116 protein-coding genes, 3 tRNA genes and 1 pseudogene (1 of these 120 cut by a window edge) are annotated in these 114,221 nt (G+C 40.0%); 94 read left to right on the forward strand and 26 right to left on the reverse strand.

Features of this window, described 5'->3' with window-relative positions:
• Nucleotides 1-169 precede the first annotated feature (169 nt).
• On the forward strand, nucleotides 170-712 hold the full coding sequence (locus tag ORH16_RS11230; protein WP_265458934.1) for a helix-turn-helix domain-containing protein: 543 nt from the start codon (nucleotides 170-172) through the stop codon (nucleotides 710-712).
• Between the two features lie 54 nt (nucleotides 713-766).
• Here ORH16_RS11230 and ORH16_RS11235 read toward each other — a convergent pair whose 3' ends face one another.
• From ORH16_RS11235 to ORH16_RS11245, 3 genes are all read right to left on the reverse strand, one after another.
• Entirely contained in the window at nucleotides 767-1,396 is a 630-nt protein-coding gene (locus ORH16_RS11235) for an NAD(P)-dependent oxidoreductase (protein WP_265458935.1), read from the reverse strand.
• Nucleotides 1,397-1,498: 102 nt separating this feature from the next.
• Entirely contained in the window at nucleotides 1,499-2,362 is an 864-nt protein-coding gene (locus tag ORH16_RS11240; protein ID WP_265458936.1) for an SDR family oxidoreductase, read from the reverse strand.
• A gap of 206 nt (nucleotides 2,363-2,568) precedes the next feature.
• Nucleotides 2,569-4,374 (reverse strand): heavy metal translocating P-type ATPase, encoded by a 1,806-nt coding sequence (locus ORH16_RS11245; protein WP_265458937.1) that lies wholly within the window; start codon nucleotides 4,372-4,374, stop codon nucleotides 2,569-2,571.
• 247 nt (nucleotides 4,375-4,621) lie between these two features.
• Between ORH16_RS11245 and ORH16_RS11250 the strand changes: the two genes are divergently transcribed.
• The 5 genes from ORH16_RS11250 to ORH16_RS11270 all read left to right on the forward strand — a co-directional run bounded on the left by ORH16_RS11250 (nucleotide 4,622) and on the right by ORH16_RS11270 (nucleotide 11,749).
• Nucleotides 4,622-4,846, forward strand: a complete 225-nt coding sequence (locus ORH16_RS11250) for a YneF family protein (protein ID WP_265458938.1) — start codon at nucleotides 4,622-4,624, stop codon at nucleotides 4,844-4,846.
• Between the two features lie 166 nt (nucleotides 4,847-5,012).
• A complete protein-coding gene (locus ORH16_RS11255) occupies nucleotides 5,013-6,761 on the forward strand; it encodes an ABC transporter ATP-binding protein (protein WP_265458939.1) in 1,749 nt (582 codons plus the stop codon).
• Between the two features lies 1 nt (nucleotide 6,762).
• Nucleotides 6,763-8,544: an ABC transporter ATP-binding protein gene (locus ORH16_RS11260; RefSeq protein WP_265458940.1), complete on the forward strand. Its 1,782-nt coding sequence runs from the start codon at nucleotides 6,763-6,765 to the stop codon at nucleotides 8,542-8,544.
• 301 nt (nucleotides 8,545-8,845) lie between these two features.
• Nucleotides 8,846-9,685 carry a BglG family transcription antiterminator LicT gene (gene licT / locus ORH16_RS11265; protein WP_265458941.1) on the forward strand — a complete coding sequence of 280 codons (840 nt, stop codon included), beginning with the start codon at nucleotides 8,846-8,848 and terminating at the stop codon, nucleotides 9,683-9,685.
• A 147-nt stretch (nucleotides 9,686-9,832) separates the two neighbouring features.
• Nucleotides 9,833-11,749: a beta-glucoside-specific PTS transporter subunit IIABC gene (locus tag ORH16_RS11270; RefSeq protein WP_265458942.1), complete on the forward strand. Its 1,917-nt coding sequence runs from the start codon at nucleotides 9,833-9,835 to the stop codon at nucleotides 11,747-11,749.
• 52 nt (nucleotides 11,750-11,801) lie between these two features.
• On the opposite strand, the gene ORH16_RS11275 is transcribed toward ORH16_RS11270, so the two are convergent.
• Nucleotides 11,802-12,713, reverse strand: coding sequence for a MurR/RpiR family transcriptional regulator (locus ORH16_RS11275; RefSeq protein WP_265458943.1), 912 nt, complete (start codon nucleotides 12,711-12,713; stop codon nucleotides 11,802-11,804).
• A 234-nt stretch (nucleotides 12,714-12,947) separates the two neighbouring features.
• Here ORH16_RS11275 and ORH16_RS11280 point away from each other — a divergent pair, with 234 nt between their 5' ends.
• From ORH16_RS11280 to ORH16_RS11330, 11 genes and pseudogenes are all read left to right on the forward strand, one after another.
• Complete coding sequence (locus ORH16_RS11280; RefSeq protein WP_265458944.1) at nucleotides 12,948-14,321, forward strand: 6-phospho-beta-glucosidase; 1,374 nt, start codon at nucleotides 12,948-12,950, stop codon at nucleotides 14,319-14,321.
• An 89-nt stretch (nucleotides 14,322-14,410) separates the two neighbouring features.
• Nucleotides 14,411-15,850: a 6-phospho-beta-glucosidase gene (locus tag ORH16_RS11285; protein ID WP_265458945.1), complete on the forward strand. Its 1,440-nt coding sequence runs from the start codon at nucleotides 14,411-14,413 to the stop codon at nucleotides 15,848-15,850.
• 104 nt (nucleotides 15,851-15,954) lie between these two features.
• Entirely contained in the window at nucleotides 15,955-17,412 is a 1,458-nt protein-coding gene (locus ORH16_RS11290) for a glycoside hydrolase family 1 protein (protein ID WP_265458946.1), read from the forward strand.
• 335 nt (nucleotides 17,413-17,747) lie between these two features.
• On the forward strand, nucleotides 17,748-18,710 hold the full coding sequence (locus ORH16_RS11295; RefSeq protein WP_265458947.1) for an AraC family transcriptional regulator: 963 nt from the start codon (nucleotides 17,748-17,750) through the stop codon (nucleotides 18,708-18,710).
• 300 nt (nucleotides 18,711-19,010) lie between these two features.
• Nucleotides 19,011-20,324: an MFS transporter gene (locus ORH16_RS11300; protein WP_265458948.1), complete on the forward strand. Its 1,314-nt coding sequence runs from the start codon at nucleotides 19,011-19,013 to the stop codon at nucleotides 20,322-20,324.
• A 14-nt stretch (nucleotides 20,325-20,338) separates the two neighbouring features.
• Nucleotides 20,339-21,919 (forward strand): alpha-rhamnosidase, encoded by a 1,581-nt coding sequence (locus ORH16_RS11305; protein ID WP_265458949.1) that lies wholly within the window; start codon nucleotides 20,339-20,341, stop codon nucleotides 21,917-21,919.
• 16 nt (nucleotides 21,920-21,935) lie between these two features.
• A pseudogene (locus ORH16_RS11310) lies at nucleotides 21,936-23,282 on the forward strand (MFS transporter).
• A 102-nt stretch (nucleotides 23,283-23,384) separates the two neighbouring features.
• Nucleotides 23,385-23,618: a DUF2969 domain-containing protein gene (locus ORH16_RS11315; protein WP_265459228.1), complete on the forward strand. Its 234-nt coding sequence runs from the start codon at nucleotides 23,385-23,387 to the stop codon at nucleotides 23,616-23,618.
• Nucleotides 23,619-23,736: 118 nt separating this feature from the next.
• A tRNA-Tyr gene (locus ORH16_RS11320) sits at nucleotides 23,737-23,820 on the forward strand.
• A 1-nt stretch (nucleotide 23,821) separates the two neighbouring features.
• Nucleotides 23,822-23,893 (forward strand) — tRNA-Gln (locus tag ORH16_RS11325).
• Nucleotides 23,894-24,036: 143 nt separating this feature from the next.
• Nucleotides 24,037-24,204, forward strand: a complete 168-nt coding sequence (locus tag ORH16_RS11330; RefSeq protein WP_265458950.1) for a hypothetical protein — start codon at nucleotides 24,037-24,039, stop codon at nucleotides 24,202-24,204.
• 79 nt (nucleotides 24,205-24,283) lie between these two features.
• On the opposite strand, the gene ORH16_RS11335 is transcribed toward ORH16_RS11330, so the two are convergent.
• On the reverse strand, nucleotides 24,284-24,892 hold the full coding sequence (locus ORH16_RS11335) for a TetR/AcrR family transcriptional regulator (RefSeq protein WP_265458951.1): 609 nt from the start codon (nucleotides 24,890-24,892) through the stop codon (nucleotides 24,284-24,286).
• A gap of 224 nt (nucleotides 24,893-25,116) precedes the next feature.
• Here ORH16_RS11335 and ORH16_RS11340 point away from each other — a divergent pair, with 224 nt between their 5' ends.
• Both ORH16_RS11340 and ORH16_RS11345 read left to right on the forward strand, forming a co-directional pair.
• Complete coding sequence (locus ORH16_RS11340) at nucleotides 25,117-29,361, forward strand: 2-hydroxyacyl-CoA dehydratase (protein ID WP_265458952.1); 4,245 nt, start codon at nucleotides 25,117-25,119, stop codon at nucleotides 29,359-29,361.
• A 305-nt stretch (nucleotides 29,362-29,666) separates the two neighbouring features.
• A complete protein-coding gene (locus tag ORH16_RS11345; RefSeq protein WP_265458953.1) occupies nucleotides 29,667-30,374 on the forward strand; it encodes a GntR family transcriptional regulator in 708 nt (235 codons plus the stop codon).
• A gap of 66 nt (nucleotides 30,375-30,440) precedes the next feature.
• Here ORH16_RS11345 and ORH16_RS11350 read toward each other — a convergent pair whose 3' ends face one another.
• Entirely contained in the window at nucleotides 30,441-31,076 is a 636-nt protein-coding gene (locus ORH16_RS11350; RefSeq protein ID WP_265458954.1) for a YigZ family protein, read from the reverse strand.
• A gap of 126 nt (nucleotides 31,077-31,202) precedes the next feature.
• On the opposite strand from ORH16_RS11350, the gene ORH16_RS11355 reads away from it, so the two are divergent.
• The 3 genes from ORH16_RS11355 (at nucleotide 31,203) to ORH16_RS11365 (ending at nucleotide 32,266) form a co-directional block, all read left to right on the forward strand.
• The gene (locus ORH16_RS11355) at nucleotides 31,203-31,490 is read left to right on the forward strand and encodes a hypothetical protein (RefSeq protein ID WP_265458955.1); all 288 of its coding nucleotides are present in this window, start codon (nucleotides 31,203-31,205) and stop codon (nucleotides 31,488-31,490) included.
• A gap of 77 nt (nucleotides 31,491-31,567) precedes the next feature.
• Entirely contained in the window at nucleotides 31,568-31,888 is a 321-nt protein-coding gene (locus ORH16_RS11360; protein ID WP_265458956.1) for a PTS sugar transporter subunit IIB, read from the forward strand.
• A gap of 60 nt (nucleotides 31,889-31,948) precedes the next feature.
• Complete coding sequence (locus tag ORH16_RS11365) at nucleotides 31,949-32,266, forward strand: hypothetical protein (protein WP_265458957.1); 318 nt, start codon at nucleotides 31,949-31,951, stop codon at nucleotides 32,264-32,266.
• Between the two features lie 117 nt (nucleotides 32,267-32,383).
• Here the strand turns inward: ORH16_RS11365 and ORH16_RS11370 are convergent, their stop codons facing one another.
• On the reverse strand, nucleotides 32,384-32,611 hold the full coding sequence (locus tag ORH16_RS11370) for a DUF378 domain-containing protein (RefSeq protein WP_265458958.1): 228 nt from the start codon (nucleotides 32,609-32,611) through the stop codon (nucleotides 32,384-32,386).
• Between the two features lie 588 nt (nucleotides 32,612-33,199).
• Between ORH16_RS11370 and ORH16_RS11375 the strand changes: the two genes are divergently transcribed.
• From ORH16_RS11375 to hpf, 3 genes are all read left to right on the forward strand, one after another.
• Nucleotides 33,200-34,294 carry a helicase-related protein gene (locus ORH16_RS11375; RefSeq protein WP_265458959.1) on the forward strand — a complete coding sequence of 365 codons (1,095 nt, stop codon included), beginning with the start codon at nucleotides 33,200-33,202 and terminating at the stop codon, nucleotides 34,292-34,294.
• Entirely contained in the window at nucleotides 34,284-34,973 is a 690-nt protein-coding gene (locus tag ORH16_RS11380) for a ComF family protein (RefSeq protein ID WP_265458960.1), read from the forward strand. The genes ORH16_RS11375 and ORH16_RS11380 overlap by 11 nt, the downstream gene beginning before the upstream one ends.
• Nucleotides 34,974-35,091: 118 nt before the next feature.
• Nucleotides 35,092-35,646, forward strand: a complete 555-nt coding sequence (gene hpf, locus ORH16_RS11385) for a ribosome hibernation-promoting factor, HPF/YfiA family (RefSeq protein WP_265458961.1) — start codon at nucleotides 35,092-35,094, stop codon at nucleotides 35,644-35,646.
• 219 nt (nucleotides 35,647-35,865) lie between these two features.
• Here the strand turns inward: hpf and ORH16_RS11390 are convergent, their stop codons facing one another.
• Nucleotides 35,866-37,806 (reverse strand): ABC-F family ATP-binding cassette domain-containing protein, encoded by a 1,941-nt coding sequence (locus ORH16_RS11390; RefSeq protein WP_265458962.1) that lies wholly within the window; start codon nucleotides 37,804-37,806, stop codon nucleotides 35,866-35,868.
• Between the two features lie 311 nt (nucleotides 37,807-38,117).
• Here ORH16_RS11390 and ORH16_RS11395 point away from each other — a divergent pair, with 311 nt between their 5' ends.
• Entirely contained in the window at nucleotides 38,118-38,771 is a 654-nt protein-coding gene (locus tag ORH16_RS11395) for a redox-sensing transcriptional repressor Rex (RefSeq protein WP_265458963.1), read from the forward strand.
• A gap of 73 nt (nucleotides 38,772-38,844) precedes the next feature.
• Here the strand turns inward: ORH16_RS11395 and ORH16_RS11400 are convergent, their stop codons facing one another.
• Entirely contained in the window at nucleotides 38,845-39,189 is a 345-nt protein-coding gene (locus ORH16_RS11400; RefSeq protein ID WP_265458964.1) for a thioredoxin family protein, read from the reverse strand.
• Nucleotides 39,190-39,368: 179 nt separating this feature from the next.
• Here ORH16_RS11400 and ORH16_RS11405 point away from each other — a divergent pair, with 179 nt between their 5' ends.
• Both ORH16_RS11405 and ORH16_RS11410 read left to right on the forward strand, forming a co-directional pair.
• Nucleotides 39,369-40,418, forward strand: coding sequence for a permease (locus ORH16_RS11405; protein WP_265458965.1), 1,050 nt, complete (start codon nucleotides 39,369-39,371; stop codon nucleotides 40,416-40,418).
• A 13-nt stretch (nucleotides 40,419-40,431) separates the two neighbouring features.
• The gene (locus ORH16_RS11410) at nucleotides 40,432-41,274 is read left to right on the forward strand and encodes a TIGR03943 family putative permease subunit (protein WP_265458966.1); all 843 of its coding nucleotides are present in this window, start codon (nucleotides 40,432-40,434) and stop codon (nucleotides 41,272-41,274) included.
• Nucleotides 41,275-41,422: 148 nt separating this feature from the next.
• On the opposite strand, the gene ORH16_RS11415 is transcribed toward ORH16_RS11410, so the two are convergent.
• Entirely contained in the window at nucleotides 41,423-41,728 is a 306-nt protein-coding gene (locus ORH16_RS11415; RefSeq protein WP_265458967.1) for a UTRA domain-containing protein, read from the reverse strand.
• A gap of 14 nt (nucleotides 41,729-41,742) precedes the next feature.
• Nucleotides 41,743-42,144, reverse strand: a complete 402-nt coding sequence (locus ORH16_RS11420; protein ID WP_265458968.1) for a GntR family transcriptional regulator — start codon at nucleotides 42,142-42,144, stop codon at nucleotides 41,743-41,745.
• A 378-nt stretch (nucleotides 42,145-42,522) separates the two neighbouring features.
• Here ORH16_RS11420 and ORH16_RS11425 point away from each other — a divergent pair, with 378 nt between their 5' ends.
• From ORH16_RS11425 to ORH16_RS11460, 8 genes are all read left to right on the forward strand, one after another.
• Nucleotides 42,523-43,665 (forward strand): acetylornithine transaminase, encoded by a 1,143-nt coding sequence (locus tag ORH16_RS11425; RefSeq protein WP_265458969.1) that lies wholly within the window; start codon nucleotides 42,523-42,525, stop codon nucleotides 43,663-43,665.
• A 250-nt stretch (nucleotides 43,666-43,915) separates the two neighbouring features.
• Entirely contained in the window at nucleotides 43,916-44,944 is a 1,029-nt protein-coding gene (gene argC, locus ORH16_RS11430; protein ID WP_265458970.1) for an N-acetyl-gamma-glutamyl-phosphate reductase, read from the forward strand.
• A gap of 27 nt (nucleotides 44,945-44,971) precedes the next feature.
• Complete coding sequence (gene argJ, locus ORH16_RS11435; RefSeq protein ID WP_265458971.1) at nucleotides 44,972-46,162, forward strand: bifunctional glutamate N-acetyltransferase/amino-acid acetyltransferase ArgJ; 1,191 nt, start codon at nucleotides 44,972-44,974, stop codon at nucleotides 46,160-46,162.
• Nucleotides 46,163-46,224: 62 nt separating this feature from the next.
• A complete protein-coding gene (gene argB / locus ORH16_RS11440) occupies nucleotides 46,225-46,977 on the forward strand; it encodes an acetylglutamate kinase (protein ID WP_265458972.1) in 753 nt (250 codons plus the stop codon).
• 266 nt (nucleotides 46,978-47,243) lie between these two features.
• Nucleotides 47,244-47,510 (forward strand): IreB family regulatory phosphoprotein, encoded by a 267-nt coding sequence (locus ORH16_RS11445; RefSeq protein ID WP_265458973.1) that lies wholly within the window; start codon nucleotides 47,244-47,246, stop codon nucleotides 47,508-47,510.
• The gene (gene ruvX / locus ORH16_RS11450) at nucleotides 47,510-47,938 is read left to right on the forward strand and encodes a Holliday junction resolvase RuvX (protein ID WP_265458974.1); all 429 of its coding nucleotides are present in this window, start codon (nucleotides 47,510-47,512) and stop codon (nucleotides 47,936-47,938) included. Before ORH16_RS11445 ends, ruvX begins: the two co-directional genes overlap by 1 nt.
• 22 nt (nucleotides 47,939-47,960) lie before the next feature.
• The gene (locus ORH16_RS11455; protein ID WP_265458975.1) at nucleotides 47,961-48,290 is read left to right on the forward strand and encodes a DUF1292 domain-containing protein; all 330 of its coding nucleotides are present in this window, start codon (nucleotides 47,961-47,963) and stop codon (nucleotides 48,288-48,290) included.
• Between the two features lie 414 nt (nucleotides 48,291-48,704).
• The gene (locus ORH16_RS11460; RefSeq protein WP_265458976.1) at nucleotides 48,705-50,288 is read left to right on the forward strand and encodes a WD40/YVTN/BNR-like repeat-containing protein; all 1,584 of its coding nucleotides are present in this window, start codon (nucleotides 48,705-48,707) and stop codon (nucleotides 50,286-50,288) included.
• 253 nt (nucleotides 50,289-50,541) lie between these two features.
• Here ORH16_RS11460 and ORH16_RS11465 read toward each other — a convergent pair whose 3' ends face one another.
• Complete coding sequence (locus ORH16_RS11465; RefSeq protein WP_265458977.1) at nucleotides 50,542-51,588, reverse strand: NADH:flavin oxidoreductase/NADH oxidase; 1,047 nt, start codon at nucleotides 51,586-51,588, stop codon at nucleotides 50,542-50,544.
• A 305-nt stretch (nucleotides 51,589-51,893) separates the two neighbouring features.
• On the opposite strand from ORH16_RS11465, the gene ORH16_RS11470 reads away from it, so the two are divergent.
• The 7 genes from ORH16_RS11470 to ORH16_RS11500 all read left to right on the forward strand — a co-directional run bounded on the left by ORH16_RS11470 (nucleotide 51,894) and on the right by ORH16_RS11500 (nucleotide 56,423).
• Nucleotides 51,894-52,766, forward strand: a complete 873-nt coding sequence (locus ORH16_RS11470; RefSeq protein ID WP_265458978.1) for an AraC family transcriptional regulator — start codon at nucleotides 51,894-51,896, stop codon at nucleotides 52,764-52,766.
• A 139-nt stretch (nucleotides 52,767-52,905) separates the two neighbouring features.
• The gene (locus ORH16_RS11475) at nucleotides 52,906-53,277 is read left to right on the forward strand and encodes a hypothetical protein (RefSeq protein ID WP_265458979.1); all 372 of its coding nucleotides are present in this window, start codon (nucleotides 52,906-52,908) and stop codon (nucleotides 53,275-53,277) included.
• 225 nt (nucleotides 53,278-53,502) lie between these two features.
• Nucleotides 53,503-53,823 (forward strand): hypothetical protein, encoded by a 321-nt coding sequence (locus ORH16_RS11480; RefSeq protein ID WP_265458980.1) that lies wholly within the window; start codon nucleotides 53,503-53,505, stop codon nucleotides 53,821-53,823.
• Entirely contained in the window at nucleotides 53,813-54,403 is a 591-nt protein-coding gene (locus ORH16_RS11485) for a uracil-DNA glycosylase family protein (protein ID WP_265458981.1), read from the forward strand. The genes ORH16_RS11480 and ORH16_RS11485 overlap by 11 nt, the downstream gene beginning before the upstream one ends.
• A 45-nt stretch (nucleotides 54,404-54,448) precedes the next feature.
• Nucleotides 54,449-55,228: a class I SAM-dependent methyltransferase gene (locus tag ORH16_RS11490; protein ID WP_265458982.1), complete on the forward strand. Its 780-nt coding sequence runs from the start codon at nucleotides 54,449-54,451 to the stop codon at nucleotides 55,226-55,228.
• Nucleotides 55,229-55,406: 178 nt separating this feature from the next.
• Nucleotides 55,407-55,793: a hypothetical protein gene (locus ORH16_RS11495; protein ID WP_265458983.1), complete on the forward strand. Its 387-nt coding sequence runs from the start codon at nucleotides 55,407-55,409 to the stop codon at nucleotides 55,791-55,793.
• Between the two features lie 15 nt (nucleotides 55,794-55,808).
• The gene (locus tag ORH16_RS11500; protein ID WP_265458984.1) at nucleotides 55,809-56,423 is read left to right on the forward strand and encodes a Type 1 glutamine amidotransferase-like domain-containing protein; all 615 of its coding nucleotides are present in this window, start codon (nucleotides 55,809-55,811) and stop codon (nucleotides 56,421-56,423) included.
• On the opposite strand, the gene ORH16_RS11505 is transcribed toward ORH16_RS11500, so the two are convergent.
• Nucleotides 56,368-56,640, reverse strand: a complete 273-nt coding sequence (locus tag ORH16_RS11505) for a hypothetical protein (RefSeq protein WP_265458985.1) — start codon at nucleotides 56,638-56,640, stop codon at nucleotides 56,368-56,370. The genes ORH16_RS11500 and ORH16_RS11505 overlap by 56 nt on opposite strands.
• 148 nt (nucleotides 56,641-56,788) lie before the next feature.
• Between ORH16_RS11505 and ORH16_RS11510 the strand changes: the two genes are divergently transcribed.
• Nucleotides 56,789-57,016, forward strand: a complete 228-nt coding sequence (locus ORH16_RS11510) for a hypothetical protein (protein WP_265458986.1) — start codon at nucleotides 56,789-56,791, stop codon at nucleotides 57,014-57,016.
• A 146-nt stretch (nucleotides 57,017-57,162) separates the two neighbouring features.
• Here the strand turns inward: ORH16_RS11510 and rnhC are convergent, their stop codons facing one another.
• Nucleotides 57,163-58,107 (reverse strand): ribonuclease HIII, encoded by a 945-nt coding sequence (rnhC, locus tag ORH16_RS11515; RefSeq protein ID WP_265458987.1) that lies wholly within the window; start codon nucleotides 58,105-58,107, stop codon nucleotides 57,163-57,165.
• A 142-nt stretch (nucleotides 58,108-58,249) separates the two neighbouring features.
• Between rnhC and ORH16_RS11520 the strand changes: the two genes are divergently transcribed.
• From ORH16_RS11520 to ORH16_RS11545, 6 genes are all read left to right on the forward strand, one after another.
• Entirely contained in the window at nucleotides 58,250-58,687 is a 438-nt protein-coding gene (locus ORH16_RS11520; protein ID WP_265459229.1) for a cell division protein ZapA, read from the forward strand.
• 14 nt (nucleotides 58,688-58,701) lie between these two features.
• Nucleotides 58,702-59,250, forward strand: a complete 549-nt coding sequence (locus ORH16_RS11525) for a CvpA family protein (RefSeq protein WP_265458988.1) — start codon at nucleotides 58,702-58,704, stop codon at nucleotides 59,248-59,250.
• A gap of 194 nt (nucleotides 59,251-59,444) precedes the next feature.
• A complete protein-coding gene (locus ORH16_RS11530) occupies nucleotides 59,445-61,808 on the forward strand; it encodes an endonuclease MutS2 (RefSeq protein WP_265458989.1) in 2,364 nt (787 codons plus the stop codon).
• An 87-nt stretch (nucleotides 61,809-61,895) separates the two neighbouring features.
• Nucleotides 61,896-62,210 (forward strand): thioredoxin, encoded by a 315-nt coding sequence (trxA, locus tag ORH16_RS11535; protein ID WP_265458990.1) that lies wholly within the window; start codon nucleotides 61,896-61,898, stop codon nucleotides 62,208-62,210.
• 193 nt (nucleotides 62,211-62,403) lie between these two features.
• Entirely contained in the window at nucleotides 62,404-64,203 is a 1,800-nt protein-coding gene (gene uvrC / locus ORH16_RS11540) for an excinuclease ABC subunit UvrC (RefSeq protein WP_265458991.1), read from the forward strand.
• A 207-nt stretch (nucleotides 64,204-64,410) separates the two neighbouring features.
• Complete coding sequence (locus ORH16_RS11545; RefSeq protein WP_265458992.1) at nucleotides 64,411-65,082, forward strand: hypothetical protein; 672 nt, start codon at nucleotides 64,411-64,413, stop codon at nucleotides 65,080-65,082.
• Nucleotides 65,083-65,151: 69 nt separating this feature from the next.
• Here ORH16_RS11545 and ORH16_RS11550 read toward each other — a convergent pair whose 3' ends face one another.
• The 3 genes from ORH16_RS11550 to ORH16_RS11560 all read right to left on the reverse strand — a co-directional run bounded on the left by ORH16_RS11550 (nucleotide 65,152) and on the right by ORH16_RS11560 (nucleotide 67,275).
• Nucleotides 65,152-65,451, reverse strand: coding sequence for a hypothetical protein (locus ORH16_RS11550; protein ID WP_265458993.1), 300 nt, complete (start codon nucleotides 65,449-65,451; stop codon nucleotides 65,152-65,154).
• On the reverse strand, nucleotides 65,384-65,713 hold the full coding sequence (locus ORH16_RS11555) for a GNAT family N-acetyltransferase (RefSeq protein ID WP_265458994.1): 330 nt from the start codon (nucleotides 65,711-65,713) through the stop codon (nucleotides 65,384-65,386). Before ORH16_RS11555 ends, ORH16_RS11550 begins: the two co-directional genes overlap by 68 nt.
• A gap of 110 nt (nucleotides 65,714-65,823) precedes the next feature.
• Entirely contained in the window at nucleotides 65,824-67,275 is a 1,452-nt protein-coding gene (locus ORH16_RS11560) for an amidase (RefSeq protein ID WP_265458995.1), read from the reverse strand.
• 146 nt (nucleotides 67,276-67,421) lie between these two features.
• Between ORH16_RS11560 and ORH16_RS11565 the strand changes: the two genes are divergently transcribed.
• From ORH16_RS11565 to ORH16_RS11590, 6 genes are all read left to right on the forward strand, one after another.
• The gene (locus ORH16_RS11565; protein WP_265458996.1) at nucleotides 67,422-68,330 is read left to right on the forward strand and encodes a DUF2268 domain-containing protein; all 909 of its coding nucleotides are present in this window, start codon (nucleotides 67,422-67,424) and stop codon (nucleotides 68,328-68,330) included.
• An 86-nt stretch (nucleotides 68,331-68,416) separates the two neighbouring features.
• Nucleotides 68,417-68,629 carry a helix-turn-helix transcriptional regulator gene (locus ORH16_RS11570; RefSeq protein ID WP_265458997.1) on the forward strand — a complete coding sequence of 71 codons (213 nt, stop codon included), beginning with the start codon at nucleotides 68,417-68,419 and terminating at the stop codon, nucleotides 68,627-68,629.
• Nucleotides 68,626-69,108 (forward strand): hypothetical protein, encoded by a 483-nt coding sequence (locus ORH16_RS11575; RefSeq protein ID WP_265458998.1) that lies wholly within the window; start codon nucleotides 68,626-68,628, stop codon nucleotides 69,106-69,108. The genes ORH16_RS11570 and ORH16_RS11575 overlap by 4 nt, the downstream gene beginning before the upstream one ends.
• 41 nt (nucleotides 69,109-69,149) lie before the next feature.
• Nucleotides 69,150-70,049, forward strand: a complete 900-nt coding sequence (locus tag ORH16_RS11580) for an ABC transporter ATP-binding protein (RefSeq protein WP_265458999.1) — start codon at nucleotides 69,150-69,152, stop codon at nucleotides 70,047-70,049.
• Nucleotides 70,042-71,310, forward strand: a complete 1,269-nt coding sequence (locus ORH16_RS11585; protein ID WP_265459000.1) for an ABC transporter permease — start codon at nucleotides 70,042-70,044, stop codon at nucleotides 71,308-71,310. Before ORH16_RS11580 ends, ORH16_RS11585 begins: the two co-directional genes overlap by 8 nt.
• A 130-nt stretch (nucleotides 71,311-71,440) precedes the next feature.
• Entirely contained in the window at nucleotides 71,441-72,253 is an 813-nt protein-coding gene (locus ORH16_RS11590; RefSeq protein ID WP_265459001.1) for an aldo/keto reductase, read from the forward strand.
• A 140-nt stretch (nucleotides 72,254-72,393) separates the two neighbouring features.
• Here the strand turns inward: ORH16_RS11590 and ORH16_RS11595 are convergent, their stop codons facing one another.
• Both ORH16_RS11595 and ORH16_RS11600 read right to left on the reverse strand, forming a co-directional pair.
• On the reverse strand, nucleotides 72,394-72,954 hold the full coding sequence (locus tag ORH16_RS11595; protein WP_265459002.1) for a YdeI/OmpD-associated family protein: 561 nt from the start codon (nucleotides 72,952-72,954) through the stop codon (nucleotides 72,394-72,396).
• A 51-nt stretch (nucleotides 72,955-73,005) separates the two neighbouring features.
• On the reverse strand, nucleotides 73,006-73,728 hold the full coding sequence (locus ORH16_RS11600; RefSeq protein WP_265459003.1) for a gamma-glutamyl-gamma-aminobutyrate hydrolase family protein: 723 nt from the start codon (nucleotides 73,726-73,728) through the stop codon (nucleotides 73,006-73,008).
• 330 nt (nucleotides 73,729-74,058) lie between these two features.
• Here ORH16_RS11600 and ORH16_RS11605 point away from each other — a divergent pair, with 330 nt between their 5' ends.
• From ORH16_RS11605 to ORH16_RS11650, 10 genes are all read left to right on the forward strand, one after another.
• Nucleotides 74,059-74,382 (forward strand): hypothetical protein, encoded by a 324-nt coding sequence (locus ORH16_RS11605; RefSeq protein WP_265459004.1) that lies wholly within the window; start codon nucleotides 74,059-74,061, stop codon nucleotides 74,380-74,382.
• Nucleotides 74,369-76,336, forward strand: coding sequence for a V-type ATP synthase subunit I (locus ORH16_RS11610; protein WP_265459005.1), 1,968 nt, complete (start codon nucleotides 74,369-74,371; stop codon nucleotides 76,334-76,336). Before ORH16_RS11605 ends, ORH16_RS11610 begins: the two co-directional genes overlap by 14 nt.
• Nucleotides 76,337-76,341: 5 nt before the next feature.
• On the forward strand, nucleotides 76,342-76,812 hold the full coding sequence (locus ORH16_RS11615) for a V-type ATP synthase subunit K (protein ID WP_265459006.1): 471 nt from the start codon (nucleotides 76,342-76,344) through the stop codon (nucleotides 76,810-76,812).
• Nucleotides 76,813-76,827: 15 nt separating this feature from the next.
• Nucleotides 76,828-77,409: an ATPase V gene (locus ORH16_RS11620; RefSeq protein WP_265459007.1), complete on the forward strand. Its 582-nt coding sequence runs from the start codon at nucleotides 76,828-76,830 to the stop codon at nucleotides 77,407-77,409.
• A gap of 32 nt (nucleotides 77,410-77,441) precedes the next feature.
• Nucleotides 77,442-78,428 (forward strand): V-type ATPase subunit, encoded by a 987-nt coding sequence (locus ORH16_RS11625; protein WP_416207857.1) that lies wholly within the window; start codon nucleotides 77,442-77,444, stop codon nucleotides 78,426-78,428.
• The gene (locus ORH16_RS11630) at nucleotides 78,421-78,732 is read left to right on the forward strand and encodes a V-type ATP synthase subunit F (RefSeq protein WP_265459008.1); all 312 of its coding nucleotides are present in this window, start codon (nucleotides 78,421-78,423) and stop codon (nucleotides 78,730-78,732) included. Before ORH16_RS11625 ends, ORH16_RS11630 begins: the two co-directional genes overlap by 8 nt.
• 30 nt (nucleotides 78,733-78,762) lie before the next feature.
• On the forward strand, nucleotides 78,763-80,544 hold the full coding sequence (locus ORH16_RS11635; RefSeq protein ID WP_265459009.1) for a V-type ATP synthase subunit A: 1,782 nt from the start codon (nucleotides 78,763-78,765) through the stop codon (nucleotides 80,542-80,544).
• Nucleotides 80,537-81,910 (forward strand): V-type ATP synthase subunit B, encoded by a 1,374-nt coding sequence (locus ORH16_RS11640; RefSeq protein WP_265459010.1) that lies wholly within the window; start codon nucleotides 80,537-80,539, stop codon nucleotides 81,908-81,910. The genes ORH16_RS11635 and ORH16_RS11640 overlap by 8 nt, the downstream gene beginning before the upstream one ends.
• A 194-nt stretch (nucleotides 81,911-82,104) precedes the next feature.
• Complete coding sequence (locus ORH16_RS11645; protein WP_265459011.1) at nucleotides 82,105-82,743, forward strand: V-type ATP synthase subunit D; 639 nt, start codon at nucleotides 82,105-82,107, stop codon at nucleotides 82,741-82,743.
• Nucleotides 82,744-82,802: 59 nt separating this feature from the next.
• Nucleotides 82,803-84,161, forward strand: a complete 1,359-nt coding sequence (locus ORH16_RS11650; RefSeq protein ID WP_265459012.1) for a TrkH family potassium uptake protein — start codon at nucleotides 82,803-82,805, stop codon at nucleotides 84,159-84,161.
• A 178-nt stretch (nucleotides 84,162-84,339) separates the two neighbouring features.
• Here the strand turns inward: ORH16_RS11650 and ORH16_RS11655 are convergent, their stop codons facing one another.
• Nucleotides 84,340-84,711, reverse strand: a complete 372-nt coding sequence (locus ORH16_RS11655) for a VOC family protein (protein ID WP_265459231.1) — start codon at nucleotides 84,709-84,711, stop codon at nucleotides 84,340-84,342.
• A 196-nt stretch (nucleotides 84,712-84,907) separates the two neighbouring features.
• Between ORH16_RS11655 and ORH16_RS11660 the strand changes: the two genes are divergently transcribed.
• Entirely contained in the window at nucleotides 84,908-85,348 is a 441-nt protein-coding gene (locus ORH16_RS11660) for an NUDIX hydrolase (RefSeq protein WP_265459013.1), read from the forward strand.
• Nucleotides 85,349-85,458: 110 nt separating this feature from the next.
• Here ORH16_RS11660 and yidA read toward each other — a convergent pair whose 3' ends face one another.
• From yidA to ORH16_RS11675, 3 genes are read right to left on the reverse strand one after another with little or no spacing between them, the layout of a single operon-like run.
• Nucleotides 85,459-86,271, reverse strand: coding sequence for a sugar-phosphatase (gene yidA / locus ORH16_RS11665; RefSeq protein WP_265459014.1), 813 nt, complete (start codon nucleotides 86,269-86,271; stop codon nucleotides 85,459-85,461).
• Between the two features lie 22 nt (nucleotides 86,272-86,293).
• Nucleotides 86,294-87,643, reverse strand: coding sequence for an HD domain-containing protein (locus ORH16_RS11670; protein ID WP_265459015.1), 1,350 nt, complete (start codon nucleotides 87,641-87,643; stop codon nucleotides 86,294-86,296).
• A 1-nt stretch (nucleotide 87,644) separates the two neighbouring features.
• Nucleotides 87,645-88,460 (reverse strand): lipoate--protein ligase family protein, encoded by an 816-nt coding sequence (locus tag ORH16_RS11675; RefSeq protein WP_265459016.1) that lies wholly within the window; start codon nucleotides 88,458-88,460, stop codon nucleotides 87,645-87,647.
• Between the two features lie 217 nt (nucleotides 88,461-88,677).
• On the opposite strand from ORH16_RS11675, the gene ORH16_RS11680 reads away from it, so the two are divergent.
• Nucleotides 88,678-89,112 carry a DUF1934 domain-containing protein gene (locus ORH16_RS11680; RefSeq protein WP_265459017.1) on the forward strand — a complete coding sequence of 145 codons (435 nt, stop codon included), beginning with the start codon at nucleotides 88,678-88,680 and terminating at the stop codon, nucleotides 89,110-89,112.
• Nucleotides 89,113-89,225: 113 nt separating this feature from the next.
• Complete coding sequence (gene rpoE / locus ORH16_RS11685; RefSeq protein WP_265459018.1) at nucleotides 89,226-89,843, forward strand: DNA-directed RNA polymerase subunit delta; 618 nt, start codon at nucleotides 89,226-89,228, stop codon at nucleotides 89,841-89,843.
• Nucleotides 89,844-89,949: 106 nt separating this feature from the next.
• Here the strand turns inward: rpoE and ORH16_RS11690 are convergent, their stop codons facing one another.
• The 3 genes from ORH16_RS11690 to rpoN form a co-directional block, all read right to left on the reverse strand.
• Entirely contained in the window at nucleotides 89,950-90,513 is a 564-nt protein-coding gene (locus tag ORH16_RS11690) for a TetR/AcrR family transcriptional regulator (protein ID WP_265459019.1), read from the reverse strand.
• Nucleotides 90,514-90,817: 304 nt separating this feature from the next.
• Nucleotides 90,818-91,156, reverse strand: coding sequence for a hypothetical protein (locus ORH16_RS11695; protein WP_265459020.1), 339 nt, complete (start codon nucleotides 91,154-91,156; stop codon nucleotides 90,818-90,820).
• A 60-nt stretch (nucleotides 91,157-91,216) separates the two neighbouring features.
• Nucleotides 91,217-92,533 carry an RNA polymerase factor sigma-54 gene (gene rpoN, locus ORH16_RS11700; protein WP_265459021.1) on the reverse strand — a complete coding sequence of 439 codons (1,317 nt, stop codon included), beginning with the start codon at nucleotides 92,531-92,533 and terminating at the stop codon, nucleotides 91,217-91,219.
• 58 nt (nucleotides 92,534-92,591) lie between these two features.
• Between rpoN and ORH16_RS11705 the strand changes: the two genes are divergently transcribed.
• The 25 genes from ORH16_RS11705 to atpF form a co-directional block, all read left to right on the forward strand.
• A tRNA-Arg gene (locus ORH16_RS11705) sits at nucleotides 92,592-92,663 on the forward strand.
• A gap of 347 nt (nucleotides 92,664-93,010) precedes the next feature.
• A complete protein-coding gene (locus ORH16_RS11710) occupies nucleotides 93,011-94,048 on the forward strand; it encodes a sugar-binding transcriptional regulator (protein ID WP_265459022.1) in 1,038 nt (345 codons plus the stop codon).
• Between the two features lie 41 nt (nucleotides 94,049-94,089).
• Nucleotides 94,090-95,091, forward strand: coding sequence for a type I glyceraldehyde-3-phosphate dehydrogenase (gap, locus tag ORH16_RS11715; protein WP_265459023.1), 1,002 nt, complete (start codon nucleotides 94,090-94,092; stop codon nucleotides 95,089-95,091).
• A gap of 116 nt (nucleotides 95,092-95,207) precedes the next feature.
• Entirely contained in the window at nucleotides 95,208-96,398 is a 1,191-nt protein-coding gene (locus ORH16_RS11720; RefSeq protein WP_265459024.1) for a phosphoglycerate kinase, read from the forward strand.
• Nucleotides 96,399-96,451: 53 nt separating this feature from the next.
• A complete protein-coding gene (gene tpiA, locus ORH16_RS11725) occupies nucleotides 96,452-97,207 on the forward strand; it encodes a triose-phosphate isomerase (RefSeq protein WP_265459025.1) in 756 nt (251 codons plus the stop codon).
• Between the two features lie 134 nt (nucleotides 97,208-97,341).
• Nucleotides 97,342-98,640 carry a phosphopyruvate hydratase gene (gene eno, locus ORH16_RS11730; RefSeq protein WP_265459026.1) on the forward strand — a complete coding sequence of 433 codons (1,299 nt, stop codon included), beginning with the start codon at nucleotides 97,342-97,344 and terminating at the stop codon, nucleotides 98,638-98,640.
• Nucleotides 98,641-99,175: 535 nt separating this feature from the next.
• Nucleotides 99,176-100,198, forward strand: coding sequence for a family 20 glycosylhydrolase (locus tag ORH16_RS11735; protein WP_265459027.1), 1,023 nt, complete (start codon nucleotides 99,176-99,178; stop codon nucleotides 100,196-100,198).
• 293 nt (nucleotides 100,199-100,491) lie between these two features.
• The gene (locus tag ORH16_RS11740) at nucleotides 100,492-101,091 is read left to right on the forward strand and encodes a TVP38/TMEM64 family protein (protein WP_265459028.1); all 600 of its coding nucleotides are present in this window, start codon (nucleotides 100,492-100,494) and stop codon (nucleotides 101,089-101,091) included.
• Between the two features lie 168 nt (nucleotides 101,092-101,259).
• The gene (locus ORH16_RS11745) at nucleotides 101,260-101,574 is read left to right on the forward strand and encodes a PadR family transcriptional regulator (RefSeq protein WP_265459029.1); all 315 of its coding nucleotides are present in this window, start codon (nucleotides 101,260-101,262) and stop codon (nucleotides 101,572-101,574) included.
• A gap of 29 nt (nucleotides 101,575-101,603) precedes the next feature.
• Nucleotides 101,604-102,197, forward strand: a complete 594-nt coding sequence (locus ORH16_RS11750) for a DUF1700 domain-containing protein (RefSeq protein ID WP_265459030.1) — start codon at nucleotides 101,604-101,606, stop codon at nucleotides 102,195-102,197.
• On the forward strand, nucleotides 102,194-102,412 hold the full coding sequence (locus ORH16_RS11755) for a hypothetical protein (RefSeq protein WP_265459031.1): 219 nt from the start codon (nucleotides 102,194-102,196) through the stop codon (nucleotides 102,410-102,412). The genes ORH16_RS11750 and ORH16_RS11755 overlap by 4 nt, the downstream gene beginning before the upstream one ends.
• Nucleotides 102,413-102,693: 281 nt before the next feature.
• Entirely contained in the window at nucleotides 102,694-103,071 is a 378-nt protein-coding gene (locus ORH16_RS11760) for a hypothetical protein (protein ID WP_265459032.1), read from the forward strand.
• Entirely contained in the window at nucleotides 103,061-104,026 is a 966-nt protein-coding gene (locus tag ORH16_RS11765; RefSeq protein ID WP_265459033.1) for an alpha/beta hydrolase, read from the forward strand. The genes ORH16_RS11760 and ORH16_RS11765 overlap by 11 nt, the downstream gene beginning before the upstream one ends.
• Before the next feature lie 250 nt (nucleotides 104,027-104,276).
• Nucleotides 104,277-104,549: a (4Fe-4S)-binding protein gene (locus ORH16_RS11770; RefSeq protein ID WP_265459034.1), complete on the forward strand. Its 273-nt coding sequence runs from the start codon at nucleotides 104,277-104,279 to the stop codon at nucleotides 104,547-104,549.
• Nucleotide 104,550: 1 nt separating this feature from the next.
• Nucleotides 104,551-104,823, forward strand: a complete 273-nt coding sequence (locus ORH16_RS11775) for a GNAT family N-acetyltransferase (protein ID WP_265459035.1) — start codon at nucleotides 104,551-104,553, stop codon at nucleotides 104,821-104,823.
• 500 nt (nucleotides 104,824-105,323) lie between these two features.
• Nucleotides 105,324-106,538 (forward strand): M20 metallopeptidase family protein, encoded by a 1,215-nt coding sequence (locus ORH16_RS11780; protein ID WP_265459036.1) that lies wholly within the window; start codon nucleotides 105,324-105,326, stop codon nucleotides 106,536-106,538.
• Nucleotides 106,539-106,573: 35 nt separating this feature from the next.
• On the forward strand, nucleotides 106,574-107,287 hold the full coding sequence (locus ORH16_RS11785; protein ID WP_265459037.1) for a DUF5058 family protein: 714 nt from the start codon (nucleotides 106,574-106,576) through the stop codon (nucleotides 107,285-107,287).
• A gap of 11 nt (nucleotides 107,288-107,298) precedes the next feature.
• Nucleotides 107,299-108,015: a hypothetical protein gene (locus ORH16_RS11790; protein ID WP_265459038.1), complete on the forward strand. Its 717-nt coding sequence runs from the start codon at nucleotides 107,299-107,301 to the stop codon at nucleotides 108,013-108,015.
• A 131-nt stretch (nucleotides 108,016-108,146) separates the two neighbouring features.
• Complete coding sequence (secG, locus tag ORH16_RS11795; RefSeq protein WP_265459232.1) at nucleotides 108,147-108,383, forward strand: preprotein translocase subunit SecG; 237 nt, start codon at nucleotides 108,147-108,149, stop codon at nucleotides 108,381-108,383.
• Nucleotides 108,384-108,514: 131 nt separating this feature from the next.
• On the forward strand, nucleotides 108,515-109,270 hold the full coding sequence (locus ORH16_RS11800; RefSeq protein ID WP_265459039.1) for an alpha/beta hydrolase: 756 nt from the start codon (nucleotides 108,515-108,517) through the stop codon (nucleotides 109,268-109,270).
• The gene (gene rnr, locus ORH16_RS11805) at nucleotides 109,271-111,667 is read left to right on the forward strand and encodes a ribonuclease R (protein WP_265459040.1); all 2,397 of its coding nucleotides are present in this window, start codon (nucleotides 109,271-109,273) and stop codon (nucleotides 111,665-111,667) included.
• Between the two features lie 194 nt (nucleotides 111,668-111,861).
• A complete protein-coding gene (gene smpB / locus ORH16_RS11810; protein WP_265459041.1) occupies nucleotides 111,862-112,326 on the forward strand; it encodes an SsrA-binding protein SmpB in 465 nt (154 codons plus the stop codon).
• A 321-nt stretch (nucleotides 112,327-112,647) separates the two neighbouring features.
• Entirely contained in the window at nucleotides 112,648-113,367 is a 720-nt protein-coding gene (gene atpB / locus ORH16_RS11815) for a F0F1 ATP synthase subunit A (RefSeq protein WP_265459042.1), read from the forward strand.
• Between the two features lie 32 nt (nucleotides 113,368-113,399).
• Entirely contained in the window at nucleotides 113,400-113,624 is a 225-nt protein-coding gene (gene atpE / locus ORH16_RS11820) for an ATP synthase F0 subunit C (protein WP_265459043.1), read from the forward strand.
• A 106-nt stretch (nucleotides 113,625-113,730) separates the two neighbouring features.
• A protein-coding gene (gene atpF, locus ORH16_RS11825; protein ID WP_265459044.1) for a F0F1 ATP synthase subunit B crosses the window boundary here: on the forward strand, nucleotides 113,731-114,221 show its 5' portion. 34 nt of this gene lie beyond the right edge of the window; the window shows 491 of its 525 coding nt (coding positions 1-491); its start codon is at nucleotides 113,731-113,733; its stop codon lies off the right edge, out of view.

A 114,221-nucleotide genomic window follows, 5' to 3' on the forward strand; every position in this document is an offset into this window, starting at 1 on the left:
AATAAGAAAAAGCTTGGTAATTCAACAACTCAACCAGCAGTTAAGTGCAAAAATCAGGCACTCAACGACTGCTCAATTGCCAGGCGCACAACCCGGAGGTATTCTGAAGATGGAATTAGGCCTAAAAATTAAAACATTACGCAGCGCCAAAAAGCTGACGTAAAAACAATTGGCAGAAATTTTACATGTCACTGCTCAAGCTATTTCGAAATGGGAGAACAATAAAAGTTATCCTGATTTAGAAATGCTGTTGGCATTAAGTAATTATTTTCAAGTTTCGGTGGATGAACTCCTCGGTCAAAAACCGCCAACGATTTTGGAAAAGATTTTTGGCAAGAAGGGGAGACAGAAAATGGAAAAAACAACGAACACGACCCAGACACAGGAGCAGGCGAAACAGATAACAATTTTTGATATCAATGTTGATTTTACGCAGGACGGTTTGATGTACAGCCAATTTTTAGCCACTAAAATGCAAAACCTAAGTAATAAATCTGGGAAAAATTATCAGGTTACGGCCCATTCAGCTGCTACATTGAAAGCAGAAGGACCAAAGGCCGATCTTATTTTATTGATGCCGACTTATGGATACGCAAAGGAAAAAATTGAGGAGGATTTTCCAGAAACACCAGTCTTGGCTATTTCGAAAAAAGATTATGGTTTATTAAATGCAGAGGGCTTGTTAGCTGAAATCGAGCCACTATTGTCATAAAAAAAGCTTAGCTGACAGCCGCTAAAAGGACTGGAAGCTAAGCTTTTTTTTATTTTATTGGCTCACGACACTGATGTGCTCGTTTAAATGCTGCGGTTTTTCAATTTCATCCACCATGGCGATGGCATAATCCGCCATGCTGATTTCACTTTGTCCCTGACTGTTCATTTTCATGCGGTCATCACTCAGTTGATAGTGACCAGTCCGAGTTCCATTTGGATTGAAATAGGCTGCCGGCGAAACATAAGTCCAAGTTAAGTCATTCGCTTTTTTTAAATCGACAAGAGCTTCATACATATTGTAGGCAGTCGGATAAAAGGGTGCGCTAGGGTCTACGCCGTCAATCATGCGTTCGCTGCGGTCCTCATCAATAAATAATGAAGAGGTTCCGCCGATGACTAGCAGTCGCGTTTTGGTACCCGTTAAGATTTTTACTAGATGCTCAACGGAAGTTTTGTGGAGCTCTTCATGACCATTTGGGGCACGAAAGGCATCGACCACCACATCAAAGGGGGCCAAATCTTCCTGCGTTAAGGCAAATAAATCTTTTTTTAAATAAGGGACATCCAACTTTAAGCGTTCAGGGCTACGGACGATGGCCGTTACATCTAAATTGCGGCTGACGGCTTCCTTTAAAATTTCTGATCCGGCGTGACCAGTGGCACCGATTAAAGCTATTTTCATAATAATTCCTCCTATAATAATGCTTTGTCTTTATTGTAGGGAAGAAAAAAATTTAAGTAAAGTAAAGGGACTTTTGGAAAAACATTTGGCTAGAAATAAAACTCATGGCTGATAGATGGCCTTAAAGTCCGGTAAAATTTCTTGTACTAAACTTTCGCTGACTGACCACAAACGTTCCATCGTATTTAAATCGGTGGCTTTGGCTGCGAGTTTACGGGGCCGACCTTGGTCAAAGTATTTGCCGGAAACTGCGAACAAAGCAGGATCAGTTGCCAACATAATCGCAGTTTCCGCGCCTTTTTCCGGAGTTAGAAACACTTTCGAAATTAGCGGTGCTGTTGCCAAAAAGTCACCGCCAATACGACTGGTGACACTGGTGTTGACAATCCCCGGATGTAAACTGTTGGCAGTTACTTGGGTGAAACGCAAGCGTTTAGCTAGCATTTCCGTAAAGAGAACGACAGCCAATTTTGAATTACTGTAGGCTTTAACAAAGGAATAATGTTTTTTGCTATTTAAGTCGGCAAAATTAATCTCGCCAAAACGATAAGCAAGCGAGGCGACATTGACAATTCGTGCCTGTGGAGCTTGTAAAAGCTGTGGCATCAACATATTAGTTATAGCAAAATGTCCCAGATAATGGACACCAAACATTTCTTCAAAACCGTCATGAGTTTCTTGGCGTTTTGGTGGTAGCACGCCGGCGTTATTCACTAAAATATCCAGCTGATGATGCTGTGCTTGAAATTTATTCGCTAAACGCTCCAGACTTTGCAAATCTCCTAAGTCCGCCTGTAAGATTTCAGCGCTGCCGCCGCTCGCTTTTTTGACCTGAGCTAAAGCAGCCAGTCCTTTGGCATAATTACGAATCAGCATCACGACGTGAATATTTTGTTTCGCCAAGGCAGTCGCAGTCGCCAAGCCCATTCCAGAACTGGCACCTGTCACTAAGGCAATTTTTTTCATCAGAATCAGTCCTTTCATTACCTTAAGCTTACCGCTTTATTTTTAAAATACAAAAAAGCCGTTCGCTTGATTATCAAAAAAATTCTATAGAAAATAAAAATCAAAAAAACTTCCCTGAATCATCAGCTCTAAGCCAATTTTTTAAGGGAAGTTCAACTTCGTGTTGCTTTATTTTTTTTGCGACGGCCGTTATCAAAGCTGTGGGTTTAGCGATCTTTTCTGGCCCGTAAAGCGGATAAGATTGAAATGGTATCAATACATTCTTGTAAAATAGCGCCAATCAAAGTGGGAATCACACCAAAACTCGCAATCAGCATCAGCACAACACAGATAAAAATCCCAATCAGTACCGATTGTTTGGCAATCTTCATCGTGTCTTGAGAAAGACGAACCGCCTCTGAAACTCTGGTTAAGTCGTCTTTTAAAATGACAGCATCGGCACTTTCACTAGCAGCAGTCGAACCATGTGCCCCCATGGCAATGCCGATATCGGCCATCGCCAAAGCCGGCGCATCATTCACACCATCGCCTACCATAACAGCAGGGGAAACGTGCTGGGTCAAACCCTGAACGACCGCAATTTTTTCTTGAGGTAGACAACCTGAATGAATTTCGCTGATACCGACTTCTTGACCAATTTCATTGGCAATCGCAGGCCCATCCCCGGTCAGCATCAGAATTCTTTGCAGACCTAATTGTTTCAAGTTTTGAATCGTCGCTTTAGCTTCAGGGTGCACGGTATCTCTAAAGGTAATGTAGCCGGCATAGTGATTGTCTAATGCAATGTAGACAACCGTTTGATCGGTTGTTAAATCAGTTGTTAAATTAGCTGCGGCTGCAAAATCAGCTTTACCAATTTTAATTTCCTGACCATTAATTGTAGCCTGAATTCCTGCACCGGTCACTTCTTCTAAATTTTGTACTGGCAATAAAGAAATTTGCTGTTCTTTGGCGTGGGCTACTAATGAGCGAGCTAAAATATGTGTAGATTCTTGTTCAGCACTGGCCGCTAAGCGAAATAAGTCTTCTGCAGAAATAGTTGTTAATGTTGGCTGAATGTGATCGACGTAAAGTTTACCTTCTGTTAAAGTTCCGGTTTTATCAAAGGCAATGCTTTGTGCTCTAGCCAATTTTTCAATTGTTGTGCCGGTTTTTACGACAATTCCATTGCGGCTGGAACGACTCATGCCAGCAACCAATGCAATTGGGGCCGCCAAAATTAGTGGACAAGGGGAAGCGACGACTAACACTTCTGCAAAACGCACGGGATCTTTTGAAACAAACCAAGCAACGCCACCGATAACATAGGCAACAATCGTAAAAGGCACAGCATAGCGATCCGCCAAACGGACAAAGTGGGCGGGTTTAGCTTCAGATTCTTTGACCAGCTTGACTAGAGTTTGGTATTGACTGTCGGCGGCGGCTTTGGTGACTTTAAAACGCAATGCCGCATCACCATTTAACGAGCCGGACATTAATTCATCATTGATTTTTTTATCAATTGGTTTTGATTCTCCGGTTAGAGAAGATTGGTCAACGGAGGACTCGCCTTCTGTCACAATACCGTCAACTGGCACGAGTTCACCTGGTTTAACTAAGAGCAAATCTCCAACTGCTACATCCTCTACCGCAATATCTTCAATTGCATCACCATTGAGGCGATGAGCAACCTGAGGCGAATTATCTAAAAGTGAACGCAGCTCACGGCTGGCTTGGCCAGAAGCATAATCTTCTAAGCTGTCGCCGCCGGTCAGCATAATCAAGACCATTAAACTGGCCCAATATTGGCCAACCGCCAAAGTGGCGACAATTGCTGTGATCGCTAAAATATCGATGCCGTATTTGCCAGAACGGAGTGTTTCAATCATGCCGATAAACATTGAAATAGTTGTGACACCGCCAACGACTACCACAATCCAATAGGCTATTGTCGGTTGATGAAAAATAAATTCAGAGGCTAAAGCGATGGCTCCAGCGATTAAGGTAATTAGGAATTTTTTAAAATTACTCATAAGGGCACCTTCTTATTTGATTTCGTAAAGTAAGTGTAGCACCAAGAATTTTTAATTGATAATAAAAACATTTAAATGATAAAGAGAATCATTAACGATAAAATTAGGACAAAAATATTTGATAATTATTCTAATATAGAAGAGTTGAGCAACAATTTTTTTGAGCTTTTTTTGAAAATTGCTTTTCTTTTGGGGTGCTTTCTAGTAAAATGTTTTCTTGAGAGTATGAGAGAAAGGAGCGATTTAGATGGTATCAACAGGAATTGTAATTTTAATTGCCGTAGTTGCCCTACTTGTGGGTGGCGTAGCCGGTGTTTTTATAGCACGTAAATTAATTAAGAGTGAATTAGAAAAAAATCCTCCCGTTAATGAGGAATTTTTACGTTCAATGATGGCTTCCATGGGTCAAAAACCTTCCGAGAAAAAGATTCGCCAAATGATGGCGCAGATGAAAAATAATTCTGGGAAATAAGGTTTTGATTTAGTAGCAACGAATTGTCGTATTTAAGCGGGCTGAATTTTTTCAGCCTTTTTTTTGTGCTTTCAAGACAATAGCTTTAAGCAAAAAAAGGAATAGTGTTTTCAATAAGAAAATGAAAAATGAAGAGTTTGCATTTGCAGATGGAAAGAGGTGTCATATGTCGATTTATCGACGGTTAAGTTGGTTTTTTAAACGGGAAAAGAAAAATTATATTATCGGTGTGACGGCGCTGATTTTAGTGGCGTTGGCTCAGCTAATTCCGCCACGGGTGATTGGGATTATCATTGATGAAATCAATCAGCACGAAATATCGATTCAACGCATTTTAATGTGGATTGGAATTTTAGTGGCAGCCGCTTTAGCCCAATATATTTTCCGCTTTGTTTGGCGGGGGCGCATTTGGGGCGGGGCGGCTCGCCTAGAAAAGGATTTACGTGCACAATTATTTGAACATTTTACTAAGATGGATCACGTTTTTTATCAAAAGCATCGGACCGGTGATTTGATGGCCCATGCCACCAATGACTTAAACGCCATTCAAAATGTGGCGGGGGCAGGGATTTTAACCTTTGCCGATTCGATTATCACGGGTGGCGCAACGATTGTGGCGATGGTTTTATTTATTGATTGGCGTTTGACCTTAATCGCCTTATTGCCACTGCCATTTTTAGCGGTGATGGCCCGAGTGCTAGGAAGTAAATTGCATGATGCTTTCCGAGATTCACAAGCAGCCTTCTCGGATATTAATGATAAAACGCAAGAGAGTATTACTGGAATTAAAGTGATTAAAACCTTCGGACAAGAGAAGGAGGACTTGGCCGATTTTAACGAAAAGATTGAGAATGCGATTGTTAAAAATCGTCGTGTGAATAAGCTAGATGCTCTTTTTGATCCAGCAATTACCATTATTATTGGCGTTTCTTATGTGCTGACAATTATTGTCGGCGGGAAATTTATTATGGCCGATGAAATTACCATTGGGCAGATGGTTTCTTTTATCAGCTATATTGGGATGCTGGTTTGGCCGATGTTTGCCATCGGCCGCTTGTTTAACGTCTTGGAGCGGGGCAGTGCCAGCTATGATCGGGTGAGCGAATTATTAGCAGAAAAAACCCATATCGAAGAAAAAGCAGATGGCGTGCAGACACCAGCCCATGGCCGCGTAAATTTTGAAGTGGCTAATTTTAAATATCCAGACGATGAACGAAATACCTTGGAGCAAATTAAGTTTGTTATTGGGGAAGGTAGCACTCTGGGAATTGTCGGAAAAACCGGGGCAGGGAAGACTTCGATTTTGAAATTATTGATGCGAGAATATGATGACTATCAAGGAAAGATTACCTTTGGAGACATAGATGTCAAAGATTATTCTTTGGATGCCCTTTTAAAATCAATCGGCTATGTTCCGCAAGATCACTTTTTATTTTCGATGACGGTCCGGGATAATATCCGCTTTGCTAATCCCGATTTTACTGAAGAGCAGGTGGCAGAAGCTGCCCGTTTAGCCTTTGTAGATGAAGATATTAAAGGCTTTTCAGAAGGCTATGACACGATGGTCGGCGAGCGAGGCGTTTCCTTGTCCGGTGGGCAAAAGCAACGCTTGTCAATTGCACGGGCGCTCATCGTCAATCCAGAATTATTGATTTTGGATGATGCTTTGTCAGCAGTCGATGCAAAAACAGAAGAAGCGATTTTGAAAAATTTGAAAAGTTATCGTTCTGATAAAACGACAATTATTTCCGCTCATCGCTTAAGTAGTGTGATGCATGCCCAGGAAATTATTGTTATTGATGAAGGGCGAATTGTTGAACGGGGTAACCATGAAGAGCTGCTGGCCTTAGATGGTTGGTACAACCAAATGTGGCGCAAACAACAATTAGAAGCCAAAATTGAAGGGGGGGAGTAAGATGGAGAAACATCAATCTGAATGGACTAAATCGATGCCGATGAAAGAGCAGGTGATCTTGGTCAAACGTCTGCTGAAATTTACCAAGCCTTACCGTAAATCTTTTTATGTGGCGATTATTTTTGCCCTCTTGCTTTCCGTGATAAATGTCCTGTTGCCAAGGATTATCCAAACCTTTATGGATAATTATTTGACGAATCAAACAGCAACGACGCAAGTTATTTTCTTTTTTGCCGGCTTATATTTTTTAGGGACAGTTATTAAAGCGATTGTCTGGTTTTTCCAGTGGTTCTTGTACAATATGGCGTCTTTAAAAACCTATCAATCAATCCGCAGCCAGCTTTTTGAAAAGCTGCACACCTTAGGGATGCGTTATTTTGATCAGACTCCAGCCGGTTCAATTGTCTCACGGGTCACCAATGATACAGAGACTTTATTTGAATTTTGGAATGTTTTTTTGATGGTTTTAACTGGGATTTTTGCCGTGGTCACTTCTTTCATTGCTATGGTACAAATCAACACGAAGATTGCGTTATTGAATTTAGTTTTTCTACCGGTACTCTTTGGAATTATCTGGTACTATCAAAAATTTAGTTCGCGAATTTATCGGAACATGCGGGAAAAACTCAGCCAATTAAATACGAAATTAAACGAGTCAATTTCTGGTATGCAAATCATTCAGCAATTCCGCCAAGAAAAACGCTTGGAAAAAGAGTTTGATGAGACGAATGTTGAGTATTTAGAAACACGTTACAATATGATTCGGACTAATTCTCTACTATTAAGTCCGGTAATTAATTTCCTCTATGCCTTGGCAGTTGCCGCTTCATTGACAGTCTTTGGCTTTGATGCCTTGCATTCACCGGTAGAAGTGGGGCTGATTTATGCCTTTACGACTTATATTCAAAGTTTCTTTAATCCAATGTCCCAGATGATGGATTACTTAAGTATTTTTACTGACGGTCTGGTTGCTGGCAGCCGGATTTTGCGAATCATGGATACAGAGGAATATACACCGGCACAAAATCCAGAGGCAGATGGCGAGATTCTCTTAGGCAAAATCGAGTTTCGCAATGTCAGTTTTTCCTATGACGGCCAACATAATGTCTTAAATAATATTTCTTTTATTGCCAATCCCGGCGAAACAATTGCCTTAGTCGGTCATACTGGTAGCGGGAAAAGTTCGATTATCAACGTCCTAATGCGCTTTTATGAGTTTTATGAAGGTGAAATTTTGATTGATGACCGCAACATTCGTGATTTTCCAATGGAGGAACTTCGGAAAAAAATGGGCTTGGTATTGCAGGATGCCTTTATGTTTTATGGCGACATTTCAAGTAATATTCGGATGATGAATCCTAACATCACCGACAGTGAAATTGTCGCAGCTGCCAAATTTGTTCAAGCCGATGGATTTATTGAAAGCCTGCCAGGAAACTATCATGCGAAGGTCATTGAACGGGGGGCCAGCTATTCCAGTGGACAACGGCAGTTAATTTCCTTTGCCAGAACAATTGTGACAAATCCGAAGGTCTTAATCTTAGATGAGGCTACAGCCAACATCGATACGGAAACTGAAGGGTTAATTCAAGAAGGCTTGGCCAACATGCGCCAAGGCCGGACAACGATTGCCATCGCCCATCGTTTGTCGACGATTAAAGATGCCAATCTAATTTTAGTTTTGGAAAAAGGTCATGTTGTTGAACAGGGAACCCACGAAAGTTTACTGGCTGAGGATGGTTTATATAGTGATATGTACCGTCTACAAAATAATGAATACTAATTTTATGAAAGTTTTGCTTTTATCGCCAAAGGGCAGATAGAAGCAAAATTTTTTTGTGAAAAAAAGTTAGATTGACAAGGAAAAGTACAGCGGATATTATTTTACTTAGAGAAAAATTACTTTGAAAAATTTTTTCATGTGAAAGCGTTGACAAAGCAGAACTTAAAGTTTAAAATAAATTTAACAATTTAAGTGGATAGTGATTGCTTTGGCAAGCTAAACCTGGTATTGTTCTCGTTTATTTGGCGACTTTTGCGCCATGAGAATAGTATGAGGTTCTTTTTGACGAGGAGGGTTTTTATTGGTTATTGAAAAGATTCTCAATAACAATGTCGTAATAACAAAAGATGAGCAGCAAAACGAAGTCATCGCCATGGGTCGCGGTTTGGCCTTTCAAAAAAAAATTGGTGAAAAAATTGAAACTGACAAGGTTGATAAAATTTATCGTCTTGCGGATAATGCCATCTCTCAAAAGTTTCAAGAATTATTGGCCGAGTTGCCTTTGGAATATCTTGATACTACGGATGAACTCATCAATTATGCCAAAAAGCAATTAAACACTGAATTGAATGAATCGATTTACATTTCGTTGACGGACCATATTCACACAGCAATTGAACGACAGAAAAAAGGCATTGTCGTAAAAAATGCCCTGCTATGGGATATCAAACGCTTTTACCCAAAGGAATTTCAAATTGGGGTGAAGGCTTTGGAAAAAATCGAGCAGGAATATGGCCTGCGTTTGCCGGAGGATGAAGCTGGGTTCATTGCGCTGCATCTAGTGAATGCCCAAGCGGAAAATGATAGTTTAAATGATACTTATGAACTCACCAAAATCATGCAGGACATTATGAATATTGTGAAGTATTATTTCAAAACTTCATTTAATGAAGATTCAGTTTATTTTTATCGTTTTACCACGCATCTACGCTTTTTCATTATGCGGATGCTGTCAAACTCGCCCCATTCAGGTGAGTCTGATGAAGATTTATTAGAATTGGTCAAAATCAAATACCGCAATTCCTTTGAATGCGTCAATCGAATCGATGAGTTTTTAAAGGAAAAATACTATTATGAAATGACCGACGACGAACGCCTTTACCTAACCATTCACATCGCACGTTTGATGGAGAAGGGTTAATAAAGATAATTATTTTCAATTAAAGGAGGCCCGTAGTAGTTTCCCACTTGGTCAGGGGAAGAGCAAATTGACCAAATTTTGGATAGTGACATTCAGTTGGCTAAACCTTCAAAAATTTTAAAAAACAAATTATTGGAGGAAAACAAAATGGGTAAATATCATGATTTAGCAGCAAAGATTGTAGATGAAGTAGGGGGCAAAGAAAATATTAATTCTTTAACCCACTGTATTACACGACTTCGTTTTAAATTAAAAGACGAAGGCAAAGCAAACGACGATGTGCTGAAAAATATGGACGGCGTTGTTACCGTGATGAAAAGCGGCGGTCAATATCAAGTTGTAATCGGCAACCATGTACCAGCTGTTTACGAAGATGTAATTGACATTGCTGGCATTTCTGACAGCACTTCAAATGAAGGTGCAAAAGACGGCAATATTTTTAATCGTTTAATTGATTTATTAAGTGGGATTTTCCAACCTTTCTTGGGAGCGATGGCTGCTGCCGGTATGGTAAAAGGCTTGAATGCTTTGTTAGTCTTCTTAGGTTCTCTTGGTTGGTTTAATTACACCGCTACTGGCGGCACGTATATCATGTTAAACGGAATTGGTGATGCAATTTTTTATTTTATGCCTGTCATTATTGGTTACACTGCTGCAAAAAAATTCAATTTGCAGCCAATGGTCGGCCTTGTTATTGGGATGGCTTTAGTTTATCCAAATGTACAATCTTCTGCTCTATCAGCTCTAGCTACTGACGGTGTTGCAGGATACAGCTTGTTTGGTTTACCAGCCTATACAACCTTCTTAGGTATTCCATGGGTGGGTGGTTCATACACAAGTTCTGTAGTACCAGTTATCTTTATTATTGCGTTGGCTGCACAATTACAAAAAGTAATGAAACGAATCATTCCTGAAGTAGTGCAAACTTTCTTGGTACCGTTTTTCGTCCTATTGATTTCTTTACCAATCGGCTTTTTAGTAATTGGACCAATTATTTCAATGGCAACGGATTTATTGAGCGCTGGTTTTACAGCTTTGATGAGCTTCTCGCCAGCATTGTATGGTGCTATTCTTGGCTTCTTCTGGCAAGCCCTAGTAATTTTCGGTTTACATTGGTCTGTAGTACCTTTGGCAATTTTGCAAATTACACAAGATGGTTTCTCTCAAGTACTTTCCGCTTCATTTGGTGCAAGTTTTGCCCAAACAGCCGTAGTTTTTGCAATGATGTTCAAATTGAAAGACAAAAAATTAAAAGCGTTGACTATTCCAGCAATTATTTCTGGAATCTTCGGAGTAACTGAGCCAGCGATTTACGGGATTACTCTACCGAAGAAAAAACCTTTTGTCTTCTCAATGATTGGCGCTGCTGCTGCCGGAGCATATTTGATGATGAATAATTTAACTGCTTATACAATGGGCGGACTAGGTGTCTTTGGTTTACTAAATTATATTAATGGAACAGATGCAAGTGGTGTTTTAACCGGCGTTATCGGAATTGCTATCGCTGTTGTTATCGGTTTTGGATTAACAATTGTCTTTTGGAAAGATGATACTGTAATGGCAGACGTTGAAGTAGATGTCGATACAACAGTCAAAATCAAAACTAAAAAAGAAATCATCACCTCACCTGTTCAAGGAACTGTCGCACCATTGAGTCAATCTAAAGATGAAGCTTTTGCTTCTGGCGCTTTAGGCAAAGGTGTTGTGATTACACCGACAGAAGGTAAAGTTGTGGCACCATTTGACGGAACTGTCATGACCTTATTCCCAACAAAACATGCAATTGGTTTAGTGTCTGATGATGGCTTAGAATTATTGATTCATATTGGTATTGATACTGTACAATTAGATGGTAAATATTTTGAAAGCTTTGTTAAACAAGGCGACCGAGTTACACCAGGTCAAACACTGGTGACCTTTGATAAAGACGCAATTGAAAAAGCTGGTTTCAGCACAGAAATTCCGGTAATTGTCACGAATTCTGGTGACTACTTGGATGTGTTAGAGCCAAGTGTGAAGGAAATTAATTTCAATGACGAATTTATCACGGCTTTAAATCTATAATAATAAGGGCTCAAGCTCAGAAAAATCAGCTTGAGTCCTTATTTTGTGATGACTAATTGGGGATCCACGAATCCGCAGCCGTTACGTCCTGATTTTCTTTAATGAAATCAATATCACTGGTGCGGGTATCGAAGGCCTGTCCTAAAGTAATGAGATGTTGCAGGTTTTTTTGATAGTGTTCTGAAAAGACAGCCGCATACAATAGATCTAGTAAATAAACGATAGATGTATTGCTGGAGAAGTTGCCGATTTTGGAATAAAGTTTTTCTCGAGTTGTAATCCGCAAAACGGCATCGCTGTGATCGGCTAAATAATTATTGCCGATGGTGGTAATTGCAATCACCGGTACCTGATTTTTTTTGAAAATCGGCAGCAGTTTTTTGGCCATATTACTTTCTCCTGAATAAGAAATTAAAATAGCACAATCTTGGTAACTGAGATTATAAGCTTCATAAAAACTGTCATAGTTGACTTCCGCTAAAGCGACAGAAAAGCCTAAACGATTCATTTTTAAAATGAAATCTTGGGCAATTAAGGAGTTGCCGCTAGTTGCAAAAATCCGGATTTTTTTGGCTAAAAGTAAAAATTGCTTAGCCTGCTGCAGCTGGTCGTGATGCAAGAGACTATATGTATCTTCAATAGTTGCTTGTTCTAAGTTCGCTAATTTTTTAGCGATACTCATGACCCCGTCGCTTTCACTGAAGGGCAGATTCCAGTCGCTGGCGGTAAATTGATTATTCAAATACTGCCATTCTTCTAAGAAGGCCTCCCGCAGTGCCAGCCAGCCTTCAAAATCCATTTTTTTGGCGAGCCTGATAAAAGTGGAGGGATGGGTAAAAGTTTTTTTAGCTAATTCCTGCACCGTTAATTGATTTAAGTTTTCTGGTTCTGCCAGCATAAAGTCTGCTATCGTTTTTTCTGAAGGGGATAGCTTTGCGGCTTTCAATTTTTCTCGTAGTAACATCTGCTCACCTCTATTTACAAAAATGTTAAATTAATGATAATGATTTGTAAAGGTTTTTTTAAGTGAGTTTACAAAAAAAGTCGATAATTTAGCAGTTTGTATATGATATTCGCAAATTTTTTCTAATTTCGCTAGCAATTTTGTAAACGATTTACCTAAAATCATAATTTCTATTGTAGAAGTCATTTACTTAGGTGATAATCATTTTGTAAATAAAAAGAAGGAAGTGACAGCATGAAAGGAATTAAAATTGCGACTATTGGTGGAGGAAGTTCTTACACACCAGAATTAATGGAAGGTTTTATCAAACGGTATGATGAGCTGCCGATTTCAGAAATCTGGTTGGTGGACGTTGAAGCAGGAAAAGAAAAATTAGAAATCGTTGGCGCTATGGCACAACGGATGTGGGATGCTTCTCCTTATGATGTGAAAATTCATTTAACTTTAGATCGTGAAGAAGCCTTAAAAGATGCTGATTTTGTTACAACGCAATTCCGTGTTGGTCAATTAAATGCCCGGATTAAAGACGAAAGAATTCCCGCTTACTACGGCATGTTAGGTCAAGAAACCAATGGTGCTGGCGGTATGTTCAAAGCCTTTAGAACAGTGCCAATTATTTTAGAGATTGTTGAAGATATGAAACGTCTCTGTCCAGATGCTTGGTTGGTCAACTTTGCTAACCCAAGCGGCATGGTAACAGAAGCTGTTGTTCGCTATGGTAAATGGGACCGAGTGATCGGTTTATGTAATGTACCTGTGATGGCGATGATGGTGGAACCAGAAGCTTTAGGTGTTGAAAAAGATGATTTAATTTACAAATTTGCTGGTTTAAATCATTTCCATTGGCATAAAGTTGCTGATAAAAATGGCAACGACATCACATTGAAATTAATTGAAAAATTATTCACTGAAGATGCTGGCTTACCGAAAAATATCTTTGATGTTCCATTCTTTATCGAACAATTAGAACAAATGAAAATGATTCCGTGTGGCTACCACCGTTACTATTACCGGGAAGAAGAAATGTTAGACCATGCCCTTGAAGAATATAAAACAGTTGGCACACGGGCTCAACAAGTAAAACAAACCGAAGCAGAGTTATTTGAACTTTATAAAGATCCAGAATTAAACTACAAACCAGAGCAATTGCAAAAACGTGGCGGTGCGTATTATTCAGACGCAGCATGTGAAACAATTGCCTCTATCTATGGCAATAAAGAAACGCAAATCGTCGTATCAACGAAAAACGACGGTGCCGTACCAGATCTACCAGCTGATTGTGTTGTGGAAGTAACCGCTTATGTTGGCGCTCAAGGTGCCCGCAATGTTGCCTTTGGTTCATTACCGCCAGCAGAACGTGGTTGGTTGCAAGTGATGAAAAATATGGAATTATTGACTATTGAAGCAGCCGTTACTGGTGATTATGGCACTGCTTTACAGGCGTTCACAATTAATCCGCTCGTGCGCTCTGGAGCAACTGCCAAACGTATTATGGACGAATTATTTATCGCTCATAAAGATTATCTGCCACAATTTAGCGAAACTGTTGCTAAATTAGAAGCAGAAGGCATTACTGTACAAGATGAAATTGCGAAAGATTTAGTCTAAAGGTCAACTTTTAGCCACAGAAAAAGAATATTTGACCAGTAAAGTAAATGATGTAATAACTATTTATAATCAAGTTAGGAGCACAATTCATGGCATTTAGAAAAGACTTTTTATGGGGCGGCGCAACTGCTGCCAATCAATGTGAAGGTGGATATAACGAAGGCGGCCGTGGCTTAGCCAACGTGGATGTTGTGCCAATCGGCAAAGACCGCTTCCCAATTATCGCCGGTGAAATGAAAATGTTCGACTTTGATGATGAACATTTCTATCCAGCTAAAGAATCGATTGATATGTATCACCGTTTCAAAGAAGATATCGCTTTGTTTGGCGAAATGGGCTTTAAAACTTACCGCTTATCCATTGCTTGGAGCCGGATTTTCCCAAATGGTGACGAAAAAGAACCAAATGAAGATGGCTTGAAATTCTATGAAGATTTATTTAAAGAATGCCATAAATATGGCATTGAACCATTAGTAACCATCACACACTTTGATTGCCCAATGCATTTAATCAAAGAGTACGGTGCATGGCGCAGCCGTAAATTAGTCGGCTTTTACGAAAATCTTTGCCGCGTCATTTTCAACCGCTACAAAGGCTTGGTAAAATACTGGTTGACATTTAACGAAATCAACATGATTTTACACGCACCATTTATGGGAGCGGGCCTCTACTTTGAAGAAGGCGAAAATAAAGAACAAATCAAATATCAAGCAGCTCACCATGAATTAGTTGCTTCTGCAATTGCTACAAAAATTGCCCATGAAGTGGATCCAGAAAATAAAGTTGGCTGTATGCTAGCTGCCGGCAATTTCTATCCTTATACTTGTAAGCCAGAAGATGTTTGGTCAGGGATTCAAAAGGACCGGGAAAATTATTTCTTCATCGACGTGCAATCTCGTGGCGAGTATCCTGCCTATGCCTTGAAGGAATTAGAACGCAATGGCATCAAGATTGAGATGGAAGAAGGGGACACGGAAATTTTGAAGGAACACACTGTTGACTTCATTTCATTCTCTTATTACTCTTCACGGGTAGCGACAACCGATCCAGAATTATTGGACCAAACAGCCGGCAATATTTTTGCCTCTGTCAAAAATCCTTACCTAGATGCTAGTGAATGGGGCTGGCAAATCGATCCTCTTGGCTTGCGCATCACGATGAACCAAATGTACGATCGCTACCAAAAACCATTGTTTGTTGTTGAAAATGGTTTGGGAGCAGTAGACACTCCAGATGCTAACGGCTATGTGGATGATGATTACCGGATTGAATACATGAAGGCCCACATCGAAGCGATGAAGGATGCTGTGGAACAAGATGGTGTTGATTTATTAGGCTACACTTCTTGGGGCTGTATTGATTTAGTTTCTGCCGGCACTGGTGAAATGAAAAAACGCTATGGCTTCATCTACGTTGACCGGGATAACGACGGCAACGGTACCTTAGCTAGAAGCAAGAAAAAATCATTTGATTGGTACAAACAAGTTATCGCATCAAATGGCGAAAACGTTGAAAATATCAAAAGATAATTATAACTAAACAAAGAAAAGGTGGTGTCTGCTGCCTTTTCTTTGTTTAGCAAATTTTTGAAAGCATTTTTCTCGTTTGAAAAAAATATAGAAGGAGCACAACTATGGGATTTCCAAAAAACTTTTTATGGGGCGGTGCCACTGCCGCTAATCAATACGAAGGCGGCTATCTATCCGGCGGCAAAGAGCCTAGCACGTTAGATGCCATCACTGGCGGCAGTCACACAGAGCCACGGCGCATCACGTTTAAAACTAAAGATGGCCAGCTTGAATCCGTTACGAGGGAGCATCGACTGCCTGAAGGAGCAGTTGGCTATATTGATCCGGATTTATATTATCCAAGTCATGTGGCGACTGACTTTTATCATCACTACAAAGAAGATATTGCACTATTTGCAGAAATGGGTTTTAAATGCTTCCGTTTATCAATCAACTGGTCACGGATTTGTCCCAAGGGCACCGATGAGGTCAATGAAGAAGGACTCGCTTTTTATGATGCAGTCTTTGATGAATTAAAAAAACACAATATTGAACCTGTTGTGACCATTAACCACTTTGATATTCCAATGTATCTGGCGGACAATCTTGACGGCTGGAGCAATCGTAAAGTCATCGACTATTTCTTATTCTTTTGCGAAACAATTTTCAAACGCTATAAAAATAAAGTCAAATATTGGATGACCTTCAATGAAATTAATTTTCTGCGTAGCTGGACTCAAATCGGTATCCATGATAATTCTAAACAAGCCAAATTCCAAGCAGCTCATCATTTATTTGTTGCTAGCGGTAAAGCAGTTCAGTTGGGTCATGAAATTAATCCTGAGTTCCAAATCGGCATGATGGTGGCTTATATTCCAAGTTACCCAATGTCTTCTCGCCCTGAAGATGTTTTAGAGGCTTTGCAATTTAATCGTGACCAAGAATTTTATATCGACGTGCAGGTTAAAGGCTATTACCCAGCCCATAAACTAAAAGAATTTGAGCGGGAAAACATTGTCATTGAAAAAGTTCCTGGGGATGACGAAATTATCGCTAACGGAACCGTCGATTATATTGGCTTCAGCTATTACATGTCGACAGTCTCTTCTGCCAATCCAGAAAATGTTAAGTTTGTCGGCGGCAATCAAATGCCCGCCGTTAAAAATCCCTATTTAGCAGAATCAGAATGGGGCTGGGCAGTTGATCCGCTAGGTCTGCGGATTTCTTTGAGCAAATTGTATGACCGCTATCACATTCCATTATTTGTAGTGGAAAATGGTTTCGGTGCAGTCGACGTTGTCGAAGCTGACGGCAGTATTAATGATGACTACCGCATTGACTACTTCAAAAAGCACGTCGCTGCTATGAAGGATGCGATTGATTTAGATGGTGTTGATCTAATCGGCTACACACCATGGGGCTGTATTGACTTAGTTTCAGCCGGCACCGGTGAAATGAAAAAACGTTATGGCTTCATCTATGTTGACCTAGACGACAACGGCCACGGCAGCTTAGCCCGCAGCCGCAAAAAATCCTTTAGCTGGTATCAAGAAGTGATTGCCAGTAATGGTGAGAAGATTTAAGCAAGCTAAATTAATTAGCGCTATGAGTTAACCTGATAGAAAAGTTTTCTTTCTCATTGAAAATAGTTGAGACTGTGACATTAGTCCTTTTAACAGATGAAATCCCGAACTATCTTATATTTGCTCCTGCGGTCCAGTAGGTTCTCGTCGCAAATTAACAATATCTAGTGGTTTTCATTAGATGTCGTTCGTAAAGTTCGGTTTTGTTCTAACTAATGTCACAGGCTCTTTTCTATTGAAGAGAGAGTTGCTGTCTGTTGAACTCATAGCGCTTTTTTTGCTGGCAAACTTTCTGATTATCAACTATAACTAAAGAAAAGACTTTGGAGGGTGCAATGAATCAACAGGAATTAAAGGCTATTTTGTGGCAGGAAAATGCGATTGAATTTGAACAGCGGACGCAAGGCTATAATGTCAATGACCAGAACTTACCCTTTGCGGAAATTGCAGTGCCGAAAATGCCTAGCGACCATTTTTTTCGTGAGGGTAATATTTTTATTAATAAGCATCACCGTTACTCGGCGATGCCGGCCCATACCCATGAATTTGTTGAATTCAATTACATGTACTCCGGCAGCTGTGTTCAATATATCAATGACCAGCCGATTTATTTGCAGGAGGGAGAGATTTTGTTGATTGATAAAGATATCATTCAGCGAATTGACCCACTGGCTGAAGATGATATTCTGATCAATATATTATTAAAGGATGATTCGATTACGACAGAGATTGTCGTCAATATGGTGAAAGCTAACAGTTTAGTGAATGAATTTTTGCTGACGGCCTCAAATGAGCTATCCTCTCACAACAATTTTATCCATTTTAAAAGTGGCTCAAATGAAGAAGTCAAAGAGACGTTATTTAAGATGATTACAGAATATTTTGAGAAAAAGAATTATTATATGCGCTCATTAAATCTTTTATTGTCGTTGCTCTTTATTCAATTAACTAGAGAACTAGAAGCGGAAAATCTGGAAAATTATCAGGCGGAAACTAATATTTTAGATGTTCTCCGCTATATCGACAGTCATTATCGCAACTTGAATCTTCAGGAGCTGGCTGAGGTTTTTGGCTACAATAAAAATTATTTGAGCAATAAATTAAAGAAGGAAACTGGCCGCAGCTTCCAAGAATTAATCAATACTCTGCGCTATCAAGCAGCCATTGAGATGATTGAAGAGACTGACCAAAGCTTTGAAGAAATTGCCTATCAGCTAGGTTTTGAAACCTTGCCTTCACTTTATAAACTATTCGCCAAATACACGGATAAGACACCTAAAGAATTTCGTAAACACTAAAAATATTTTAAACCTGTGACCTTAGCTTTATAGATGGAATACTATTCAAACAACAAATTATCTGTTTAATTGTGCTTTCAAATTAAGTGAAAACTCTTTTTGAAAGGACCGTTATATTCTCTGAAGCAAAAATTCAGAGATGGTAATTTTGTTTGATAGTCTTTTATCTTTGCGCTCTTGTTACAGGTTTTTTTGTGTTGTCATCTGTGATTTGGATAAAAACGTCTGGGTTTTTGCAATAGTTGAAAATTGTAAATCCGCTTACAATGACATCAGATAAAAGAAAAGGATGTGCAGGATATGAAACAAAAGGCAAAAGGGGATTTGGTTAAAGAATATACCCCATTGGCGACAGCTGCAGGGATTGGCTCCATGTTAGGGTCCGGCTGTATTGTAGGCTTGTCAGCTACGATTACTGTTTGGCAGGCGGGATTAGGTTTATCAACAGGACAGGTGGGGATTATCTCAGGTGCTTTAACATTTGCAATCGCTTTCGGTTCATTGTTTGCTGGTCAGATTACTAAAATTTTTGGATTGATTCGAGCTTTTAATTGGTTGAACTTATTTTATGCTATTGGAACACTTATCTGTATTCTAGCGAATGATTTTTCCTTTTTATTAATTGGAGTCATTATCATGGGCTTTTCATCTGGTGCCGATTTGCCAATTAGCTTAACAGTCGTTTCCCACGACGCTCCAGATGAGACTACCTCTGCAAAATTGGTCTCATCAACGCAAATTTTTTGGCAGGTAGGGGTCTTTATCTCTTATATTTGTTCTTTCTTGCTGTCAGGTATTCAAGGCGTTTTAGGCGCTCGAATTGTCTTTGGCATTTTATTTATTTTTGCAGTAGTGACTTGGCTATGGCGCTTAACTTCTAAAAAATTCCGCACCTTTCATGAAGCGGGAACTATCCGCCAAGCAGAATTAAAAGCTCAAACAAGTGGCCAAGCAGAGGTCTCCTTTAAAACGGTTTTATTTGGCTCTCAAATGAAAAAATATTTCAGCTTCTTTATGGCCATTATCGTCTTTTATGTTTGCTGGAATTTATTGGCGAATACTTGGGGACAATTTCAAACTTACGCATTAACAAATGCTGGGGCAACTCAAACACAAGCAACCGGTCTAGGAATCGTTTTAAATGTGGTTTCCTTGTTAACGACCATCGCCTTTACCTCAGTAGCAGGCGGCAAATATCGCAATAAAGCTTTCTTTGTAGGAGCTTTTGTCCAAATTGCAGCGATGTTAGGTATGGCCTTGATTGGCGGCGGCGCAGGCTTTATTGCTTTGGCAATCACCATTGGATTTTATAATTTTGGAAATCCGCTGGCTGGAGAAGCAATTTATAAAGTTTGGACGCAGGAATCTTTTCCAGCTGAAACACGGGCTTCACTGCAGGGCTTTATCAACGGTTTTTCAAGAATGTGCTGTGGCTTGTTTGCCTTTGTGACTCCTTATCTCGTTGCCCCTGGAATGATTCAACAATCCATGTACGGCTTTGCAGGAATTGTCGCAATTGCAACAGTGGCTGGCGTTGTCATGATGCGTCTGCAAAAGAAATACAACGTCGGTAGTTCCCAAGAAGAATCTGCAATGACTGCAGAAAATCATTAAAAGGAGAATCAATTATGGCTTTTACTTTTCAAATTAATCCAGATGTAACTTGGCTGCATGATGAAAAATTACTGCAAAGAGCTGAGGAAAATTTACCAGAATTAAAAAAACATCAGATTCAGTTTAAAGATATTGTTGAAATGCAATTTGACGGCAAGGGTATTGATGGCGTTGATATGATTTCCTCACCGAAAAAAATTGAACAATTGGCAGAGTATCCTCTAACGAAAGGTGAAAGCTTAATTTTAGACTTAGGCGATCACTATGTGGGGACCTTTCAAATAGATATCACTTCTGTCGGTTCACCGATGGATGCGCCTTTATATTTGAAACTAAAATTTGCAGAGGTGCCAGCAGAAATTGCTGCCGATTCTGCTGATTACCGAGGCTGGTTATCCCGTTCTTGGATCCAAGAGGAATTTGTCCATCTGGACGTCTTACCAGCAACTTTATCTTTACCACGCCGTTATAGCTGTCGGTATGTTGAATTATCTGTAATCGATACTTCACCAAAATGGCAAGCTAGTTTTTCAAATCCAGTTTTTATTGCAGAAAGCAGTATTGATTTAAAACATTTGCCAACTAAAGAGCTGGCGGACAAAGAACTACAAAAAATTTATGATGTGTCAGTAAAGACTTTAGCTGATTGCATGCAGACGGTTTTTGAAGATGGTCCTAAGCGGGATCGTCGTCTGTGGATTGGCGATTTACGATTGCAGGCACTAGCTAATTATGTCACCTTTGATGATTTAGCCTTAAGCAAACGCTGTTTGTATTTATTTGCAGGCATGACCACAACGGAAGGAAAAATTCCTGCCAATGTCTTTACTGCGCCAGCTTTAATTCCAGATGATACTTTTCTATTTGATTATAGTTTATTTTTTGCGACAATCTTGCATGATTATGTGCTTCACTCAAATGATCAAATAGTTTTAAAGGAACTGTATCCAACTACTAAAAAAGCTGTTGACTTGGCATTACGGCAAGTAGACCAAGAAGGTCGCCTAGTTCTCTCTGAAGAGTGGCCAGTATTTGTTGATTGGTCCAATGAGTTTTTAAAGGATTCAGCGGGACAGGGGATTTTAATTTATGCGCTGAAACGCTTTTTAGTTCTAGCAGAAATGGTGGGAGAGCCAGAGGTGGCTTTCTATCAAAGCCAGCTATCGCAATTAGTTAATTTCAGCCAGACTCATTTATTTAACCCGCAAGAACAACTCTTTTTAGTTGAATCAAATGGCGAGTACAATATTGCCAGTCAAGTTTGGTTAGTTTTAGCAGAAGTGTTTGAAACAGAGCAAAATCAACAAATTTTAAAACGGATGCAGCAAAAATTATTTCCTATCACAGGAATTGCTACACCTTACATGTATCATCATGTGGTAGAGGCCTTGTTTGTCGCCGGTTTAGACCATGATGCTGTTAAATTAATGAAAGAATACTGGGGTAAAATGATTGAGATGGGAGCCGATACTTTCTGGGAGGCCTTCAAGCCTGAGGATCCAAGCTTTTCACCTTACGGCAGTCCAATTATCAGCAGTTTTTGTCACGCATGGAGTTGTACACCGGCATATTTGATTGAGAAATATTTAGCTTAGTAAAGGAGTTGATCCAATGGAAAATCTTGCAGCTCAACCCAAAATCTCTAAATGGCGGCAAAGAATTGGTTACGGTGTTTCAGATTTGGCCTGCAATTTAATTTGGCAAATGATTTCTTTATATCTTTTATATTTTTACACAGATATTATGCAGTTGAATGCTGCAGCGGTTAGTCTGATGTTTGTGTTCACCAGAATTTTTGATGGGGTGACCGATTTACTAGTCGGTTACCTAATTGATCATACGACTACCCGGTGGGGCAAGTCCCGGCCATATTTTCTCTTTGGAGCAATTCCTTTTGCAGTTTTTGCCTATCTTTGTTTCAGTGTTCCGGAAATTTCCAGCAGCGGCAAGCTGATTTATGCTTACTTTACGTATTTCGGCCTTTCACTTTCTTATACTTTAGTCAATGTACCAATGGCTTCGGTTTTACCCAGCTTAACAAATGACACCAAAGAGCGGACGGCTTTATCGACTTCGAGAAAGTTTTTTTGATTTTTAGGTGCGACGATAGTCAGTGCATCTGCTCTGCGATTAGTTCAAGTTTTTGGTCAAGGTAATCAAATTTTAGGCTTTAGAATTTTAATGGCCGTTTTCGGAGTGGCCAGTTGCCTGTTGTTTTTCTTTACTTTTTTTAATATTCGAGAAATTCAAACACCGCATGTAAAAGTCAAACTACAAGATGTCTTTCATTCTCTAGCACAAAATAAGCCATGGAAAATTTTTGCTCTCAACATTCTATTTATGTGGACAGGTTATTTTCTACAAACTAGCGCGTTGGTCTACTATTATACTGTGGTTGTCGGCAGCACGGCCCTGTCGGTCACTGTAGCAACAATCATGTCTGTGATTCCGATGGTGGCAAACTTTTTCGTGCCTTTTCTTGCGGGACGTTTAGGCAAGCGAAATCTGTATCTGCTGGCCTCGGGTGTTCAAGGTTTAGGTATTGTCCTGATTTTATTGGGGCAGGCCAACCATACAATCATCATCGCAGGGGCAGCAATTTCTGCAATAGGCTATGGCATTAAAGAGAGTATTTACTTTTCGATGCAAGCAGATCCAGTTGATTACAGTCAGTGGAAAACAGGAATCAATGTCTCTGGATCACTTTCAGCAATAAATGGTTTTCTCGGCAAGGTAGCTCAAGCAGTGTCTGGAGGTGTAGCAGGAGCTCTTTTAGCCTGGGGCAGCTATCAGCCGGATGCAGCAACACAAAGTAATCAAGCTGTTTTCGCCATCCAAGCGATGTATGGCTATCTGCCATTATTGCTGATTATCTGCTCGATGATAACTATGAGTTTTTACGATTTAGATAAACAATTTCCTTTAATCAAAGCTGAATTGTCAGCAAGTAAAAATTAATCTGAAGGCCTTCTCTGTAAAATACGTCAATCATTTTGCAGAGAAGGATTTTTGTAGTACAGACTCATGCTTTATGGTAAACTATCCTTCGAGGTGAAAATGGTGAGCAAAAAAAATAAAGATATCGAAATCCGTGTGGAAGCCAGTGAGAAAACAATTAATGGCAGCCAAGTGACAGTCAATCAATTATTTATTGGAAAAAAACAAATTGGTGAAGTTGTCGAAAAAGGGCTGAAGAGTTTTGATTACGAGATGAGCGGTGGTTTTAAAGGCTCAGTTAAGACTTTTGATGAAGCAGTTGAATTAATTATTCGTCAATGGAATTTGCAAGAGTAAGATAACAAAAAAAAGTTTGGAAAAAGACTTGTCAAACCCTGAGAAATTATGTATTATATCTAAGTCAGGTTTTTTACTAGCTGGCCTGTGAGCTGATAAAAATTTCAGCTAATAGCTTGGAGGAGTAGCGAAGTGGCTAAACGCGACGGACTGTAAATCCGTTCCTTAGGGTTCAGTGGTTCGAATCCACTCTCCTCCACCATTGGGGTATAGCCAAGCGGTAAGGCAAGGGACTTTGACTCCCTCATGCGTTGGTTCGAATCCAGCTACCCCAGTAAAAATAACAAATTGCTCGTCAAGCCACTGCTTGACGAGTTTTTTTTTGTTTCAAATTAAAAATCTAAAGTGCTCCTCCTTGCAGTTTTTTTTGACTTAGGTAAAATAATATTGAAGACAAAATTTCAAGGAGGAGAAACAAATGGCCTTAAAAGCAAGAATTCAAGAAGCGGCTGAAAAAGTTTACGATATCATTAAAGATGATAAATATGATGTCGAAATGAAATTAACCACCAAAGGAAAAGGGGTTAAAGTAAAAACCAATCGCAATACTCAGCACAATAAAAAATGGGGTGCTAAAATTCACTAAGCAAGACTGATTAATTGCTTGAAGAAGGTACGTCAAAAAAATCTGGCTCAGAGGAAATTTCCTTTTGAGCCAGATTTTTTTATCTTTCAACTTCTAAACCAAGAACCGTCAGATGACCATTACCGACTAATTTGATCACTAGGCGGGCTAGATGATTAGCGGGCATCTCAGTATCACTGGTAAGCCACCAGTGCAGTGTCCCGACAAAAATGGAAGTCATATACTCCACCACAAAATCAATTGGCACTTCAATATCATTTTCAGTGATTCGTAGCTTCTTAAAGACATCGTCGTATTTTTCATACAGAATGTCAGCTAGTTTTTGCCGCAGCAATTCATTAGAAGAACCATCCATTATTAATAGGAAGAAAGTTTTATTCTTATGAATTTCTTTGTAGATATTGGTGAGCAAAATTTCAATTGTTTTGACTTTGATGCGATTGCCTTGGACCAGCTCAGAGGGATCAAGAATATCTGAAAAGGCTTTGACTGCAAAACCAAAAATATGATCGTATAAATCCTGTTTGTCTTTAAAATGGGCATAAAAGGTTGCCCGATTAATCATCGCTTCATCGGCGATATCTTGAATGGTTAAATTATCGTAGCCTTTTTCACTAACTAGTTTAATAAAAGCTTCAATAATCATTTTGTGGGTTCGCTTGACCCGCAAATCTGTTTTCTTTGCCATAAAAAAACCTCTTTTTTCCAACAAAATAAAAACATTTGTCGTTTATCTCACAAAAATCAGAATATTGCTTGTTGAAAATTAATTAAAATCTTTCTAAAATAGATACATATAGTATATCAAACAGTTTGTAAGATAATCAACAAAGTGTCGTAAAATTAATATTTGTTAATTATCTCACTTGAGACAGGTTTTACTAGGCTGATAGAGCCAAGGAGATGAAAAATATGACAATTAGAGCAGGAATTGACGTTGGTTCCACCACGGTAAAATTGGTTATTTTGACCGAGGGAAATGAGACGATCTTTGCAAAATACGAACGCCATTACTCTGATGTTAAGCAAGCTACGATTAAAGTTTTAAAAGAAGCACAAGAAATTTTAAATAATCAAGAATTAACGATGACTATCACAGGCTCCGGTGGAATGGGCTTGGCAGAAGTTTTAGACATTCCCTTTGTCCAAGAAGTGATTGCCTGTACGAAAACTGTCGAAGAAATTATTCCGCAAACCGATGTTGCCATCGAACTTGGCGGCGAAGATGCTAAGATTACTTTTTTTCAAGGTGCTTTAGAACAGCGGATGAACGGTTCTTGTGCGGGAGGAACCGGGGCTTTCATTGATCAGATGGCCGTCCTTTTAAAAACAGACGCCAATGGAGTCAATGAATTGGCTAAAAATTATACAACTATTTATCCAATTGCTTCCCGCTGCGGCGTTTTTGCCAAAACGGATGTGCAGCCTTTGATTAATGAAGGAGCGGCTAAAGAAGATATTGCTGCAAGTATTTTTCAAGCAGTGGTCAATCAAACAATTGCCGGTTTAGCAGCGGGCCGGAAAATTACCGGGAAAATTGCTTTTCTCGGTGGACCGCTATTCTTTATGTCTGAGCTGCGGCGGCGTTTTATTGAAACCTTAGATATTGCCGATGAAGATGTGATTTTCCCAGAAAATCCTCAGCTGTTTGTGGCGATGGGAGCCGCTCTTTATTCTGAAGGCAATCAGGCAACCTCTTTAGAAAAATTATTAGATTCCTTGGAAAACGGTGACCAAGAGCAATTGGCACCAACGGATACTTTAGAGCCGCTTTTTAAAAATGAAGAAGAGTTGGCGTTGTTTAGAAAACGCCACAACCAAGCTCAAGCAAGTCAAAAAGAATTAGCGCAACATTCTGGTGTGGCCTTTTTAGGGATTGACGCTGGTTCAACAACAACAAAAGTTACTTTGATTGATGAAGAAGGCAATTTGTTGTTCAGCCATTACGGTAACAACCAAGGGCAGCCATTAGAAACAACGATGGCAGTCTTAAAAGATTTATACAGTCAAATGCCGGCTGATGTTTTCATCGGTAAAGCGGCCGTGACTGGTTATGGCGAGCAATTAATAAAAAATGCACTGAAAATTGATATCGGTGAAGTCGAAACGATGGCCCATTATAAAGCGGCCAATCATTTCCAACCAGGCGTTGATTTTATTTTAGATATCGGCGGTCAGGATATGAAGGCGATGACCATTAAAGATGGCGTCTTGTCGTCAATCCAATTGAACGAAGCCTGTTCATCTGGTTGCGGATCGTTTATTGAAACTTTTGCTAAGTCTTTAAATTTTGACGTGAAGGACTTTGCTTTAGAAGCCTTGAAATCAAAAACACCTGTAGATTTAGGTTCCCGCTGTACCGTGTTTATGAATTCAAAGGTTAAGCAAGTGCAAAAAGAAGGGGCGACTGTTGGCGATATTTCAGCAGGCCTTTCTTATTCGGTTATTAAAAATGCGATTTATAAGGTTATTAAAATTCGCCGCCCAGAAGAGCTGGGGAAAAAAATTGTCTGCCAAGGCGGGACTTTTTATAATGAAGCTGTTTTGCGGGCCTTTGAAATGATCAGTGGCCGCCAAGTTGTCCGGCCCTCGATTGCCGGCTTGATGGGGGCTTATGGTGCGGCTTTAATTGCTTTAGAAGATTATGAAATTGGTGAAGAAACCACAACCTTAGCTGCCGATGAGTTAGATGCTTTTACAGCGGATAAAGAATTCACCCATTGCGGTCTTTGCGAAAATAATTGTATGATGACGGTCACCGTTTTTTCAGATGGTCGCCGCTTTGTTACGGGTAACCGTTGTGAGCGGGGCGCCCGTATCAAGGTCAAGAAAGAAGACCGTAAAGTTAATTTGGTTGATTATAAATATAAACGTCTGTTTAAATACCGTGCCTTAAGAAAAGACAAAGCAACAAGAGGCATCGTTGGGATTCCTCGGGTATTGAATATGTATGAAAACTATCCGTTATGGCATACAATTTTCACCGATTTAGGTTTTAGAGTACAGCTGTCACCGCGATCAAACAAAGAATTATATGAACAAGGGATGGAAACCATTCCTAGTGATACTGCTTGCTACCCAGCCAAAATTACCCACGGTCACATTCAAGCATTAATTGATGACCAAGTGCCGTTAATTTTTTACCCCGGTGTTGTTTTTGAAAGAAAAGAAGATGCCAAAGCGGACAATAATTTTAATTGTCCAATCGTTCAAAGCTATCCAGATGTAATTAAAAATAATGTCGATGATATTCGTGACGGCAAAGTCGATTACCGCAATCCTTATCTAAATTTAGGCAATGAGGAGTCGGTGATTAAAGTTATGAGCGAAGCCTTTGCGGACTTAGGCATTTCAGAAGAAGAGATGGCTGACGCCGTGCATCACGGTTATGAAGAGCTGGAAAACTTTAAGGAAGATATTCGGCAAAAAGGCGAAGACACCTTGATGATGCTCAATCTGAAAAATGAAAAAGGCATCGTGCTGTCAGGCCGGCCTTATCATTTGGATCCGGAAATTAATCACGGTATCGCTGAAGTGATTACTCAAGAAGGCTTCCACGTCTTAACTGAGGACAGCATTTCTCATCTGGCTAATGTCGGTAACTTGCGAGTTGTCAATCAGTGGGTCTACCATTCCCGCTTATATGCAGCTGCTCGGGTTGTAGCCAAATCAAAAAATTTGGAATTAGTTCAGTTAAATTCCTTTGGTTGTGGCTTAGATGCCGTTACGACTGATCAGGTCGAAGAAATTATGGATCAATACGGAAAAATTTACACCGTCTTGAAAATTGATGAAGGTTCTAATCTTGGTGCGATTCGTATCCGTCTGCGTTCACTAAAAGCAGCCGTCGGAGAACGCAGCAAAATGCATTTTGAACCGATGAAACGCTATGAAGAACCAGAAAAAATTATCTTTACGAAAGAGATGAAGAAAAATCACACGCTATTGATGCCGATGCTCAGCCCAATTCACCAAGAGGGCTTAGTTGATTTAGCCCTGCAGGCCTCAGGCTATGATGTTGTCTGCCTGCCTTCAGAGGACAATGAAGCGATTAATGTCGGCTTGAAATACGTGAATAATGACGCCTGCTACCCAGCAATTATTTCCATCGGACAACTTGTGGAAGCTTTGCAAAGCGGCGACTATGATTTAAATAATGTCTCGGTGATGATGACACAAACCGGTGGCGGCTGTCGGGCCACCAACTACATTCCGCTTTTGCGAAAAGCCTTAAACGATGCAGGCTTTGAACAGGTGCCAGTCGTGTCAATCTCGATGGGTAATAAAGGTGTAGAAAGCAATCCTGGTTTCAAATTTACTTTACCGATGATTAAACGGGTCGTTGTTGCCTTCTTATATGGTGACTTGTTTGAACGCTTAGTTTATCGCACCCGGCCTTATGAATTAGAAAAAGGCATGATTGATCAAAAGCACAAAGATTGGCTGGCTAAGATTGCTAAGAATGTTAAAAACGGTTCCCTTACACAGTTCAATATGAATATGAAAAAAATTATTCAAGATTTTGATACCGTACCGTTATTAGATGTTGTGAAACCAAAAGTCGGTGTCGTCGGAGAAATCCTAGTAAAATATTCGCCAACTGCAAATAACGACATCGTGCGCCTTTTAGAAAGCGAAGGGGCCGAAGCCGTCGTGCCGGATATTGTTGGCTTTATGAATTATTCCTTATACAACCAAATTTGGAAGTATGACAATATGGGCATGTCTAAGCAAAGCAAAATGTTAGCGCAATTTGCGATTCGGGTTATTGAGATGGTGGAAAAACCAATGGACAAAACGTTGCGGAAATCCAAACGCTTTGATGGAATTCATTCCATTTACGATATGGCCGAGGAAGCCGGTAAAATTTTATCCATCGGCAATCACACTGGTGAAGGCTGGTTCTTGACTGGCGAGATGATTGAATTGTTAAAAGACGATGTTGATAATATCGTCTGCATGCAGCCATTCGGGTGTCTGCCTAATCACGTTGTTGGCAAAGGTGTGATTAAAGAATTGCGCCGCCAATATCCAAGAGCTAATATTGCAGCGATTGATTACGATCCAGGGGTGTCGATAGTCAACCAATTAAATCGGATTCGCTTGATGATGGCAACAGCGGAAAAAATGTTAGCATCAAAAGCTGCCGTTCAGTAAAAAAGTTTAAGTTAAACAAATGATAAAAAGACTTTAAATAAACGTCTTACAAAATGAAATGAAGTTGAACCAGACATCAAAAAGTGGAACAGCTGAAAGGCTGCCATTTTATGAAGGCTAACGATAGCGTCACAACTGGTCCAAATATTTCGAAAAGTAAGGGCAGTTTGCTTGAAGTCTTTTTCTGATTGTCTTTTTTCAAGAAAATTTGTAGTTTAGGTATATACCAGTTATAATATATTCAAATATACTACTCAGCAGGGCTAGAGAATGTCTGAAAAGTCTGAGTATTGGAGGAATTTAAAATGGCTGGCAATTTACCAGTATATATTCAAATACACGATCAAATAAAAAAAGAAATCGAAAGCGGCCACTGGAAAGTCGGCGACCGCTTGCCTTCAGAACGAGAGCTTTCCGTCACCTTTGGCGTAAGCCGCATGACTTTAAGACAGGCGATTCAAACTTTGGCAGATGAAGGGATTTTAGAACGGAAAATCGGTTCTGGAACGTATGTGGCCCGTGAAAAAGTGCAAGAAAAAATGACGGGCACCACCAGTTTCACCGAGATTATGCACTCGCAAAATCGCGAACCCTCTAGTCGGACTGTTTCTTATTTTAAGACAACTCCAAGCTCCAGTGAAATGAAACATTTGGACTTGAAGGAACAAGATGCAATTATCCGTATGGAGCGGGTGCGGTATGCCGATGGCGTTCCGATTTGTTTTGAGGTGGCGGGAATTCCCCTCGACTTAGTGACAGATTTTAGTCGAGATGAAGTGACCAATTCTTTTTACAATACGTTAGAGGGTAAAGGTGGCTACAAAATTAATGGTGCTAATCAAACGATTTCGGCCCATCTAGCTTCCGAAAAAATTGCGGATTATTTAGAAATTAAAAAAGGTGATGCCATTTTGCGCCTGCGACAAGTTTCCTTTTTAGAAGATGGCCGGCCTTTTGAATATGTCCGTAGTCAATATGTGGGTAGCCGCTTTGAATTTTATTTAGAAAAATAAAAACTAGAAAAGGTTCCTCCCTGACGATGTTCTTAGGAAATCTTCAGGAGGACTTTTCTAGTTTTTTTATTGGACTAATGTTTCCACATAACGGCTTGTTCCCAGCGCAAAGCTGACTTGCCCGCTAAGCAAGTCAACCACTTGTTCTTGGAAGATTTCTTTTTCCACCTCGTCCACCATGCAGACAACTTGAACCCGCTCAGTGAATAACGTGTCCGCCACATAAATTTCTTGGGATTCAAGAAAATTTTGTAATTTTCCTAAGAGCGGGTATTCGATGTCGACAAAAATTTCCTGTTGCAGCCGCCCTTGCACAATGCCAATTTCCTTTAAGGCAGCGGAGACTGACCCGGCATAAGCCCGGATTAGACCACCGGCCCCAAGCTTGGTGCCACCAAAATAGCGAGTGACCACTGCGACGACATTAATTAGCTGATTTTTTTTCAAAACCTCCAGCATTGGAACACCGGCAGTACCGCTGGGTTCGCCATCGTCAGAGCTCCGCTGAATCTCACTTTGCTCACCGACGACAAAGGCTGAGCAGTTATGATTGGCCTTCCAATGCTCTTTTTTTATTTGGAGAATAAATTCTTTGGCTCCCTCCTCAGAGGTGACACGTTTCAGTCCGCAAAGAAAACGCGATTTTTTGACCTCTGTTTCCACCACACCATCGGCTTTGATGGTTAAATAATTTGCTAGCATTTTTCCCCTCTTCTTCAAAGTGATGTTTGTTACTGATAGTATAACAAAAACCTACCACAGATGAACAATTGATGATTGAAATTATCATAAAAAATCGGCATAATAAAAGAAAAAGCGGGTGATTGGATGAAGCAGCGTACACGGAAATACGATGGTTTGACCCATTATTTAAAAAGTAATAACGGCTCTCAGGTGACGTTGACCTTCACACAGTTTGACGAACTGCTTTTTCCTTACAGCGGCTTGCCGCAAACTGCTCAAAAAGATAAGGATTGGTGGGCCAACGACTATCTTCATCCGGAAAAAGGCGCATACGGCTGGCTAAATGCTGGCTATGAAGTGGTGGTGGTCAATTTGGCTAAAGAGTTTATTGTGTTTAACAAATTGGTAAAATCTAGCTCACTTTTAGGATAACAGACAGAAAGCGTTGACAACTCGTTTTGAACTTGTATAATTAATACTATCAAGCAGAGAAAGAAGAGGATTTAATTATGGCAAAAAAAACAATCATGCTAGTTTGTTCAGCAGGAATGAGCACTAGTTTATTAGTAACTAAAATGCAAAAAGCAGCAGAAGCACAAGGCGTAGATGCAGATATCTTTGCTGTATCAGCTTCTGAAGCAGATTCTTCATTGGAGCAAAAAGATGTTAATGTTTTACTTTTAGGCCCACAAGTTCGTTTTATGAAGGGTGACTTCGAAAAACGTTTGGCACCAAAAGGTATTCCATTAGAAGTAATCAACATGTCTGATTACGGTATGATGAACGGTGAAAAAGTATTACAACAAGCCTTAACTTTAATTGAAAAATAATTTGTGATTGATTGAGCTGGGTCAGGTTAATGACCCGGCTTTTTTTATTGGGAGGAAAATATGGGTTGGTTTGATTGGTTAGAAAACAGTTTAGTGATGTTTGCGGCTCTACTGTTAGTAGTAGGCTTAATTATCGGCACAAGAAAAATTTCTTGGAGCAAGTTAGAAAAATTTTTACTATCCTTAACTGTTGTTTTTTTCTGTCTAGACACACTGTGGTGGTGGCAGAGCTGGCATTTTTTCTGGAGTGATCTCGATTTTCAGATTGGCCAAGACACCTTTAAGCTGACGATCTTTTTTATCGGCTGGCTGATTAGTTATCTCAGCCTGCTAATAAAACGCTTGAACCGTTTAAAAAATAAAAAAAGCGGCTGCTAAAAATATTAGGCCGCTTAAGTAAAACTAAGTTTTCTGATAATCCTCCAATTGGCGAAGACTTGACACAAGTCATAAAAAGACATTCAACCAGTTGAACTATCTGTAACGTTGATTTTCTTACATTGTCGTGGTATCTCTGACTTCAGCAGTGCGAGAGATTAGCGGGAAGAAGCGTAAAGAATAAATAGCACAAATTCCGACTACCACATAAATAATTTTTGCTAGGATTGTTTCTGGTCCACCAGCAATAGCTGCAACTAAATCAAATTCAAACAAGCCCACTAATAACCAGTTTAAGCCGCCAACAATCAATAACCCCAAAGCGATAAAATCTAATGTTTTCATTATTATTTCCTCCTTCATTTAAGATAGCTTCATGCTAACGGCTTTCTCTAAGACTGACAATTAATTGGCCTAAATGTTTTTTTATGAAGCCTCTTTTCTGATTTAAAACTCCTTCAAATTTATGAGTTCATAATGACTGCGTTACTAGTCGAAAAAAATCTTTCTCCCACTTTTCCCGATGATTAAAGAGTTTCCTGTTGATTTTTGCAGATTACTTGCCTTTGTAAGAAACTCCTACTTTTAAAAAAGTCCATAAATCTTCTAGATTTCAAAAGCCCTAGAAATATTTGGAGGTTGCAATGTTTTTGTAATCTTATCAAAGCTTCTTTTAGATAAATGAAATCAAATTTTTTTTGCGCAATTTATAGCGGGGGCATTTATATGAATGAATTTTAAGGTCGCCGGGAGCTGCAACGAAAAGCGATTCGCAAAAAATCTAATTTAGCTTTTTCAGACAGCATGAAAATCAGCCAGTCGACGGTGGTATGTCAGTGCTGTGGAAGCTCTTTTTCAAAAGAAGCGGTTCGTCTACCTAATGGCCATTTATATTGCCCAAATTGTATTCAATTGGGGCGGGTTAGTTCCGACTTGGCTTTAGTCCATCAAAAAGAACCAGCTCGCATACCGCAAGCTGTTAAACTAATATGGGCGGGAAAGTTAGCGCCACAGCAAATTAGCGGCTCTCAACAGGTTTCAAAAGCAATGAAGCAAAAACGGAATTTATTATTGTGGGCGGTGACGGGTTCAGGAAAAACAGAAATGCTGTTTAAAGGGATAACAGCCGCTTTGAAAAGCGGTGAGCGGGTTGCAATCGTTGATGTCTGTCGGGAATTGTACCCTCGGCTGCAGGCTGTTTTTCCAGAAATTGATATTTTACTTTTATACGGCAGCTCGGAGGAAACCTATCGGTATAGCCTACTGACCATTTGCACGACTCATCAGCTACTGCGTTTTTATCAAGCATTTGATGTTTTAATTATCGATGAAATTGATGCCTTTCCCTTTGCAGATAATCCTCAGCTGGCCCACGGAGTAGCCCAAAGCCGCCTACCAAAAAGCAGTTTAATTTATCTGACGGCTACGCCTTCGCTTAAACTACTTCGACAAATCAAAGATGACTTTATGATTGAAAAAATTCCAGCCCGCTATCATCGCAGGCCACTGCCAGTCCCTAAATTATTATGGTGGAATAAGTGGCGGCAGCGCTGTGCTTCTGGAAAAAAACTCAAAAAATTGACTCAGCTCTTAAAACGATTATTGTCTCAAAATCGTGTTCTGCTTTTTTGTCCCAGCATTTCTTTGATGGAAATGTTAGCCGAACATTTAAAGAAAAATTTTCCCGAGTTGGCAATAGCCACTGTCCATGGCAATCATCCAAGACGGGAAGAAATTGTCACAGAAATGCGGGAAAATAAATACCAACTGCTTTTGACAACTACCATTCTTGAGCGGGGTGTCACCTTTGAAAAGCTCTCAGTAATTGTTTTAGGAGCGAACCATCGCGTTTTTAATCAAGCAGCTTTGATTCAAATTGCGGGTCGGGTTGACCGTAAAGGACCGCCAAGTCAGGGGGAAGTTATTTTTATTTACGATGAGATGACCAAAGCTATGCGTCAAGCGCTACGGGAAATTAATGCAATGAATCAGGCTGGTATCAAGGCGGGATTAGTAGATGAAGTGTAGCTATTGCAATCATGAAATTATTCGCAATCTAAATTTTTGGGAATTGCTGGTGCCGCAAAAAATGAAAGAATGGGAGCTTTGTCACGCTTGTCGTCAAAAATTTACTTTTCAAGGGCAGGTGTCGAACTGTTCAGGTTGTCAAAAACCAATGACTAAGCCGGGACTTTGTGGCGACTGTCAATTTTGGCGCTCATTTTATCCTCAGCTAGAATTTCAGCAGAAAAGTTTATTTGTCTATGATGCAGCCTTCAGTGAGTGGCTGAAGGAATACAAAATTTTGGGGAATTATCAGCTGCGCCATACCTTCACTAAAGAAGTCGAAGGACATTTAAAAAAATATCGCAAAGAAAATTTTCTGATTTGTCCGCTACCTCTATCTAAGAAAAGGTATCAAGAGCGGGGCTTTAATCAGGTTAGTAGCTTTTTAACTGCAGCTGAAATACCCATAACTGAATTATTAAAACGGCGGGAGACAGCGCCGCAATCGTTGAAAAATCGCCAAGAGCGTTTGGCGATGCCGCAGCCTTTTAAACTGAAGGCTGCTCCAGAGAAAATTAAAGGAAAGAAAATTTTATTAGTTGATGATGTCTACACAACAGGCCGAACAATGTATTACGCAGCTGTTCTTTTACAGTCAGCCGGACCCCAACAAATTCTCGGCTTTTCTTTGGCAAGATGATTAAAAATGATAGCGATTTATTTTGCAAAAGAATTAGACAAAAGTTATAATAGAATTAAGAAGAGGAGCGTGAGTGGTCCACGCTTTTCTTTATTGGTAGACGAAAGGGGAAATTGTTATGTTCAAATACAATGTCCGTGGAGAAAATATCGAAGTTACTCAAGCTATTCGCGATTATGTTGAAAAAAAGGTAGGAAAATTGGAAAGATACTTTACTGATGTTCCAGATGCTACCGCTCACGTAAACTTGAAGGTGTATACTGAAAAGACAGCGAAGGTCGAAGTAACAATTCCACTTCCGTATCTAGTTCTTCGAGCAGAGGAAACTTCGCCAGATTTATACGCAAGTATTGATTTGGTTGTCGATAAATTGGAGCGGCAAATTCGCAAATTTAAGACTAAAATCAATCGTAAATCCCGCGAAACTGCTGTCAACACAGCGGATGCTGCTGTTTTATTTAACGAAGAATCTGGTGAGGAAGAAACAAGCTCTGAATTAGATATCGTTCGTACAAAACGCCTATCATTGAAGCCAATGGATAGTGAAGAAGCGGTTTTACAAATGAATATGTTAGGACATAATTTCTTTATCTTTGAAGACGCAGAAACAAATGGCACCAGCATTGTTTACCGTCGTAAAGATGGAAAATATGGCTTAATTGAAACAAACTAAGCATGACTTAAAAAATTTTTGGAGCCGGACAGGTTTACTTGTCTGGCTCTTTTGATTTTTTTAAACAAGCAAATAAAGGCATTTAAGGGATTTACCAAATCCTGAACTAAAAAACTTTTTTGTCATCAAAAAAATCTGACAATCAGAAGACTGAGTGTCAGATGTCAAGGTTTTATTGAGTATGACTTTTTCTTTTACTACCGCATAAGTCAGTGCCCGCTATTTTTCTAGTTCTTCTAATTCTATGCTTAAGTTTTCCCATTCCTCTAAGGTGGCTTCCTGCTCTGCTGATAAGGATTCCAAGTCTTGATTCAAACTCATCAGCTGACTGTGATCATCGGCATATTTTGGGTCATTCATCTCAGCTTGTAATTTTGCAATGCTAGCATCCAGCTGCGCCAAGTCCTCTTCAGCCTGTTGGATTTTACGTTTTAAATTTCGTAATATTTTTTGCTGTTCTTTGTCTAAGAAGAATTGGTTTTTGGTATCTGGTTCGCTAACTGCTATTTTTTCAGGATTTTCTGCCGCCGCCAGTGCCGCCAATTCCTCCTCTTCTTTTTTCTTTTCTAAATAATAATCATAATCGCCTAGATAGACTTTGCTGCCATTTTCAGAAAGCTCAATCACTTTAGTGGCGATGCGATTAATAAAATAGCGGTCATGGGAAACGAAAAACAACGTCCCTTCATAATCGATTAAAGAATTTTCTAAAACTTCTTTATTGTCGATGTCTAAATGGTTGGTGGGCTCATCGAGAATCAAAAAGTTTTCTTTGTCCATCGAAAGCTTTGCCAGAGCGACCCGCGCTTTTTCGCCACCGCTAAGTAGAGGAATTGTTTTTTCAACATCGTCTCCGCTGAATAAAAAGCCCCCTAAAACAGTACGAATATCTTTTTCCGGAGTCGTGGGATGTTCGTCCCACAGCTCTGCCAAAACGGTTTTATTACTGTGAAGGTCGGCTTGACCTTGGTCATAATACCCAACAGAAACATTTGTTCCAAAGTGGGCTTCCCCTTTAATAAAGGGAATCTCGCCGATTAAAGATTTCAGCAGCGTTGATTTGCCAATCCCATTTGGTCCCACTAGGGCAACGGCTTCTTGTTTGCGGATGTCCAGATTGATTGGGTCAGATAAAATAGTCTGATCATAGCCGATGGCAGCATTCTCCACCTGTAAAACAACATTACCAGAGACTTTATCAATCGCAAATAAAAAGGAAACTGATTTTTCATCTCCTTCAGGCCGATCCATCCGATCCATTTTTTCTAATTTTTTTCGGCGGCTTTGGGCCCTTTTAGTGGTGGAGGCCCGTACGAGATTACGGGCAACAAAATCCTCAAGTTTAGCAATTTCTGTCTGTTGTTTTTCATAGGCCTTCCACTCAGAGGCGAGCTGTTCGGCTTTTAAATCTAAATAACGGGAGTAGTTGCCCTTATAATTTCGCAGTTTATGGCGGGAGAGTTCATAAATCTCATTGACCACTTTATCCAAAAAGTAGCGGTCATGGGAGACAATTAAGAGAGCCCCCGTATAGCCCTGCAAATAATTTTCCAACCAGCTGAGGGTTTCGATATCTAAGTGGTTGGTGGGTTCATCCAAAATCAAAATATCCGGCCGCTGCAAAAGTAATTTTGCTAGAGCCAAACGAGTTTTTTGACCGCCAGATAGGGTTTCGATTGATTGTTGATAAAAAGTTTCATCAAAATTAAAGCCATGAAGGACGGAGCGGATTTCGTTTTCATAACCATAGCCGTTTAAATCAGAAAAATCATGCTGCAGTCGATCATATTCCTTTAAGACACTTTCGTACTGCGTGCCTTCAGGAGTGCTTGTTGAAATGATTACTTCCAATTCCCTCATGCGGGCCTCCATTTGACGAACCTTTTCAAAGGCCTTCAGCATTTCCTCCCAGACGGAATCTTTTGAAGCAAGACCGGTATCTTGAGCCAAATAGCCAAGAGTCGTCCCCTTGACTTTCGTGATATTGCCGGCATCCGGTGCCTCAATACCGGCAATTATTTTTAACAGGGTCGATTTGCCGGCACCGTTACGACCTACCAAACCAATTCTAGAATTAGAGCTGACTTCCATTTGGATATTTTCAAAAAGCGACTCCGCACCGAAGTAGCGAGCCACTTGATTTGCCTGTAATAACAGCATATGAATCCTCTTTCTACAGTAAATTTGCTGAACATAGTGTATCATATTTTACTTGAATCAGCGACCTTGTGAACTAATTCTAAAATTATCACAAAGTTAAGCTAATTTATTGCTTTTTCCTGATGGTTACTGCTATTATTAGGCTGTCACTATTTGTGAAAGAATTTTTTAGATTGACAGGTGCAAGGGTAGTAAAGTTTTGTGAAAGCATTTTATTCAAAAGGTTTGAAATACTACATCAGCGAAAAGCTAGCCAGTTCAGCTAAAAATTACGATAAACAGTTTCATGTGGATGAACAAGGAGGATAATTATGAAAGATCATGTAATTCCCAAGGCGACGGTCAAACGTTTGCCGCTATATTACCGTTACTTAAGAATTTTAAACAACGCCGGCAAAACAAAAGTTTCATCAACCGAACTAAGTGAAGCAGTCCAAGTGGATAGCGCTACGATTCGCCGTGACTTTTCTTATTTTGGGGAATTAGGCAAAAGAGGTTATGGCTATGACGTGGAAAGCTTGATGAATTTCTTTGCTAAAACTTTAAACGATGACCAATTGACCAATGTTGCTTTGGTCGGTGTCGGAAATTTAGGTTCAGCTTTATTAAAATATAAATTTCACCAAAGCAACAGCATTCGTATCAGCTGTGCCTTTGATGTTAATGAAGAAATTATCGGCAGAATTGTCGATGGTATTCCCGTTTACCCAATGGAGGATATGCTGGAGCAGATTCGTGTTCAGCAAATTGAGGTGGCAATTTTAACCTTGCCGGCTGCCAGAGCCCAAGAGGTAGTCAAGCAGCTTGGAGAAGCTGGGGTTAAAGGCGTGCTAAACTTTACTGCTGCTCGTTTATCAGCACCAAAGGATGTTTTAATTCAAAATGTTGATTTGACGAACGAATTGCAAACATTGATTTACTTCCTGCACAATAATAATTCTGCTACACCAGAAGAAAAAGCTTAAAAAAGAGCTGAATTATCTTTTCACTGGATCTTACTCACCAGTGATTCGATAATTCGGCTCTTTTTGACGACCATTATTTAAATAAGGTTTCATAGTCAACACTCGTGTCGCTCGCTTGTAAATCTTCAACTAAGCTGCTGATTTTTTCAAAATTGATAAAACGAGCTTGTCGTTGCAATTCTTTTCCCTTTGAAAAAACCAATACCGCCGGAGCCGTCATCACCTGAAATTCACCAGCAACTTCCGGCACCTCAAAGGCATCCAGATGATATAGCGGGACTGCTAAATCCTGCGCCAATTTTTCCAAACGGGGCTTGACCGCTACGCAAACGCTGCAATCAGGCATCGAAATATATAAAATGCTGACTGGCTCTTGTAATGCGCTTTGGATTGCTGCAATATCTGAATATTTTTCCATTTGACCACCTCAAGTTTGACTTCTTACCTTTATTTTAGTCGGGTTTATCAAAAATACCAATAAAATGCTTGCAGGACAACATTTCGTTTTCTAAGGACAAATTAAAAATCGAAAAAAATCTTGTAGTTTTTTTCTAAGAGGCGTATTCTTGAAAAGAATTTACAGGAGGTTTGGATTCTATGTTTGATTTTTTACCCAGCTCAGTTTTACAAATGAGTACAATCTTTCTTTCAATTGTTATTGAAGCTCTGCCTTTTGTTTTATTAGGCTGTATTATCTCCGGTGCATTGCAGGTTTTTTTAACACCTGCCAGAGTTAAACGTTTTTTACCGAAAAATAAAATTCTCTCCATTCTATTCGGTTCCTGTATGGGCTTTTTCTTTCCCTCCTGCGAGTGTGGTATTGTGCCGATTGTTCATCAATTTGTAAAAAAAGATGTACCTGTCTACACGGCGTTTGCTTTTATGCTGACAGCCCCAATTATTAATCCAGTCGTTATATTTTCAACTTATATCGCCTTCAGTAATACGTGGCGTTACGCTATTTTGCGGATGGTGGGTAGTTTTATTGTTGCCCTTGTGGTAGGCCTGTGGCTAGCTTATTTATGTAAAGAACAAGTGCTGAAAACCCGTTTGAACGAAGCCTTCAGTCAGCATCATTTGTCGAAAATTCCTGAGACAGTAGTAGCAGGCGCTAATCAAGTTATTGCAAATGCGAACTTTACAGCTACCAGCTTTTCAGAAGCTGTTCTGGAAGATAGTAGCGTTGAAGAGAAAATAGTTAAGGACTCTCATGAAAAAGAACATCATCACCATGGGAATGAAAAGCAAGGTTTTCTATCACAGGTGGGCAATGTCTTGGTTCATGCTATTGATGAATTTTTTGACACCGGTCGTTACTTGATGATTGGTGGTTTAATTGCGTCGGCCATGCAAACCTATTTGCCGACCGGGGCCATGCTGACACTGGGCTCAAATACTTTTTTGGCGATTTTGGTGATGATGGTTCTAGCCTTCACTATGTCTTTGTGTTCAGAAGCTGATGCTTTTATCGGCTCATCACTGCTCAGCTTATTTGGTTCCGCTCCAGTCGTAGCTTTTCTAGTTTTCGGTCCAATGGTGGATATAAAAAATTTATTGATGATGAAACGCTATTTTTCAACAAAATTTATTTTACAGTTAGTCGCCATCATTACGGTGACTGTTTTGATTTACGGTTTAGTCATTTAAAGGGGGAGCAATTGTGCTGCGTTTTTTAATTTTATCTGGTTATTTTGAAGTGATGATGTATCTGATGGTCACGGGAAAATTAGATCAATACATCAATATTCATTACCAATATTTAGCAATACTTTCGATGATTTTAGCTCTCGTCTTGGCTCTCGTTCAATTGTATCTGTGGATGACTGGCAAAACGGAACAGTCTCACCAGCATGAAGAGGAGCTAGACCATGATCATCATTTGAATAAATGGTATCAAAAATTAAGTTCCTATGGCTTATTAATAATCCCACTACTGGTAGCAACTGTTTTTCCAACGGCTAGTTTAGATGCAACGATTGTGGAAGCGAAGGGGATTACCTTTCCCATCAGTGAAGAGTCTGTCGGCGATCCAGAGATGAATACCCAATACTTGCGGCCGGACACGAGCATTTATTACAATGATTCAGATTACAACTCTATGATGGAAACTTTATTAAGCAAATATGAAACAGATAACACAATTAAAGTCACTGATGATAACTACTTGGAAATTATGGAAATCATCTATAATTATCCCAGTATCTTTCAAGGAAAAACTATTAAATACACCGGTTTTGTTTTTCAAGCGCCACAGGGTGAAGCCAATCAAATATTTGCCTTTCGCTTTGGTGTGATTCACTGTGTTGCTGATTCGGGTGTTTTTGGTCTATTGAGTAATTTGCCAGCAGGAATCAGCTTTGAAAATAACGATTGGGTGACTGTTGAGGGAGTTATCGGCACAACTTATTATGCACCTCTGGAAAGTAGTATTCCTTCTATTCAAGTGACATCGATTGAAAAAGTCAACGCCCCGAGCAATCAATATGTTTATCGGGCCTTTTAAAAATGGCTATTTCTCCGTGATTTGTAAAATCAATAAGAAAATTTTATTGGAAAATCAGCTTGTGCGTCTTTAAAAGCTCTTATTGAATAAAACACAAAAAAGCTCCCGCAGTTTATTCGACTGCGGGAGCTTTTTTTGACTAAATAGTTCAGGCTGTTTTTGCCTCAACAAAAGTGATTCTACGGTCATTACCAATACTGCGGCAGATGGAATATTCAATCGGTTTACTATCTTTTAAATAAACGACTTGTTCTGTAACCAAAATACTTTGGCGATTAGGTACCGCTAAAAGTTTTTGATCTTCTTTTGTTGAATTTTCCGCGTAGACGGATTTAAAAATGCCGCCAAAACGCAGATGCAAAGTATCAACTAAATGACGGTAAATCGAGTTTTCGATAATTTCTTCGGTCAATTTGGGCACCATTGAAACCGGTATGTAGACGTCTTCTTTCACGTAAGGCTTGCCGGCTAGCGTGAAAATCTTTCTAGATAGTAAACAGGCTGTTCACGGCTAATGCCTAATTGTTGCTGTGTTTCCTTATCAGGAAACTGCACTTCAAAATCTAAAATCGAAATATTTAATAAATCAAATTGTTCTTCTGACAGCTGCAATTTTTCATATTCAAATTTTTGTAGACAATCAGTGGAATTACCCCAGAGTGCTGGACTCATTACGCGGGTTCCTGAACCTCTTTGCGAGTTAATCAAGCCTTCGTTCATTAGGAGATTCAACGCTTTTTTTATTGTCATCCGGCTCACATTAAATTCTTCAACAAATTCAGTTTGATTTGGCATTAATTGATTTGGCGGATAACTGCCTGAACGAATTCTTTCGCGAATAGCGGCTGCAATTTCTTCATATTTTGTCATAATTATTTCCCCCCTGTATCTTTAGTATAGTGAGCAAAGTATACTTATACAATCAATCGAATTTTCATTTCAATTCGAAATTCAAGTGTTTTTTGAAAGCAAGAATACATAACAATTAAATGTAAGGCTTTCTTAGTACAAAATCTTGTTCTCGGGGATAAATGGATTACATGATAACGAAAAATGATTCTAATTAAGGACTTTTTTCTGCTAAAAAATTTTTTTTACCAACATGTAAAAGATGGAAATTGAAAATTATTGTTTAAAACTTTTTTTTGAATATTCATTTCAAAACCAATTCATTTTTACATAAATATTCTTTGACATGCATAAAATGATTGGTTATACTTTTGAAAACTACAAAAAAGAGGCGTAAATATGAGTAAATTATTCAATAATTATGGACGGCAGGCATTTGAAATTATTTCAGGACAAGGTTCGGTTGTAAAAGATGATCAAGGTCGTGAATTTTTAGATTTTACCAGCGGCATCGGTGTAATGAATGTAGGCTATGGTCATCCCCAGTTGGTAGCAGCTTTGCAGCAGCAAAATGAAATCTTGTGGCATATGCCCAATTTATATCAAAGTCAGCTGCAGGAAACGGTCGCTGAAAAATTAATCGGTAAGCAAGATTATTTGGCCTTTTTTTGCAATAGTGGCGCTGAAGCGAATGAAGCGGCGATTAAACTGGCCCGCAAAGCTACAGGTCGCAGCAAAATTATTACGTTTATCGATTCCTTTCACGGAAGAACTTATGGGGCGCTGAGTGCAACTGGTCAAGCTAGTATTCAAGAAGGCTTTGGTCCGATTGTGCCAGATTTTATTTATCTTCCGTATAATCAAATGGGAGAACTGGAAAAAGTTTTGGATGACAATACAGCGGCTGTAATGCTGGAAGTAATTCAAGGGGAAGGCGGTGTTTTACCGGCGGATGAAGCATGGCTGCAACAATTGGCCGTTCTCTGTCAAAAAAATAATTCGTTGCTAATCGTCGATGAGGTTCAAACCGGCATGGGGCGGACTGGTAGTCTCTTTGCCTTTGAGCAATTTCACATCGAACCAGATATAATTACTCTGGCAAAGGGCTTAGGTAATGGGATTCCTGTTGGCGCCATGCTTGGTAAAAGCAAACTTGGAGCAGCCTTTGGTCCTGGAAGCCACGGCTCAACCTTTGGCGGCAATAAATTAGCCATGGCAGCCGCCAATGCCGTGTTAGATATTATGCAGGAGAAAAATTTTCTTACAGCTGTTCAGCAAAAATCCGCTTTACTTTTTAACGAGCTTCAAAAAATTGAATCAGATAAAATTGTGGAAATCCGCGGCAAAGGCTTGATGGTGGGACTGGTGATTGCCGACGAATTTTCTGTCAAGGAGATTATCCAAGAATTACAAGAGCAAGGACTGCTGACTTTGCGGGCCGGCCAAAATGTTTTGCGACTATTGCCCTCATTGACCGTGACTGAAGCGGAAATTAAACAGGCGACAGGACTCATTCAAAACGTTTTAACCAAATCAAATTAAAATAGAACTGTGGGATAAAGCTTGGTAGTAAGGCAATCACTGGCGAAACTTTTTAAAATAAAAGTTTTAAATGTTTGCCGAAACTCTTCATTGAAAGAGTTTCTTTTTGACCAAGCAGTTCCCGCAGTTTCTCTTTTTGAATTCTTTTTGAATAAAAAATTGAGAATTTACAATAAAAACTAATAAAAAATCATTGACATGCATAAAAATATTTTCTATAATCAGAGTTATTAAAAGACGAGGTGATTGAATGAAGGCGGCAATTGTTGGAGTTACAGGTTATACAGGAATTGAGTTGATCCGCTTGATTCAAGGTCATCCTCATTTAGAAATTGGAACTTTATGCAGTGGCACAATGCATAAAAATGATATTGCTGAGCTTTATCCTCATTTAAAAGGCTTAGTGCATCAACCAGTGGAGGCTTTTGATGCTAAAAAAATAATGTCAAAAAATGAACTTGTCTTTTTTGCAACACCAGCGGGCATTAGTAAAGAAAATGTTGCCGCTTTTCTAGAAGCTGATTTTCCGGTGATTGACTTGTCGGGTGATTTGCGTTTAAAAAATCCAGCGGACTATCAAAAGTGGTATCAAAAAGAGCCGGCTACTGCAGAGATTTTGGAAAAAGCTTTTTATGCAGTACCGGAATTTTATGACAAGCCGGTTGGAAATTTGATTTCAAATCCTGGCTGCTATGCGACAGCCACTGAACTGACATTATCGCCATTAATCAAAAATCATTTGATTGATTTAGATTCGATTGTGATTGATGCAAAGTCTGGCTTATCAGGAGCCGGTAAGAAGCTGACGGAGGCTAGTCACTTTGTTAATGTGCAGGAAAATATGAGCATGTACAAGGTCAATCAGCATCAGCACATTCCAGAAATCGTGGCCCATCTCAAACAATTTGATCAAGAGTTAACAACACTCCAGTTTACGACAAGCTTAATCCCTATTACGAGAGGAATTTTAGTTTCCTCTTATGTCAAATTAAAAGCAGGGACCACAAAAGAGCAAGTAGCTGAAGCTTTTGCTTATTATGATGACAAACCGTTTGTGCGGATGCAGGAGGAAAATCAGCTGCCTCAAATTAAGCAGGTCGTGGGATCAAATTTTTGTGACATTGGCTATGTCATCAATCCAGAAAATAATTATCTGACACTGGTCACTGTGATTGATAATTTAGTAAAGGGCGCTGCGGGGTTAGCGCTGCAAAATTTTAATAAATGGGCGGGAATTGATGAGACCAGCGGCTTGTTGGCTGTTCCTATTTTCCCTTAATCAATAAAAAGAAACGAAGGTAAGGTTATGGAAATCATTTCAGGGACCATCGCAGCTCCTCTTGGCTTTTATGCAGATGGACAGCACTGCGGATTGAAAAAAGAGAAAAAAGATATCGGTTGGTTTTATTCAGAGGTGCCGGCAGCGGTGGCTGGAGTTTTTACCACTAATAAAGTTCAGGCAGCTCCTATCAAATGGGACAAAGAAATTGTCAAGAATGGCAAAGTACAAGCAGTCGTGGTGAATTCGGGAAATGCCAATGCTTGTACTGGACCAGCTGGCCATGTGGCTGTAAAAAAAATGGCTGAACAGGTTGCCGAAAAGTTAGCGATTCCTACTGAGTTGGTGGCAGTTTCTTCGACTGGCATTATTGGTCAAGCGATGCCTCTAGAAACGCTTGTGACAGGAATTAGCAGTTTAGCAAAAGACGGCAACGCGTATCATTTTCATGAAGCAATTTTGACGACAGACACGGTGACAAAAGAAATCGTGGTAACTGAGGAAATCGCTGGGGAGAAAATTACCCTCGCTGGTGTCGCTAAAGGCTCAGGGATGATTCATCCTAATATGGCGACGATGCTGGGCTATGTTACGACAGATGCCAATATTTCAGCAGAACTGCTGCAGGAAATTTTAAAAGAATTAACAGATGTCACCTTTAACCAAATTACCGTTGATGGCGATACCTCGACAAATGACACAGTTCTAGTTATCGCAAACGGTTTGGCACAAACCAAGCCGATTTTAAAAGACAGCGAAGCGTTTGCGCTGTTTAAAGCGGACTTGCATTTTGTATTAGAAACGTTGGCCAAAAAAATTGCCCAAGACGGCGAGGGCGCTACGAAATTAATCGAAGTAGAAGTCACTGAAGCAAAAGACCCGTTGGCAGCTCGGATGGTTGCGAAATCTATTGTTGGTTCGGATTTATTAAAATCGGCAGTCTTCGGTAAAGATCCTAACTGGGGTCGCATTCTCTGTGCCGGCGGTTATGCTGGCGTTGATTTTGATTTTGAAAAAGTCACGATAGCTCTAGCAGGAATTCCTGTTTTTGAAGCAGGGATGGCGGTTCAATTTGATGAAGAGCTGATGGCTGAAAAATTAGCCGATAAAGTCGTTCCTATCAGCATGTCATTGGCTGAAGGCCAAGCCTGTGGTAAGGCTTGGGGCTGTGACTTAACTTATGATTACGTCAAAATTAACGCCTTGTATTCAACGTAAAAAATTAAACACATTCAAATAATTTCATGAAAAATAAATTGGTTAAAAAGGAGCTGGCTGACATGGCTGGAACAATTGTAATTAAAATGGGGGGCGTAGCCTCAGATAATTTAACACCGGAATTTTTCACTCAAATTCGTAAATGGCAGGCCCAAGGAAAACAATTGGTAATTGTTCATGGCGGCGGCCATTATATTTCTGAAATGATGGGGACGTTGAATATTCCGGTGGAAATTAAAAATGGGCTGCGGGTAACCACAGCTGAAACGTTGGAAATTACTCGGATGGTTCTTTTAGGCAGGGTTCAGCCGATGATTACCACCACGTTTCAAAAGGCTGACTTAACGCCAATTGGCTTAAATGCCGGCTGTGACCAACTAATTCAAGGCTCGATTATCGATCAAAATTCTTTAGGTTTTGTCGGTCAGGTTGAGGAAATCAATACTGAGTTGATTGAAGTGTTGTTGGAAAAGAAACATATTCCAATTATTGCACCTTTAGGAATCACAAGTGAAGGTCAATGGTTAAATATCAATGCAGATGATGTTGCCTGCAAAGTGGCCAGCGCTTTACAGGCAGAGGAATTATTTCTATTGACAGATGTCCCTGGGATAAAACAGGAAAACCAGTGGCTGTCTGAGGTGCAGGCGGATCAATTAGACAATTTGAAATCAGCCAAAGTAATCACGGGCGGCATGATTCCTAAATTGGAAAGTGCCAAAAAAGCTTTAGAAAATGGCGTTGGCTTGGTCCACATCAGTAACGCTATTGATTATGCTGGCACTAAAGTTGTTTATCCGGCAGTTGCAGTTTAAAAAAAGAGACTTCAAAAGGTATTTTATTGATAGATAATTCATGAAAAAAATTATCTGTGGATATGTTACTTGTTGGAGTCTTTTTCTGTTGCAGATTTTAAAGCGTACACTAGTTATTTTTATTTCTTGTGCTAAGGTCTACTTTTGTTTATCAAAAGATGATTCAAAGCAAATGTAAGAATTATTTAATTTGTAGTTTATGCTTAAGTCTAGTAAAATGTTATTTGAAAAGAAGGAAATCCCAGAAGGAAAAAGAGGTGTTGAAGATGGGTTTTACAGATGAAACAGTTCGTTTTGATTTTGATGACAATCATAAAAAAGCTGTCAGTGAAACATTGGCGATTGTCTATCATGCATTAGAGGAAAAAGGGTACAATCCAATTAATCAAATTGTCGGCTATTTGCTGTCAGGAGACCCGGCTTACATTCCCCGTTATCGTGATGCCCGCAACTTAATTCGCCGGCATGAGCGGGATGAAATTATGGAGGTTCTGGTTAAACATTACCTCGCTGAAAATGGGATTAAATTCTAATGCGGCTGATGGGTTTAGATGTCGGCTCAAGAACAGTCGGCGTGTCAGTCAGTGATCCGTTAGGCTGGACTGCGCAAGGGGTGGAAATTATCCGCATCAATGAAGATGAGGAAAATTTCGGCTTTGAGCGGTTAAAAGAGCTAGTGGCAGAGTACGAGGTGACAAAATTTGTCGTCGGTCTGCCGAAAAATATGAATAACACCATCGGACCTAGAGCAGAAGCTTCCATGGCTTATGGTGAAAAAATCAAAGCATTATTTGATTTACCAGTGGACTATCAAGACGAACGCTTGACAACGGTACAGGCTGAGCGGATGCTCGTGGAAGAAGCAAATGCTTCCCGCGCAAAACGCAAAAAAGTAATCGATAAGCTGGCCTCTGTCATGATTTTGCAAAATTATCTCGATAGCCACAGTCATCAACTATAATTTTTAGAAAAGAGGAATTCCAATGACAGAACATCACCATCATCATGACCATGATCATCATCACCACGATCACAACCATGAAGGACATGAACATATTACTTTAGTAGACGATGAAGGCAATGAAACCCTTTATGAAATTCTGTTAACTGTGGACGGTCAAGAAGAATTTGGTCGCAACTATGTGTTGCTTTATCCAGCCGGCTCACCAGAGGACGAAGAAGTAGAATTACAAGCTTATGCTTACATCGAAAACGAAGACGGCACAGAAGGCGAACTGGAACCAATCGAGACCGACGCAGAGTGGGATATGATTGAAGAAGTGTTCAATACTTTTATGACTGAAGAAGAATAAACAGTTGATTTATTAGGCTAAACCCTTGTTGGATAAGGGTTTAGCCTTTTTCTTTTTTTGAATGCTATTATATCATTTGATTTAACACTTACATGTTGATTGAATCTTGTTATTGGCAGAGGTAGTTCAAATGTAATGAAAAGCCATTCTATCAAACTAAAAATGCATTGGCGAATGAGTTAATGCTGCTTAACTTAGTAAGTTTCGCCTTATCTATGAGTTAAATTGAAATGGATTTGATGTTTAAAATTAACGAAATACTTTTTTCTAAAAAAATTGTAAATAGACTGGCAACAATTAGCTTTCTATAAGAACTGTCACAATCTTATAAAAAATTTGAAAAAATACTTAAATCTTTCCTAATAATTATTTGGTACCCTGATAATAAATGTGCTCGGAAATGGATGGATCAAGATGGATAAGGAACTCTTTATTATTGAAATGCTTTCGGCACAATCCCTTGTCGTGGCTAGTGATCGAGAAAATAAACGCAAAACTTTTTTTGTGCTGTTGGCAGGTTTCCTAGCTACAATTAGTTTATTTTGGGGCATCAGTACGCTCGTCTATTTTGAATTAAGTCAACGTACCCGAAATTGGCTGTATAGTATTCGCCTAGAATATCTCTATTATTTTTCATTAGGTCTTGGTGCTGTGATTGGAATTATTTTACTATTTTTCACGATAAGCAATCTGCGTGATACTTGGCAATTAAAGAAACACTTTAGTCATTGGTTAGAGGAGCAGGCTGACACAATTGTTGCCTACCCATTGGTTTATTATGGGTTAGATTATTTTTATTTGGCTAAAGATGAAGGTCCTAATCAGCGAATCAAAATCAAAAAAAAACCAAAACAAAAGATTCCGGTCACTATTGGTGAGTATGAAGTTTATTTAGGAAAAAGAGAAGGGATAGCTGGAACTAGTTATAGTCAGTTGTTTATCTTACCGACAGAAACGTTACCTGTCTATGATGAGCATAACTTGAAAGGCAACCGAAATTGGAAATTTTTTGGTGGGCTATCAGTCGTGGCTGGAGTTATTTTAATTGGTATGATTTATTATGGTTTGCGTCATGACCCTATCTCCATAACAGAAACCACAGAAAATACTGATTATCCAACGGAATTTACAACTTCTTCTAACATGCCAGAAGCTGTGGAAACTGGTGGATTGATTTCTCAAGTTGGTAATCCCCCTACAATCACTGGTGGCGAATTATTTCAACTAGATATTAGCCAAAGCGATGAACTATATCAAACAACTGATGGTGGCACATCTTGGCAATTCGTACCGATTCGAGTAGATTGGCTGCGGGCAGGGCATTACACAACAACAGATGGAGAGCCGCCGTTAGGTTATTGGTTGGATAAAACATTTCAAGTTGGGGCTGATTTTAGCTGGTATGTGTATTCTCCAGACAATCTTAATTTGTATTTCCTACACTCAATGGATAATGGTCAGACGTGGCAAACTAGTGTGGTTTCTAATTTGCTTGCAGAACGTCTACGCTATCGTAAGGCAAACTTTTTTAATCCAGGACAAGCTGGTGCAGGTCGCGGCTACGTGGCCTACTCATTAGAAGATCCTTCTGTTTCGGCGGAAGATTTATTTTTCTTTTTTACCAATGATTATGGGCAAACCTGGCAAGCGGGCGTTAGCGCAAATTTTGACCGGCCAATTCAAAATGTCAGTTTTCTATCTAGTCAAATTGGTTTTGTCAGTACCAGAGATGATGTGTATTACACAACGGATGGAGGTTTAAATTATGACCAAGCCGTTATTTCGCCACCAGATGGCTATGCAAAAGGTGGTTTAAATATTTTTGATTTACCAAATGAAGTTGTCCAGATAAATTCCACGACTTATAGAGCAGTTTTTAATTTTACTAAGACTGGGGATTTTGAAGGAAACCAGATGGATAGTTGGATTTATCAATCAACTGATGGTGGAGCTAATTGGGAAGTCGTTGAACAAGGAAACCAAATAAGAATCAATTAAAATCTGAATGCTGCCATCCAAAAGTATTAAAATAAGAATCGTTTATTTTGCACTAAAGAATGCAGACAGATAGTAAAAATATTTATGATTGAAAGATAAGAACTAACAATCTAAAAGCCAAAACCGCTAATATTTAGGGTTTTGGCTTTTTTGATTTTAATATTATTGAAATACTGAGGTTCATTTGAAAACTAACTTTTCAGATTTACAAGTTTAAAAATTTAGCCACTATCTCCTACACAAAAAAATTCTTTTAATTACCGCTTTTTCTTTGTCCTCGCAAATATGAATTGTTATAGACTTGAAAGTTGGTATCCCGCAGCTGAACTGCGGCATCGGCCAGCCAATTTACATTACGAATTAGCGCGCGGCCCTGCAACACTAAATCTGCTTGATTATTTTGCAAAATATATTCACACAGACCAGCATTATCCAAGTGGCCAACAGCGGTGACAGGAATTGTCACGTTTTGTTTCATAACGGTTGTGTAAGGAACTTGATACCCATCAGAAATGGGGATATTAGGTTTTTTATCAATCAACCCGCCAGTGGAAATATCTAAACAATCAACACCAGCAGCTTCTAGCCACTGACCAATTTGTAGCCATTCATCAATTGAGTTTTGAACACCCGTTTCATCATAATCAGAAAGAGACAGTCTGACCCACAATGGCCCGTTGTAGAATTGACGAATTTCTGTAACAGTTTCGCCTAAAAAGCGGTAGCGATTTTCTAGATTGCCGCCATATTTGTCGGTCCGTTGGTTGGTTAAGTTTGATAAAAATTGGCTAATCAGATAACCATGGGCACCATGAAGTTCAATCATATCAAGATTGGCAGCAACACTGAGTTTCACTGCGGCAACAAATGCTTGCTGAATGGCTTTTATTTCCTCATGACTTAATGCGGCAGGTTCGGGGTACTCTTGATTAAAACGCAATGGACTTGGCGCCACCGTTTTAATGGCATCCTCTGCTTTACGGCCGGCGTGATTTAGTTGAATGCCGACTTTGGTACCGAAGGAATGTAAAATCTCAACTAAGCGGGTTAGTTCTGCTTGTTGCGCTTCATTCCAAAGGCCTAAATCATTTTTACTGATGCGGCCATCTGGCAAGATACCAGTGGATTCAATGATAATTAAACCGACCTTTGATAGAGCTCGTGCACCGTAATGGGCAAAATGAAAAGGGGTTAAGATGCCGTCTTCTTTTTTGACCTCATACATACACATGGGGGACATCACGACACGGTTAGCCAGTTTTAAATTTTTAAGGGTAACCGGAGATAATAATTTTGACATGGGTCGACTCCTTTTGTGACTGCCAGTGGGCTGTCATTTTTTGTACCTTCATCATACAGTGAAAAAAAGAAAAACAACAGTAGGCACTTTTTTATCAGGTAGTTACAAAAAAGTAAGTGAGGATGTCAAAGGGATTATCAAGGAAGCTTTTTGATAGAGACAAGTTTATTTTCCTCCAACTCTCTACGGATTAAACTGTTTTTTTGTATAATGAAAATGTGAACTGATTATCCGACAGTTTCCGACACAAAAAGTCGGCTTAAAAAAAGTTGGCTGTTTTATATTGTAAGTAAGGAGGAAATGCTATGGATTGGATGAGACAATTGAATCAGGCTTTGGATTATATTGAAGAAAATTTGACTGGGGAAATTTCTCAAGAAAAAATTGCTGAGATTGTCCACTGCTCCAGCTATAATTTTCAGCGGCTGTTTTCTTATATGGCCAATCAGTCCCTGTCTGAATATATTCGCGGGCACAGGCTGACTTTGGCGGCCTTTGAGATTTTAAGAAATGAAGAGCGTCTGCTAGATGTAGCTGTAAAGTATGGCTATGGTTCCCAAGATGCTTTTAGTCGAGCTTTTAAAGCTTTTCATGGTGTCTTGCCCTCGCAAGTGCGCAAGCAACCAGTTCAACTGAAGTCTTGTCCCAAACTTTCCTTTCAATTAACAATTAAAGGAGAAAAACAAATGCGCTATCAAATTGAAGAGTGGCCGGCCTTTAAGGTTGCCGGCTATAGCTATCCTGTCACAACGGAAACTGTTTTTGCAGAGGTTCCTAAAATTTGGACATCTGTCTGGGAAAATGGTCGCATCAATGAGTTGACCAAACTTTTTCAACAGACCGATTACCGGCCTGCTGGTTTTTTGGGTGTTGCCATTGGTGGTCAATGGGGAGATTCAGAAAACATGAAATATTTTATCGGGGTGACCAATCATGTGGATGTCCCAGAGTGTCGGGATGTTTCTGCTCCTGAGGGCATGACTGAAATATCCTTAGGGAAAGCCAAGTGGGTGGTCATCGAGGCGAATGGGGAATTGCCTGGAGCTGTTCAAGATGTTTACCAGCAATTTTATCGGGAATGGCTGCCAAATTCCGGTTATCGGCTGGCGGATTTACCAGCCCTTGAATGTTATTTGCAGGAAGGTCATCAAGAGGTCTGGATTGCTGTCGAGAATTAAATACTATTTTGCAAATAATTTTTATTTTTGACTATATTTTGCATTGAAACAGCTTAAATTTGCGACCAAAGCCCGATAAAGAAAGTCTTTCTTTTTGATACACTAGTGTTATTAGGAAATCAAAAGGAGGGGAAGGGAAATGAAAAAAGGGTTAGTTGCAGTAATAATGGTTGGTTTGTTGAGCTTAAGCGGCTGTCTGGCACCGAAAACTTTTAACGGTAGTTCCACAGGAAATGAAGATCAATTTATAACCTCTTATTCTGTTTTAAACACAACGCTATCTAATGAACTGGAATTAGAAGCTGGGGACATTGTTGATGTTTCTGTGGAGAATAATTGCGGACAATTGGAAATTCATCTGGAGGAACCCGGTGGACATAAAATGCTGCGGGAAAAATTTCTCACCACCAGCGAATCCTTCCCCGTAGAAATCTCAAAATCTGGCAAGTACCGCGTCTCGGTCATTGGCGAGAATGCCAAGGGTGAAGTCAGCATAGTGAAACAAAGTTAAAACTTTTAATAATAATTTATAAATCAAATACCCGAATAATACAAAATTTGCTTTTAGGTTCTGTAAATCACAAAAGTAAATCTGCGAGAGTTTCTAAACCCGCAGTGTATTATGCGGGTATTTTTGTTATTCAAGAGTTTGAAAATGATTTTATTTTGAAAATTAACTAAAAAGAGCTTTCTTTGGTAAAATAAAGAGGACAAATCTGCTTGATAGGAGAAGTCTATGACAGAATTAAGAGACTACCAAAAAATCGTTTATCAAAATAAAATCGAGCATCAATTTAATGTCACCAATATTGAAAAAGAATTTTTGTTTTTATACGGCGAAGTTGCAGAGGCTTTTGATGCCTATAAAAAGGGTCAAAAGGTGGGGGAGGAGTTGGCGGATGTGGCGATTTATCTTTTAGGCTTGGCTGAAATTTTGAAGGTCGATTTAGGCTATGAACTGGAACGAAAGCTTGCTATCAATCAAAAACGACGTTATCAAAAAAATTCTCAGAGCTACGCTCAGCGAATTGAAGAAGGACCGCAGTATGACAAATAAAAAAGAAAATTTTGAAATTCTGGCTCAACAGATTGCCAATTGTCGCATCTGTGAGGGGCGCTTAGACCCTGCGCCCGTTTTTCGGGGAGACCAACAGTCGAAAATTGTTCATATTAGTCAGGCTCCTTCTAAAACGGTGGGTGAAACCAAAATGCCCTTCACAGATGCCAGTGGCCGTAAATTACGACAGGAATGGTATCAAATTTCTAAGGAAGAGTTCAATTTAGAGACTAATTTTTGCTTTGCTGCAGTCGGTCTTTGCTTTCCGGGAAAAAATAAAAGCGGCGGTGATAAACAGCCGCCAGCCATCTGTGGAAAAACTTGGTTGACTCCTATTCTAGAAGCAGTGGATTATCAACTCATGATTTTAGTCGGTGGCAAAGCTGCCAATTATTTTTTCCCAAAGGCCGATTTTTCACGCCTAGTGTTTGAAAACCAAGAAATTAATGGACGGCCAGCGATAATTTTGCCGCATCCATCCCCGTTGAATATTAAATGGTTTAAAGACCATCCAGACTTTTACCAATGGCGTTTAGCAGAAATTCGCCAACAGGTGCAGACTGTTTTACAGATAAATTAAGCTGAAGTAGTTTTAAAAAATTTAGTACGGAATAAAGGAGAAGATATGGATATTAATCAACATAACAGCCAAGCTTGGGATCAAAAAGTGAGTGACCAATCTGTCTATACTTTAGCAGTTAGTGCTGAAGAGGTAGCAAAGGCCCGCAAAGGAGAGTGGCAAATTGGCGTTACCGCTGGAAAACCAGTTCCTCGGGAATGGTTTCCGCCAGAATTATTCAATAAAAAAATTCTTTGTCTAGCTTCTGGCGGCGGTCAGCAAGCACCGATTTTGGCAGCGGCCGGCGCTGAGGTAACAGTCGTTGATATTTCAGAAAAACAATTAGAGCAAGACCGATTTGTTGCAAAGCGAGACCGGCTTTCTTTTGAAATAGTACAAGGTAGTATGACGGATTTGTCGCAGTTTGCCGATGAAAGCTTTGATATCGTCGTTCATCCGGTTGCTAACTTATTTGTGGCAGATATAAAAATTGTCTGGCAGGAAATTGCCCGTGTGTTGAAAACACAGGGCATTTTAATTGCAGGGTTCACGAATCCGCTGTTGTATATTTTCGATGAAGTGGCCGAAGAAAAAGGCGAGTTAGTTGTGAAAAATGTGATTCCTGGCAACTCATTAGATTGGTTACCTGAAAATCAGAGGACAGACTATTTAGCTAGTGGACAGACCATCGAGTTCGCCCATACTTTGGAGGACCAGATTCAAGGGCAATTGGCAGCCGGTTTTGTACTGACGGATTTTTATGAGGATGATTTTGGCGGCAGTCGCCCATTAGACAAATATATTAAATGCTTTGCTGCAACCCGGGCAGTTAAATTATCAATTTGAATACTAAAATGGATTTACTATCAGGACTTTGCTTTGGTACAGCTCTGAGAGTAAATCCTTTTCCTTCTAAAAGTTTTCAAATGTTTCTGCTAAACTGTATAATAAAAAACAAGACTGCCACGGACATGAGCAGAAAAATTCGCGATAGCGACGAGCAAAAACAAGTGAGGTTTAACTGATGAAAGAAATAATGCGTAAATACAAAGCCTTAATTTTTGGTGGGATAATTGCCCTCTTCTTTGGGATTTTTATTTTGGGAGAGCGATTTATTCATGGTAGCTGGTGGGTGCGAGGCTTTGGCATCATCTTAATTCTAGGTGTTTTTTATTCGATTTACCAAGACATCACACGGCGGGAACACTTTGAAAAAACTTTAATAGCTTATGTAGCGACTTATCAAATTCCTTTGGAGCAGCTAGGAGACATCACCGGTTTTGACAAATATGATTTTCAATTATCCACAAAAAATCAAGTGAGCTTTATTTACAGCGGCAATCAAAAAAAGACCAAGCAAGTTTTGGCCGCCTTAGAAAAAAAATACGGCAAATTGACGAGCGAGGCGTGATAGGAGATAGTTTCTATGAAAAAATTATTTTTAGCATCTTCATTTTTGGATAGTTATCAGTATTTGGCTGATTTTGCAGGAAACGACTTAAAAGGACAACGGGTGACCTTTATTCCAACAGCCAGTCTGGTGGAGGATAGTCTGCCGTTTTTGGATGAAACACGGCAACTATTTAAAGACTTAGGCTTAGTTGTTGAGGAGTTAGAAATTAGCACTGCTTCGACAGAGAAAGCTCAGGAGGTCTTAGCTAGAAATCAGCTGATTTTTATTTCTGGCGGCAATACTTACTTTTTATTGCAGGCCCTTCAGCAAAAAAACTTACTGCCGGTTTTGACAGCAGAAATTGCGAAAGGAAAACTTTACATCGGTGAATCAGCGGGCTCGATTTTAGCTGCACCATCCATTGATTATATTGACAAAATGGATGACCCCAGCCAAGCGCCACTAATCAAAGGTTATCAGGGGCTAGGGGAAATTACAGTTTATCCGTTGCCCCATGTTGGCAATCGCTATTTTGGCACCTTGATTCAAGAGATCATCGACGAGTATCAAACTAAAATCCCACTGCTGCCGTTTACTGATCAACAGGCAATTCTGGTGGCAGGGGGCGAGCATCGCTTGATTGGTTAAAAGTCGAGTTATTCTTTTTTAAAATTATGATGAGGTTGCTGATAAATAAAGCGCCTAAAGCGAAAATCAGCAAGTAAATAAATGGCAGTTGGCGCATGTGATAATCGGTATACAGATTTTCCGGTAGACGGGAAGCATTGTCGATTTGAATTAGATAAAAGAAGCTGAGACTAGCTAAAATGGTAAAGCTCAGATTTGCAGCGGCTAACTTTTTCATTTAAAAAATCCCCTTTCAAGCTTGGTAAGGCCAGTATAGCGATTACATTTTAGGGAATCGTTAAGAAAAGTCAAAGTTAAGAAAAATTTTCTTTTTTCCTTTTAAGGCTGTTGTATAGTAGTAAGGAAGTATGTTGAGGAGGTGCGAAATGATTCGCAAAGTGAAAGTTTTTAGTGCCAATACATTAACCTATGAAAATCCCCATCAAGAAGTTGAACGGCAAGTAAATGAATATATAGCTTATGTCATCGACCACGATGCTGAGGTGTATGATATTCAATATCAAGAAAGTGCTTTTCGCGAGTTGAGTGTTTCCGCCATGGTTATTTTTGGTGAGCCTCGAGTTAAGGAAGATAGCGAAACTAAACCAGCATAATTAATGGGTCTGTGACAAAAACTTATCAGCCGTTGACAAAATAATTGAAATTTCATCTGCTATTCGCTGTACTAAATAGCGAACAGTGAAGTTAAAATTATTTTGTTAGTAACGATAATAAGTGCTGTCACAGTCCCATTTGTTTTTTATTTTAATGAGTTTTGGGCTTTTTGCGTATTGGCAAAATGCAATTTAGCGTATTTCCCTAGTAATTCTAGGCCGCCTTTTTTTAAAATGCGGCTGGCAACTTGATCTGATTTAGCTCCAGCACCAGAGGGCAATTGCAAACCGACTTCTGCTGATTCTTCTGCCAGTTCATTTAAAAAACTGGCACGACAGAGAATCGAAGCGGCGGCAACGGCTAAGTGATATTGTTCGCCTTTAGTGATGAAGTAAATTTTTTCGCTGACCTGATTTTTTTCTGCGGCAAGATATTTGCGGTAATTGCCCTCCGGAGTAAACTGGTCAATTAAAATAGCGTCAGGTTTAGTTGGCGCAATTTTTGCTAAGAGCAAACTGATTGCTTGATTATGCAAAACTACTTTCATGTGGACAGCATTGTATTTTGGCTGTACGGCATTGTATTTTTCCGGTGTCACAACGAGCAGCTGATAGTCAATCAAGCCTTCTAACTGGCTGGCAATTTGCTTAATCTGCAAATCGGTTAGCTCCTTTGAATCACGGACCCCCAGCGCTTTTAATTCGGCCAATTTTTCTTTAGGCGCATAGGCCGCACAGACAACTAATGGACCGAAGTAACTGCCGTTGCCGACTTCATCACTGCCGATGACTGACAGCTGACTAAATCCAGCCGGTAAGCCGGGCTTTGCTGCCGCCGATTTTTTTTTCGCAGCAGTTGCTGTTCCGCTGGCGTTGCTTGCTTGTGGTGAACTGTCCCATTGCTGGGCTTCTTTTTCCGCAGCCGGCCCTTGGAACATAACTTTGCCGGAATTATAAATGGTCACGGCAGTTGTACCTTTTTTAGCGAAGAGCTGGGCGTGGGGAACTTGTTTTTTTTCAGCAAATCCTTGATAATAGGATAAGATTTTTTGATAAGTATTGGTATCAGGTTTTAAGACGATGGTTGCCATGAAGAATCCTCGTTTCTTTTTTCTGATATTTATCATATAATAGGAACAACTTTTTTGAAAGGAATTCTGATTAATTTAGCATTCCCAACGGACTTCTGCTAAAATGGAAGCTAAAGGTTGATTTAGGAAGGAAATGATTGAAGTGGCCTTAGAAAAAAATCGCTACAAAGCGGTCATCGACGGCAAGACTTATACCATAATTGGTTCAAAGAATAAACAGCACATGGATTTGGTCAATCAGCTCGTGAATGACCAATTAAAAGAAATTCGTCAAATTTCTCCCAGCGTCACCAAGGAGGAAGGGGCTGTCCTCTTAGCAATTAATGCAGTCTCTGATCAATTGACGAAGCAAACGCGGATTTTACATTTGGAAAAAGAAATCGCCGAATTAAAGCAGCGGCAAATTCGCATGGTGGAATTAGAAAATCGAATGAAGCGGATGGAGGCTTTGGAACAAGAAGCCCGTGATGTTTTAAAAAAGCAAGGGCGCAGTGATGTAGAAGTCCACAATCATGTGGAGGCCCAGCAGATTTTAAATGAAAATCGCAAGCAACAAATCAAAGAAAAGACACAGAGTTAACGAAAGGACACATTATGCTAACCCTTGGGATTCTTTTGTTATTAGGGATTGCCTTTTATTCCGGCGCACGGCGGGGACTGGCAATGCAACTAGTATATACGGTCGGCTATTTTGCCACCTTTATTATCGCCCGGACTTACTATCAAGACTTGGCACCCTCTTTGGAATTATTAATTCCTTATCCAGCAGTCACGGAAAATGCAACGATGGTCTTTTTCGACCAGCAGATTTCCTTAAACTTAGATCAAGCGTTTTATGCCGCCACAGCTTTTTTAATTATCACCTTTATTGGCTGGTTGGCAACTCGCTTTGTCGCAATTTTCTTTAAAAAATTGACCTACATTCCAATTTTAAAACAATTTGATTGGGTGGCAGGGGGCGTTCTCAGTTTTATTGTGGTCTATGTCGGAGTTTTTCTGATTTTAACGATTGCCAGCTACGTGCCAATGGAGGCTGTGCAAAATCAATTTGAAAGATCTGAAGTCGCCCGCAGCATTGTCACCAACACGCCAATTCTTTCCAATATGATGGAAAATTTGTGGGTGACTCAAATTATCGGCTGATTAAACGAGTCGAGTAAATTAACATACTTGTGACAGAAGTAGTCAGCTTTTGTTCACAGTTCATCAAGGTTGTGACATAAGGACAGACAGAAAAATTCGCCGTCAAAGGCGAGCACCTCTTCTGGAAACGGCTTATGTTGCAACTTTTTTAGCGGAGTAAATAAACTCAAAAATTGAGTTGAGAAGGTGAAAATATGAATCAACGAATTTTAACGACCTTAGAATTTAATAAAGTAAAAAAAGCCCTTGAAAATTACTTGGCAACTGACCAAGGAATGGAAGAGCTGGAAAAATTAGTGCCAATCAATGACCGCCAACGGATTCAAACCGCCTTAGATGAAACCGAAGACGGTTTAAAGGTTCAACGACTGCGGGGCGGCATTCCCGTGCCGAAATTGAAAAGTATTCGGCCTCATATGAAACGAATCGAAATCGGCGCTAATCTAAACGGTATCGAATTAGCTGAAGTGGCTCGTGTCTTAAGTACCACCAATGAGGTAAGCAAATTTTTCGGTGATTTAGCGGATAGTGAAATTGAATTTGCCCGCCTGTATCATTGGAATGAGCAATTAGTAACGATTCCTGCTCTAACCCGTCGTTTAAAAGAGGCGATTGATGAAGACGGCCGTGTGACAGACGAGGCTTCGCCAGAGCTACGGAGCATTCGCCAAAGCATCCGTCGCAGCGAACAAAGTGTTCGGGAAAATCTGGATAGTATTGTTCGTGGAAAAAATGCCAAATATCTTAGTGACGCTTTGGTAACGATGCGTAATGACCGTTATGTGATTCCAGTGAAAGCCGAATACCGCAATATTTTTGGCGGCGTTGTCCACGACCAAAGTTCGTCAGGACAAACTTTATTTATTGAGCCCAAACAAATTGTCGAATTAAATAATCGCCTGCGGCAGCATCAAATTGCTGAGCGCACAGAAATCGAACGAATTTTATCAGAATTATCCGCAGAGCTAGTTCCTTATCGCCGAGATATTTTACAAAATGCTTATGTGATTGGCCAATTTGATTTTATCAACGCTAAAGCTCGTTACGGAAAAGAAATCAAAGCGATTGTTCCTGAAATCACTGAAGACAATCAGGTAGATTTTCGCCAAGCTCGGCATCCTTTGATTGATCCGGAAAAAGTCGTACCCAATGATATTGCAATTGGCCGAGATTATCAGGCGGTGGTTATCACAGGTCCTAATACTGGGGGGAAAACCATCACACTGAAAACTTTAGGTCTGCTGCAACTAATGGGCCAAGCCGGTTTAGCTATTCCGGCGGGTGAAGAAAGCACGATGGGGATTTTTGATGAGGTCTATGCCGACATCGGTGACGAACAGTCGATTGAACAAAGCCTGTCGACATTTTCATCTCATATGACAAACATTGTTAGCATTTTAGATAAAGTCGACGAAAAAAGTTTGGTGCTCTTTGATGAACTAGGTGCGGGAACCGATCCGCAGGAGGGGGCCGCTCTCGCAATTGCAATCCTCGATTTTCTCGGAGCCAAATCAGCTTATGTGATGGCGACAACTCATTATCCTGAGTTAAAAATTTACGGCTACAATCGTCCCGGCACAATCAATGCTAGCATGGAATTTGATGTCGATACTTTAAGTCCGACCTATCGTTTATTAATCGGGGTACCTGGGCGCAGTAATGCCTTTGAAATTTCTCGGCGGCTAGGTCTTGCTCCAACGGTGATTGATTCAGCCAAACAAATTATGGATGATGAAAGCCAAGATTTAAATGAAATGATTGCCGACTTAGAAAATCGCCGCAAAATGGCAGAGACCGAATATTTAGAAGTCCGCTATCATATGGATGAGGCTGAAAAACTCCACAAGCAATTGGAAGATGCCTATAGTTATTTCTATGAAGAACGGGAAAAAGAATTGGCGAAGGCCCGTAAAGATGCCAATAAAATTGTCGAAGATGCACAAGAAAAAGCCGAGAAGGTCATCTCTGACATTCGTAAAATGCAATTAGCGGGGGGCAACAGTGGCGTCAAAGAGCATCAATTAATTGATGCCCGCACGCAGCTTGCTGGTCTGCGGCAAGAGGAAGACCACTTGCAAAAGAATAAAGTTTTGAAAAAAGCTAAGGAACAAAAACGCATGAAAGCTGGCGACGAAGTCATGGTCAATACTTATGGTCAGCGGGGCACGCTAATTAAAAAAGAAGGAGATAGCTGGCAGGTTCAAATCGGCATTTTAAAAATGACGGTGCCGGAAAGTGATATGACTGTTGTAGCACCGATGAAAGAACCGGTGCAACGGGTGGTCAATACAGTGCGTTCTAGCCAAGCGAGCCATGTCGCCAATCAATTAGACTTACGGGGCCAGCGCTATGAAGAAGCGCTGGCAGAAGTCGATCAATATTTAGACGCCGCAATTTTAGCCGGCTATCCGCAGGTGACGATTGTTCACGGCAAAGGTACCGGCGCTCTGCGACAAGGGATTACCGATTATTTAAAAAATCATCGAAGTGTTGCAAGCTTCGAATTTGCGCCGAATAATCAAGGGGGCAATGGCGCTACAATTGTGAAGTTTAAATAGAACACTTATTAAGAGTAAGCAGATTATTAGGCATCGAAAAATGACGGTGCTATAATAATGGCAGTGAAAAACTAGGAGGTATGTCAAATGGCACAAGTTGTAACAGATAAAACATTTAATACTGAAACAGAACAAGGTTTGGTTTTAGTTGACTTTTGGGCTACTTGGTGTGGACCTTGTCGCATGCAAGCACCAATCTTAGATCAATTGGAAGAAGAATACGACGAATCAGAATTCAGAGTGGTGAAAATGGATGTGGATGAAAATCCGGAAACACCAGCATCATTCGGAATCATGAGCATCCCAACTTTACTGTTGAAAAAAGACGGCGAAGTTGTAGATAAAGTAATTGGTGTTCATAGCAAAGACCAATTAAAAGAATTAATCAGTCAACATATGTAAGCTGAAAAATTACTAATCTGCAGTGCAAGAAAAACTTGTGCTGCAGACTTTTTTTGTTTTCAAAAAAAATCAACCCAACGCCAGTCGGCTTAAAATGACTTCTCTTGACTTGGCATGTTATAATAAGTCAGTAATTTGAGAACATCAGTTCCTTTAGTTTTCATTACCTAAGACTAGTGAGGATGACTTTTCCATGAATGAACGAATTAGAAATAAATTGGCCCTGCTACCGGATCAGCCGGGTTGTTATTTATATAAAGATAAATACGGCACTATCATCTATGTCGGCAAAGCTAAGATTTTAAAAAATCGTGTGCGGTCTTATTTTACCGGCAGTCATGACACTAAAACCGAGCGGCTTGTTAGTGAGATTGATGATTTAGAATATATTGTGACAGAATCCAATATTGAAGCCTTGCTTTTAGAAATTAATTTGATTAAGAAAAATGATCCTAAGTATAATATTATGCTGAAGGATGATAAAACTTATCCCTTTATCAAAATTACCAATGAGGATTATCCGCGACTTTTAATCACCCGTAAAGTGTTAAAAGACAAGGCTTTGTATTTTGGTCCTTATCCCGATGTCGGCGCCGCTAATGAAACAAAACGATTGCTAGATCGCTTGTTTCCTTTGCGAAAATGCAAGGTTTTGCCTAAAGAAGTTTGCTTGTATTACCATATGGGTCAATGTTTGGCCCCCTGTGTTTTCAATGTTCCGAAAGAAACCTATAAAGATATGGTCAAGGAAATCAAGAAATTCTTGAATGGTGGCCATACAGCAATTCAAGACCAATTAAAAATTAAGATGGATACTGCAGCTGAACAGATGGAATTTGAAAAAGCTGCTGAGTACCGGGATCAAATCAACGCCATTGAAACAATTATGACCCGCCAAAAAATGACCAATGCCGATTTAATGGATCGGGATGTCTTTGGCTATGCGGTTGATAAAGGCTGGATGTGTGTCCAAGTCTTTTTTGTTCGACAAGGCAAATTAATTGAGCGGGATGTCTCGATTTTTCCTTTTTATAATGATGCAGAGGATGATTTTTTGACGTACATCGGCCAATTTTATCAAGAGAATCAGCACTTTGTTCCAAAGGAAGTGCTAATTCCAGATGATATTGATATGCCCAGTGTTGAAGCGCTGCTCAAGACTAAAGTTTTACAGCCACAGCGGGGAGAAAAGAAAAAGTTAGTCAAGCTGGCGGCTAAAAATGCCGGTGTTGCGCTAAATGAAAAATTTGATTTGATTGTCCGCAAGCAAGAGCGGACATTAGGCGCTGTGGACCGTTTAGGAAGCGCACTGAATATTCCGAGTCCAACCCGGATTGAAGCCTTTGATAACTCAAATATCATGGGGACCGACCCAGTTTCGGCGATGGTGGTCTTTATTGACGGCAAGCCTGCTAAAAATGAATACCGCAAATACAAAATTAAAACGGTCAAAGGGCCGGATGATTACGCTACGATGCGGGAGGTTATTTATCGCCGTTACTCGCGGGTTCTTAAAGAAGATTTACCTTTTCCGGATTTAATTTTAATTGATGGGGGCAAAGGTCAGGTCGACGCTGCTCGAGATGTGCTGGACAATCAGCTAGGCTTAGATATTCCGATTGCCGGTCTAGCGAAAAATGACAAACACAAAACTAGCGAATTACTCTTTGGCCCAAATTTAGAGGTGGTGCCATTAGAGCGCAACTCTCAGGAATTTTTCCTATTGCAGCGGATTCAAGATGAGGTCCATCGATTTGCGATTACCTTCCATCGCCAGCTCCGCAGTAAAAATAGTTTCTCTTCTAAGCTGGATCAAATAGACGGCTTAGGTCCCAAGCGCAAAAAGCTTTTGCTGAAGGAATTTAAATCGGTTAAAAATATTACCGCCGCCAGCATTGAAGAATTACAGGCGATTGGCTTACCAAAAGGCGTTGCTGAAAATGTCTTTGCTGAGTTACACAAGACAGAAGAGTCAGAAAAAGAGCAGAACTAAAGTTAATCAAGTTATTGAAAAGCTAATTGGAATCTCCTATGGGTGATTAATCCAGTTAGCTTTTTGTATTTTAAATTTTATTTTTCATATAAGAAAGCCTGCTAGTCTTTACGCCGTATAAAATTATCGATAAAATAAAAGTAAGAAAAGCTGGCAAGATTTTTAGCAAAGTTGCTGTTGTAACGAGAAGTGAAAGAGGGGGAGAAGATGAAAAAAATTGCTATGGGCTTCATCGTATTCACAGGATTAATGCTTACAGGCTGCAATAATCAAACAGAAAAATCGCAAGCGGTTGACTCGCAGGCTAGTTCTACCACTAGCAGTATTCTAGAAAGTAGCGAATCAACTGAATCAACTAGTAGCCAGCAGACTCAAGAGACTAGCCGGACATCTGATACGAGTGGGAATACAACAGAAAGCTCCTCAATAGCTGATGCTGTTAATAAATTTCCTTATGCTGTTGATTTGTCTGCTTTGGCTAGCTCTATCACGTTTTATCATGGCGTTAGTGTCAATTACCCAACCTCTTTTACATTAGATAACTTAATGTCTAGAGAGCCTCTCATTACGATAACCTTTGAAAGTCCCGACAATACAGTTGGAGCTTCAAAATATCAAGGCAGCATCACTGAAATTCCAACAAAGGAAATTCGGATTTTCTCAGCTAAGGATGATTACATTCGGAGTGTTTTTGTGAATACGCAAATTAATTTGGACTTGCATATCGAAGGAGAGCATGACTATCAAGAAGGTGTCAATAACAGACCCATGTATTTGTTTGCGAATGCCGACGGTGGCTATTCGTTAGCTACGCCTAATTATGCTGGCAATGTGCTAGAGCAAGATCAAGATGTCATGCAGGAAGTGTTGAGAGCATAAAAAGAATCAGAAATAAACTGCCAAAAATTTTCCACTATAACGGAATATTTTCGGCAGTTTTTTTATTGGCTAGTTCTTAGACACTTCTTTTGATGAAATGATTTTTGCTAGACTTGGGCCCAACAGCTCCCTGCGACAAGCTTCAACTTCTTGAAAAGTGAAGCGACCTCCGTAGGCTAAAAATTCATAGAGCACACCAAATTCTTTTATAAAAAGATTTTGCGAAACAAAACCATTTTTCAAATAAAAATTTTTTCGCTTAATACGCTGTTGTTGGTTTTTGGCAGCACTATCCAACGCCTCAATCGTCAAGCCGATTTTTTTTGCCGCTGTAGACAGTGGGCAACGCTTGTAAAACTTTACTACCATAATATTGCCCCCGCAGATTTGGATCAATGGCAAAATAAAAGATGAAGACTTTGTCCTTTAAAACAACCGAATACAAAAAGCCGAGCCAACTATCTTTCTGCCAGACACTTAGTAATTCAACAGCTGGCTTTTTTAGATTTCTCTGTAAAAACCAAAAAGGCATCCGTTCAAGTCGGGGAAAGGCAGCTTGATAGAGCTGTTTTATCTTGGCTAAAGCTACAGTTTGTTGTTTTGGCTGTTCAATTTTTTCAAAGGTGAGCATGGCGCCTCCATTAGAAAAATATTTTGATAAAATTTTTCAACTTATTAAAATAAAATGCAAGCAAGATTTTCACCTTGCTAAAAAATAAAATACGACCAGAGTTTTCAATATTATTGATAAGCTGCGGGCAGCTTGAATAAATCTTGTGCCTCTAGCTGATATCCAATTTGCAATAATAAATCCTCCTGTCCTTTAGAGGTCATAAATTGAACTCCTAAAGGCAAGCCCTCTTTGGTCACATGCGTTGGCAAGCTGATGGCCGGTTGCCCGGTCAAATTGGCTAGCTGTGTGAAGGGTGATAGAGTCAGGCTTGGTTCAAACATCTGATAAATTAATTCCCCCTGTTGACCGACAGACAGCTCCTCAATGGCACTTAATTGCTGGCGAATCGAATCGCTTTGCAAATCTTGATCAATTCTCGGTGCCGGAAAAGCGGTGGTGGGTGTTAATAGTAAATCATAATCAGAAAATAACTTTTCCATCGCTTCCGCAGCGCTATCCCAAAGCTGCAGGGCTTGAATATATTTTTCAACCGGGACATTGGTTCCATACTGATACAAGCCCCAAGTAATTAATTCCATATCCTTTTGAGTCAAAGCTTTTCCTAATTGCTTGCTGATGCCGCTAAACATGGCTGCTGTTTCAGCACCATTCATCAAATAATAACTTTCCATTAATGCAACGCCATCGACTGGATAGGCGATTTCTGTAACGCTGTGGCCTTGTTGTTGCAATTCAGCCGCCATTTTTTTTGTGGCGGTAATCGCCTCATCAGAAACCTGTGTGCCAACAGGCGATTCCGTTAGAAAAGCAATTTTAAAGGGGCGGTCTAATCTAGTATCCTGCCATTCGTCTTTTGGCGGATGATACGGTGCGGCTTTGGGATTGCCTCGTAATTGTAAAAATAAATGTTCTGTATCTCGCATTGAAACGGTCAAAGCAAAATCAATAGAGGCCCCTTGCCAGCCACGATATTGTCCAGGTCCGGTAGGCATGGCGCCACGAGTTGGTTTTAAGCCAATTAATCCACTGAAGGAAGCGGGAATTCGAATCGAACCGCCGCCGTCGCTAGCACCAGCAATCGGAAAAATGCCGCTGGCAACCGCCGCCGCTGCGCCGCCGCTAGAACCGCCGGGGGAATGCTCCAAATTCCACGGATTGCGGGTGACTCCGTATAATTCAGGATCAGTGATGTTTTTGAAACCGAATTCCGGGGAATTACTTTGTCCGGCGGGTACCAACCCGCTTGCGATTATTTTTTTTGTAAAGTTGGATGTTTTTTGGGCGAGAGCATCTTTAAAAAGCTGGGACGCTAAAGTTGCCGGCCAGCCTTTTTTTTCTTGACCTAATATTTTTAAAGGAATGGGGAGTCCGTAAAATGTTTGTGTCTCATTATAATTTCCTTGGTTGAAATCTTTTTTTGCTTGAGCCAAATCCCAAGAAATCAAAGCATTTAGCTGGGGATTTAAGGTTTGGATTTTTTTGTCTACCTGCTGATAAAATTCCGCTGGTGCCACCGCTCCTGTTTTAAATTGATTGACCCAATATAAACCATCTTTCATCAGAAAACCTCCATTTAGTAAAGTAATGATTCAAATTAATTATACACGATGGGGTTCAAAAAAATGGCTGCGTTGTTCTTGAAAAAAATTTTTTCTTGACCTTGCCGTTGCGTCAGCCCTTAAACTGAGCTTAAGGAGGTGAGGAAATGGAAAATATCGCAATTCGTATAATAGATTCAACAGCTTTTTATCAACAGGCACTGAGAGGGCAGGCGACAGAAGATGATTTTCGCTATCAGCTGATGGCGCCACTGGAAAAAATGTGGCAGTATTTAAATGCCCCTTTGAAACCAAAAAGTCTCGGTGGTTATGATGTGGTGATGGCTTCGGAAATGATGGGCATCTGGACGCCCCGCAAGAGCAATCAGTTAATCGCCGATAAATTGGAAAAATTAGTGGCCACGAATATTTTTACAGAGGCTCCAGCTGTTTTGAGACAAGGAATTTCTGCTTTTGCTGAAATCGGTTATCAAATACCTGTGACCGAAATTGTGGTGACAATTTTATTAGGAGATTCAGAAAAATCGATTTTGATGGCTAGTGAAGGTTACAGTGGCTTTGGTGGCATTCCCGGTTTCATTTTTTTGGTGGTAGTCCCAAATCATTTTAATCAAAGCCGTTTGAAATCGGCTTTAGCTCATGAATTGAATCACAATGTTCGATTCACCTATGCGCCATTTAATCATGGGGATGTCAGTGTTGAAGAATATTTGGTGATTGAAGGATTAGCTGAGGTTTTTGCTGAAAAATTATATGGAATTGATCAGCGAGGGCCTTGGGTACAAAATTTTACTGAAAAAGAGTTAGCCGATTCAATTGACGTTATGAAGGCTGGCCGTCAAGCTCGAGGATTTGAACAGGTGGCGGCTTATATGTATGGCGATGCTGTCGCTAAAGCACAAGGCTACGCGCCAGTAGGACTTTCACGAAATGCCGGTTACACCGTCGGCTATCATTTAGTAAAAAAATATTTAAAAAACACAGGAGCTTCGATTGAGAAAGCGACTCTAACTCCTTCAGCTGAAATAATTAAAGAATCAAAAATTTTTGACTAAAAAAATGTATAGCTCACTTTACAAAAAATGTAAAGTGAGCTATACTTTATTTGTAAAGCGAACTATACATGAATGGAGGAGCTCCAATGGAAAATAAAATTCATGAGTTGCGCAAACAAAATAAAGTCACCCAAAGCGAGCTGGCCGAGGCGGTGGATGTCACCCGCCAGACGATTATTTCTTTAGAAAATGGCCGCTACAATGCCTCTTTGATTTTGGCCCACAAAATTGCTCAGTTTTTTGATTTAACGATTGAAGAGGTGTTTGAATTTAATTTGGAGGAGGAGAATATTAGGTGAAGCTCAAAATGCTCAATTTAAAAAATGTGCATAATGATCAGGATTATATCGAATACTTAAAAATGAGAAGTTGCTTGTCCTTTGGCTTTGTTCTCTTAGGCATTATTTTGGCAGTTACTTTTTTCCTAGCCGAACGTCATAGCTTGGTCCAGCTATCAAGTTATTTTAAAGGCTTTTATTCCGGCATGGCTAGCAGTTTGGTTGCAATAGGCATTATTCGGCCCTTAAAAAATTACCGCATTATTCAACAGCCCGCCCTAGTTAAAAAGATGCGCATCCGCGATACTGACGAGCGCAACGTAGACTTGTCTACCAGAGCTTTAAAAATTGCGAGCACGTTTCAGCTTATAGCTGCCTATGTGATGATTCTAATTGGTCCTTTTTATAACAAAGCTTTAGTGATCATTGGTACAGGGTTAATTTTAATATTTATTTTTGCCTACTGGATTAGTTATGCTATCCTGAAAAATAAATATTAGAAAAATGCCATAAAACTATAAAAAAAATAAGGAGTAAACAAATGTTAGAAGTGAAAAACTTAACCAAAACATTCGGGAACTACACAGCGGTTGATAATTTGTCATTTGACATTCCTGACGGCAAAATTTTAGGCTTAATCGGCCAAAATGGTGCCGGCAAGACGACAACTTTTCGCCTAATCCTCGACTTTTTAACCGCTGATTCTGGGGAAGTTCTTTGGAATGGTAAAGAAATCAGCAGCAAAGAATACAATATTATCGGTTATCTGCCTGAAGAAAGGGGCTTGTATCCAAAAGTTACCATTCAAGATCAGCTAGTCTATTTTGCAGAGCTGCGGGGCAAAACTAGAAAAGAAATTTTACCTAAGATTGATGAATGGATGGAAAAATTTCAGGTGAAGGGTAAGAAAACGGATAAGGTTAAAACTTTATCAAAGGGCAATCAACAGAAGGTTCAGCTGATTGCAACGTTGATTCACGAACCAAAATTAGTTATTTTGGATGAACCCTTCAGTGGGCTTGACCCGGTCAACGCTGAGTTGTTAAAAGACGGCATTATTGAATTGAAGAGTAAAGGCTCAGCGGTTATTTTCTCCAGTCATAATATGGACAACGTTGAAAAAATTTGTGATTCCTTAATTATGCTACGCAACGGAGAAACCGTTCTAGATGGTAAAGTTCATGAAATTCGTGAATCCTTCGGTCGCACCAAGCTCTTTTTGGAATCGGCTTTAAGTAAAGCCGATGTTGAAGGCTTTGCTGGCGTGAAGGAAGTCATTGAAAGCTCAGACGGCAGCTTGAATATCACCTTAAGCGAAGCTAAAGCTGGCGAAGAAATTTTTATGCGAGCAACTCAAGGGGGCTATATTCCGATGTTCAATCAACAGCCACCAACCCTTGAAGAAATATTTAAATTAAAGGCAGGTGACAATAATGCGTAAATTTTGGATTATTGCGTTAGATATTTATAAGAAAAACGTCAAATCAGGTGCGTTTGTCGTGATGATTTTATTCCCGTTTATTATCATGGGGATTGCCTATATTGCGGGAAGTTTTGCTGGCGGAGTTGGCGAAACTAGCAACTTTGGCGTAGTCGCAACCGACAGCAGCTTATCTCAAGGTTTTGATGCTTTGAATAATGATGATTATGATTTTCAGGTGATTGACTCAGAAGAAGATGCCCAAAAGGAATTAGCGGATGAAAAAATTGACGGGTACTTAGTACTTAGTTTAGATGGCACTGAAGTCAAAGCAATCATGTACAGCGATACCACGCTGGGTACGACAACAGAAATGGTTATTCAACAGTATTTAACGGCTATCCAGTCATCTACACGGGCGGCAAGTCTAGGGCTAACTACTACAGATGTTGCCAGCTTGAATGAAGCTGCCAATTTCACGTCTGAAAGAGTCAGCTTTGATGAAGATGGCAAAATGGTTATTGATGAAAATGATACCTTTATCCAATCAATGATTAGTTTTGCGTCTACAATTTTACTAATGGTTTTTATCATGACCTATGCTCAAATTGTTGCTCAAGAAATTGCTTCAGAAAAAGGCACCCGAATTATGGAGGTTATTCTTTCCAGCACAACTGCTAAAAGTCATTTTTACGGTAAGATTGTCGGAGTACTGCTAGTTGCCTTAACTCAAATGGTAGTTTATGGACTTGTCTTTGGCATCGGCTTCCAGTATTTCAAAAATCTCGAGATTGTCCAACAAGTGCTTAATGGAATTTCTGCCGAACAAATTTTTGGACCGTTCTTAGTCTTCACCATTATTTATATTTTCCTAGGAATTTTGATTTACTCTGTGCTTTCCGCTCTTTGCGGTTCTCTAGTCAGTAAATCGGAAGATACCGCTAAGGCAATTATGCCGGTGACCTATCTATCGTTAGGCGGTTATCTCTTAGGAATTGCCATGGGGATGTCAGATCCGAATAATATTGTAATGCGTGTTACTTCGTATATTCCGTTTCTGTCCTCATACATTATGCCTGTCCGATTGGCGAGTAATGTAGCCTCCAATACAGAAGCTGTGATTTCGGTGGTAATTTTAGCCGTAACAACCGTAGCATTAATGCTCTTGTCGGCTAATTTATACAAATCTAATGTGTTAGTATATAACGAAGGCGGCTTGCTAGCAGCCTTGAAACAATCATTTTCAATTTTGCGAAACGAACGCCGCAAAGTTAAAAGCTAAAAAATTATATTTCCTGATAGGTCACCGACTTATCAGGATTTTTTATTTGAAGGTCAATTAGTTGACGAAAGCCTCATCTAATTGGACAATAAAAGAAATGCTGCAAAAGACAGAATTAGGAGGAAAGAAAATGGATTATCAAACATTAAACAACAGTTTAGAGATTCCACAAATTGGTTTAGGTGTGTGGCGGGCACCCAATGAAGATGCCGCCAAAGCAGTTGAGTGGGCATTGAAGGCTGGCTATCGCTTGATTGATACGGCTGCTGCTTATAAAAACGAAGATGGTGTTGGTCAAGGCATCCGCAATTCCGGGGTTCCCCGCGAAGAAATTTTCGTGACGACAAAATTATGGAATAGCGACCAGGGCTATGAATCTACCCATCAAGCTTTTAACGACAGCCTAGAAAAATTAGGCCTTGATTATGTGGATCTGTATTTGATTCACTGGCCTGTTGCTGGCAAATATAAAGATTCTTGGAAGGCGATGGAGGAAATTTATGCTAGCGGCAAAGCCAAAGCAATTGGTGTTTCCAATTTCCATCAGCATCATCTAGAAGACCTTTTAGCTGATGCAAAGGTTAAGCCAGTCTTAGACCAAATTGAAATCCATCCAACCTTGACACAAGAGCCTTTGAGAAATTATTTGAAATCCATTGACGTTGCAGTTGAAGCTTGGTCGCCGTTAGGTCAAGGAACTATTTTGAATAATCCTGTCTTAGTGGAAATCGGCAAGGCTCATCAAAAGACAGCAGCCCAAGTTATTATCCGCTGGCATTTGCAAAATGAGATTATTGTGATTCCTAAATCCGTTCACGAACAACGGATTCAAGAAAACTTTGATGTCTTTGATTTTGAATTATCCGCTGAAGAAATTCAAAAAATCAATGGTCTCAATATTAATGAACGTTTAGGTGCTGATCCCGATAATTTTAATTTTTAAAAAATAAAAAATACTGTTAAAGAAGCCTTGTTCAATGCAGGACACTTCTTTAACATTATTTTTTCATTGCAACAAACTAGTTGAAAAGATTGTAAGTTACAAGAATGAATGCAATTTCTATTTTTCTAAATTAAAGCTGTTTACATCGGCTTCAGATTTTGAGAAATTCGTTCTAGCATCCAGGCCAAGCGTTTCTGACGCCCGGCGTCGGTCTTGGCATCGAGATAAGCTCGGGTATACGTCTTTTGCACAGAAGGCGACATCTTAAGAAAATTTTCGTAGGCCAGCGGATTTTCCTTCAATAGCTGAGCAGTTTGGGCAATATCCGTTTCCGTGATGGCTGGATTAATAGGTTGGTCCCACTGGCCGTTAGCTTTGGCTTCCGCATTTTTTTCCCGACCGGCCGTCGTCATCAGCCCTTTACTTTCTAAAACGGCAACTAATTTTTTATTCTTTTCTGACCATTTGCTATTTTTGCGGTGTTGGGCGAAATACTTTCGATATTGCTGCTCATCAATTTTTTTCATCTGCCCGTCAATCCAACCAAAACACAAAGCTTCTTCCAACGCTTCTGCTGCTTTTAAGGTTTTCAGCGTAGCTGCTTTAGAAAAAAGCAGCCAAACTCCTGTTTCACTGTGCTGATTTTCCTGTAACCAGCGGCGAAACGCCTCACGATTTTCAAAAAGTAATTCATTTTCCATCAGCCTACTCCTTAGCTTTTCTTTTAGTATAGCATAGGAGGAGCTGGCAAATTAAAGCTGATTGACAAAATAATTAAACAAGCCTTGCTCTTTGGCGTCAACGTGATGGTTCAATTCTGGGTGCCATTGGACGCCTAAAATTTTGTGTTCTGGTTGAGTGCTTTCAAGCACTTCAACAATCCCATCATTTGCCCAAGCCGTGGCTTTTAATTGAGGAGCAATTTTTTTTATGCCTTGGTGGTGATAGGAATTAACTAGATGGCTATCTCCAATTAAATTATTCACTAAGCTGTCTGGCGCAGTTTTGACTTCGTGGGTGGCAAACCATGGTGCAGTGGGAGCTTGTTCGTGTTTTAAGGCTGTCTTTTCATAAAAAGATAAATCTTGATATAAGGTGCCACCAAGAGCCACATTCACTAGCTGAACACCACGGCAAACTGCAAAAATTGGTTTGTGCTGAGCAACAGCTTCCTTAACTAAGGCACTTTCAAAATGATCCCTTGCCGGATTAATTTCTCCTAATTTTTCGCTGGGTTCTTCTCCAAATAGCTGAGGCATAATATCTTGGCCGCCTGCTAAAAGTAGTTTGTCAATTTGTTTAATGTAACTTTGGGCTAGCGTTGGTTCCCCGATTGGTAAAACTAGTGGTAGGCCACCAGCTATCTGGACAGCGTTTACGAAGCCTTGGGGTGTATAAGTAACTTGATTGCCGTTAAATGTTTGGCTAGCGTGAACTAGTTGATTGCCGGCAATACCGATAATTGGTAATGACATAAAAATTGCTCCTTCATTTTTTTGGTAATCATAGCATTTTTTGCCAAAAACCAACATTATTCCGCTTCGCAGAAGTCTTTAGCTCAATGGCTTTTAAAAAAAATTAGAAAACTTTGTCTTTTTAAATAACTTTTGGTATACTGTTTAGAGTTAAATAAATAATGGTTGGGCGCAAGCTTCAAGGATCGGATTCTTCAAGGGGTGAGAAGAATAAGTGAGAAAAAGCGTACCTGTGAACTAACAATTATCGCGTGAAACTTTCTTACAGTTGCAAGGAAGTTTCACGCTTTTTTTGTTCTACAAAAGCCATGGTTGAAGGGAGTGAGGAACTTGTTAGAAGCGCTAAATGAAATTAAAGCCGCTGAGGAACAGCTGGCGATAAAAAAACAAGCTATGTTGGACAACATTCAAAAATATGCCACCGAGCGCAATCAGGAACTCCAAAAACTGCAAACAGAAAATCATCAGCTGTTAACAAAGCTGGTAGAGGAAAGAGAAGCCGCTGAAGCAGAGCAATTAGCAGCGGAAAAAGAACTGTTATTAATTGAAGCAAAAAAAGTCAGCGATGACCTACAAGAGCAATATCAAAAACACGATCAAGCTGCTATTCAAACGATTATCGAGAGGGTGAAGCAAAACTATGGCAGTGACTAGAATGAGTAAATTAACCGCCATTTGCGACCAACGCCATCAAGAAAGCCTCCTGCAAACCATTCAAGGACTGCAACGGATTGAAATGCGGGATTTAAAAAAAGAAAATACCAGCAATCAATGGGTCAAAGAATATTTTGCTGAAGAAGCTGCTTTAATGGAACCCACCCAAGAGGCAGAATTGGTGGATTTGCAAAAAGACATCCAGCAGGCCATTCAATTTATTCGTCATTATGGTGCAAAAAGTAAAAATTTTAGTTTAAAACGTAGCTTCCTTTCTCTTCAGGAATTAGAAGCTGGCATTGACGAAGAAAAGGTACGCAAGCAATTACCAGAAATTTTAGCCTTAGAAAAGCAGTGGCAAAAATTAACAGCGGAAAAAGACAGTCTTAACGAAGCTGAAACATGGCTAAGCCATTGGCAATATTTAGATATTAATCCTAATACACTATTGCCAAATTATACAGACTTATTTTTAGTCTCGCTGCCAGCCTCTGGGTATGATGCTTTCAAAGAAAGTATTGCCAAAGAAGCCAATTTCTATTTTGAAGAAATTTATGTCGATGAGCGAGAAGTTAATTTGGTGCTAGTTTTTCCAAAACAAGCCCAGACGACGGCAACAGCTCTGCTTGAGACAAGTGGTGGCAGCAAAATTGAGTATGCCTATCAGCAGGAACCAAAGGCTGAATTAGCTGAGATAAAAAAACAGTTAACAACAAATCAAAAAGCCATGGAGGAACTAACCCGACAAGTAGGACAGCTGATTAAAATTATTCCCGAGCTACAATGGGCGGAAGAAGTTTTTCTAGCTCGCCAACAACGGGAATTCGTTAAAAACCAGCTGATTCACAGTCGCTATCTCGTTGTGATTCAAGGCTGGATTAGTAGTAAGGATCAAGGGATGCTTGCTGAGGAAATCACTCAACGACTGGGTGCTGATGAAGTTTATCTTGATTTTGAAACGCCATCGGAGGCTGAAATCACTGAAGAGGTCCCAATTGCCTTGGAGAATCATCCAATTGTCGCGCCTTTTGAACTGTTAACTGAAATGTACAGTTTACCAAAATACAATGAAATTGATCCAACCCCGTGGCTAATGCCCTTCTATTTTGTCTTTTTCGGCATGATGGTGGCAGATGCAGGCTATGGATTGTTGATGTTACTTGCGACAACCTTTGCTTTGAAAAAAATGGTGTTGCCGACAGGGATAGCAAGGTTTGCCAAATTTTTCCAGATTTTGTCCTTACCAACAATTGCCTGGGGTTTGATTTACGGCTCCTTTTTCGGTTTGACGCTACCTTATACACCAATTCTTTCGACAGAAAATGATGTCGTTCAAATTATGATTTTGTCCGTTGCCTTTGGTTTTATCCAAATCTTAGTGGGGCTTTTTATCGCCGCTAAAGAACATATTCGGCAAAAAGATTATTTATCAGCCATCAGTGATGGCTTTGCTTGGCAAGGGATTTTAATTGGAATTGTAATTGCAGTGGCCGGCAATTCTTTGTTAGATAATGTGGCCCTGACATATCTTGGGGCAGCCATTGCGATTATTTCGGTTTTAGGAATTTTATTTATTCCGGTTCTCCAGTCGACCTCTAAGCTAAAAGGTTTTGCCAAAGGTGCTTACTCTCTTTATGGCATCACCGGTTATATTGGTGATTTAGTGAGTTACACCCGCTTGATGGCATTAGGAATTTCTGGCGGCAGTATCGCAGCGGCTTTCAATTTGATTGTCAGCTATTTGCCAACAGGTGCCCGCTTTACAGCAGGAATTGTTTTAATTATCATCCTGCAGGGATTGAATATTTTTCTTTCATTACTGAGTGCTTTTGTGCATGGCGCCAGATTGCAGTACGTAGAGTTTTTTGGGAAATTTTATAGCGGCGGCGGCAGAGGCTTTAGTCCCTTCAAAACCGCTGAAAAATATGTGAATATCAAACGAAAAGAGGATTAAGAATTATGGTAGATTTATTGATTAACGACGGCGGGATTTTGTTCGCTATTTTAGGCATGGCAACAGCGACAATTTTTTCAGGAGTAGGTTCAGCTAAAGGAGTCGGCATTGCCGGGGAAGCTGCAGCGGCTTTGACCACAAGCCAGCCGGAAAAATTCGGGCGGGCCTTAATTCTGGAACTGTTACCGGGAACGCAAGGATTGTATGGTTTCGTAATTGCCTTTTTCATCTATTTAAATATTAGTGGTGGCGATGTTAGCTTTATTCAAGGAATGAGCTTGTTTGGTGCTTCATTACCAATCGCTTTCACCGGTCTATTTTCAGCCATCGCCCAAGGGAAAGTCTCAGCAGCCGGAATCCAAATTTTGGCGAAAAAACCAGAGCATGCGACTAAAGGGATTGTCTACGCCGTAATGGTGGAAACTTACGCAATTTTAGGCTTCGTTATTTCATTCCTATTAATTAATCTAGCTTAGTGGGGTGAACAGCAGATGAATGCAATTGAAAAAATTATTGAAGAGATGAATCAGCAGGCAGCTGCTGAAAATAGCGCTTATGAAACAGCGGAAAAAGCAAAAATAGATCAACAACATGCAACGGAATTAGCGCAGTTGCAAGAGGACTTCGAGAAACAAAAAACACGTCAGCTGGCGGCGATTGACAGTAAATATCGTCAATTAAAAAATCGTCAGCAGGTCACAATTCGTCAGCAAAGCTTACAGGAAAAACAGGAATTTTTATCTTCTTTGTTTAACCGCTCAGCTCAGCAAATGGCGGAATGGTCGCGAGATGAAGCACAAAGCTTTGCGGCAAAAGCCTTAAAACAATTGCCGTTAAAAAATACCGCAATCTTTATGGCAGGGGAATTAAGTCCTTATTATTCAACAGAATGGTTGGAGCAAATCAATCAAACACTGCCTTATCAGCTAACGATGGCGTCAGATAAGCTTGCTAAAAAAGCTGGCTTTATCGTAGATGATCAAGGGGTTCAGTATAATTTTATTTTTGAAAACTTAATTAAAGATTTGCAAAGCGAGGTTTCCTTTGAAATTGCCCAGCAGCTTTTTAATTAATCAGCAAGATTGCCTGCAAAGGAGTGATTTTCGTGAACAGCTATCATGAGCTGAATCCTCTGATTCGAACAAAGGAATTAGAGCTGTTAACCCAAGCAGATTTTGATAATCTGCTAAATGCGCCAGACTTGCAGCGCATGGGTCAGATTTTACACAATACCCATTACAGTGATTTAGTCTACCAAGGTTTTGAACATAAAATTGATCAGGGCTTAGCTAAAGACCAAGCATCGCTGTTTGATTGGCTAGTGGAAGTAGCTCCAGAAAAAGAAGTTGTTTGGATATATACCATGCGGTTTACTTTCCATAATCTAAAGGTCTTGACTAAAGCGCAGGTCATAAATAAAAATTTAGATCATTTATTTGTGCCGGATGGCTTTTATTCTTTAGAAAATTTGAAAGCTGCCATCCAAAGTGGTGAGTCGGATGTTTTACCGCCGGCTGTTATGGACAGTATTCGGGAAGTCCGTCAGTATTTTGTAGAAGCAACGATTTTACAAGGAATCGATGTCATCTATGATCGAGAATTTTTAAGACAACAGCGAATTCTAGGGGATCAATTAGGCTACCCTGATTTACTAGAAGAAATTATTGCTTTTATTGATTTAACCAATTTGATTACTTTGGGCAGAGGTCTGCGTCAAGGACGAACAGTCGCTTTTATGACCACGGTGCTTTCTAGCTCGGGTAGTATTGAGAAGACTGATTTGTTGCAGTATGTCGAAGGTTCTTTGACGGAATTTATTGCCTTTCTCAAGGAAACTGAATATGGTGAAGTGATTGCACCAGCTATCACCGACAATGAAATTAATTTTGTCGAACTGGAAAAAATTAAAGATAATTATTTATCAGATAAATATCTAAGGGCCCAAGTCCAAGCCTTTGGACCGCTACCGCTACTAGCATTTCTCAATACTAAAGAAGTCGAGCGGAAAAATTTGCAGCTGATTGTAACCGGCAAACGCAATGGTATTGCCAAGGAAGTAATTAGAGAAAGGATGCGGGCAACCTATGACTAGTAAAATTGGCGTCGTTGGCGACAAAGGGTCCGTGCTTCCCTTTAAAATTTTTGGCTTTGACGTGCGGTACGGAACGGACGAAAAGGTGACCCGCAAAGCGATTGAAGAGATGGCGCAAGCAGATTATGCAGTGATTTACGTGACCGAAGCTTGTGCTGCTTTAGTTCCTGAGACGATTAATCGCTATGAGACGGTGATGACACCGGCGATTGTTTTAATTCCCAATCATGAAGGAACGCTGGGCATCAGCCAGGATAAAATTGCCAAAAATGTAGAAAAAGCCGTGGGCCAAAATATTTTGTAGGCAGCAGTTTAACAGACGGAGGGAAATAATTTGCAAGAAGGAAAAGTTATCAAAGTCTCCGGACCGCTAGTGATGGCGAACAATATGGCGAATGCCAGTATTCAAGACATCTGTTATGTGGGCGATTTAGGAGTTATCGGTGAAATCATTGAGATGCGGGGAGACGTAGCTTCCATTCAGGTCTACGAGGAAACTGCCGGCATCGGCCCTGGCGAACCAGTCAGAACGACTGGTGAAGCTCTCTCAGTTGAACTGGCGCCGGGTATTATGTCACAAATGTTCGACGGGATTCAACGGCCGTTGGACACTTTTTTAAAGATTACAGAGAGTAATTTCTTGAGCCGCGGAGTGCAGCTGCCGGCTTTGAATCATGAAAAAAAATGGCTCTTTGAACCAGCTAAAGCAGTTGGTGATAGCGTCAGTGCTGGCGACATCGTCGGCACTGTTCAAGAAACGAATGTAATCAACCATAAAATCATGGTGCCAAACGGTATTCAAGGCACCATCACAGAAATTTCAGCCGGTGAGTTTACGATTGATGAAGTCATTTATAAAATTGCCACTGAAAATGAAGAAAAAGCCTTGACCATGTTGCAAAAATGGCCGGTGCGTCGGGGGCGTCCAATCAAAGAAAAATTAAATCCTGTGGCACCGATGATTACTGGTCAGCGGGTTATTGATACCTTTTTCCCAGTTACTAAAGGAGGAGCGGCCGCTGTTCCCGGGCCATTTGGAGCGGGTAAAACAGTCGTGCAGCACCAAATTGCTAAATGGGCTGACGTTGATTTAGTTGTTTACGTGGGTTGCGGCGAGCGGGGCAATGAGATGACCGACGTTTTGAATGAGTTTCCGGAATTAATTGATCCAAATACCGGTGAATCATTGATGGAGCGGACGGTTTTAATTGCCAATACCTCTAATATGCCCGTTGCAGCTCGGGAAGCCTCGATTTATACCGGAATTACGATTGCAGAATATTTCCGTGACATGGGTTATAACGTGGCAATCATGGCGGATTCAACTTCTCGCTGGGCAGAAGCACTGCGGGAGATGAGTGGCCGTTTAGAAGAAATGCCGGGGGATGAAGGCTATCCTGCTTATTTAGGTAGTCGTTTGGCTGAATACTATGAGCGTTCAGGGCGAGTGATTGCATTAGGTGATGATAATCGTGAGGGCAGTATCACTGCCATCAGTGCTGTTTCACCATCTGGTGGTGATATTTCTGAACCAGTAACGCAAAATACTTTGCGGGTGGTGAAGGTTTTCTGGGGACTAGATTCACAACTAGCCCAACAGCGTCACTTCCCATCGATTAATTGGTTGTCCAGTTATTCCTTATACAGCGCAGAAGTCGGCCAGTATTTAGATCAGCAATTAAATGGCGATTGGTCTGGCATGGTCAAAGAAGGCATGCGAATTTTGCAGGAGGAGTCACAACTAAATGAAATCGTCCGTTTAGTCGGTATCGATTCCCTTTCTGACCGTGACCGCCTGACTTTGCAAGTTGCGAAGTCCTTGCGGGAGGATTACCTTCAGCAAAATGCCTTTGATGATGTCGATACTTATACTTCTCGGGAAAAGCAATACAAAATGTTGGACAATATTTTAACCTTTGGCCATGAAGGTCAGCGGGCTTTAAGCTTGGGTTCCTATCTTTCAGAAATTATTGATGGAACGGTTATGCTGCGGGACCGGATTGCCCGCAGTAAATATTTACCAGAAGACCAGCTTGCTAAACTGGATGAGATTCATCAAGAAATCAAATCAGAAATCCAAGAAATTATCGCACAAGGAGGCATGACGAATGATTAAAGAATATAAAACAATCGGTGAAGTCGTCGGCCCTTTGATGGCAGTCGATAAGGTTCAAGGGGTAAAATACGAAGAGCTGATTGAAGTGCGCATGCAAAACGGTGAAATTCGCCGCGGGCAAGTGCTGGAAATTCACGAAGACAAGGCGTTAGTTCAAATTTTTGAGGGAACTAGCGGTATTAATCTAAGGGATTCATCTGTACGCTTTTTAGGCCATCCATTAGAATTAGGTGTATCAGAAGATATGGTGGGCCGGGTCTTTGACGGTCTTGGCCGGCCTAAAGATCAAGGTCCGGAAATTTTACCGGAAAAGAAAATGGATATTAACGGAGAGGTTATCAACCCCGTGGCCCGAGATTATCCGGATGAATTTATCCAAACGGGAATTTCAGCGATTGACCACTTGAATACCTTGGTCAGAGGCCAAAAGCTGCCGGTCTTTTCAGGTTCAGGTCTACCCCATAAAGAATTGGCGGCGCAAATTGCTCGTCAAGCTAGTGTTTTAAATTCGGATGAAGATTTTGCGGTGGTTTTTGCCGCAATCGGAATCACCTTTGAAGAAGCCGAATATTTTATGGAGGACTTCCGTAAAACCAGCGCTATCGATCGCTCGGTAATGTTTATGAACCTAGCCAATGATCCAGCGATTGAGCGGATTGCCACGCCACGGATGGCTTTGACAGCGGCTGAATATTTGGCCTATGAAAAAGGGATGCACGTCTTGGTCATTATGACGGACATGACCAACTATTGTGAAGCACTGCGGGAAATTTCTGCGGCTCGTCGGGAAGTTCCGGGACGACGGGGCTACCCTGGCTATCTCTACACAAATTTGGCGACCTTGTATGAACGTGCAGGGCGGATTCGCGGCTTAAAGGGTTCGGTGACGCAAATTCCGATTCTCAGTATGCCAGAGGATGATAAGACTCATCCGATTCCCGATTTAACCGGCTATATTACCGAAGGACAAATTATTTTGTCCCGTGATTTAGATAAACGAGGCATTCAGCCACCGATTGATGTGCTGTCTTCTTTATCCCGTTTAAAAGATAAAGGCACGGGTCCTGGCAAAACCCGGGAGGACCATGCAGCTTCAATGAACCAGTTATTTGCGGCCTACGCTCAAGGTAAACAGGCGAAAGAATTGGCTGTCGTATTAGGGGAAGCAGCTCTATCAGATGTCGATAAAATTTATGCGAAGTTTGCGGACCGTTTTGAAAATGAGTATGTCAATCAAGGCTTCCATACGAATCGTTCCATTGAAGAAACTTTAGATTTAGGCTGGGAATTATTAGCGATGCTGCCAAGAACTGAATTAAAACGGATTAAAGACGATATGCTGGATAAATATTTACCGAAAAAGTAAGCTAATTTTTCGCTGGTCAGATTTTTAACGCAATAAATGAGAGAAATTTCAATAAATTTTTGCAGAAATCAGCGACAAACACATTTTTATTTTCCTGATTTTTGTTAAGCAGAGAATTTATTGTCGTGTTAGCTTTCAATTAATCTGACAGGCTTAAAAATGTTTATTACTTTATTTGAGGAAGAAGTGATAAGATGGCCCGATTAAATGTGAACCCGACGCGGATGGAATTAACCCGTTTGAAAAAACAGATGACAACCGCTACTAGAGGTCACAAACTTTTAAAAGACAAACAAGACGAGCTGATGCGCCAGTTTATCTTGTTGGTTCGCAAAAATAATCAGCTTCGGAAAATTGTTGAAGAAAAGATGCAAACTGCTATGGCGGACTTTGTTTTAGCGGATGCGACAATTAACGAGGCGTTTATTGAAGAACTCTTTATTCTTCCAGCCGAAGATGTGCAGCTAGACGTGATGGAAAAAAATATTATGAGTGTTAAGGTGCCTCAGATGGCGTTTGAGTATGACGAACGCTTTGGTGTAGCTCCGTTGGAATATGGGTATTTGAATTCAAACGCTGAGTTGGATTCGGCGATTGATCGCTTTGCGGATTTTTTGCCCCAGTTATTGGAGCTAACGGAAATTGAAAAAACCTGCCAGCTGATGGCTTCAGAAATTGAGAAGACCCGTCGGCGCGTTAATGCGCTGGAATATATGACGATTCCTCAATTGGAGGAGACAATCCACTACATTCAAATGAAGCTGGAGGAAAATGAGCGGGCAGAAGTAACCCGCTTGATTAAGATTAAAAATATGGGTACCACAACGAGTTAAGTTGTGGTACCTTTACTTGTATATAAATTGTTTTGGAAGAATGAGTAGAAGGTGCAAAGATGTTTAAGGTAAAAAAACGGATGTTTGAAAAAATTTCTCCAGGTAGATTATTGGCCTTGGGATTTTTATTCTTGATTTTAATTGGCGGTAGTTTGCTGAGTCTGCCATTTTTTAGCCGTTCAGGAGAAGCGACAGCCTGGCTCGATGGCATTTTTACAGCAACATCTGCCGTTTGTGTGACCGGTTTGACAACTTTAAATACCGCTGAGCAGTGGAATATTTACGGCCAAGTGTTGATTATGGTTTTAATTGAAATTGGTGGCTTGGGCTTTATGATGATTCCGATTCTTTTTTTCTCAGCTATGAAAAAGAAGGTTGCTTTTAGTACCCGGATTGTTCTGCAAGAAGCCTTAAATTTGGATGATTTGTCTGGCGTGATGAAGCTGATGCTGTACATCGTGAAATTATCAGCGGTGATTCAAGGCGTTGGCGCAGTTTTATTATCTTTTGTTTTTGTTCCGCAATACGGTTGGCTCAAAGGAATTTGGTTTGGTATTTTCCATTCGATTTCCAGCTTTTGTAATGCAGGCTTTGATTTGTTAGGTGATAGCTTAGCTCAAGACCAGCAAAACTGGTTCTTGATTTTGGTGGTAGCGTTGCTAATTATTGCCGGTGGTTTAGGTTTTATTGTTTGGCGGGATATTATTGAATATCGGGAGAAAAAACGGTTGTCTTTGCACACCCGCATTGGCTTAAGCATTACCGGAATTTTATTAATAGGTGGGACAATTCTGTTTTTCTTCACAGAAAATAATGCGGCTGCATTGGCACCGAATGGAAATTTTTTTGAACGCTTAGTTAACACCTTTTTTATGAGTGTCACGCCACGGACTGCGGGCTATTATTCTGTGAACTACGCCCATATGACCGATGCTGGTTTAATTTTGACGATGTTTTTGATGTATATCGGCGGAACTTCTGGCTCCACGGCAGGCGGCTTGAAGACGACGACTTTTGGAGTGTTGCTGATTCAAATGCGCTCAATGTTTAAGGGTCGCACACGTGCGGAGTTTCACGGTCGCACGATTCGTCAATCAACAGTGCTGCGGGCTTTAACTTTATTTTTTATCACCTTGACAGTTTGTGTGCTGGCAATCATGCTGCTTTCAGTTACAGAAACTATCCCGCCAGAATTTGGGATTGAGTACATTGCCTTTGAAGCTTTTTCTGCTTTTGGCACTGTCGGCCTCACGATGGGCCTGACGCCAGATTTAACCGAAATCGGCAAAGTCGTCATTATTGCCTTAATGTATATCGGTCGAGTTGGGATTTTGACAGTTGTTTTCTCTTTAATTGCTAAAAGTAAACGAGAGCAGGCAAATTTCAAATACCCTGAAGAAGGTGTCATGGTAGGATAATAAAAAGAGAGCTTCAATTGCTGAGGCTCTCTTTTTGCTACTGTAAGAAGTATTTTTATTTTACGTTTCAATTTCCAACAAGTTTGACCTGTAGATAAGTTGTGAATAGACTGCAGCACTAGCTGCCAATCAGTCAAAATTCATATTCCTATTTAATTTATCTAGAAACTAAATTGAATTATCCGCGAATGACTTCAATTTTATAACCATCGGGGTCTACAATAAAGTAATAAGATGGATCAGTTCCTGGTAGGCCTTTTAAGTCAGTGACATTAAAACCAGCTGCTTGATGTTTAGCGTGAGTGGCTTCTAAATCATCTGCGGCAATCGCAATATGACCGTAGCCATTACCTAAATCATAACCAGGATGATTGTAATTGTAAGTCAATTCCAATTCATAATCATCTCCAGGTAAAGTCAAATAAACCAAAGTGAATTCGTTTTCTGGAAAATCACGACGACGGCTTTCTTCAAAAGCAAAAGCCTCTTGATAGAACTTCAACGATGCCTCTAAATCTTTGACGCGAACACAAGTGTGAGCCATTTTCATATTCTTCATCCTCTCTTTCTCATCAATCTTAGCATACTCTTATTATTTTTTTAAAGCTTCTGTTTTAAAAGGCTTGTTAATGAGAAATTTCTCATGTAAACTGTTAACTAAGACTGAAATTATGAAATGAAAATGATCAACATTTCCAGACAATAATTACTAGATGAAGAATATTGAAGTTTAAAGGAGTTTATCAATGAACATTCCGACCTTCGGGTTAAAGACGGAAAATGTCGAGTATATCAGCCGCTATGCCGTCTATGTTGTTTTACCAAATCAAAAAAAAGAGCTGGCGATTGTGCAGGCCCCTAATGGTGCATATTTTTTACCCGGCGGCGAGATTGAGGCCGGCGAAGATCAGCTGGCGGCGATTCAACGGGAGTTAATTGAAGAGATGGGCGTTGAGGCAACTTTGGGCAAGTATTATGGTCAAGCGGATGAATTTTTCTTTTCCCGTCACCGGGATACTTACTATTATAATCCCGGTTACTTTTATCAAGTGACGGCTTGGCAACAGGTCTGTGAACCGACTGAAAAAACCAATGTCATTGCTTGGGCCACTCCTGAAAAAGCGATCGAATTATTAAAGCGTGGCAGTCATAAGTGGGCTGTGGAGCAATGGCTAAAAACTAATTAAAAAATAAAAATCCTGCTTAACAGGGGCTCTTTCAAGGAGCTCCGTACGTAAGCAGGATTTTTTTATTTCAGAAATTAAGTTTGGGTGTAGCTAGGCTGATTTTTTATATTTTAAATTAAAACATATTTGTTTAAGGCTTCAGCTACGCCGCTGTCATTATTGCTGGCAACATGAACATCTGCGGCTGCTTTGGTGCTAGGTACGGCATTGGCTACGGCAACACCGATGCCGGCATATTCCAACATTGAATTGTCGTTTTCGTTATCGCCAATTGCCATTGTTTCTTCTGGTTTCAAGCCAAGATATTCAGCTAAGGTTTTTAAAGCATTGCCTTTGCTGGCATTTTTATTTAATAATTCATAATAAAATGGCGAGCTTTTGACTGTATTGTATTTTTCGGTAATTTCTTGCGGCATTTTTTTAATGGCTTCGTCTAAAATATGGGGATGATCAATCATCATCATCTTGATAATATTTAAGTCCTCATGCATTTCTTCGGGTGTCCGATATTCCAAAGGCATATCGACCAAGTAAGCCTCGTTGACGGTATACTTACTGATATTTCTATTTGGTGTAAAAATCGTTTCATGATTAATCGCATGGAAATGAATCCCTAATCTGCGGGCGGTCAGTTCTAAAATATTGTAGTCTGCCAAACTCATGCCATAACTGGCAACGATGTCGCCGCTAGCAACATTTTGAATCAAAGAGCCGTTGTAGGTAATCACGTACTCGTTATCACGATTGATGGCTAATTCAGCCAGCTTCGTGGTGACGCCTGGCAGTGGGCGGCCGGTACATAAAACAATGTGAACACCTTTTTGCCGTGCTTCGTGGATGGCCGTTTTTACCTCTGGGTTGATGGTGTGTTGATCATTAATCAACGTCCCATCGATGTCGATTGCTACTAATTTAATACTCATAATTTACTCCGTTTCTAATAATTTATTCAATTGCGCCATTTTTAATATGGCGGGAAAACTGTTGGTAAGTTTCTGAGAACAAGCTAGTATCCTCTTGAGGCGCTAGCATTTCTTTTGGAAAATAAAATCGCTGATCCCCTTGGGTCTGTCCGGCTAAAGCTGCAACCAAAGGACTGAGCTGAGATAATTCGATTAGAGAATCATCTTTGCGGATGATTTCAATCTGGGTGCGGTGGCGATTTTCCTCTGGCCGATAAAAATCATAAGGCAGGTCATAGCTGGAATTAATTGCTGTATAATATTTTGGATTATAGCCAACTTTTTCCACCAACTGTTCTAATTCTACCAGAGTTTGATCGTCTTTGCCCTTAACAAATGTCGCAGATTTTAAAGGCTTGCGATTCAAAAAGCGCTGGGCTAAATCGCTGAGGACCGCATCACTTTCCTCCTGCCACTGAATAAAAGACGTGCCTAAGACACCGTCATCTAATTTTAAATAATCTGCTAACGAAAAATCTTCTTTTAAAAAGGGCAGCAGCAATTGAGAATGACCGTTAAAACTATTTGGGTCTTTGCGGTACAGCTTGGCTGCCCGGTTTAATAAATGCTCTAAAATGACTTCCATTCCCCGAGAAACCGGATGAAAATAGACTTGGACATACATCTGATAGCGGCTGACAATATAATCTTCGACGGCATGCATACCATTCATTGAAAAAGCAATGCCACCGCTGTAGGGCCGAATCACCCGCAAAATTCTAGTCAAGTCAAAGGTCCCATATTCAGTGCCGGTATAATAGGCATCCCGCAGCAAATAATCCATCCGATCAGCATCAATCTGACTAGAAATCATTTGAACAACTTGTGGGTTGGGGTATTTTTTGGTAATCACGCTGGCGACTTTTTCGGGAAAGCCGGCGCCTACACGATTTAAAATCTGATAGACCTCAGTTTCAGGTGAAGTGATAATTTCCACTGTGATGGCCTCGTGATTTGTGTGGAAAATATGTTCAAAGGTATGGGAATAAGGACCGTGGCCGACATCGTGGAGCAGTGCGGCCGCCAAAACCACTAATCGCTCGCTGTCATCCCAGCCATCTGGTCCAATTTTTTCTTGGGAATAATTCCGCACAAAAATATCACAGATGCGCCGAGCAATTTCATAAACCCCTAGTGAGTGAGAAAAGCGGCTGTGTTCCGCTCCATGAAAAGTAAAAGAAGAGGTGCCTAATTGCTTAATTCGCCGTAAACGTTGAAATTCCTTTGAATTAATTAAATCTAAAATTACTTGATGCTGCACATGAATATAATTATGGACTGGGTCGCGGAAGACTTTTTCCATCGGCAGCAGCTGATTTTTGTATTGGGTCATCTTAAAGCTCCTTTAAGAGTAAATTTCGTTGCTGCATACTGGTAATTTTTTCTTGAAAACGTTCGAGATTATCAGTCTCAGCTAAAAATTTATCTGCCTGTTGAAAGGCAATTTCCCTGGAGAACATTTTTTCAGCAGCATTTAAAAAGCGTTCCTTGCAAGCCAGCACTGTCAAATTTTCTCCGAGTAAGACTGGTAAATTTTCCATACTGGCAGGGCGTACGGCTGGATAGCCTTCAAGACTGAAACGTTCTTTGAGACTCGCCTGATAAAATTCCTTGACCATTTCGCCACGAGCCAACTGATTACCAGTGACACTGAGGTACATCATTACAGCGATGCCATTTTTAATCCGCCGCTGGGCAATGCCAGCAAATTTTAAATCCTCTATGCTGAGATCAAATTTGCCCGGACAATAAGAATCAGCGATTTCTTTAGCGATAATTTCTTTTTTTGTGGGAAAGGCCGTTTTAACGAGGGCGGTCATTAATTCATAGCCGCCATCAATCGACAAATCAGCCTTCGGTACAATCAGCGAGACATTTAAAATGCCCGCATCAGCAATCACACCTAAGCCCCCCGCATTGCGAATGACCGGCTGATAATTGGCAGCTTTAATTACCTCGATGCCAGCCGCTAAATCTGTCACCCGGGTATCTTTCATGCCTAAAATAAAACAATTTGGCAGTTGCCAAAAATGTAAAAATGGTTGCTCGTTTTCACCGGCAAATTCCGTCAAAGTATCCGTTAAAGCAAAAGGTTCAAAGGCCGAAGTCGGTGCTAAAATATCTTGATCTAAAATAATCATATTTTTCATAAAGGTTTTTCGACTCCTTTTAATAACTCGATTTTCACACGAAGTGGGCAGATTGTCAAAATGGAATCGCTGAAAATCATGATTTTTTTCCTTCTCTTTCGGTTTTTTTATAAAAAGGAGGGGATTCCAGCAAAATAATCGCAAATGATTGACAAATACTGACTTTCTATCGAAAATAAGACTAGATAAGTAAGTTGAATAAAGGAGCATCAGAATTATGGATTTAACACAAAGTATCCCCGTGTCAATCATTGTACAGACAAAAATTAAACAACAAGGTCAAGTTGAAGAATTCAACTTTGAAATCCCCGGCCAAATCGTTCAAATTGGCACAACGTTTTATATTCGCTATAAAGAAGTACAAGAGGACGGCCGGGAGGTGCCGGTGACCGTTAAAGTTTATCCCGACGGTAAAGTTCAGTTATCCCGTAATGGCGACGTTCGCACGCGTCTGCGCTTTGGCTATCAGGAAAAATTAGAAACTAGTTATCGAACGATTTACGGGATGTTTTTATTAACGACCTATGCAAAAAATCTGCATTTTAGCTTAAGAGACCGGCCAGTTTCTGGAGAAGTTTCGGTTGATTATGATTTATTTTCAATGGGGGAACAAATTGGTGAGTATCAGTTTATTTTGAAATTTACGGCTTGATGTATGGAGTGAATTTCAAAATAAAATTAATTGGCCTTTTGATGAACTAAATATTGCAATTTAAGGCAGTATTTTGTATGATAAAGGATAGACTGCGAAAGGACGTGTACCCTTTGGAATTAAGTGTATTTGAAGGATTAAATAAAAATGAGTTGTCAATGATTGAAGTGGCTCACGCAATCTTAGAGGCTAATGCTGACGTAATGGATTTTTCTGATTTGGTAAACGAGATTCAAAATTATCTTGGTAAATCAGACTTAGAAATTCGCGACTCCTTAGCTCAATTTTATACAGATTTAAACATCGACGGTAGCTTTATCTCTTTAGGGGATAACCGTTGGGCGCTGCGTTCATGGTATGCGATTGACTCGATTGATGAAGAAGTTTCGCCAGCCATTGATGAAGATGAAGAAACGCCTCGTCGTAAAAAACGCAAAAAGGTTAACGCCTTTATCACAGGTGATGAAGATGCCATCGATTACAATGACGATGACCCTGAAGATACGGATTTAGCTGATGATGACGATGAAGACTTTGATGATGACGATGATGATGACGATGAAGAAATCGCAGCATACAATTCTGACTTGAAGGAAATCGGCGCCGATGATAATGGCGATGATGAAGAAGAATTACCAGGCAGCATTGAAGAAGATTTGACCATCGTAGACGATGATGATGACGACTTTGATGATGAGGATGAAGACGAAGAGTTTTCTGAAGAAGAATAGCCAGTGAAAAGGCTGTTCCAATAGTAAAGACAGGTGAGTAATCGAAACTAATTTTGGTTTCAGTTATTCTCTGTTCAAACTATTGGAGCAGCTTTTTTTACATTTTTTAGCGAATGTCGAATTTATTTATTTTGGCGATAATCGCTGCCATTTCAGCGGGGGATTCCTTTTGACCGCCGTTAATCCAAGCCTGAAAAACACCAAATTGTGCACTGCTTAGATAGGCAATAAAATATTTTTGTTCAAGCGGAGATTGCAATTGAATATTTTGAATGCGGGGGAGCAAATTTTCTACCATATTTGTGGTAATTGCTTCTTTGATGTGATTTTGAATTTCAATTGAACCCCGATCAGAAATCAGTAGAGCGAGCAATTTACCTTCAGCGGTGAAGAAGGTCAGTAGTTCGGTAATAATCTGTTCGACGTTGAGATTTTCTTTAACAAGCGTAGTTTGATTAATTTGTGAAATCAATTCTTTTTGATACGCCTCAACCATTTGATATTTATCAACATAATGTAAGTAAAAGGCACTACGGCTAATTTTGGCTTCTTGACAAATATCTTTCACAGTTATTTTTTCAAAGCTTTTTCTTTCTAATAAAGCTATCATGCCTTTTAGAATATTGCGTTTTGTGCGATAAAAGCGCAGGTCTTGTTTATTCTCTGTCAAAAAATCACTTTCCTTCAGTTCTCAAAAATAGGTCTGCTTGTTTAGGTGGCTGCCTTTTGATAGCTACTAACCCAGTAAAACATGCCAAGCTTGAAACTAGCTTACACAATAATTTACAAGCTGTCCATTATCAAAAAAAGACAGCTGTTGGACTTCAAATGCATGAATCGACTGTCAAAAGTCGAACCAAAAAGCTAACTTTTGGCAGTCACTTCAAAACGAAGGCCAGACCAGCTATCTGAAAACAAGCTAATAATCATTGAAAGAGTTGAGAAAAACGTAGGATTCATCAAGTGACACCAGTTTATTTTTTCTCGGTCAGAAATTGAATGAAGGCGACAATAATTGAGAAGACGGTTAAAACCGAAACAATTAGCTGCGAAACATTCGTGGCATAACCAGTTTGCACAGGATCTAAAATGCCCAAAACCAGATAATAAACAGTCCAAATAAGACCAATGCCTAAAAGTAGAAAAGCAGCCATAATGATATAGGGATTGGCTTTTTTTAATTGTGGCATTAAGGTTAAGAGCTTGCTGGTCTTTTGAGCTTTACTTTTTTGTTTTCGGGTAATGACACCACTGAAGAAGCCGACGATGACGCCGATGGATAGACCGATACAGATTGAAAAGAAGATAGTCATAGAACTCCTTAAAAAATTAATTTATTCAAAAAACTGTGTGGTAATAATCTGCAAATATTTTTAGGCATCAAATCTTTTGCGCTTGGAGGAGCTTTGAATGCCTAATGCTTCCCGATATTTGGTGACTGTCCGACGGGAAATCTGAATTTCTTTTTCCTTTAATAAATCGACAATTTTTTGATCTGATAATGGTTTTTGCTTATTTTCTTCAGCGACTAATTGGGCAATGGCCTGCTTGGCACTGTCTGCGCTTTGGTCATCACTACCGGCATCATTAATCCGATTCGTAAAGAAATTTTTCAATTCAAAAATGCCAAAATCAGTCTCTAGATATTTACCATTCACAGAACGGCTGACGGTTGACTCGTGAATCTCAAGCTCTTCAGCGACTTCCTTCATCGTCAATGGTCGCAAAGGTCGGTTGTCGTCTAAAAAGAATTGCTGCTGAACTTGGGCAATCACAGTACCGACCCGCAAAATGGTATCCCCCCGCTGTTGCATCATTTTTTTCATCGTTTGATATTCCTGCTGCTTGCCTTTTAAATAGGCAAGTGTTTCATCATCCGCTTTAGCCTGCATCCGTAAAAAATATTTTTCCTGAAACTTAATTTCCGGTTGACCTTTGCGATTGGAACTAATTTTAATTTGGTCTTCAACGACTTTGACGGATAAATCAGGTACGACATATTGTTCAGTTTCTTGGCTAAAGCCACTGCCGGGAGATGGGGTCAAGGTTTGCAGATAATCAAAAATTTGTTGAACGTCCTTCAATTCAATCGCAAACTTTTTGGCAATTTTTTCCCAGCGCCGAGCAACCAAGTCTTCAAAATTTTCTTCTAAAATAATGTAGGCAAGGGCTGGGGCATAGTCATCCCGCTCTGTCTGTAGCATCAGACACTCCTGCAAATCACGGGCCCCCACACCGGCGGGCTCCAACTGCTGAATCAAGGTCAGCGCATCCAAAAGCTCAATGGCACCAGCACCGGTTTGTTCCGCAGCTTCTTCTAAAGAAATTTTCAAATAGCCATTCAAATCAATATATTCTACTAAATATAAAACAAGACTTCTTAAAAACGTATCCCGGTAATTTAAATGGATTTGCTGAATCAGATATTCAAAAAGAGAAATCCGGTCTTGGGATACCAGATTAATAATGTCTAGGCCCGCTTGACTGGCACCAGACCCGCGACCATAATCTGCCACAAAGCTTGGTTCAATCACTTCAATCAAAGGATTTTCTAAGGCCATATTATCCAAGTAATCTACTAGCTCTTCGGTATTAAATTGCAGGACCTGTAAAGATTGCTGAAGCTGCTGAGTCATTGCCAGCTTTTGGGTTTGCCGCTGTTGTTGTGAAAAATTTTGTTCAAATTTCATATTTTTAAAATTTCCTCTTGTTTTTTTTTGCTAAGTCGGATAAACTATAATTCGTGCCGCGCCCTTAGTGTAGTGGATATCACGTAAGATTCCGGTTCTTGAGACGGGGGTTCGATTCCCTCAGGGCGCGTAAAGCTACATCCATTTTGTCTTGAATCCGCAGAAAAGTCAATCTTTTCTGCGGGTTCTTTTTTTGTACTTGGAAGCAGTCATGTAGCAGCCGCATAAAAATTTTTAGCGAATTATTTTCCATAAAACAGTTTGCAATTTTCTGACAACTTGCTTCATAAAAACTTTACAACTCTTTCACAAAAAAACATAGGCTTTCGGTTGTTTTTTTTGAGGCAAACTGGTAGAATAATTTTTGTAGGAGTGAGGAAGAAAAAGTTTAAAATTTTTCCCATCCGAATTTTTTTGAGGTCTATGGGTCGTTTTTGGTCTACTATGGACAAAAATTGTCCTACTAAGGAGAAAACAATGCTTGATGATTTGAAATTGATTGAAGCAGTGGCTCCGGAAATGATTAAACTTCTGCAAGAACGCGTGCAAGTCCTGAGAGCTATCTACTGGCAACAACCGATTGGCCGGCGAAGTCTCGCCGATAATTTAGGGATGACAGAGCGGGTATTGCGTACCGAGACCGATGAATTAAAAGAGCTTGAGTTAATCCACAGTTCGAAAAGCGGCATGTCCTTAACCAAAAAAGGTCAAAAAGTTTTTCGCCAGCTGGAAAAGTTGATGAACAACTTGAAGGGCATGGATCAGCTAGAGCAGCAAATCGCCAAGCAATTTTCAATTGAACGTTGTCTAATTCTTGAAGGAGATAGTGATCTCCATGAAGAAATTATTTCGGAATTTGGTTCTGCTTTGTCGGATGTACTTAATGTTAATTTACCCATTGGCGAAAATATTATCGCAGTGATGGGTGGCACGACGATGGCAAAAGTTGCCCAACATTTGAAAAACTTGGAAACCAGTCAGCGACACAATATTTTTGTACCGGCTAGAGGCGGTATCGGCGAAGCCTTGTCGGTTCAAGCCAACTCTGTCAGCGCTGTGATGGCGGCAAATTCTGGCGGCGAACACCGCGCACTTTATGTACCGGAGCAATTGAGTCGGCAAACCTATGAATCATTGTTGCAAGAACCATCAATTCATGGTGTACTGGGATTAATCAGCCAAGCCAATTGCGTGATTCACAGTATTGGTCGTGCGCTACACATGGCAGCTCGCCGCAAGATGAGTGAAGCAGAATTAGTGATGCTGCGTCAAAAACATGCGGTTGCAGAATCCTTCGGTTATTTCTTCAATGAAAATGGCGAAGTGGTTTACAAAGTTTCCCGAGTCGGTATTCAGCTGCGGGATTTAGAAAAAGTTCCTTTGATTTATGCCATCGCTGGCGGAAAATCAAAAGGCAAGGCGATTCGTGCCTATTTAGAAAATGCTCCACAACAAACGTGGCTCATCACGGATGAAGCTGCGGCAAACGAGATTTTAAAAGGGTTCTCCCTTTAAAATAAATTAATTTGTGATTTTCATAAGGAGGAAATCTTAAAATGACAGTTAAAGTAGGTATTAATGGATTTGGACGTATTGGACGTTTAGCTTTCCGTCGTATCCAAGATGTAGCAGGAATCGAAGTAGTAGCAATCAACGACTTAACAGATGCTAAAATGTTAGCTCACTTGTTAAAATATGATACTACTCAAGGACGTTTCAACGGAACTGTTGAAGTTCATGAAGGTTCTTTCAACGTAAACGGCAAAGAAGTTAAGGTTCTTGCTAACCGCAATCCTGAAGAATTACCTTGGGGTGAACTAGGCGTTGATATCGTTTTAGAATGTACTGGTTTCTTCACTTCAAAAGCTGCTGCTGAAAAACATTTAACTGCTGGCGCTAAACGTGTAGTAATCTCTGCTCCTGGTGGAAATGACGTGCCAACAATCGTTTACAACGTAAACCACGAAACATTAACTGGTAAAGAAACAGTTATCTCTGGTGCTTCTTGTACGACTAACTGTTTAGCTCCTATGGCTAAAGTATTGAACGACAAATTTGGTGTTGTTGAAGGCTTGATGACAACTATCCACGCTTACACTGGCGACCAAATGACTTTAGATGGACCTCATCCTAAAGGTGACTTCCGTCGTGCCCGTGCTGCTGCTGCAAACATCGTACCTAACTCAACTGGTGCTGCTAAAGCAATCGGCTTAGTAATTCCTGAATTAAACGGTAAATTAGATGGAGCTGCTCAACGTGTTCCTGTTGCAACTGGTTCATTAACTGAATTAGTAACTGTTTTAGACAAAACAGTTTCTGTTGATGAAGTGAACGAAGCAATGGCTCATGCTGCAAATGAATCTTATGGTTACAACACTGACGAAATCGTTTCTTCAGATATCGTTGGCATGACTTTTGGTTCATTATTTGATGCAACTCAAACTCGTGTGATGACTGTTGGCGACAAACAATTGGTGAAAACTGTTGCTTGGTACGATAACGAAATGTCATACACAGCTCAATTAGTTCGTACTTTAGAATACTTCGCAAATCTTTAAGATTTAAGAAGGCTAATTGAAGACGATTGTCTAATAAAGCGGGGAAGCGACGCGCTTCTCCGCTTTTTATTTAGAATAAATGAAAGAACGCACAAATTAATCAGGAGGTCCTCCAAATGGCAAAGAAGACTGTTAAAGATATTGATTTAAAAGATAAAAAAGTCTTAGTACGGGTAGACTTTAATGTTCCCTTAAAAGATGGTGTAATTGGTGATGATACTCGAATTAAAGCGGCATTACCAACCATCCAATATGTTATCGATCAAGGCGGTAAAGCAATTTTGTTCTCCCACTTAGGTCGTGTTAAAACTGAAGAAGACAAAGCTGGCAAATCTTTAGCACCAGTTGCCAAACGCTTAGGTGAATTATTAGGTAAAGACGTTACCTTCGTTCCTGAAACTCGCGGCAAAGAATTAGAAGATGCAATTAACAACATGAAAGACGGCGACGTTTTAGTTTTTGAAAACACACGTTTTGAAGATGTTGATGGCAAAAAAGAAAGCAAAAACGATCCTGAATTAGGCAAATACTGGGCTTCATTAGGCGATGTTTTTGTAAATGACGCCTTCGGTACAGCTCACCGGGCTCACGCTTCAAACGTAGGAATTGCTTCAACAGGTATTCCAACCGTTGCTGGCTTCTTAATGGAAAAAGAAATTAAATTTATCGGTGAAGCTGTTGAAGATCCAAAACGTCCGATGATTGCTATTTTAGGCGGCGCCAAAGTCTCTGACAAAATCGGCGTGATTGAAAACTTAATTCCTAAAGCGGATAAAATTTTAATCGGCGGCGGCATGACGTATACTTTCTACAAGGCTAAAGGCATGGAAATCGGCAACTCTTTAGTTGAAGAAGACAAAGTTGACTTGGCTAAATCTTTAATTGAAAAAGCTGGCGACAAATTAGTTTTACCAGTAGATTCAATCACAGCTGCTGAATTTTCAAATGATGTACCGACTGAAGAGCATGCAGGTGATGTACCAGTTGGCCAAATGGGACTAGATATCGGACCTGAAACAATTGCTTTATTTGCCCAAACTTTAGCGGGTGCGAAAACTGTTGTCTGGAACGGACCAATGGGCGTTTTTGAAATGTCAAACTTTGCCCGTGGTACCATCGGCGTTTGTGAAGCCATCGCAAACTTAGAGGGTGCAACAACCATTATCGGTGGTGGCGATTCTGCTGCAGCGGCTGAACAATTAGGTTTCGCTGACAAATTTACCCACATCTCTACTGGTGGCGGTGCAAGCTTAGAATTATTAGAAGGTAAAGAATTACCTGGCTTAGCTACTATCAACGACAAATAGGCTTGCATTTTAAGAAAAACTCAATAGCTTAATAAAGAAACGGAGCGAAAAACATGCGTAAACCAATTATCGCCGGTAACTGGAAGATGAATAAAACAGCTGCAGAAGCAAAAGCTTTTGCAGAAGCTGTTAAGACTAAAATTCCTGCAAACGACAAAGTCGATACAGTGATTGGCTCACCAGCCTTATTCTTAGAAACTTTGATGAACGTCAGCGCAGGCACTGAATTAAAAATTTCAGCGCAAAACTGCTTCTGGGAAAATGCTGGTGCTTATACTGGTGAAACTTCACCAGCCGCTTTAGCTGACTTAGGTGTGCAATATGTGATTATCGGTCACTCTGAACGTCGGGAATATTTCCACGAAACAGATCAAGATATCAACAAAAAAGCTAAAGCTATTTTTGCTAACAAAATGACACCAATTCTTTGCTGTGGCGAATCTTTAGAAACCTATGAAGCTGGCAAAACAGCTGAATGGATTGAAGGCCAAATCAACGCTGGTTTAGCTGATTTAACTGCGGAACAAGTGAGTAACTTAGTGATTGCTTATGAACCAATCTGGGCAATCGGTACTGGCAAATCTGCCGATGCACAAATCGCTGATGAAATTTGTGGCGTTGTTCGTCAAACAGTAGAAAAATTATACGGTAAAGAAGTTTCTGAAGCTGTCCGCATCCAATACGGCGGTTCAGTGAAACCAGAAAACATTGCCGAATACATGGCCAAAGAAAATGTTGACGGAGCTTTAGTCGGCGGTGCCAGCTTAGAAGCTGATTCATTCCTAGCTTTGTTAGACTTTGTTAAATAAGAATTGCTAAAGCTTTCAATTATTCGCTTTCAAAAACGATTTTTATTTGCAGAAAAGAGAAATATTCTCTACAATAAATAGTGTTCATAAGGGTACGCCCTTTAGATAAAACAAACTCAAAGGAGAGACAAGTTATGTCAATTATTACTGATGTTTACGCACGCGAAGTCTTAGATTCTCGTGGTAACCCAACAATCGAAGTCGAAGTTTACACAGAATCTGGTGCTTTTGGACGGGGAATGGTTCCTTCTGGAGCTTCAACTGGTGAATACGAAGCCGTTGAATTACGTGATGGCGACAAAAACCGTTACGGCGGCAAAGGCGTTACTAAAGCTGTTGACAACGTAAACAACGTGATTGCTGAAGCAATCATCGGCTATGACGTACGCGATCAAATGGCAATTGATAAAGCTATGATCGAATTAGATGGAACTCCTAACAAAGGTAAATTAGGTGCCAACGCAATTCTTGGCGTTTCAATCGCTGTTGCTCGTGCAGCTGCCGATTATTTAGAAGTACCTTTATACCACTACTTAGGCGGATTCAATACTAAAGTATTGCCTACTCCTATGATGAATATCATCAATGGTGGTTCACATGCGGATAACTCAATTGACTTCCAAGAATTTATGATCATGCCAGTTGGCGCTCCTACTTTCAAAGAAGCTTTACGTTATGGTGCAGAAGTATTCCACGCTTTAGCTGGAATCTTAAAATCAAAAGGTTTAGCAACTTCAGTTGGTGACGAAGGTGGCTTCGCTCCTAACCTTGGTTCAAACGAAGAAGGCTTTGAAGTAATTATCGAAGCTATCGAAAAAGCTGGCTATGTTCCTGGTAAAGACATCGTTCTTGCAATGGATGCAGCTGCTTCAGAATTCTACGACAAAGAAAAAGGCGTTTACGTATTAGCTGATTCAGGCGAAGGCGAAAAAACAACTGACGAAATGATTCAATTGTACACTGACTTAGTTGCGAAATATCCAATTATCTCCATTGAAGATGGTTTGGATGAAAACGACTGGGACGGCTTCAAGAAAATGACTGACGCTTTAGGCGATAAAGTTCAATTAGTTGGTGATGACTTGTTCGTAACAAACACAACTAAATTAGCTGAAGGTATCGAAAAAGGTATCGCTAACTCAATCCTAATCAAAGTTAACCAAATCGGTACTTTGACTGAAACTTTTGAAGCAATTGAAATGGCGAAAGAAGCTGGCTACACTGCAGTGGTTTCTCACCGTTCTGGTGAAACAGAAGATTCTACTATCTCTGACATCGCTGTTGCTACAAACGCTGGTCAAATCAAAACAGGTTCATTGTCAAGAACTGACCGGATTGCTAAATACAACCAATTATTACGCATCGAAGACCAATTAGGTGACGTTGCTGAATACAAAGGTTTGAAATCTTTCTACAACTTAAAAAACAAATAATTTTTAATTAACTGTTATTTAAATCCCTGCTGATGAGTCAGCAGGGATTTTTTTATTTGTTTAGAAAAATACTAGTCTTGCCTGCAATCCAAAAAGATGAGCGAACTTAATCAATGTTTTTAGAAAAAAACATACTTAGAGCAGAATTACATAGTGCAATTTAGTTAAATATTTGCTAGTATATTGTTGCTTAGAAGATTCAGAAAAGTGTTATTCTAATTTTTACTTACAAATGAAAGCATTATCTATCTTAGAATAGAATCTTGAAGTCTCTTTTTTAATTTGAATGAACTAATTTTTGACAAACGGAAGCAAAATTTATTACCGGTCAAGAGAACTTAAATGATGCCAGCTGGCAAAATTATTTAGACACCTTATCTTCAATTGGTGTAGAAAAATTTGTTGATGTCCATCAAAGAGCCTACGACCGTTGGAATAACCAATAAAATGGTTAGTTAAAACAAAAAAAACCACGAGCTTTTATCCGCTTTGAAGCAGGATTAAGCCTCGTGGATTTTTGAAAGAAGGGCAATAAATGACAAATTATCAACAGGCCGAGCGGGGCGTCTTATTAGATATGGGACGCAAATTTTGGCCAAAAGCTAAAATTTTAGCACTATTGAAAATGATGGAACAAAATGACTTCAATATGCTGCAGCTGCATTTTTCGGATAATCTTGGTTTTCGCATTGAAAGTAAACAATTTCCGCAAATTGTTTCAGAAGAATATTTGACACAAAAGGAGGTCAAAGAGATTATCGCCGCAGCGACAGAAAAGGGCATTGAGATTGTGCCGGATTTTGACACGCCGGGACATTTGAATCAAGTTTTAAAGGATTTTCCTAATTTGGGTTTAAAGAAAAAAACGACTGCCGGTTTAGAACCAGATATCTGGGCGTTAGATATTACCAATGAAGTCGCGATTGCTTTTGCTTTTACAATTTATCAGGAGTATTTAAGCTTGTTTTCTAAAAGCCGGTACTTTCACATTGGTGCCGATGAATTTATTGATTTTTCCCAGGTGGACCTATATCCTCAGCTGGCTGAGACAGCCAAAGCTCGTTATGGAGAGGAAGCCAGCGGTTTAGAAATTTATGTCGATTATGTTAATCGTCTGGCGGCTTTGATAAAAGAACACGGAAAAACTGCTAGAATTTGGAATGACGGCTTTTATCGATTGGACCGCCACTCTTTGATTGAGCTGACAGATGATGTCGAGGTGACCTATTGGACCCTCTGGCATCAGGGGATGGCACCTTTGGAAACTTGGTTAAAAAAAGGTTATCAGGTGTTGAATTTCAATGATAATTATTTCTATTTTGTTTTTGGTGAGGCTGCAAACTATACTTATCCCACCGCTGAAAAAATCCAAACCAATTGGCAGATTGAGACCTTTGCTTCTGATCAAGTGATTGATGAGAGTGATAAAAAACAAGTCTTAGGAACTTATTTTTCGATTTGGGCAGATATTCCGTCAGCTTTAAGTTGTGATGAGGTATTAGCAAAAGTTGAGCCGATTTTAGCGGCGATGCAGCAAAAATTAAAAGCGGATAGCTAAAGCTTAAATTTCTATCAGTAGCAATCCTAACATGATTTAAGCCCTAAAAATCCTCGCCTCTCCTTTTCCAATCAACAAGAAGTCATAGCACTTAAATTTTCTTTGTCAGAGTCAGCGAACTAAAGAAATACCAGTTAAGCAGCCTAGAAGTAATCGTTTTTGATTTCTTCTAGGCTGCTTTTTAAAATGGATACTAAATTTGCTAACAATCTCAAGAAGTTAGTAGCGAATACTTCTGATTGTTTATGGTAGGATAATCATAACGTTAAAACCTGTAAGAAAGGAATGATCGAGTGAAAGCTATCAAGCAAAGTCTGAAATTCCTTCCGCTAGTCGGAATTATACTTCTATTTGGGCTGGTTTTTTACGGCCTTCATTTAGGAATCTTTAAATCGCCAGCGCTGTTACAAAATTATATCGGGCAATTTGGTGATTGGGGGATTTTACTGTTTATTCTTTTGCAAATTGTGCAGGTAATCATTCCAATTTTACCGGGTGGTATTTCCTCAGTAGCTGGTATGCTGCTTTTTGGAAACCCATGGGGCTTATTATATAGTTATATCGGTTTAGTGATTGGCGAAATTTTAGTTTTTGTGCTGGTGCGCTGCTATGGTCATCCTTTTGTGCGACTGATTTTATCAGATAAGAAATACCAATCCTTTGAAAAACTGACCCATCAGGAAAATAATCGTAGCATCAAAAAACTCTTGATTGTGACCTTATTGATTCCTTTTGCTCCAGATGATTTAGTTTGTTTAGTAGCAGGGATGTCCGCAATTACTTTTAAAGACTATTTGAAGATTATTATTTTATTAAAGCTCTGGTCGATTGCAGTTTATAGCTATTTTTTTGAACATAATTTGTTTACCGCTAAAGCTAAAACCAGAAGATAGCACGTAGTATATAGATGATGACAAACTCGCCATGGAGAAACAAATCAATAATTAATGAAGCGCTAATCAAAATGTGGAGATATCTTCACATTTTTTTATTTTTAGGACCTGAGACTGATTTTTTTTAATACTATGTAAAGTATAGTATTACTTGTAAGGGGTGAGGCGATGGATAGTCAACTAAAGAAAGGCCTCTTAGAATATTGTATTTTGGCCTTTTTAAATAAAAATGATTCTTATGGCTATCAGATTGTCAAAGAAATCAATCCATTATTAACTATTTCAGAATCGACACTGTATCCAATTTTACGAAGATTAGAAGCTGCGGGGAAAGTTGAAATTTATGCTAAAGCCCATAATGGTCGTCAGCGTAAATATTATCGGATTACGCAGGAGGGGCAAGCCAGCGTCAGAAAATTTTTAACTGCTGACTGGCCTCAACTCGAGTTGATTAAAGAGTTTATCGCAGAGCAAAACGTTTAAAAGAACCCTACATGACAGGAGGAAGAAAGATGAATCGAGTAAATTTTATCAAAGCTTTGGCTGAGGAATTAGCTTACCAAGTGCGGCCAAGTGAATTGCATCAAATTATTCAGTACTATGACGAAATAATTGAAGACTTAATGGAGGAAGGCTTCTCCGAAGAACAGGCGGTGGCCAAGTTAGGTTCTCCCCGCAAGCTCGCTTTAGAAGCGACCGGTGAAAAAGAAATTGAAGTCAATTTGCCAATGAAATTTAGCCCACTTGTTATTATTTTATTGATTATTGGGTTTCCACTTTGGGGCAGTTTACTATTTGCCGCTTTGATGTTAGTTTTAAGTTTTTACATTGTGTTATGGTGTGTGCCATTTATTACAGCTATTTTCGGCTTTGCTGGGACCTTTGCCGGCTTTCTCTCAGCTTTAAGCAGCCCTTTGGTGATGATTGGCAGCCTTGGCGTTGGGATGATTCAATTGGGAACAGGCGTCCTATTTTTCGGACTGGGGCTTTTGAGTTTGGTAGCGACCTATCTGATGAGCGGTTTCTTCTTAAGAGTTACCCGTAAAACATTCATTGTTTTGAAAAACATTTTATTTAAAAGAACAACAAAGGTGGTGCGGGTATGAGAGTCAATAAAAGAAGTTTAATTCAATTTAGTTTTGCAGCAATTGCCATGGGCGTTGCTATTAGTATAGCGGGTTGGACCTTAAATGGTTTTTCTTGGAACACTGAGGATAATTTTGAAAGCCCGTGGTATCAAACGATTCATATTAATCAAGATGAAGGCTTTGGCTTTTTTGTAACCAATGATGCCACAGTGAGTATTTCAGACGACGAGTAGAGCTTTCGTTAAAAGACAAGCTACATTTTACCACCTGAACTTTTTTGACAATCTCCACCGTGTCAAAAAGAAGTTCAGGTGTTTTTTTTCTGTCGGGAAAAAATTTTTTTATAAGAAATTCTTTTTTATCGAGAAGGAAAAGAACTTAACGGCTTTTTTTTCAAAGAGAAGTGCTAAAATGGATGTCAAGGACGCAAGTTTTATTCTTTCAATTTTTGTCTGGGACTACTTGCCAAAAATCACAATAGTTTTGTTTAAGAAACTGAGATGGGAGCTAGAGGATGTCATTATTTACAGAAACTCTTACAAAGGCGCAACAATTTATGCTGATTCAAGCCTACGCGGATAAAATTTTAACGGAAACAGAGCTGATGAGCTTCATTTTAATGGAAGCTAAAACTGGGCAGCCGATTATGATTACCGAGACGGATACCTATCAGGTGACGCCGGATTTGGATTTTGATAATTTTTCAGCTGTAAAAACTGCCAATAGTCAATGGCAGCTTTTGGCAATCAAAGCTGTTGCCGACACTTTTGAAGTTACAATCAAAAGCGAAACAGATGAAATTGTCTTTAGTTTTTCAAGCTTAGCTGATGCTCAAGGCTTTGGGCAGGATTTAAAAGCAATTTACAAGGCAGCGGCCGATTATGTGGATTAAAATTTCTCTGGCCATTTTAGTGATTCTGCTGATTGCGCTATTTGTTTTAGTCCATGTGATTGCTAAAAAATTAGTACAGATTGCCTTAATCAGAGAAAACACTTGGTATCAAGGGATTGGTCACCGACAAATGAATCAGGATGCCTTTACTAAAGCTGAATCGTTAACTGAAGAGGAACATTTAGAAAAACGCTTAGGTGATAGCTTTTGGGAAAGCGGCAAAAAGATTTCTGTGAAAAGTCGTGATGGCTTAACCTTAGTCGGCAAAGCCTTTAATGAAAATCCTAATCGCTGGGTGATTGCTGTTCATGGCTATCGGGCCACCGGCAAAAGGGACATGGCCTATGTGGCTTCTCGTTACGCCAAAGAAGGATACAGTGTCTTAGTTCCAGATCTACGGGCCCACGGAGAAAGTGAAGGCCATTATATTGGCATGGGCTGGCTAGATCGTTTAGATTTATTGCAATGGATTGCCTGGATTACCGAAAAATTTCCCAACAGCAAAATTATTTTACACGGCGGCTCAATGGGGGCCAGTACAATTTTGATGGCCAGTGGCGAACGACTGCCGGAAAATGTTGAGCTACTGATTGCTGACAGTGGTTACGCTTCAGTCTACCAAGAATTTCGACATGTGCTACAAGAAAATTTACGGCTGCCCCAAAGATTTCTTTTGCCTTCAGCCAATCGAATTGCCAAAAAGATGGCTGGCTATTCGTTGATTCAAGCCTCCGCCGTGAAACAATTAGGCAGCAATCATCTGCCTTTACTCGTCATTCACGGAGAAGCCGATAAATTTGTGCCGATTGAAGCGGCTGGTGAAATAATTCGTGCCAGTGCTGGTCCAAGTCAATTTTTAGCCATCCCTGAGGCCAGTCATTTAACTGGTATGACGGTGGAGCCAACAAAATATTGGCAGACTATTTTTACCTTTATCAAGAATTATCAGAAATAGAAAAATAACCATTTTTTTGTGAGAGTAAAACGCAAATAAGACTAATTATTTTCTAGAAACACATATTATTTGCTTGATTCTCCAGAAGTTGCTAAAATAACACTAAGTTGTTTAATTGTGATGTACCTAACTTGTTACTTTTGGACAATTTTCTGATTCAGCGAATAGTTCTTGGCTTAGCGCTCCATAAAGCGCAGCTTACTGAAGAGGACTGTCTGCCAGAACAGATCAACTTGAAGGAGTGGAGTCAATGGACGGAAGCAAATTGAATGACAAGCCAGTTACAGAAACAGAATTATTGGCACAAGGCTATCGCAAGTATAGCGGCGAAGGTATCGACATTTTTTATAACAAGGATGTTTGTGCCCACATCGGCAACTGTGTGCGGGGCAATGGCGAGGTTTTTGAAGTTGGACGCCGGCCGTGGATTATTGCTGATAATGGCAGCGTTGAAAATGATATTGAAGTTATTAATACTTGTCCCAGCGGTGCTTTAAAATACATTCGAAAGGAAGTTAAATAAAATGGAAATCAAAGAAGAAAAAAATCGTTTTGCTCTTTACAATGACAACAATGAAGAAATCGGGGAAATGACTTGGTCAGATGCTGGCGAAGACATTATGATTATCGACCATACCTTCGTTGACCCAACTTACCGTGGTCAAAAATTAGCTGAAAAATTAGTTTTAAATGGCGTTGAAAAAGCTCGCCGTGACAATAAAAAAATTATTCCTCTATGCCCATTTGCTAAAAAAGAATTTGATACTAAACCTGAATACGCAGATGTCCGTAAATAAGTAAATCAAATAGTAATTTGCGCCAGCAACTTGTAAAGTTGCTGTTTTTTTTTGTCGTTTTCTCTCAGAAATATTCCTGCAAAATATCAAATGTTAGAATAAGCCCTCAGTCATAATACTTTCACAAGTAAAAGTATTCGAATTTTTAAAAATATCCTGCTATTTCCTTGCTTTAATGCTACTGAATTAAAAATTTTTATCTAAAAGCCTTAGTTTCAGAAATTCTCAGATTTGAAGTTTTGGAACAAAAGGTTAAAAAGAGGAGTTCTAAAATTCCTAAAACTAACATGAGCTTGTCATGGAAAATTTGATTTTTTGAAAGCTTCTAACCTGCAATAAAATGAATATTTATGACTTTTAAAGCTGGTTGAGGAATATAACATGCATTCTATCAGAGATAAAAATTTTTTTGTTTTGAAAAGAAAAAATTTTCTGAAAATAATTGACAAGGGTTGATTTCCATGATAATTTTAAAAAAATGAAATGGAGGTTAGAATAAAATGAGTAATGCATTTGATATAAAAGAGAAAAATCTTTTTGAAACTACAACAGCACTACAAGATGAACTTTCAGATATGCGACGCCAATTGCATAAAAATCCAGAAATTGGTTTAGAACTACCACAAACCGTTGCCTACGTAAAAAATAAATTAGCCGATTTAGGGATTGAAGCCGAAGAAGTCGGTGGTGGCCTTGTTGTGACGATTGGTAGTGGCGAAAAATGCTTTTTAATCCGTGGCGATATGGATGCTCTACCGATTCAAGAGGAGAGCGGAGTAGACTTTAGTTCAACAAATGAAAATATGCACGCCTGTGGGCATGATTTTCATACGACGATGCTTTTTGGAGCGGCTAAATTATTGAAGGCTAATGAAGATAAGCTGCAAGGACAGGTCAAATTAATGTTTCAACCCGGGGAAGAAATACTCGCCGGCGCCAAAGCCATGGTAGAGGCTGGCGTTTTAGAAAATCCGACTGTCGATGCTGGCATGATGATTCATGTTTTTCCTGGCTTTCCAATTAAAAGCGGCACCGTTTTAGTTCCTTCGGCTGGTCCCTTTGCTTCAACTTCTGATTGGTTTGAAATTAAAATCCAAGGTCGTGGCGGACATGCCGCTACCCCTGAGGTAACAGTTAATCCTCTAACCATCATGAGTCACATTCATCTGGCTTTGCATAATTTGGAGGCAAGAGAAATTTCAATGTATGACAGTGCAGTGATTTCAACGACCATCATGAACGGTGGTGTTGTGGACAATGCGATTCCGGACACTGCTTATATGAAAGGCTCGATTCGGACCTTTGATCCAGCAGTGCGGGAATATATTTTTAAACGGATTCCTGAGATTGCCGAAGGTGTCGCCCAGACTTTTGGCGGCTCAGTCGAAGCAAAAATAATTATCGGCTGTCCAACTGTCGAAGTCGACCACGAAGTAACAGAAAGCCTGCGGACTATTTTAGAAGCAGAATTTCCTGGTGAGATTGCCAATCCGCTCGAAGTAGGACTGAATAAGCTAGGGGGCTCTGAAGATTTTTCTTACGTCACGCAAGAAGTGCCGTCTTCGATGTTAATTTTAGCAGCCGGTCATAGTGATGAAGGCTATCTGCATTCTGTTCATCATCCAAAAGTTTTATTTGATGAAGCTGTCTTGTCTAAAGGTGCTGCGGTTTATGCAGTATCAGCAATGGAGTGGCTGGCTCAAAATAGTAAATAGTAAAAACGAAAAATTTACGTCAGGAGTGTTGAGAAATGGAATTTTTAACAATAGCAAATGGATTGCCGATGTTGATTTTATGTGGCGCAATCGTAGTAGTGGTGTTATGTCAACCGGTTATTATGAGTTTGATGGCTCGCCGCCGGGCTTTAGCAATTGGTTTAACAGATAGCGATATGAAAAAAGTGGTCAAGAGTACGGCTTTATTTTCAATTATTCCTTCAATTCCCGTCTTAGCCAGCTATCTACTGTTGATTCCCGCATTAGGTGATTATTTTCCCTGGATGCGTTTGAGTGTTGTAGGATCAGTCAGTTATGAAACAACGGTAGCAACAATGGCGGCCAACGCCTTTGGTTATGATAATATTTATAATACTGATTTTCCAGTAGGAATCTTTTTTGCTATTTTACTAATTTTGACATTGGGAATTTTAGGTGGGAATATTTTCAATCTAATTTTCCTGAAAAGTTATGACAATGGTGTCAAAAAATTAATGAACCGCAACGCAATGATGATCCCTATGATAACTAGCGGAATCTTCGTCGCCTTATACGCTGTTTTTTCAGCACCAACTTTGACCAACTTTGGCAATCCAGTAGCAATCTTAACCTTCGTCGTTGCTGGTGGAGCAGCCTTGTTAGTTCAAAAAATTGCCAAGAGCCATCCTAAGCTGAAGGAACACTCTTTTTCAATCAGCTTGATTGCTGGGATGGTCGCTGCCTGTGCCTTTAATCCGTTTTTTAGCTAGGAGGAATCAAGGTGGAAGAAACTAAAAAATTTAATAATCAAATTCACCGGGCTGGCCGGATTACTGTTTTTATCGTTCTTGTCTGTTTTATTAGTTTGCCGATTATTTTATCGACAATTTATGGGACAAGTCTAAATATTGGTGAGGTGTTGCAAAATGCATTGCCAATCATGCTGATGTTCACGGTAGTGGGGCTAAGCGAAAACTTAGCTTACACTCCTTTAATTGGACCCGGTGCTTTGTATATTGCTTGTGTTACCGGCGATTTATCAAATATGAAGGTGCCAGCATCGAAAAATGCCATGGAATTATTAAATGCCACAGCAGGAACAGAAAAAGGCAATTTGATTTCAATTTTGGCAGTTTCCACCTGTACAGTGGTGACAACCGGTCTGGCATTTTTGGGCATGCTGTTTTTAGCACCAATTATTGAACCCATCTACAACAATGTTTATATCAACCCAGCATTTGCCAATCTCTTACCAGCAATCTTTGGTGCATTAATTGTGCCGACACTTTTTAGCAATTTAAAAATTAATTTGCCGATTTTTATTTTGCCAATTATTATTATGCTAGCATTTGGTTCAGAATTTTTCAGTAGTAACCAAGGGTATATTTTACTGTTTTGTGCGGTAATTGGTGCTGGTTTTAGCTACTTTGCTGGGAAGTCCGGTCAAGTTGATTTAGATGCAATCGCCGAAGCAGAAAAAAATATGTCGGCTGATTAAAAAAGTTCAGGAATTTTATTAGTTGTTATAGTTGTTATCGTTTGCAATTTTTTTGAAAGCTGGTAATTTAAATAAGTTTATGCTAAAGTATACTAGATGAATTCTGAGAGAAGGAGGCTAGTCACTTGAGTCTGTATAATTTTATTTTAGGGGTCGTCTTGGTGCTATCGGTGATTATTATTATCACAGTTATGATGCAGCCAAGTAAACAAAATAGTGCAGCTAGTGCTTTTACTGGCGGTGCGGATCAACTTTTCGGTAAACAAAAAGCTCGAGGCTTTGAAGCTGTCATGCAGCGGACAACGGCTGTTTTAGGAGCAATCTGGTTGATTTTACTTTTTGTTTTAGTGTACTTATCTTCCAATTAAAGTAAACTTTTTTCTGAGGATTCAGTAGTCTAGGCTGCTGGTCCTTTTTTTTCGCTTGAAAGCTAGCGTTTTCTGCCTGATTTTTGCTGAAGTATGATAGAATGTTTGTTTGAAAGGTGGCAATTTATCTTATGAAATTAGGCTTACCCAAACCACTATTTAGCCCAAAAGGTTCCCGGGCGGTAATTTTATTACATGCATACTCAGGCAGCTCAAATGACGTTCGGATGCTGAGCCGCTTTTTAGAAAATGCCGACTATACGGTTTATTCGCCAATTTTTTCTGGTCATGCTACATTGGACCCATTGGATATTTTAAATCAATCCGTAGCTACTTGGGAAGAAGATACCCGTAAAGCTCTTGAATTTTTGAAAAGTAAAGGTTACCAAGAGATTGCCATTTTTGGACTGTCAATGGGAGGCGTCTTTGCCACCAGAGCGCTAGAATGGTCTGATGAGAGCATTGTCGGGGGCGGATTTTTCTGTTCACCAATCTTCCCAGTCAAGACCACGATACCGGAAAATTTTTTAGTGTACGCAGAAAATGTTTTACGACGGGCTGGACTATCGAGCTCAGAAAGAAATCAAAAATTAACTGAATATCAACCTCTAATTAGTCAACAGCTGCAAGCCATCGAAGAAATGTCGCAGGTAGCAGCTAGTGAACTGGACAAAATTCAACAGCCGCTTTTTATGGCTCAAGCAGGTCAAGATGAAATGATTGATGCCACTGGCGTGTTTAAAACGGCGGCAGCCTTGACGGATAAACGCTATGAACTTCAGTGGTATCCAGAGAGTGGACATGTGATTACCGTTGGCCCAGATCGGCGAAAATTAGAAGTGGATGTTTTAAACTTTATTAATAAATTAAGTTGGAAAGAGGAATAAATGACAATTAAGGAAAGAATTATCGGCTACATGGAAGAGCAAAAGAAAAGCAGCTTTTCCATGGAGCAATTAGCTGAAGGCTTACAGCTGCAAAAAAGCCAAGATTACAAACTTTTAGTGCAAACAATCGCTTCTATGGAACGAGAAGGCACAATTGAGTTTACAAAAAAAGGAAAATTACGCTTACCGATTGCGCCTATTTTAATAGAAGGAACTTTTCGCAGAAATGAACGAGGCTTCGGTTTCGTAACGATTGATCCAGAAGAGGATGATGTTTATATCTCAAAGGAAAGCACCGGCTATGCAATGGATGGCGATACAGTGGCCATTGATATTATCAAAACCGCCAATCAATTAGAAGGGCGGGGAGCTGAAGGAAAAGTCGTTGAAATTCGGCAGCGGGCAGCGCAACAACTTGTCGGCGAGTTTGTTGCCTACAACCAAAATGAAATTGACGAGACAGATTTATACGGCGTGGTCCTGCCCAAAGATAAAAAAATGCAGGGTTTTAAAGTCTATATTGCTGCTGAAGGAATTCAGCCGGCTGATGGCAGCATTGTGATTGTTGAAATCAGTCATTTCCCAGAAAAAGGCTATGCCAGCAGTTTGGAGGGCGTTGTAAAATCAGTTGTTGGTCATAAAAATGATCCGGGGATGGATATTATGGCCATCATCGTTGCCAACGGGATACCGACAAAATTTCCCGATGAGGTGTTAGCTGAAGCAGATGCCGTGCCTAATCAAATTAGTGAGACAGATTTAGTTGGTCGCAGAGATTTGCGGGAGCAAACGATTGTCACGATTGACGGAGCTGACGCCAAAGATTTAGATGATGCCGTAACTGTGAAAAAGTTAGCTAACGGCAATTTCTTTTTGGGTGTGCATATCGCAGATGTTTCTTATTATGTGACGGAAGGCAGTCAGCTAAATGCGGAAGCCTTTGAACGAGGCACCAGTGTGTATTTAACCGACCGAGTGATTCCGATGATTCCTCAGCGGTTATCCAACGGCATTTGTTCTTTGAATCCTCAAGTGCCACGGCTGACTTTAAGCTGCGAAATGGAAATTAATCAGGAAGGACAGGTTGTTCATCACAAAATTTTCCAAAGCGTGATTCAGACTACTGCCCGCATGACGTATGCGGCGGTCAATGAAATTTTAGAAGAACAAAATCCTGAAACGATGACAGAATATCAAGCCTTGGTGCCGATGTTTCAAGAAATGGCAGAGCTGCATCAGCTTTTAGAAGCGATGCGCGTCAAGCGCGGGGCGATTGCCTTTGATGATAATGAAGCCAAAGTTTTAGTGGATGAAAATGGTCGTCCGTTGGATATCGTGTTGCGTTCTCGGGGCGTTGGCGAACGGCTGATTGAATCTTTCATGCTGGCGGCTAATGAAACAGTGGCGCAGCATTTTGCCAGCCTTAAGCTGCCATTTATTTATCGGGTGCACGAACAGCCCAAGGAAGAAAAAATGCAACGTTTCTTTGAGTTTGCTTCGGCCTTTGGCATTTTAGTTAAAGGTAATAAAGAAGATATTACTCCGAAGGCTTTGCAAAAGGTAATTGATGAGGTCGCCGAAAAACCGGAAGCGGCAGTTATCAATATGATGCTCTTAAGAAGTATGCAACAAGCCCGTTATTCAGAAGATAATTTAGGTCATTACGGGTTAGCAGCGACATATTATACACATTTTACATCGCCAATTCGCCGTTATCCTGATTTAATCGTCCATCGTTTGATTCGTGTTTACAGTCAAGCTACTGATGAAGCGACACAAGCTAAGTGGGCAGAAATGCTACCGGAAATTGCTAATCAGTCTTCTAAAATGGAACGGCGATCAGTCGACACTGAGCGGGAAGTTGACGCTTTGAAGAAGGCCGAATTTATGGCGGAACACGTTGGTGAAGAATTTGATGGAGTTATCAGCTCGGTCACTAAGTTTGGTCTGTTTGTTGAACTGCCTAATACCATCGAAGGCTTGATTCATATCAACGCTTTAAAAGATGATTACTATGTCTTTATTGAAAATCATTTGGCCTTAGTCGGTGAGCGCACTCGCCAGACCTTTAAGATTGGTCAACTGGTGAAAATCAAAGTCACCAAGTCAGATCCTGAGACTCGGGAAATTGATTTTGAATTGGTCTCAGCTGAAGAAGTCGAGGCTGTTGCCATTCCTAAAGGCGGTCAAAATCGCCGGCAGCGGCGCCAAGATGATCGGCGGGAAAAATCAGGTTCAAAGCAACGGAATAAAAAGAATAAAGGTAAAAATGCCAAAGGGTCAGCTGGCAAAAATCAGCAGGGCAAGAAAAATGACCCTAAGGGCGGCAAAGGCAAGAAGGGGAAAAAATCTCCCTTCTATTCCAAAGTTGCAAAAGGGAAGAAAAAAAAGAACTAAGGCTGTCAGAGTCGCTAAAAAAATCGAATTTATCTATTTTTTTTTAGGAAAGCTCTCTTTTTAGAGAAGAGCTTTCCGCTGAGAAGCGGCCAAAATAAAAAGAGACTAGCTGTTTTATAGGTTTTTTTTGTTAGTTAAATGACAATGTATAATTTTGAAATCAATAAGTTAAAAAAGCAAGGATGTGAAATGAAATGCCAAAAGGAGAAGGCAAGCTGATTGCCCAGAATAAAAAAGCAAGACATGACTATAGTATTATTGATACGATAGAAGCAGGGATTGTCCTGCAGGGGACGGAGATTAAATCCATCCGCAACGGTCGGATTAATTTAAAAGATGGCTTTGCCCGCGTACGCAATGGGGAAGTCTATCTGTTGAATGTCCACATAAGCCCTTATGAACATGGAAATATTTTTAATCATGATCCCTTAAGAACCAGAAAGCTTTTGATGCACCGTAAACAAATCGACCGTTTAATCGGGGAAACCAAAAATACTGGGGTAACCTTGGTCCCGTTAAAAGTTTATTTAAAAAATGGCTTTGCAAAAGTTTTGATTGGGATTGCCAAGGGTAAAAAACAATATGATAAACGGGAAGATTTGAAGCGAAAAGATATCAATCGTGAAATTAGCCGCACATTGAAAAATTACGGTCGTTAAGCTTTGTTGCTGTGAATATTCTTTTTCGCATATTTTTTAGAAAATGCTTAACCTTTTTTCAAAAATTTGCTAGCATACAGTTATCTTGGAATGTTTTCTAACATTTTCACAAGCTGTTTTCATAGGCTTTCTCAGCATTTTTTTGACACTTGGAGACAACTGTAAAAAAACTGTCTTTTTTCATGAAAATCTTTTGAAATTTATTTTTGACAGTGGTATTATAGCCAGTGGTTATCAAGTGGTGAGAAAAAATTAAATAAGCTTGATTAACAACGACTTCTTGCTTTATAGAAGCCTTAAGAGGGAAAGAGGTGAAATGAGTTGGAAGAAAAATCACTAACCTTTAAATTTATGGGAATTTGGTTTGATGGTACGGTCACCTTAATGGTTCTTTTGACCTGTGCAATTGTCTTTTTCACGGTTTTCTTTTTCACTAGAAAGCTGGAACTGAAACCAAAGGGCAAGCAAAATGCTATCGAGTGGGTGATTGACTTTGTCCGCAATATTATTTCCGATAATATGCCCAGCAAAGAAATCACAAACCTACATTTATTAGCCTTCACTTTTTTCATGTTTGTCTTTGTGGCAAATATTATCGGGCTGATGACCAAAATTGTCTTACCAGGCGATATCTCTGTTTGGAAGAGTCCCACGGCAGATCCTTATGTAACATTGACCTTAGCACTTATAGTTATTGTACTATCGAATTTCTTAGGGACTGAACGTTTTGGATTTAAAGGTTATATTAAAAACAGTTATTTTAAACCAGTTGCTTTTCTTTTTCCGGTGAAAATCCTGGAGGAATTTACCAATGTCATCACATTGGGCTTGCGGCTTTACGGAAATATCTACGCTGGTGAAGTACTGTTGACCCTAATTGCGAAGATGTTTCTCAGTCTTGGCTGGTTAAGTCTTCCTTTAGCAGTACCGCTGGAAATGATTTGGATCGCCTTTTCAATCTTTATCGGTGCGATTCAAGCCTATGTCTTTGTCACTTTAGCAATGGTTTATATTAGTCATAAGATTGAAGCAGAAGAGTAAAAAATAAACAGAGAATTCAGGAGGAACAAAAAATGGATGGATTAAATTATATCGCAGCAGCAATTGCAATCGTAGGTGCCGCAATCGGTGCCGGTTATGGTAATGGACAAGTTATCTCTAAAACAATCGAATCAATGGCACGCCAACCAGAAATGGCCGGCCAATTGCGTTCAACAATGTTTATCGGTGTAGGTCTAGTCGAAGCGGTGCCAATTTTAGGTGTCGTTATTGCCTTAATTCTAGTTTTCGCCGTTTAATTGCAGAACTTTGAAGAAAGGCAGCTGTCTGGTAAAACCACCCGGCATGACTGCTTTTCTTACTTTGTCAAATGAAAATGGATGAAAAACAGAAAGGAAGAGAAGGATGTTGAATTTTGTATTATTATCTGCGACGCCTAACGGAACCTTTGGTAATATCCTGGTGGTTTCATTATCATTCTTGATCCTAATGCTTCTTTTAAAGAAATTTGCATGGGGTTCGATTGTCAACATCATGAAACAACGGGAAGATAAAATCGCCAATGACTTAGATTCTGCCGAACAATCCCGCCTTTCTGCAGCCCAGCTGGAAAAAGAAAGAGAAACGCAATTAAATAATTCGCGCTCTGATGCAGCAGATATTATTAAAAATGCCAAAGAAAACGGTGAGTTAAGCCGCCAGAACATTTTAAAAGAAACCAAAGCGGAAGTTAGCCGCTTAAAAGAAAAAGCCGAAAGCGACATCACGCAAGAAAGAGAAACGGCCTTAGCGAATGTCAAAGATGAAGTCGCCGATCTTTCCCTTCAGTTAGCTTCGAAAATTCTGGAAAAAGAATTGTCGCCGGAAGCACATGAAGCCTTGATTTCCCAATATAT

Source organism: Enterococcus sp. HY326, from assembly GCF_026157065.1.
In the GTDB taxonomy this organism is placed as follows: Bacteria; Bacillota; Bacilli; order Lactobacillales; family Enterococcaceae; genus HY326.

Excerpts from the sequence above, each read along its gene's own strand:
- ORH16_RS11235 (WP_265458935.1), bottom strand. The coding sequence starts at position 1,396 with ATGAAAATAGCTTTAATCGGTGCCACTGGTCACGCCGGATCAGAAATT.
- ORH16_RS11240 (WP_265458936.1), bottom strand. The coding sequence starts at position 2,362 with ATGAAAAAAATTGCCTTAGTGACAGGTGCCAGTTCTGGAATGGGCTTG.
- ORH16_RS11245 (WP_265458937.1), bottom strand. The coding sequence starts at position 4,374 with ATGAGTAATTTTAAAAAATTCCTAATTACCTTAATCGCTGGAGCCATC.
- ORH16_RS11250 (WP_265458938.1), top strand. The coding sequence starts at position 4,622 with ATGGTATCAACAGGAATTGTAATTTTAATTGCCGTAGTTGCCCTACTT.
- ORH16_RS11255 (WP_265458939.1), top strand. The coding sequence starts at position 5,013 with ATGTCGATTTATCGACGGTTAAGTTGGTTTTTTAAACGGGAAAAGAAA.
- ORH16_RS11260 (WP_265458940.1), top strand. The coding sequence starts at position 6,763 with ATGGAGAAACATCAATCTGAATGGACTAAATCGATGCCGATGAAAGAG.
- ORH16_RS11270 (WP_265458942.1), top strand. The coding sequence starts at position 9,833 with ATGGGTAAATATCATGATTTAGCAGCAAAGATTGTAGATGAAGTAGGG.
- ORH16_RS11275 (WP_265458943.1), bottom strand. The coding sequence starts at position 12,713 with ATGTTACTACGAGAAAAATTGAAAGCCGCAAAGCTATCCCCTTCAGAA.
- ORH16_RS11280 (WP_265458944.1), top strand. The coding sequence starts at position 12,948 with ATGAAAGGAATTAAAATTGCGACTATTGGTGGAGGAAGTTCTTACACA.
- ORH16_RS11285 (WP_265458945.1), top strand. The coding sequence starts at position 14,411 with ATGGCATTTAGAAAAGACTTTTTATGGGGCGGCGCAACTGCTGCCAAT.
- ORH16_RS11290 (WP_265458946.1), top strand. The coding sequence starts at position 15,955 with ATGGGATTTCCAAAAAACTTTTTATGGGGCGGTGCCACTGCCGCTAAT.
- ORH16_RS11295 (WP_265458947.1), top strand. The coding sequence starts at position 17,748 with ATGAATCAACAGGAATTAAAGGCTATTTTGTGGCAGGAAAATGCGATT.
- ORH16_RS11300 (WP_265458948.1), top strand. The coding sequence starts at position 19,011 with ATGAAACAAAAGGCAAAAGGGGATTTGGTTAAAGAATATACCCCATTG.
- ORH16_RS11305 (WP_265458949.1), top strand. The coding sequence starts at position 20,339 with ATGGCTTTTACTTTTCAAATTAATCCAGATGTAACTTGGCTGCATGAT.
- ORH16_RS11330 (WP_265458950.1), top strand. The coding sequence starts at position 24,037 with ATGGCCTTAAAAGCAAGAATTCAAGAAGCGGCTGAAAAAGTTTACGAT.
- ORH16_RS11335 (WP_265458951.1), bottom strand. The coding sequence starts at position 24,892 with ATGGCAAAGAAAACAGATTTGCGGGTCAAGCGAACCCACAAAATGATT.
- ORH16_RS11340 (WP_265458952.1), top strand. The coding sequence starts at position 25,117 with ATGACAATTAGAGCAGGAATTGACGTTGGTTCCACCACGGTAAAATTG.
- ORH16_RS11345 (WP_265458953.1), top strand. The coding sequence starts at position 29,667 with ATGGCTGGCAATTTACCAGTATATATTCAAATACACGATCAAATAAAA.
- ORH16_RS11350 (WP_265458954.1), bottom strand. The coding sequence starts at position 31,076 with ATGCTAGCAAATTATTTAACCATCAAAGCCGATGGTGTGGTGGAAACA.
- ORH16_RS11355 (WP_265458955.1), top strand. The coding sequence starts at position 31,203 with ATGAAGCAGCGTACACGGAAATACGATGGTTTGACCCATTATTTAAAA.
- ORH16_RS11360 (WP_265458956.1), top strand. The coding sequence starts at position 31,568 with ATGGCAAAAAAAACAATCATGCTAGTTTGTTCAGCAGGAATGAGCACT.
- ORH16_RS11365 (WP_265458957.1), top strand. The coding sequence starts at position 31,949 with ATGGGTTGGTTTGATTGGTTAGAAAACAGTTTAGTGATGTTTGCGGCT.
- ORH16_RS11370 (WP_265458958.1), bottom strand. The coding sequence starts at position 32,611 with ATGAAAACATTAGATTTTATCGCTTTGGGGTTATTGATTGTTGGCGGC.
- ORH16_RS11380 (WP_265458960.1), top strand. The coding sequence starts at position 34,284 with ATGAAGTGTAGCTATTGCAATCATGAAATTATTCGCAATCTAAATTTT.
- hpf (WP_265458961.1), top strand. The coding sequence starts at position 35,092 with ATGTTCAAATACAATGTCCGTGGAGAAAATATCGAAGTTACTCAAGCT.
- ORH16_RS11390 (WP_265458962.1), bottom strand. The coding sequence starts at position 37,806 with ATGCTGTTATTACAGGCAAATCAAGTGGCTCGCTACTTCGGTGCGGAG.
- ORH16_RS11395 (WP_265458963.1), top strand. The coding sequence starts at position 38,118 with ATGAAAGATCATGTAATTCCCAAGGCGACGGTCAAACGTTTGCCGCTA.
- ORH16_RS11400 (WP_265458964.1), bottom strand. The coding sequence starts at position 39,189 with ATGGAAAAATATTCAGATATTGCAGCAATCCAAAGCGCATTACAAGAG.
- ORH16_RS11405 (WP_265458965.1), top strand. The coding sequence starts at position 39,369 with ATGTTTGATTTTTTACCCAGCTCAGTTTTACAAATGAGTACAATCTTT.
- ORH16_RS11420 (WP_265458968.1), bottom strand. The coding sequence starts at position 42,144 with ATGACAAAATATGAAGAAATTGCAGCCGCTATTCGCGAAAGAATTCGT.
- ORH16_RS11425 (WP_265458969.1), top strand. The coding sequence starts at position 42,523 with ATGAGTAAATTATTCAATAATTATGGACGGCAGGCATTTGAAATTATT.
- argC (WP_265458970.1), top strand. The coding sequence starts at position 43,916 with ATGAAGGCGGCAATTGTTGGAGTTACAGGTTATACAGGAATTGAGTTG.
- argJ (WP_265458971.1), top strand. The coding sequence starts at position 44,972 with ATGGAAATCATTTCAGGGACCATCGCAGCTCCTCTTGGCTTTTATGCA.
- argB (WP_265458972.1), top strand. The coding sequence starts at position 46,225 with ATGGCTGGAACAATTGTAATTAAAATGGGGGGCGTAGCCTCAGATAAT.
- ORH16_RS11445 (WP_265458973.1), top strand. The coding sequence starts at position 47,244 with ATGGGTTTTACAGATGAAACAGTTCGTTTTGATTTTGATGACAATCAT.
- ruvX (WP_265458974.1), top strand. The coding sequence starts at position 47,510 with ATGCGGCTGATGGGTTTAGATGTCGGCTCAAGAACAGTCGGCGTGTCA.
- ORH16_RS11455 (WP_265458975.1), top strand. The coding sequence starts at position 47,961 with ATGACAGAACATCACCATCATCATGACCATGATCATCATCACCACGAT.
- ORH16_RS11460 (WP_265458976.1), top strand. The coding sequence starts at position 48,705 with ATGGATAAGGAACTCTTTATTATTGAAATGCTTTCGGCACAATCCCTT.
- ORH16_RS11465 (WP_265458977.1), bottom strand. The coding sequence starts at position 51,588 with ATGTCAAAATTATTATCTCCGGTTACCCTTAAAAATTTAAAACTGGCT.
- ORH16_RS11470 (WP_265458978.1), top strand. The coding sequence starts at position 51,894 with ATGGATTGGATGAGACAATTGAATCAGGCTTTGGATTATATTGAAGAA.
- ORH16_RS11475 (WP_265458979.1), top strand. The coding sequence starts at position 52,906 with ATGAAAAAAGGGTTAGTTGCAGTAATAATGGTTGGTTTGTTGAGCTTA.
- ORH16_RS11480 (WP_265458980.1), top strand. The coding sequence starts at position 53,503 with ATGACAGAATTAAGAGACTACCAAAAAATCGTTTATCAAAATAAAATC.
- ORH16_RS11485 (WP_265458981.1), top strand. The coding sequence starts at position 53,813 with ATGACAAATAAAAAAGAAAATTTTGAAATTCTGGCTCAACAGATTGCC.
- ORH16_RS11490 (WP_265458982.1), top strand. The coding sequence starts at position 54,449 with ATGGATATTAATCAACATAACAGCCAAGCTTGGGATCAAAAAGTGAGT.
- ORH16_RS11495 (WP_265458983.1), top strand. The coding sequence starts at position 55,407 with ATGAAAGAAATAATGCGTAAATACAAAGCCTTAATTTTTGGTGGGATA.
- ORH16_RS11500 (WP_265458984.1), top strand. The coding sequence starts at position 55,809 with ATGAAAAAATTATTTTTAGCATCTTCATTTTTGGATAGTTATCAGTAT.
- ORH16_RS11505 (WP_265458985.1), bottom strand. The coding sequence starts at position 56,640 with ATGAAAAAGTTAGCCGCTGCAAATCTGAGCTTTACCATTTTAGCTAGT.
- ORH16_RS11510 (WP_265458986.1), top strand. The coding sequence starts at position 56,789 with ATGATTCGCAAAGTGAAAGTTTTTAGTGCCAATACATTAACCTATGAA.
- rnhC (WP_265458987.1), bottom strand. The coding sequence starts at position 58,107 with ATGGCAACCATCGTCTTAAAACCTGATACCAATACTTATCAAAAAATC.
- ORH16_RS11525 (WP_265458988.1), top strand. The coding sequence starts at position 58,702 with ATGCTAACCCTTGGGATTCTTTTGTTATTAGGGATTGCCTTTTATTCC.
- ORH16_RS11530 (WP_265458989.1), top strand. The coding sequence starts at position 59,445 with ATGAATCAACGAATTTTAACGACCTTAGAATTTAATAAAGTAAAAAAA.
- trxA (WP_265458990.1), top strand. The coding sequence starts at position 61,896 with ATGGCACAAGTTGTAACAGATAAAACATTTAATACTGAAACAGAACAA.
- uvrC (WP_265458991.1), top strand. The coding sequence starts at position 62,404 with ATGAATGAACGAATTAGAAATAAATTGGCCCTGCTACCGGATCAGCCG.
- ORH16_RS11545 (WP_265458992.1), top strand. The coding sequence starts at position 64,411 with ATGAAAAAAATTGCTATGGGCTTCATCGTATTCACAGGATTAATGCTT.
- ORH16_RS11550 (WP_265458993.1), bottom strand. The coding sequence starts at position 65,451 with ATGGTAGTAAAGTTTTACAAGCGTTGCCCACTGTCTACAGCGGCAAAA.
- ORH16_RS11555 (WP_265458994.1), bottom strand. The coding sequence starts at position 65,713 with ATGCTCACCTTTGAAAAAATTGAACAGCCAAAACAACAAACTGTAGCT.
- ORH16_RS11560 (WP_265458995.1), bottom strand. The coding sequence starts at position 67,275 with ATGAAAGATGGTTTATATTGGGTCAATCAATTTAAAACAGGAGCGGTG.
- ORH16_RS11565 (WP_265458996.1), top strand. The coding sequence starts at position 67,422 with ATGGAAAATATCGCAATTCGTATAATAGATTCAACAGCTTTTTATCAA.
- ORH16_RS11570 (WP_265458997.1), top strand. The coding sequence starts at position 68,417 with ATGGAAAATAAAATTCATGAGTTGCGCAAACAAAATAAAGTCACCCAA.
- ORH16_RS11580 (WP_265458999.1), top strand. The coding sequence starts at position 69,150 with ATGTTAGAAGTGAAAAACTTAACCAAAACATTCGGGAACTACACAGCG.
- ORH16_RS11585 (WP_265459000.1), top strand. The coding sequence starts at position 70,042 with ATGCGTAAATTTTGGATTATTGCGTTAGATATTTATAAGAAAAACGTC.
- ORH16_RS11590 (WP_265459001.1), top strand. The coding sequence starts at position 71,441 with ATGGATTATCAAACATTAAACAACAGTTTAGAGATTCCACAAATTGGT.
- ORH16_RS11595 (WP_265459002.1), bottom strand. The coding sequence starts at position 72,954 with ATGGAAAATGAATTACTTTTTGAAAATCGTGAGGCGTTTCGCCGCTGG.
- ORH16_RS11600 (WP_265459003.1), bottom strand. The coding sequence starts at position 73,728 with ATGTCATTACCAATTATCGGTATTGCCGGCAATCAACTAGTTCACGCT.
- ORH16_RS11610 (WP_265459005.1), top strand. The coding sequence starts at position 74,369 with ATGGCAGTGACTAGAATGAGTAAATTAACCGCCATTTGCGACCAACGC.
- ORH16_RS11615 (WP_265459006.1), top strand. The coding sequence starts at position 76,342 with ATGGTAGATTTATTGATTAACGACGGCGGGATTTTGTTCGCTATTTTA.
- ORH16_RS11620 (WP_265459007.1), top strand. The coding sequence starts at position 76,828 with ATGAATGCAATTGAAAAAATTATTGAAGAGATGAATCAGCAGGCAGCT.
- ORH16_RS11630 (WP_265459008.1), top strand. The coding sequence starts at position 78,421 with ATGACTAGTAAAATTGGCGTCGTTGGCGACAAAGGGTCCGTGCTTCCC.
- ORH16_RS11640 (WP_265459010.1), top strand. The coding sequence starts at position 80,537 with ATGATTAAAGAATATAAAACAATCGGTGAAGTCGTCGGCCCTTTGATG.
- ORH16_RS11645 (WP_265459011.1), top strand. The coding sequence starts at position 82,105 with ATGGCCCGATTAAATGTGAACCCGACGCGGATGGAATTAACCCGTTTG.
- ORH16_RS11650 (WP_265459012.1), top strand. The coding sequence starts at position 82,803 with ATGTTTAAGGTAAAAAAACGGATGTTTGAAAAAATTTCTCCAGGTAGA.
- ORH16_RS11655 (WP_265459231.1), bottom strand. The coding sequence starts at position 84,711 with ATGAAAATGGCTCACACTTGTGTTCGCGTCAAAGATTTAGAGGCATCG.
- ORH16_RS11660 (WP_265459013.1), top strand. The coding sequence starts at position 84,908 with ATGAACATTCCGACCTTCGGGTTAAAGACGGAAAATGTCGAGTATATC.
- yidA (WP_265459014.1), bottom strand. The coding sequence starts at position 86,271 with ATGAGTATTAAATTAGTAGCAATCGACATCGATGGGACGTTGATTAAT.
- ORH16_RS11670 (WP_265459015.1), bottom strand. The coding sequence starts at position 87,643 with ATGACCCAATACAAAAATCAGCTGCTGCCGATGGAAAAAGTCTTCCGC.
- ORH16_RS11675 (WP_265459016.1), bottom strand. The coding sequence starts at position 88,460 with ATGAAAAATATGATTATTTTAGATCAAGATATTTTAGCACCGACTTCG.
- ORH16_RS11680 (WP_265459017.1), top strand. The coding sequence starts at position 88,678 with ATGGATTTAACACAAAGTATCCCCGTGTCAATCATTGTACAGACAAAA.
- ORH16_RS11695 (WP_265459020.1), bottom strand. The coding sequence starts at position 91,156 with ATGACTATCTTCTTTTCAATCTGTATCGGTCTATCCATCGGCGTCATC.
- rpoN (WP_265459021.1), bottom strand. The coding sequence starts at position 92,533 with ATGAAATTTGAACAAAATTTTTCACAACAACAGCGGCAAACCCAAAAG.
- ORH16_RS11710 (WP_265459022.1), top strand. The coding sequence starts at position 93,011 with ATGCTTGATGATTTGAAATTGATTGAAGCAGTGGCTCCGGAAATGATT.
- gap (WP_265459023.1), top strand. The coding sequence starts at position 94,090 with ATGACAGTTAAAGTAGGTATTAATGGATTTGGACGTATTGGACGTTTA.
- ORH16_RS11720 (WP_265459024.1), top strand. The coding sequence starts at position 95,208 with ATGGCAAAGAAGACTGTTAAAGATATTGATTTAAAAGATAAAAAAGTC.
- tpiA (WP_265459025.1), top strand. The coding sequence starts at position 96,452 with ATGCGTAAACCAATTATCGCCGGTAACTGGAAGATGAATAAAACAGCT.
- eno (WP_265459026.1), top strand. The coding sequence starts at position 97,342 with ATGTCAATTATTACTGATGTTTACGCACGCGAAGTCTTAGATTCTCGT.
- ORH16_RS11735 (WP_265459027.1), top strand. The coding sequence starts at position 99,176 with ATGACAAATTATCAACAGGCCGAGCGGGGCGTCTTATTAGATATGGGA.
- ORH16_RS11745 (WP_265459029.1), top strand. The coding sequence starts at position 101,260 with ATGGATAGTCAACTAAAGAAAGGCCTCTTAGAATATTGTATTTTGGCC.
- ORH16_RS11750 (WP_265459030.1), top strand. The coding sequence starts at position 101,604 with ATGAATCGAGTAAATTTTATCAAAGCTTTGGCTGAGGAATTAGCTTAC.
- ORH16_RS11755 (WP_265459031.1), top strand. The coding sequence starts at position 102,194 with ATGAGAGTCAATAAAAGAAGTTTAATTCAATTTAGTTTTGCAGCAATT.
- ORH16_RS11760 (WP_265459032.1), top strand. The coding sequence starts at position 102,694 with ATGTCATTATTTACAGAAACTCTTACAAAGGCGCAACAATTTATGCTG.
- ORH16_RS11765 (WP_265459033.1), top strand. The coding sequence starts at position 103,061 with ATGTGGATTAAAATTTCTCTGGCCATTTTAGTGATTCTGCTGATTGCG.
- ORH16_RS11770 (WP_265459034.1), top strand. The coding sequence starts at position 104,277 with ATGGACGGAAGCAAATTGAATGACAAGCCAGTTACAGAAACAGAATTA.
- ORH16_RS11775 (WP_265459035.1), top strand. The coding sequence starts at position 104,551 with ATGGAAATCAAAGAAGAAAAAAATCGTTTTGCTCTTTACAATGACAAC.
- ORH16_RS11780 (WP_265459036.1), top strand. The coding sequence starts at position 105,324 with ATGAGTAATGCATTTGATATAAAAGAGAAAAATCTTTTTGAAACTACA.
- ORH16_RS11785 (WP_265459037.1), top strand. The coding sequence starts at position 106,574 with ATGGAATTTTTAACAATAGCAAATGGATTGCCGATGTTGATTTTATGT.
- ORH16_RS11800 (WP_265459039.1), top strand. The coding sequence starts at position 108,515 with ATGAAATTAGGCTTACCCAAACCACTATTTAGCCCAAAAGGTTCCCGG.
- rnr (WP_265459040.1), top strand. The coding sequence starts at position 109,271 with ATGACAATTAAGGAAAGAATTATCGGCTACATGGAAGAGCAAAAGAAA.
- smpB (WP_265459041.1), top strand. The coding sequence starts at position 111,862 with ATGCCAAAAGGAGAAGGCAAGCTGATTGCCCAGAATAAAAAAGCAAGA.
- atpE (WP_265459043.1), top strand. The coding sequence starts at position 113,400 with ATGGATGGATTAAATTATATCGCAGCAGCAATTGCAATCGTAGGTGCC.